This is a genomic window from Streptomyces aurantiaciflavus (genome assembly GCF_049808595.1).
Classification (GTDB): Bacteria; Actinomycetota; Actinomycetes; order Streptomycetales; family Streptomycetaceae; genus Streptomyces.
In genome coordinates, this window is the sequence record NZ_JBNCAQ010000015.1 from 114,710 (window position 1) to 198,800 (window position 84,091).

76 protein-coding genes and 1 riboswitch (1 of these 77 only partly in view) are annotated in these 84,091 nt (G+C 71.4%); of the genes, 40 read left to right on the plus strand and 36 right to left on the minus strand.

The window, feature by feature from the left end; all coding sequences use genetic code 11:
• On the minus strand, window positions 1-1,333 hold the 5' portion of the coding sequence (locus ACPT94_RS19970) for an ISNCY family transposase (protein ID WP_425246445.1). It extends 32 nt beyond the left edge of the window; only the first 1,333 of its 1,365 coding nucleotides appear in the window; it begins with the start codon at window positions 1,331-1,333; its stop codon lies off the left edge, out of view.
• A gap of 152 nt (window positions 1,334-1,485) precedes the next feature.
• Complete coding sequence (locus ACPT94_RS19975; protein WP_425246446.1) at window positions 1,486-1,800, minus strand: DMT family transporter; 315 nt, start codon at window positions 1,798-1,800, stop codon at window positions 1,486-1,488.
• 9 nt (window positions 1,801-1,809) lie between these two features.
• A riboswitch (guanidine-III (ykkC-III) riboswitch) is annotated at window positions 1,810-1,871 on the minus strand.
• 290 nt (window positions 1,872-2,161) lie between these two features.
• On the opposite strand from ACPT94_RS19975, the gene ctaD reads away from it, so the two are divergent.
• Together ctaD and ctaF are read left to right on the plus strand one after the other, a co-directional pair.
• A complete protein-coding gene (ctaD, locus tag ACPT94_RS19980) occupies window positions 2,162-3,850 on the plus strand; it encodes an aa3-type cytochrome oxidase subunit I (protein ID WP_425246447.1) in 1,689 nt (562 codons plus the stop codon).
• Window positions 3,851-3,869: 19 nt separating this feature from the next.
• A complete protein-coding gene (gene ctaF / locus ACPT94_RS19985; protein WP_425246448.1) occupies window positions 3,870-4,271 on the plus strand; it encodes an aa3-type cytochrome oxidase subunit IV in 402 nt (133 codons plus the stop codon).
• Here the strand turns inward: ctaF and qcrB are convergent.
• Window positions 4,256-5,884, minus strand: coding sequence for a cytochrome bc1 complex cytochrome b subunit (gene qcrB, locus ACPT94_RS19990; RefSeq protein ID WP_425246449.1), 1,629 nt, complete (start codon window positions 5,882-5,884; stop codon window positions 4,256-4,258). The two genes, ctaF and qcrB, sit on opposite strands and share 16 nt — an antisense overlap.
• Before the next feature lie 223 nt (window positions 5,885-6,107).
• Between qcrB and ACPT94_RS19995 the strand changes: the two genes are divergently transcribed.
• Both ACPT94_RS19995 and ACPT94_RS20000 read left to right on the plus strand, forming a co-directional pair.
• Complete coding sequence (locus tag ACPT94_RS19995) at window positions 6,108-7,055, plus strand: MIP/aquaporin family protein (protein ID WP_360337433.1); 948 nt, start codon at window positions 6,108-6,110, stop codon at window positions 7,053-7,055.
• Between the two features lie 104 nt (window positions 7,056-7,159).
• Window positions 7,160-7,777 carry a GNAT family N-acetyltransferase gene (locus ACPT94_RS20000; RefSeq protein WP_360337431.1) on the plus strand — a complete coding sequence of 206 codons (618 nt, stop codon included), beginning with the start codon at window positions 7,160-7,162 and terminating at the stop codon, window positions 7,775-7,777.
• 85 nt (window positions 7,778-7,862) lie between these two features.
• Here the strand turns inward: ACPT94_RS20000 and ACPT94_RS20005 are convergent, their stop codons facing one another.
• The 3 genes from ACPT94_RS20005 to ACPT94_RS20015 form a co-directional block, all read right to left on the minus strand.
• Entirely contained in the window at window positions 7,863-8,156 is a 294-nt protein-coding gene (locus ACPT94_RS20005) for a putative quinol monooxygenase (RefSeq protein WP_360337429.1), read from the minus strand.
• A 47-nt stretch (window positions 8,157-8,203) separates the two neighbouring features.
• Window positions 8,204-10,765 (minus strand): GH32 C-terminal domain-containing protein, encoded by a 2,562-nt coding sequence (locus ACPT94_RS20010; protein ID WP_425246450.1) that lies wholly within the window; start codon window positions 10,763-10,765, stop codon window positions 8,204-8,206.
• Window positions 10,766-11,038: 273 nt separating this feature from the next.
• Complete coding sequence (locus ACPT94_RS20015; RefSeq protein WP_425246451.1) at window positions 11,039-12,001, minus strand: carbohydrate kinase family protein; 963 nt, start codon at window positions 11,999-12,001, stop codon at window positions 11,039-11,041.
• A 226-nt stretch (window positions 12,002-12,227) separates the two neighbouring features.
• Between ACPT94_RS20015 and ACPT94_RS20020 the strand changes: the two genes are divergently transcribed.
• The 4 genes from ACPT94_RS20020 to ACPT94_RS20035 all read left to right on the plus strand — a co-directional run bounded on the left by ACPT94_RS20020 (window position 12,228) and on the right by ACPT94_RS20035 (window position 16,340).
• Window positions 12,228-13,244, plus strand: coding sequence for a sugar ABC transporter substrate-binding protein (locus tag ACPT94_RS20020; protein ID WP_425246452.1), 1,017 nt, complete (start codon window positions 12,228-12,230; stop codon window positions 13,242-13,244).
• 144 nt (window positions 13,245-13,388) lie between these two features.
• Window positions 13,389-14,402, plus strand: coding sequence for an ABC transporter permease (locus ACPT94_RS20025; protein WP_360337421.1), 1,014 nt, complete (start codon window positions 13,389-13,391; stop codon window positions 14,400-14,402).
• Window positions 14,399-15,232 carry an ATP-binding cassette domain-containing protein gene (locus ACPT94_RS20030; protein ID WP_360337419.1) on the plus strand — a complete coding sequence of 278 codons (834 nt, stop codon included), beginning with the start codon at window positions 14,399-14,401 and terminating at the stop codon, window positions 15,230-15,232. Before ACPT94_RS20025 ends, ACPT94_RS20030 begins: the two co-directional genes overlap by 4 nt.
• 76 nt (window positions 15,233-15,308) lie before the next feature.
• On the plus strand, window positions 15,309-16,340 hold the full coding sequence (locus tag ACPT94_RS20035; RefSeq protein WP_360337417.1) for a LacI family DNA-binding transcriptional regulator: 1,032 nt from the start codon (window positions 15,309-15,311) through the stop codon (window positions 16,338-16,340).
• Between the two features lie 38 nt (window positions 16,341-16,378).
• On the opposite strand, the gene ACPT94_RS20040 is transcribed toward ACPT94_RS20035, so the two are convergent.
• Window positions 16,379-16,975, minus strand: coding sequence for a TetR/AcrR family transcriptional regulator (locus ACPT94_RS20040; RefSeq protein ID WP_425246453.1), 597 nt, complete (start codon window positions 16,973-16,975; stop codon window positions 16,379-16,381).
• A gap of 164 nt (window positions 16,976-17,139) precedes the next feature.
• On the opposite strand from ACPT94_RS20040, the gene ACPT94_RS20045 reads away from it, so the two are divergent.
• The 3 genes from ACPT94_RS20045 to ACPT94_RS20055 all read left to right on the plus strand — a co-directional run bounded on the left by ACPT94_RS20045 (window position 17,140) and on the right by ACPT94_RS20055 (window position 20,922).
• Window positions 17,140-18,060 (plus strand): NAD(P)-dependent oxidoreductase, encoded by a 921-nt coding sequence (locus ACPT94_RS20045; protein ID WP_425246454.1) that lies wholly within the window; start codon window positions 17,140-17,142, stop codon window positions 18,058-18,060.
• A 280-nt stretch (window positions 18,061-18,340) separates the two neighbouring features.
• A complete protein-coding gene (locus ACPT94_RS20050) occupies window positions 18,341-20,053 on the plus strand; it encodes a multicopper oxidase family protein (RefSeq protein WP_425246455.1) in 1,713 nt (570 codons plus the stop codon).
• A gap of 107 nt (window positions 20,054-20,160) precedes the next feature.
• Complete coding sequence (locus tag ACPT94_RS20055; protein ID WP_360337409.1) at window positions 20,161-20,922, plus strand: sulfite exporter TauE/SafE family protein; 762 nt, start codon at window positions 20,161-20,163, stop codon at window positions 20,920-20,922.
• Window positions 20,923-20,945: 23 nt separating this feature from the next.
• Here ACPT94_RS20055 and ACPT94_RS20060 read toward each other — a convergent pair whose 3' ends face one another.
• The 4 genes from ACPT94_RS20060 to ACPT94_RS20075 form a co-directional block, all read right to left on the minus strand.
• The gene (locus ACPT94_RS20060; RefSeq protein WP_360337407.1) at window positions 20,946-22,016 is read right to left on the minus strand and encodes a LacI family DNA-binding transcriptional regulator; all 1,071 of its coding nucleotides are present in this window, start codon (window positions 22,014-22,016) and stop codon (window positions 20,946-20,948) included.
• A 109-nt stretch (window positions 22,017-22,125) separates the two neighbouring features.
• Window positions 22,126-24,558, minus strand: coding sequence for a beta-galactosidase (locus ACPT94_RS20065; RefSeq protein WP_360337405.1), 2,433 nt, complete (start codon window positions 24,556-24,558; stop codon window positions 22,126-22,128).
• On the minus strand, window positions 24,555-26,321 hold the full coding sequence (locus ACPT94_RS20070; RefSeq protein WP_360337403.1) for a beta-galactosidase: 1,767 nt from the start codon (window positions 26,319-26,321) through the stop codon (window positions 24,555-24,557). The genes ACPT94_RS20065 and ACPT94_RS20070 overlap by 4 nt, the downstream gene beginning before the upstream one ends.
• Window positions 26,322-26,776: 455 nt before the next feature.
• Window positions 26,777-27,979 (minus strand): MFS transporter, encoded by a 1,203-nt coding sequence (locus ACPT94_RS20075; RefSeq protein WP_425246456.1) that lies wholly within the window; start codon window positions 27,977-27,979, stop codon window positions 26,777-26,779.
• A gap of 205 nt (window positions 27,980-28,184) precedes the next feature.
• Here ACPT94_RS20075 and ACPT94_RS20080 point away from each other — a divergent pair, with 205 nt between their 5' ends.
• On the plus strand, window positions 28,185-29,006 hold the full coding sequence (locus ACPT94_RS20080; RefSeq protein ID WP_360337401.1) for a tetratricopeptide repeat protein: 822 nt from the start codon (window positions 28,185-28,187) through the stop codon (window positions 29,004-29,006).
• A gap of 101 nt (window positions 29,007-29,107) precedes the next feature.
• On the opposite strand, the gene ACPT94_RS20085 is transcribed toward ACPT94_RS20080, so the two are convergent.
• Window positions 29,108-29,305 carry a DUF397 domain-containing protein gene (locus ACPT94_RS20085; RefSeq protein WP_360337399.1) on the minus strand — a complete coding sequence of 66 codons (198 nt, stop codon included), beginning with the start codon at window positions 29,303-29,305 and terminating at the stop codon, window positions 29,108-29,110.
• Window positions 29,302-30,174: a helix-turn-helix domain-containing protein gene (locus ACPT94_RS20090; protein ID WP_360337397.1), complete on the minus strand. Its 873-nt coding sequence runs from the start codon at window positions 30,172-30,174 to the stop codon at window positions 29,302-29,304. The genes ACPT94_RS20085 and ACPT94_RS20090 overlap by 4 nt, the downstream gene beginning before the upstream one ends.
• Window positions 30,175-30,381: 207 nt before the next feature.
• Here ACPT94_RS20090 and ACPT94_RS20095 point away from each other — a divergent pair, with 207 nt between their 5' ends.
• On the plus strand, window positions 30,382-31,719 hold the full coding sequence (locus ACPT94_RS20095; RefSeq protein WP_425246457.1) for an acyltransferase family protein: 1,338 nt from the start codon (window positions 30,382-30,384) through the stop codon (window positions 31,717-31,719).
• Between the two features lie 52 nt (window positions 31,720-31,771).
• Here ACPT94_RS20095 and ku read toward each other — a convergent pair whose 3' ends face one another.
• On the minus strand, window positions 31,772-32,815 hold the full coding sequence (gene ku / locus ACPT94_RS20100) for a non-homologous end joining protein Ku (RefSeq protein WP_425246458.1): 1,044 nt from the start codon (window positions 32,813-32,815) through the stop codon (window positions 31,772-31,774).
• An 81-nt stretch (window positions 32,816-32,896) separates the two neighbouring features.
• Here ku and ligD point away from each other — a divergent pair, with 81 nt between their 5' ends.
• On the plus strand, window positions 32,897-33,778 hold the full coding sequence (gene ligD / locus ACPT94_RS20105; protein ID WP_425246459.1) for a non-homologous end-joining DNA ligase: 882 nt from the start codon (window positions 32,897-32,899) through the stop codon (window positions 33,776-33,778).
• Between the two features lie 121 nt (window positions 33,779-33,899).
• Here the strand turns inward: ligD and ACPT94_RS20110 are convergent, their stop codons facing one another.
• Window positions 33,900-34,712 (minus strand): nuclease-related domain-containing protein, encoded by an 813-nt coding sequence (locus tag ACPT94_RS20110; RefSeq protein ID WP_360337389.1) that lies wholly within the window; start codon window positions 34,710-34,712, stop codon window positions 33,900-33,902.
• A 114-nt stretch (window positions 34,713-34,826) separates the two neighbouring features.
• Between ACPT94_RS20110 and ACPT94_RS20115 the strand changes: the two genes are divergently transcribed.
• The 6 genes from ACPT94_RS20115 (at window position 34,827) to ACPT94_RS20140 (ending at window position 41,336) form a co-directional block, all read left to right on the plus strand.
• Window positions 34,827-35,333, plus strand: coding sequence for a protein-tyrosine phosphatase family protein (locus tag ACPT94_RS20115; protein WP_360337387.1), 507 nt, complete (start codon window positions 34,827-34,829; stop codon window positions 35,331-35,333).
• 112 nt (window positions 35,334-35,445) lie between these two features.
• Complete coding sequence (locus ACPT94_RS20120; RefSeq protein ID WP_360337385.1) at window positions 35,446-36,312, plus strand: hypothetical protein; 867 nt, start codon at window positions 35,446-35,448, stop codon at window positions 36,310-36,312.
• A complete protein-coding gene (locus ACPT94_RS20125; protein WP_360337383.1) occupies window positions 36,309-37,604 on the plus strand; it encodes an ATP-binding protein in 1,296 nt (431 codons plus the stop codon). The genes ACPT94_RS20120 and ACPT94_RS20125 overlap by 4 nt, the downstream gene beginning before the upstream one ends.
• Before the next feature lie 281 nt (window positions 37,605-37,885).
• Window positions 37,886-39,253: an FtsW/RodA/SpoVE family cell cycle protein gene (locus tag ACPT94_RS20130; protein ID WP_360337381.1), complete on the plus strand. Its 1,368-nt coding sequence runs from the start codon at window positions 37,886-37,888 to the stop codon at window positions 39,251-39,253.
• 52 nt (window positions 39,254-39,305) lie between these two features.
• Window positions 39,306-40,763 carry a penicillin-binding transpeptidase domain-containing protein gene (locus ACPT94_RS20135; RefSeq protein WP_425246460.1) on the plus strand — a complete coding sequence of 486 codons (1,458 nt, stop codon included), beginning with the start codon at window positions 39,306-39,308 and terminating at the stop codon, window positions 40,761-40,763.
• 45 nt (window positions 40,764-40,808) lie between these two features.
• Complete coding sequence (locus tag ACPT94_RS20140; RefSeq protein ID WP_360337377.1) at window positions 40,809-41,336, plus strand: DUF3291 domain-containing protein; 528 nt, start codon at window positions 40,809-40,811, stop codon at window positions 41,334-41,336.
• Between the two features lie 145 nt (window positions 41,337-41,481).
• On the opposite strand, the gene ACPT94_RS20145 is transcribed toward ACPT94_RS20140, so the two are convergent.
• A complete protein-coding gene (locus ACPT94_RS20145; RefSeq protein WP_360337375.1) occupies window positions 41,482-42,336 on the minus strand; it encodes a DUF3824 domain-containing protein in 855 nt (284 codons plus the stop codon).
• A 118-nt stretch (window positions 42,337-42,454) separates the two neighbouring features.
• On the opposite strand from ACPT94_RS20145, the gene ACPT94_RS20150 reads away from it, so the two are divergent.
• From ACPT94_RS20150 to ACPT94_RS20165, 4 genes are all read left to right on the plus strand, one after another.
• Window positions 42,455-43,393 carry an AurF N-oxygenase family protein gene (locus ACPT94_RS20150; RefSeq protein ID WP_360337373.1) on the plus strand — a complete coding sequence of 313 codons (939 nt, stop codon included), beginning with the start codon at window positions 42,455-42,457 and terminating at the stop codon, window positions 43,391-43,393.
• 215 nt (window positions 43,394-43,608) lie between these two features.
• On the plus strand, window positions 43,609-44,259 hold the full coding sequence (locus tag ACPT94_RS20155) for a TetR/AcrR family transcriptional regulator (RefSeq protein WP_360337371.1): 651 nt from the start codon (window positions 43,609-43,611) through the stop codon (window positions 44,257-44,259).
• A gap of 14 nt (window positions 44,260-44,273) precedes the next feature.
• Window positions 44,274-44,576 (plus strand): hypothetical protein, encoded by a 303-nt coding sequence (locus tag ACPT94_RS20160; protein ID WP_360337369.1) that lies wholly within the window; start codon window positions 44,274-44,276, stop codon window positions 44,574-44,576.
• Window positions 44,577-44,679: 103 nt separating this feature from the next.
• Window positions 44,680-45,855 carry a C40 family peptidase gene (locus ACPT94_RS20165; protein WP_425246461.1) on the plus strand — a complete coding sequence of 392 codons (1,176 nt, stop codon included), beginning with the start codon at window positions 44,680-44,682 and terminating at the stop codon, window positions 45,853-45,855.
• Here ACPT94_RS20165 and ACPT94_RS20170 read toward each other — a convergent pair.
• The 5 genes from ACPT94_RS20170 to ACPT94_RS20190 are packed head-to-tail and all read right to left on the minus strand — an operon-like array spanning window position 45,839 to window position 52,018.
• Window positions 45,839-47,095, minus strand: coding sequence for a styrene monooxygenase/indole monooxygenase family protein (locus ACPT94_RS20170; protein ID WP_360337365.1), 1,257 nt, complete (start codon window positions 47,093-47,095; stop codon window positions 45,839-45,841). The two genes, ACPT94_RS20165 and ACPT94_RS20170, sit on opposite strands and share 17 nt — an antisense overlap.
• 31 nt (window positions 47,096-47,126) lie before the next feature.
• Window positions 47,127-47,774, minus strand: a complete 648-nt coding sequence (locus ACPT94_RS20175) for a GTP-binding protein (RefSeq protein WP_360337363.1) — start codon at window positions 47,772-47,774, stop codon at window positions 47,127-47,129.
• Complete coding sequence (locus tag ACPT94_RS20180; RefSeq protein ID WP_360337361.1) at window positions 47,755-48,183, minus strand: DUF742 domain-containing protein; 429 nt, start codon at window positions 48,181-48,183, stop codon at window positions 47,755-47,757. Before ACPT94_RS20180 ends, ACPT94_RS20175 begins: the two co-directional genes overlap by 20 nt.
• Complete coding sequence (locus ACPT94_RS20185) at window positions 48,183-48,683, minus strand: roadblock/LC7 domain-containing protein (protein WP_360337360.1); 501 nt, start codon at window positions 48,681-48,683, stop codon at window positions 48,183-48,185. The genes ACPT94_RS20180 and ACPT94_RS20185 overlap by 1 nt, the downstream gene beginning before the upstream one ends.
• Window positions 48,680-52,018 carry a sensor histidine kinase gene (locus ACPT94_RS20190; RefSeq protein ID WP_425246468.1) on the minus strand — a complete coding sequence of 1,113 codons (3,339 nt, stop codon included), beginning with the start codon at window positions 52,016-52,018 and terminating at the stop codon, window positions 48,680-48,682. The genes ACPT94_RS20185 and ACPT94_RS20190 overlap by 4 nt, the downstream gene beginning before the upstream one ends.
• A 356-nt stretch (window positions 52,019-52,374) precedes the next feature.
• Here ACPT94_RS20190 and ACPT94_RS20195 point away from each other — a divergent pair, with 356 nt between their 5' ends.
• Window positions 52,375-53,160 carry a protein phosphatase 2C domain-containing protein gene (locus tag ACPT94_RS20195; protein WP_360337358.1) on the plus strand — a complete coding sequence of 262 codons (786 nt, stop codon included), beginning with the start codon at window positions 52,375-52,377 and terminating at the stop codon, window positions 53,158-53,160.
• 24 nt (window positions 53,161-53,184) lie between these two features.
• Here ACPT94_RS20195 and ACPT94_RS20200 read toward each other — a convergent pair whose 3' ends face one another.
• Together ACPT94_RS20200 and lon are read right to left on the minus strand one after the other, a co-directional pair.
• Window positions 53,185-53,676 (minus strand): MarR family winged helix-turn-helix transcriptional regulator, encoded by a 492-nt coding sequence (locus tag ACPT94_RS20200; protein WP_360337356.1) that lies wholly within the window; start codon window positions 53,674-53,676, stop codon window positions 53,185-53,187.
• A 161-nt stretch (window positions 53,677-53,837) separates the two neighbouring features.
• The gene (lon, locus tag ACPT94_RS20205) at window positions 53,838-56,261 is read right to left on the minus strand and encodes an endopeptidase La (RefSeq protein WP_425246462.1); all 2,424 of its coding nucleotides are present in this window, start codon (window positions 56,259-56,261) and stop codon (window positions 53,838-53,840) included.
• Window positions 56,262-56,436: 175 nt separating this feature from the next.
• Between lon and ACPT94_RS20210 the strand changes: the two genes are divergently transcribed.
• Both ACPT94_RS20210 and ACPT94_RS20215 read left to right on the plus strand, forming a co-directional pair.
• Window positions 56,437-57,090 carry a GNAT family N-acetyltransferase gene (locus ACPT94_RS20210; protein WP_360337352.1) on the plus strand — a complete coding sequence of 218 codons (654 nt, stop codon included), beginning with the start codon at window positions 56,437-56,439 and terminating at the stop codon, window positions 57,088-57,090.
• Window positions 57,091-57,329: 239 nt separating this feature from the next.
• The gene (locus ACPT94_RS20215; protein WP_360337350.1) at window positions 57,330-58,349 is read left to right on the plus strand and encodes a DUF5954 family protein; all 1,020 of its coding nucleotides are present in this window, start codon (window positions 57,330-57,332) and stop codon (window positions 58,347-58,349) included.
• Between the two features lie 168 nt (window positions 58,350-58,517).
• Here the strand turns inward: ACPT94_RS20215 and ACPT94_RS20220 are convergent, their stop codons facing one another.
• Entirely contained in the window at window positions 58,518-59,306 is a 789-nt protein-coding gene (locus tag ACPT94_RS20220) for a rhomboid-like protein (protein ID WP_360337348.1), read from the minus strand.
• Between the two features lie 237 nt (window positions 59,307-59,543).
• On the opposite strand from ACPT94_RS20220, the gene ACPT94_RS20225 reads away from it, so the two are divergent.
• The 7 genes from ACPT94_RS20225 (at window position 59,544) to ACPT94_RS20255 (ending at window position 68,957) form a co-directional block, all read left to right on the plus strand.
• On the plus strand, window positions 59,544-60,233 hold the full coding sequence (locus ACPT94_RS20225; RefSeq protein WP_360337347.1) for a spermidine synthase family protein: 690 nt from the start codon (window positions 59,544-59,546) through the stop codon (window positions 60,231-60,233).
• A gap of 121 nt (window positions 60,234-60,354) precedes the next feature.
• Complete coding sequence (locus ACPT94_RS20230; RefSeq protein ID WP_360337345.1) at window positions 60,355-61,095, plus strand: response regulator transcription factor; 741 nt, start codon at window positions 60,355-60,357, stop codon at window positions 61,093-61,095.
• Complete coding sequence (locus tag ACPT94_RS20235) at window positions 61,092-62,195, plus strand: sensor histidine kinase (RefSeq protein ID WP_360337343.1); 1,104 nt, start codon at window positions 61,092-61,094, stop codon at window positions 62,193-62,195. Before ACPT94_RS20230 ends, ACPT94_RS20235 begins: the two co-directional genes overlap by 4 nt.
• A 302-nt stretch (window positions 62,196-62,497) precedes the next feature.
• Window positions 62,498-66,295 carry a multifunctional oxoglutarate decarboxylase/oxoglutarate dehydrogenase thiamine pyrophosphate-binding subunit/dihydrolipoyllysine-residue succinyltransferase subunit gene (locus ACPT94_RS20240; protein WP_360337341.1) on the plus strand — a complete coding sequence of 1,266 codons (3,798 nt, stop codon included), beginning with the start codon at window positions 62,498-62,500 and terminating at the stop codon, window positions 66,293-66,295.
• 160 nt (window positions 66,296-66,455) lie between these two features.
• Window positions 66,456-66,635, plus strand: coding sequence for a DUF6104 family protein (locus tag ACPT94_RS20245; RefSeq protein WP_023586593.1), 180 nt, complete (start codon window positions 66,456-66,458; stop codon window positions 66,633-66,635).
• Window positions 66,636-66,943: 308 nt separating this feature from the next.
• Entirely contained in the window at window positions 66,944-67,894 is a 951-nt protein-coding gene (locus tag ACPT94_RS20250; protein WP_360335936.1) for a DUF4097 family beta strand repeat-containing protein, read from the plus strand.
• A 1-nt stretch (window position 67,895) separates the two neighbouring features.
• The gene (locus tag ACPT94_RS20255) at window positions 67,896-68,957 is read left to right on the plus strand and encodes a PadR family transcriptional regulator (RefSeq protein ID WP_425246463.1); all 1,062 of its coding nucleotides are present in this window, start codon (window positions 67,896-67,898) and stop codon (window positions 68,955-68,957) included.
• Between the two features lie 143 nt (window positions 68,958-69,100).
• Here the strand turns inward: ACPT94_RS20255 and ACPT94_RS20260 are convergent, their stop codons facing one another.
• The 4 genes from ACPT94_RS20260 to ACPT94_RS20275 all read right to left on the minus strand — a co-directional run bounded on the left by ACPT94_RS20260 (window position 69,101) and on the right by ACPT94_RS20275 (window position 72,587).
• Window positions 69,101-69,667, minus strand: a complete 567-nt coding sequence (locus tag ACPT94_RS20260) for a Clp protease N-terminal domain-containing protein (RefSeq protein WP_360335940.1) — start codon at window positions 69,665-69,667, stop codon at window positions 69,101-69,103.
• Window positions 69,667-69,876, minus strand: coding sequence for a helix-turn-helix domain-containing protein (locus ACPT94_RS20265; RefSeq protein ID WP_018571396.1), 210 nt, complete (start codon window positions 69,874-69,876; stop codon window positions 69,667-69,669). Before ACPT94_RS20265 ends, ACPT94_RS20260 begins: the two co-directional genes overlap by 1 nt.
• Window positions 69,877-69,976: 100 nt before the next feature.
• On the minus strand, window positions 69,977-70,942 hold the full coding sequence (locus ACPT94_RS20270) for a zinc-binding dehydrogenase (RefSeq protein ID WP_360335942.1): 966 nt from the start codon (window positions 70,940-70,942) through the stop codon (window positions 69,977-69,979).
• Between the two features lie 412 nt (window positions 70,943-71,354).
• Complete coding sequence (locus tag ACPT94_RS20275) at window positions 71,355-72,587, minus strand: NAD(P)-dependent malic enzyme (protein ID WP_360335944.1); 1,233 nt, start codon at window positions 72,585-72,587, stop codon at window positions 71,355-71,357.
• Window positions 72,588-73,212: 625 nt separating this feature from the next.
• Here ACPT94_RS20275 and ACPT94_RS20280 point away from each other — a divergent pair.
• The 3 genes from ACPT94_RS20280 to ACPT94_RS20290 are packed head-to-tail and all read left to right on the plus strand — an operon-like array spanning window position 73,213 to window position 75,937.
• The gene (locus tag ACPT94_RS20280; RefSeq protein ID WP_360335945.1) at window positions 73,213-74,181 is read left to right on the plus strand and encodes an ABC transporter substrate-binding protein; all 969 of its coding nucleotides are present in this window, start codon (window positions 73,213-73,215) and stop codon (window positions 74,179-74,181) included.
• A 29-nt stretch (window positions 74,182-74,210) separates the two neighbouring features.
• On the plus strand, window positions 74,211-75,179 hold the full coding sequence (locus ACPT94_RS20285; RefSeq protein ID WP_425246464.1) for an amino acid ABC transporter permease: 969 nt from the start codon (window positions 74,211-74,213) through the stop codon (window positions 75,177-75,179).
• Window positions 75,176-75,937 (plus strand): amino acid ABC transporter ATP-binding protein, encoded by a 762-nt coding sequence (locus ACPT94_RS20290; RefSeq protein WP_360335949.1) that lies wholly within the window; start codon window positions 75,176-75,178, stop codon window positions 75,935-75,937. The genes ACPT94_RS20285 and ACPT94_RS20290 overlap by 4 nt, the downstream gene beginning before the upstream one ends.
• Window positions 75,938-76,006: 69 nt before the next feature.
• Here the strand turns inward: ACPT94_RS20290 and ACPT94_RS20295 are convergent, their stop codons facing one another.
• Complete coding sequence (locus ACPT94_RS20295) at window positions 76,007-76,777, minus strand: methyltransferase (RefSeq protein ID WP_360335951.1); 771 nt, start codon at window positions 76,775-76,777, stop codon at window positions 76,007-76,009.
• A gap of 100 nt (window positions 76,778-76,877) precedes the next feature.
• Between ACPT94_RS20295 and ACPT94_RS20300 the strand changes: the two genes are divergently transcribed.
• Window positions 76,878-77,507 (plus strand): CGNR zinc finger domain-containing protein, encoded by a 630-nt coding sequence (locus tag ACPT94_RS20300; protein ID WP_360335953.1) that lies wholly within the window; start codon window positions 76,878-76,880, stop codon window positions 77,505-77,507.
• On the opposite strand, the gene sodX is transcribed toward ACPT94_RS20300, so the two are convergent.
• The gene (sodX, locus tag ACPT94_RS20305; RefSeq protein ID WP_360335955.1) at window positions 77,411-77,845 is read right to left on the minus strand and encodes a nickel-type superoxide dismutase maturation protease; all 435 of its coding nucleotides are present in this window, start codon (window positions 77,843-77,845) and stop codon (window positions 77,411-77,413) included. The two genes, ACPT94_RS20300 and sodX, sit on opposite strands and share 97 nt — an antisense overlap.
• A gap of 146 nt (window positions 77,846-77,991) precedes the next feature.
• On the opposite strand from sodX, the gene sodN reads away from it, so the two are divergent.
• A complete protein-coding gene (gene sodN, locus ACPT94_RS20310; protein WP_360335957.1) occupies window positions 77,992-78,387 on the plus strand; it encodes a superoxide dismutase, Ni in 396 nt (131 codons plus the stop codon).
• Between the two features lie 433 nt (window positions 78,388-78,820).
• Here sodN and ACPT94_RS20315 read toward each other — a convergent pair whose 3' ends face one another.
• The 3 genes from ACPT94_RS20315 to ACPT94_RS20325 form a co-directional block, all read right to left on the minus strand.
• Entirely contained in the window at window positions 78,821-79,549 is a 729-nt protein-coding gene (locus ACPT94_RS20315) for an SCO4225 family membrane protein (RefSeq protein WP_360335959.1), read from the minus strand.
• Window positions 79,550-80,120: 571 nt separating this feature from the next.
• Entirely contained in the window at window positions 80,121-80,354 is a 234-nt protein-coding gene (locus ACPT94_RS20320; protein ID WP_360335961.1) for a hypothetical protein, read from the minus strand.
• A 19-nt stretch (window positions 80,355-80,373) separates the two neighbouring features.
• Window positions 80,374-81,528 (minus strand): inorganic phosphate transporter, encoded by a 1,155-nt coding sequence (locus ACPT94_RS20325; RefSeq protein ID WP_360335963.1) that lies wholly within the window; start codon window positions 81,526-81,528, stop codon window positions 80,374-80,376.
• 173 nt (window positions 81,529-81,701) lie between these two features.
• Here ACPT94_RS20325 and ACPT94_RS20330 point away from each other — a divergent pair, with 173 nt between their 5' ends.
• Window positions 81,702-82,451: a VOC family protein gene (locus ACPT94_RS20330; protein ID WP_360336274.1), complete on the plus strand. Its 750-nt coding sequence runs from the start codon at window positions 81,702-81,704 to the stop codon at window positions 82,449-82,451.
• On the opposite strand, the gene ACPT94_RS20335 is transcribed toward ACPT94_RS20330, so the two are convergent.
• The 3 genes from ACPT94_RS20335 to ACPT94_RS20345 form a co-directional block, all read right to left on the minus strand.
• Window positions 82,448-82,660: a hypothetical protein gene (locus ACPT94_RS20335; protein ID WP_425246465.1), complete on the minus strand. Its 213-nt coding sequence runs from the start codon at window positions 82,658-82,660 to the stop codon at window positions 82,448-82,450. The two genes, ACPT94_RS20330 and ACPT94_RS20335, sit on opposite strands and share 4 nt — an antisense overlap.
• Window positions 82,661-82,772: 112 nt before the next feature.
• The gene (locus ACPT94_RS20340; protein ID WP_360335967.1) at window positions 82,773-83,030 is read right to left on the minus strand and encodes a hypothetical protein; all 258 of its coding nucleotides are present in this window, start codon (window positions 83,028-83,030) and stop codon (window positions 82,773-82,775) included.
• 282 nt (window positions 83,031-83,312) lie between these two features.
• Window positions 83,313-84,091, minus strand: a 779-nt coding sequence (locus tag ACPT94_RS20345; RefSeq protein ID WP_425246466.1) for a polyprenyl synthetase family protein, incomplete at its 5' end; no start/stop codon positions are given.

Consider the following 84,091-nt stretch of genomic DNA (forward strand, 5'->3'; position numbering starts at 1 on the left):
TGTAGGCGAAAATGCCCATTCCGGCCCAGGTCTGGGCGCCAGCCAGGCGGCGCAAGCGCGTGCGACGGAAGCCGAAGCTGCGCTTGAGGTGACTTATACGGGCCTCGACACCGACCCTCCAGTTGCGCATCCGCCGGAACGGGCGACTTTGCTCGTGCTCACGCCGTGCCTTTCCCGGCTTCCCGGCTCGTTGCAGGCCGATCCGCTGGACACCGAGTTCGGCCAGAGCCAGATCGTTGGCTGCGGTGCCGAAGCCACGGTCGGCGACGACCGTGCCGGGCGGGCGGCCAGTCAGTGACACGACGCGTTGCACCGAGGGGACCAGTTGCGGCGCATCGGCCGGATTTCCGCGCTGGACCTGGTGGTCGACGATGAAGCCGCGTTCGTCCTCGGCCACGAGCGCGGTGTAGCCGAACTGGGTGGGGTGCTGGGGCTTGCCCTTGCGGATCGGTCGGGCGTCGGGGTCGGCCAACGAGACCAGCCGGTCGGGGATGGTGCGGATGCCCGCCAGGCGTAAGGCGGTCTGCTCCAGCAGTCGGCGGGTGCCGGCTGCGGTCTCGGCCAGCTCGCCCACGAGGTGCGCAAGTCGTCCCGAAGGCCGCTTGCGCAGGGTGCGTCGGGCGTTGCGCTCCACCGCTGCCACGTCCCGTAAGGTCGCCCGGGCCACGAAGGCGATTTCACCGGTGAGCCGGTCGATCTCGCCCAGCGCCTGGCCGGTGCGTCGCCGCAGCGTGCGAGAGATCTCCTTCAAACGGCGTCCCGCTGACCGGCTGCGATCACGGAAACGGGTGCGCCTGGCTGCTCCGGACGCCTTGATCCGGCCCACCAGCCGGCCCAGCTTGCGTACACCGTGTTCGAGCAGGTCAGCGTCGGTGGGGTGGTCGATGTCTGCTTCCATCACGGTCGTGTCGATGCGCAGCTTGCGGCACCGCAGCAGCTTGTCCTCGACCAGCTTGCCCAGCAGGGCGGCGTTCAGCTCTTCCACCGTCTGCGCTCCGCTGCGGCGCACCAGCTTGATCAGCGTGGTCGGGTGCGGCACAGGGGAGGCCAGCGGGATGCGGCAGAACCGGCGCCAGCTGAGCGAGTCCGCGACCTCACGGCACAGGGTCTCGTAACCCAGCTGGTAGCGGTGCTTGAGATACAGCAGGCGCAGCAGCGTCTCCACCGGTACGGACGGTCGCCCCAGCCGCTCGGCGAACACCGCCCGCCAGGGAGCGATGAATCGCTCGTCGTCCAAGAACGCATCGACCAGGCGCAGTTCGGCAGGTAACTGCCGCGCTTGCTCCGGCAACATCTCCCACCAGGCGTCCTGCACTCCCGAGACACGCAACATCGCCCCACCCCCGGCCGCATCGACCCGCCTCCACTGTCGCGGGCACGGTCCGGCCCTTACCAGCTCTCCCCAGAGGGCAACCCAGAAGCAGCTCCGGACTTCTTCAGGGGTAAGTAGCTAGCCGTCGGCGGCCCCGGCCACACCGCGAAACCTCAGTGCGTCAGCTTCAGGCCGGCCACGCATCCCACGATGCCGGCCAGCAGCACCAGTTTCAGCAGGCCGGCGGATTCACCCTCGAAGAGCATGGCGTACGTCGCGGTGAGCACCGCCCCGATGCCGACCCAGACCGCGTAGCCGGTGGCCACCGGCACCGTTCGGAGCGCGAAGGCCAGACCCGCCATGCTCAGCACCAGCCCAAGGCCGAAAACGACGCTCGGCACGGGGCGGGTGAAGCCCTCCGATTTGCCCAGTGCGGTAGCCCATACCGCTTCCAGCACTCCGGACAGCACCAGAATGATCCATGCCATGACAGACCCCTCGCGCCGTCTTGTCATGACTGGGTACGGCGCACCTCGTCCAGGAGCCTGTCGGGCTCTGCCCTCCACGATCGCACATCCCCCCGGCACACCGGCGCACACCGGCGCACCCAGCGCACTAGGCCCAAGGCCCACTCGGCGCACCCGGCCCACTCGGCGCACTCGGCCCACTCGGCAGATCAACGTGGGTCGCTCTCGTCACCGGGAAGCCGACAGACCGCCTCACGCTCACGGCAGGCCCCGCCTCGCTCCGTGGCGTCGTACCGGTGGCCCGGTGGCTTTCGAGGTCGGAGTGGGTGACCCTGGGCCGCAGGGTGCGTGATGCGGTCGTGCTCTGGGTACTCAGCGGCCCATGGTGGTGGAGCACAGGAGAACCGCGCCGAGGTTGCGTGCGGCCACGCCGCGGCAGCGGGCGAAGACGGACCGCGCGGTGGGGCGGGCCCTGATGCGCTGGGCCACGACCACGGACCACAAGGTCATCGGCAACCTCTACATCGCAACCGCGTTCTGCTTCTTTCTCTTCGGCGGCGTCCTGGCGCTGCTGATGCGGGCCGAGCTCGCACGTCCCGGCCTGCAGCTGTTCAGCAACGACCAGTACAACCAGCTGTTCACCATCCACGGCACCGTGATGATGCTGCTGTTCGCGACCCCGATGTTCGCGGGGTTCGCGAACGCGGTGATGCCGTTGCAGATCGGCGCCCCGGATGTGGCGTTCCCGCGCCTGAACGCCCTGTCGTACTGGCTGTACCTGTTCGGCGGGCTGATGGTCGTCTCCGGGTTCCTGGCGCCCGGTGGTGCGGCGGCCTTCGGCTGGTTCGCGTACGCGCCGCTGAACAGCGCCGTCCGCAGTCCGGGGGTGGGCGGCGACCTGTGGACGATGGGGCTGGTGGTGACCGGTGTGTCCACCACGCTCGGCGCGGTCAACTTCATCACCACCATCCTGTGCCTGCGCGCCCCCGGAATGACCATGTTCCGGATGCCGATCTTCACGTGGAACGTGCTGTTCACCTCGATCCTGGTGCTGCCCGCGTTCCCGGTGCTGGCCGCGGCGCTCCTCGCCCTGGAGGCCGACCGCAAGTTCGGGGCCCACATCTTCGACGCGGCGAACGGCGGGGCACTGCTGTGGCAGCACCTGTTCTGGTTCTTCGGGCATCCCGAGGTGTACATCGTCGCGCTGCCGTTCTTCGGGATCGTCTCCGAGATCATCCCGGTCTTCAGCCGCAAACCGATCTTCGGCTACCTCACCCTCATCGGCGCCACGATCGCGATCACCATGCTGTCGGCCGTGGTGTGGGCCCACCACATGTTCGCCACCGGCGCGGTGCTGCTGCCGTTCTTCTCCCTGATGTCGTTCCTGATCGCGGTGCCCACGGGCGTGAAGTTCTTCAACTGGATCGGCACCATGATCAAGGGCTCGCTGTCGTTCGAGACGCCGATGCTGTGGTCGTGCGGCTTCCTGGTGACGTTCCTGCTCGGCGGCATGAGCGGGGTCCTCATCGCCTCACCGCCGCTCGACTTCCACCTCACCGACACCTACTTCATCGTCGCGCACCTGCACTACGTCCTCTTCGGCACCGTGGTGTTCGCCATGTTCGCCGGCTTCTACTTCTGGTGGCCCAAGCTCACCGGCAAGATGCTCGACGAACGCCTCGGGAAGATCCACTTCTGGACCCTCTTCGTCGGCTTCCAGACCACCTTCCTCGTCCAGCACTGGCTCGGCGAGCAGGGCATGCCCCGCCGCTACGCCGACTACCTGGCCGCGGACGGCTTCACCCTGCTGAACACCATCAGCTCGATCGGCGCGTTCCTGCTCGGCCTGTCCACGCTGCCGTTCCTGTACAACGTGTGGAGGACCGCCAAGTACGCCCCGAAGGTCGAGGGCGAGGACCCCTGGGGCTATGGCCGTTCCCTGGAGTGGGCCACCTCCTGCCCGCCCCCGCGCCACAACTTCCACGCCCTGCCCCGCATCCGCTCCGAGTCGCCGGCGTTCGACCTCCACCACCCCGATGTCAGCCGACGCGACCAGAGGCACGTCCAGTGACCAGGCGAAGGGACGCTCAGTGAAAATCGAGGCCCGGCTGTTCACCGGCGTGGCGGTCTTCTTCGCCGTCACCGCCGTCGGCTACGGCTGGCGCTCCCGCGAACCGGCCGGGACCGCCGTACTGGTCGTCGCGTGCCTGATGGCCGCGCTCGTGGCGTTCTTCCTGTACGTGCAGTACCGCAAGCGCGGCCGTCGCCCTCAGGACCGCCTGGACGCCGAGGTCGCCGAGACGGCGGGCCCGCTGGAGTTCTTCCCGCCGCGCAGCCCCTGGCCGATCACCATCGCCCTGGGGGCGATCGTCCTGGCCCTGGGCGTCGTCTTCGGCCTGTGGCTGGCCCTGCTCGGGCTGGGCATCCTCGGGCACGGCGTCTTCGGCATGGTGTTCCAGTACGCCGGACGCGGCGGTCAGCGCTCCAGCTGATCCCGCGCGGCCGGTTGCCCGGCGTCCTCGTCACGGGGTTCGACCCCACGGGGTTCGACCCTGTCACGGCCGTACCAGGAGCCGAGGACCGCCCGCAGCCGCCCCGCCCGCGACCCGTCCCCCTCGTCGCCCGCCGGCACCGGCAGCATCGCCGGCTTCCGGGCGCCGAGCACGTACCGCGTCTCCTCGTCGATCGGCGCGTGGGCCTCCTCGTAGCCGCCCGCGATCGTCTGCCGCACCTGGCCCGTCTCCTCGCCCTCGGCGAGCCGCTCGGCGTCCGACTCCTGCAGCGCCAGGCAGATCCGCCGGGTCACCATGAAGGCCAGCAGGGGCAGCACCAGCAGCGAGACGCGGAACACCCACGTCAGCGCGTTCAAGGACACCCGGAAGGTGTGGGCGATGACGTCATTGCCGCCGGCCAGCAGCAGCACGCCGTAGAAGCAGACCGCCGCGACGCCGAGCCCCGTGCGCACCGGATTGTCACGAGGCCGGTCGCACAGATGGTGCTCCCGGTCGTCCCCGGTGACCCACCGCTCGATGAACGGATACGCGTACAGCACCGCGAACAGGGCCCCCGGCAGGACCACCGCGGGCAGGAAGACGTTCCACATCACCGTGTGCCCGGCGATCACGGTCTCCCACGGTGGTACGAGCCGCAGCGCGCCCTCCAGAAAGCCCACGTACCAGTCCGGCTGCGAGGCCGTCGACACCTGGGCCGGACGGTAGGGGCCGTACGTCCAGACCGGGTTGATCTGCGCCAGTCCCGCCAGCAGGGTCAGCACCCCGGAGACCATGAAGAAGAGCCCGGTGGAGCCCGCCGCGAACTGCGGGAACAGCGGCTTGCCCACCACGTTGCGGTTGGTGCGGCCGCGGCCCGCCCACTGGGTGTGCTTGAGGTGGAAGACCAGGATGAGGTGGGCGGTGATCAGCGCGAGCAGCAGGCCCGGGACGAGCAGGATGTGCAGCGAGTACAGCAGCGGGATCAGGTCCTGTCCGGGGAACTCCCCGCCGAAGACGAACATGCTGATGTATGTCCCCACCACCGGGATCGACAGCATGATGCCCTGGGCGATCCTCAGGCCCGTGCCGGACAGCAGGTCGTCGGGGAGCGAGTAGCCGGCGAAGCCCTCGGCGAGCGACAGCAGGAACAGCGTCACGCCGATCATCCAGTTGACTTCACGCGGCCGGCGGAAGGCACCGGTGAAGAAGACGCGCAGCAGGTGCACGCCGATGGCGGACAGGAACACCAGCGCGGCCCAGTGGTGCAACTGCCGGATCAGCAGGCCGCCCCGCACGTCGAAGCTGATGTGCAGGGTCGAGCGGTACGCCTCCGACATGCGCACCCCGTCCAGCGGACGGTAGGAGCCGTCGTAGACGACCTCGGTCATCGACGGATGGAAGAACAGCGTCAGCCACACACCGGTGAGCAGCAGAACGACGAAGCTGTACAGCGCGATCTCGCCCAGCAGGAACGACCAGTGGTCCGGAAACGCCTTGCGCAGCAGTCCGCGCCCCTCGGAGAGGGGCAGCCGCCCGTCCATGTAGGCGGCGGTGCGTTCCCCGGCATGCCGCGCCCGGGCACCGGCCCGCACTCGCTTCTTCCTCAGCAGCACCCACCCGGAGTTCCCTGACACGCGTGGGGGAAAACGCGGGGTCCCCTGTTCGTCCGAGCCAACGAGCGGCAGTCGCGGCCCGGGCCTACGGTGGCTATAGAGGGTTCCGCCCGGACGGTGGCAGGGAAGCGGAGCACCTTGATGGTTCCTCCCCCTCCCCTGCCGCACCACGAGCGGGCTGTGGCGCTTGAGCGCGACCCGACGAGTGCATCGGGAGGATCACATGGCCGTAGAGATCCCGCCCCTGGTGAAGCCCTCTCGGCTGAGGCGTCGCGGAGGCTTGCTGGGCGAGTGCATGGCGGAGTTCCTGGGGACTTTCGTCCTCATCTCCTTCGGGTGCGGTGTGGTGGCAGTGGCGGTCGCGGCGCTGCCCGGCTCGGGCCGTACGTCGGGTCCGACCACGTTCTTCCTCAGCGCGGGTGACTGGCTGCTCATCACCTGGGGCTGGGGCCTGGCCGTGGTCCTCGGCATCTACGTGGCCGGCGGGGTCAGTGGCGCGCACATCAACCCGGCGGTGACGCTGGCCTTCGCCGTTCGCCGCAAGTTCCCCTGGGTCAAGGTCGTCCCGTACTGGGTGTCGCAGGTGGCCGGCGCCCTCGCCGGGGCGGCACTGGTCTACGCCGTCTACCACGACGCGATCAACACGTTCGACGACGCGATGAAAGGGCCGAAGACGAACGGGCACACGCTCGCCTCGTTCTCGATCTTCGCCACCTTCCCGGCGCCGTACTTCCACGGCGGCGTCTGGGGCCCGCTGATCGACCAGATCGTCGGCACCGCCTTCCTGGTCATGCTGGTCGTGGCGATCATCGACCTGCGGAACATGGCCGTGCAGGCGAATCTCGGACCGTTGGTGATCGGCTTCGTGGTGGCCGCCATCGGCATGTCCTTCGGGGCGAACGCGGGGTACGCCATCAACCCGGCCCGTGACTTCGGCCCACGCTTGTTCACCTGGGCGGCCGGCTGGAACGAGTTGGCCTTCCCCGGCAGCTTGTCGGGCGCGTTCAGCGCCTACTGGTGGATTCCGATCGTCGGGCCGTTCGTCGGCGGTGTGATCGGTGTGCTGGTGTACGACCTGTTCATCGGCGACGTGCTCCACATCCGCACCCAGCAGGCCGAGCTGCCCGAACCCGGCCGGACGCGGCCCGTCGTGGGCACGGACGAGGAGTAGTCCGGGGCCGTGGGCGACTTTGCACCGCTGACCGACCACTGACCACTGCAGTCGCTGAGCCGGTAAGTTGCGTCGTTCGCAAGGAGACCGGAGGGGAAGGCCCTGTGACGACGCGACACCCGGCGACGCATCCGGAACGCCGCACCGAACGTCTGTGGCTGCGTCAGTGGAGAGAGGCGGACCTGGATCCGCTGGCGGAGATGGACGCGGATCCGGACGTCATGCGATACATCGGCGACGGTTCGGTCAGCACGCGGGAGCGGACCGCCGAGGGGCTGGCCCGTGCGCGCGCCGCCTGGGACGAGCGCGGGTACGGTCTGTTCGCCGCCGAGGAGATCGCGACCGGCGAGCTGGTCGGCTGGGTGGGACTGGCCGTTCCGGCTTTCCTCCCCGAGATCATGCCGGCGGTGGAGATCGGATGGCGGCTGCGACGCCGCTCGTGGGGGCGTGGCTATGCCACCGAAGCGGCCCGAGCGGTCCTGGCGTTCGCGTTCGACGAGGTGCGGCTGGATCGTGTCGTCAGCATCTGCCATGTCGACAACCGCGCCTCGATGCGGGTCATGGTCAAGCTCGGGATGGCGTTCGACCGCACCACTCGGGTCCCTGCCCATGGACAGCCGGTCCAGGTCATGTCGCTGTCTCGGGAGGAACACCGCTCCTCGGCGCGAGGGTCTTCTCCCGCACCCGCACCCGCACCCGTTCCCGGGCCGGCCCGGTCGTGAGATGAACGACGACCCTCCGATGCGGTGGCGGGCGGGGCCGGGGGGGGGGCCCGCGGGGGGGGGGGCCCCGCCCGGCTGGTGACCGTCAGCTCACCGGATCCAGGAACGTCAGCACCGAGGCGTCCTCCTCGATCAGCGGGACCAGGGCGGCGTTGAACGGGGCGCCGTAGGGGGCCTTCAGGTGGGCCTGGAAGGCGTCCTCGTCCCGGTAGACCTCGAAGATCCAGTAGGCGCGCGGGTGGGACGCCTTGGTGTAGACGTCGAAGGTGAGGTTGCCGTCCTCCTCGCGGACCTTCTTGGCATAGTCCAGGATCAGGCGGGCGACCTCGTCCTCCGTTCCCTCGCGGGCGGTGAACTCGGCGAGCAGGGTCTTGTGCACGGTGATGGGTCCTTCGTGGTCGGGCGTCGGTCGGGCGTGGTCGCGGGTCAGTCGCGGTAGGAGCCGAGGTGCCGGACGCGGGCCTGGTCCAGCCTCACCGAGCCGTTCTCGGCGAAGAGCTGCACTCCCTGGCTGGCGGGGTCGGGGAAGATCTGGTCGGTGATGACGGCCTCGCCGCTGCCGCCGAAGACCTCGACGGACGACCAGTCGACGAGGATCCGCAGCTCGACCTTGCCGTTCCGGGCCTGGAGGGGGGCTCGCTGGACGCCGGGGAAGGTGCCGTCGAAGTCCACGGCGCCGGAGCGGGTGCGGTCGACGTACAGCTCCTGTGTCGTGGTGTCGTAGCCGATGACGGTCTCCTCGCCGTCGGCGCCGGTGCGTACCTTCAGGCCGAAGCGTTCGGCGTCCTCGAGGGAGAAGGTCGCCTCGATGTCGAGTGCCCTGCCCGTGGCCGCGGGGCCGATCAGGGGCTTGGAGGTGCTGGTGACGGTGACGCCGGACGCTGTCGCCTGGCGCTTCTCGCGGAGGGAGTCCAGGCTGCCCACCGGCTTGCTGGTCAGCCGGATCCGGCCGTCGATCGTGCGCAGGGCCATCTCCCGGGGGGTGCTCTGCGCGCCGCGCCAGGGGGACGTGGGGATGGCGCCGCCGTAGTCCCAGTTGTTCATCCAGCCGATCATGTAGCGCTTGCCGCCCGGTGCGTTCTCCCAGGACACCGCCGCGTAGTAGTCCTTGCCGTAGTCGGCCCAGTCGGCGCGTTCCACGACGGACTTGGCCGGCTTGTCGGCGGTGGTGAACCGGTCGGCCAGGATGTGGCCCCAGCCGGCGGTGTTCATGTCGACGATCTGGACGCGTGCCTTCTTGCCGGCGTAGGGGCGCAGGTCGAAGGAGGCCCAGTCCAGGGTCTCGCTGTTGGAGCCGGTGGCGCTGCGGACGATCCGGCCGTCGACGATCAGGTTGACGGACGTCTCCTGGGAGACGGGCTGGGCCAAGGCGTCGGACAGCACGATGTGGTCGACGTTGATGTGGCCCCAGCCGCCGGTGTTGTCGTCGACGATCCTGATCTGCGCCTGCTGGCCGGCGAGGTCGCCGACGTCCCAGGAGGTCCAGTCGAGTGCCTCGGCGTTCTTGCCGGTGGCGCTGCGGACCACCTTGCCGTCGACGAGGAGCTCGATCGCGGTCGGGTCGGCGGAGGCGGCGCCGTGGTTGCCGCCTCCGATGAGGAAGTCGACGTACTTCTTGTCGATGGTGAATGCGGGTGAGGTGAGGGTGCCGGTGGTGGAGTCGCCGTTCAGGAAGGTGTTGACCAGGCCGCTGCCCAGGAAGCCGGAGACCTCCTGCTGGCCCGGGAGGGTGCCGGGGGCCGGCGCCGAGCCGAAGGCGTCTCCGGTCCTCGTCCAGTCGCCGTAGCCGCCGCCTTCGAAGTCGGCGAGGAGCGTGCCCTCGGGTGGGGGTGCCTGCTCCATGACGGTGCCGGGCTCGTGCGGGTGGCGGCCGCCGCCGACCTTGAAGTTCAGGTAGGGGCTGTCGACGGTGAACTCGGGGGAGGTGAGGGTGCCGGTGGTGCCGTCGCCCGCGTGGAAGCTGTTGGCGAGGCCCCTGCCGTCGAAGCCGTCGACGGTCCCCTGGCCGGCCAGCGCCCCGGCCGCCGGGCCCTCGCCGAACGCGGTGCCCGTGGTCGTCCACGTACCGAAGCCGGTGCCCTCGAAGTCCTGTACGACCGTGCCGGTGGGCGGGGTGTAGGTGCCCTTGTCCTCGGCGGTGAACCTCGTGCCGTCGAAGTCGCCGACGAAGTACTGGGCGGCCGAACCGCCCGCGATACCGCCGGGGTTGATGTTGACGACCAGGACCCACTTGATGTCGTCCGGGTCCCCGTCGACGGCGAGGGGGAACAGGTCGGGGCACTCCCACACGCCGCCCGTCGCGCCGGCCGGGCCGAACTCGCTGAGCAGGTCCCAGTCCTTGAGGTTCTTCGACGAGTAGAACCGCACCTTGTGCTCGGTGGACAGCGACACCGTCATCAACCAGCTCTTGGTCGGCTCGTACCACTGGACCTTGGGGTCACGGAACTCTCTGGAGCCGATGTCGAGGACGGGATTGCCCTGGTACTTGGTCCAGGTGCGGCCGCGGTCGGTGCTGTAGGCGAGCGACTGGGCCTGAACGCCGGTGTCTTTGGCGTAGCTGGTGTAGATCGCCACCAGGGGCGGGTTCTTCTTCGTGCCGAAACCGGTCGTGTTGTTCCAGTCGACCACCGCGCTGCCGGAGAACACCATCTCCTTGTCGTCGTGCGGCAGGGCGAGCGGCAGTTCCTTCCAGTGCACGAGGTCCGTGCTCACCGCGTGGCCCCAGGACATGTCGCCCCAGGAGTTGCCGTTCGGGTTGTACTGGTAGAAGAGGTGATATTCGCCCTTGTAGTACACGAGGCCGTTGGGGTCGTTCATCCAGTTCTTCTCCGGGGTGAAGTGGAACTGGGGCCGGTAGGTCTCGGTGTACGGCGGGGTGTCGGCGGCGAGGGCCTGAGGGGTGAGCGGGGCTGTGGTCAGGGCGCAGACGGCGGCCACCGCCGCGACCATCCGTCCGCGGGCATGCCGGGTTACACGTCCAGAGCTCATGCTGTCTCCTGCGCTGCGGCCGTCCGCGCGGCGAAGCCTGCTGTCCGGCGCGGACCGAAGAGTGACGCCTTCCGTGACGTCTTGCGTGACGCCTTCCGTGACGCCTTCCTTGACACTTCCGTGGCTCCTTCCCGGCGCCTCGTCCATGGCGCCGAGAAGGACTGTCATCGTTGACTTGTGTCAGCGATGACATCGAGTGCCCGATGATGGACGCAGTCCGGGCGACGCGTCAACGGTTCCGACGTGATGTCCGCCGCGCGGCTCACCTGCCCGTCATACGCGGTCGGTTACTGCCAGTTGCGGCAGCTGGTCGCGCCACGGGGGGTTGGGGCCGGCGACCGAGCAGGTCAGGGCCGCGACCTGGACGGCGAACCGGCAGGCCTCCGCGACCTCGTCGAGGCGGAGCCGGGTCAGCCGGCCGCCGAGGAGTCCGCGGGCGCCGAGGTGGTGCAGCAGGCCGGCGGTGAAGGAGTCCCCCGCTCCGACCGTGTCGACGACGTTCACCGGCACGGCCGGGACCTCCACCCGTTCGCCGTCGAGCGAGGCCAGGACCCCGTCGGCACCGCGGGTGATCACGACGAGCCGCGCCCCGGCCGCGTGCCAGATGTCGCACGCCTGCTCGGGCGGCGTGTCCGGCAGCAGGAGCTCCAGGTCGTCCTCGCTGAGCCGCAGCACATCGGCGAGACGGCACCAGTGCGCCAGCCGGGCGCGGTAGACGTCGGGGTGCACCAGCAGCGGCCGGACGTTGGGGTCGATGCTGATGGTCGCCCCGGGGGCGGCCGCCGCCAGGAAGTCCTCCACCACGGCCGCGCCGGGCTCCCGGACCAGGGCCAGGGATCCGGTGTGCACACAGGCGGACTCGGACAGGTCCACCCGTGCCAGTTCCTCGGCCGTCCACTGCCAGTCGGCCGTCTTCTGCGCGTGGAAGGAGAACGCGGCCTGCCCCCGGGCGTCCAGTTCCGCCACGGCCAGGGTGCTGGGCTCGGCGGCCGCGACGGCGTTCGACAGATCCACCCCGGATGCCTCCAGGTGACCGCGGAACAGGCGGCCGAACACGTCGCCGGACAGCCGTGCGAGGAAGCGGGCCGCGGTGCCCAGCCGGGCCAGGGCCACCGCCGTGTTCGCAGGTCCGCCGCCGGGCAGTACGCGCAGGGCGAGTTCGTTCGAGGTGCTCCCGGGTTCGGCGAACGCGTCCGCGACGCACTCCCCGAGGACGGTGATCTGACGCGGGCTCATGGGCTGCTCTTCTCTGGCGGGCGTACGGGCGAAAGCGGGCACGGACCGGGCGGCCGTCGGGGGCGTTACGGACTTGTGTCCGGCGTAGGGCATTGACGTTGCCGGGAGCCGGAGTCCATCATCCTCGCCATGCAGTGTCAACGATGACATAAGTCAACGATGACAACTCCGGGACGGCATCCCCCGATGCCGGCCGCGCCGCTCGCAATCCCGCAGGAGTCGTTTCATGTCTCGCACCACTCGTCTGCCCCTCTCTCTCCTCAGAGCCGCCGCGTGCACGGGCATCGCGGCCCTCACCCTGACGGCCTGCGGCTCGGGCTCCGGATCAAACTCCGTCGGCTCCGGTTCGGGCGAGGTCAAGGTCGGCCTGATCACCAAGACCGACACCAACCCGTTCTTCGTGAAGATGAAGGAGGGCGCGGAGAAGGCCGCCAAGGAGAGCGGCGCCAAGCTGGTCACCGCCGCGGGCAAGTTCGACGGCGACAACGCCGGTCAGGTCACGGCCATGGAGAACATGGTCGCCTCCGGCGTGAAGGGCATCCTGATCACCCCGAGCGACTCCAAGGCCATCGTGCCCGCGATCGAGAAGGCCAAGGCCAAGGGCGTCCTGGTCATCGCCCTGGACACCCCGACCGAGCCGGAGAGCGCCGTCGACGCCCTCTTCGCCACGGACAACCTCAAGGCCGGCGAGCTGATCGGCCAGTACGCCAAGGCCGCCATGAAGGGCAAGGCCGCCAAGATAGCCACCCTCGACCTGGCGCCGGGTGTGTCGGTGGGCGTCCAGCGCCACGACGGCTTCCTCAAGGGCTTCGGCGCCACCGACAAGGACGTCGCCTGCGCCCAGGACACCGGCGGCGACCAGGCCAAGGGCCAGACGGCGATGGAGAACTGCCTCCAGAAGGAGCCCGGCATCAACGTCGTCTACACCATCAACGAACCGGCCGCCCTGGGCGCGTACACCGCCCTCAAGGCCAAGGGCCGGGAGAAGGACGTCCTGGTCGTCTCCGTCGACGGTGGCTGCACCGGCACCCAGGCCGTCAAGGACGGCAAGATCGCGGCGACCTCGCAGCAGTACCCGCTGAAGATGGCCGCCGAGGGCGTCAAGGCCGTCGTGACGTACGCGAAGGACGGCAAGAAGGCGTCCGGTTACACCGACACGGGCGTCACCCTGATCACCGACAAGCCGCAGGCCGGGGTCACCTCCAAGGACACCGCCTACGGCCTGGAGAACTGCTGGGGCTGAGCCGCTCCCGGAGCTGTTCGACGCCGTCCTTCCCCTCAGCGGGCGGCCGGCCCCTCCTCCCCGACCCGGGGACGGCCGCCCCCTCGTCTTCCTGTCTCCCGGTAGGGCCCGACAAGGACTTCTGTCTTCCGACAAGGACTTCGCATGACTGCCACGTCCACGCCACCGTCGACGACCACGCCGTACGCCGAGCTCAAAGCACCGACCACGGCCCGCAGACTGCTCACGGCACCGACCACCGGCCCGCTGGTCGCCCTCCTCCTGGCCTGCGCCTTCTTCTCCTTCTCGACCGACCAGTTCCTCACGGGCGGCAACTTCTCGCTGATCGTGCAGCAGGTCATGGTCGTCGGCACGCTCGCCATCGGACAGACCCTGATCATCCTCACGGCGGGCATCGACCTGTCGTGCGGTGCCGTGATGGCGTTCGGCAGCATCATGATCGCCAAGATGGCCGCCGAGGGCTCCCTGCCCCCGCTCGTCGCCATCGCTCTCGGCATAGCGGTCTGCGGCGGCTTCGGGCTGCTGAACGGGCTGCTGGTGCAGAAGATCCCGCTGCCGCCGTTCATCGTCACGCTCGGCATGCTCAACGTGGCGTTCGCGCTGACCCACATCTACTCCGAGGAGCAGACGGTCACCAACCTGCCCGGCCCGCTGACGGCCCTCGGGCAGACCTTCCCGCTCGGCCACACCGACATCACCTACGGCTCCCTGGTCACCATCGCCCTGTTCCTCCTCCTCGCGTACGCGCTGAGCAGCACCGGCTGGGGCCGGCACGTCTACGCGCTGGGCAACAGCCAGGAGGCGGCGCGGCTGAACGGCATCCGCACCTCCCGCCTGACCATCGGCGTCTACACCACGGCGGGTGTGCTGTACGGCATCGCCGCCCTGCTGCTCATCTCCCGCACCGGAGTCGGCGACCCGCAGGCCGGGCAGACCGACAACCTCGACAGCATCACCGCCGTGGTCCTCGGCGGCACCAGCCTCTTCGGCGGGCGCGGTTCGGTCCTGGGCACCTTCATCGGCGTCCTCATCGTCGGCGTCTTCCGCAACGGCCTGCAGTTGATGGGTGTCGCCTCCATCTACCAGACCCTGATCACCGGAATCCTGGTGATCCTCGCGGTGACCGTCGACCAGATCTCCCGGAAGAAGGCCCGATGACCGCCACCTCCCCCACCCCTGTCCTGCAGGCCCGCGGTCTGGTCAAGCGGTACGGGCACGTCACCGCCATCGACGGCGCCGACTTCGACCTGATGCCCGGTGAGGTCCTGGCGGTCATCGGCGACAACGGCGCCGGCAAGACCAGCCTGATCAAGGCTCTCACCGGGGCGCTGGTTCCGGACGCGGGCGAGATACGGCTCAACGGCGAGCCCATCACCTTCTCCGGACCGCAGAGCGCCCGCGCGCACGGCATCGAGACGGTCTATCAGGACCTCGCGGTGGCCGCCTCCATGGACATCGCCTCGAACGTGTTCCTGGGGCGCGAACTGCGCCGCCCCGGCGTCCTCGGCAGTGTCTTCCGCATGCTGGACAAGAAGCGCATGCGCCAGGAGGCCGCCGAGCACATGGCCGACCTGAAGATCGGCCTGCGCTCGCTCACCCAGGCGGTCGAGACGCTCTCCGGCGGTCAGCGGCAGGCCGTCGCGGTCGCCCGTTCCGTCGCCTGGGCCCGCAGCGTCGTCGTCATGGACGAGCCCACCGCCGCTCTCGGCGTCAAGGAGTCCGGCCAGGTGCTGGACCTCATCCGCCGCGTCCGGGACAAGGGCATGCCGGTCGTTCTGATCAGCCACAACATGCCGCACGTCTTCGAGATCGCGGACCGGATCCATGTGCACCGGCTGGGCAGGCGCGCGGCCGTGATCAAGCCTTCCGACTACTCCATGGCGGAGGTCGTCGCCATCATGACCGGCGCGCTCACCGTCGACGAGGCCGGAGGTACTGTCGTAGCGGATTCCGAGGCGGCCAAGGCCGCTGGTGTCCAGGCCAACTGACGACACGAACTCACCACTCACAGGTTCCGGCCGAGGCCGCGGCCGGAACCGACGAGCACAGGAGACCGTTCCCTCCATGGCAGCGAAGCGCCGCCCCACCCTGGCAGACGTCGCCCGAGAAGTGGGCGTCAGCGCCAAGACCGTCTCCCGCGTCCTCAACGAGGACGGACCCGCCTCCGCCCAGACCAGGGAACAGGTCCTCGCCGCCGTCGCCAAGCTCGGCTTCCAGCCGAACCTGATGGCCCGCAACATCCGGGTCGGCGGACCCGACACCACCATCGGACTGGTCATCCCCGACCTCGGCAACCCCTTCTTCGGGGCCGTGGCCCGGAGCATCGAGGACACCGTCCGCGACCGTGGCCTGACCCTGCTCATGGGCTCCTCGGCGGACGATCCCGACCGCGAGCGCGCGTTGACCGACAAGTTCCTCGCCCGCCGGGTCAGCATCCTGATGGTCGTGCCGTCGGTCGGCGCCGACCACTCCCACCTCAAGGCGCACCGCACCGCGGGCCTGCCGGTCGTCTTCATCGACCGTCCGGGAGCGGCCCTGGCCACGGACAGCGTCGTCAGTTCCAACCGGACGGGTGCCCACGAGGGCGTCGCCCATCTGATCGCCCACGGCCACCGGCGCATCGGTTTCGTCGGCGACCTGCCCACCAAGCTCTACACCCGCCGCGAACGCCTGGCCGGCTACCGTACGGCCCTGCAGGAAGCCGACATCCCCTACGACCGCTGCCTGGTCACCAACGCCCACGACCAGCACGGCGCCTCCGCCGCCACCTCCCAGCTGCTGGGTCTGGCGGATCCCCCCACCGCCCTGTTCGCCGGCAACAACATCGTCGCGCTGGGCATCGTCACCGAACTCGCCCGCAGCGGACGGAAGGACGTCGCCGTGGTCGCCTTCGACGACGTGGCGCTCGCCGAGGCACTCGAACCGGCCCTGACCGTCGTCGCCCAGGACCCGGAGGAGATCGGCAGAACGGCGGCGACCACCGCCCTGGCCCGTCTGGACGGCGACCGCTCCCGCGCCCGCACCATCACCGTCCCCACCCGCCTGATCGTCCGGGGCTCGGGGGAACGGCCCGCTCCGGTGCTGCAGAGGGCCTGACCCTCTCGGTGGGGGCCGCTGTTCCGTAGGACGGCCGGTCAGTCGTCCCTGGTCACCGCGGCGTCGAGGAGCGGGCCGAGTTCCCGGGCCACGGTGTTCAGGGCCCGGACGTCACGCTCGGCACGGGCGATGAGGACGGCCCCCTCCAGGGCGCTGATCATGAGCGTGGCGAGCGCACCGGCCCGTTCCTCGGGCACGCCCATGTCCGTCAGGGCGCGGGTCACCGGCCCCGTCCAGGTCGCGAACGCGGCGGCCGCGGCCTCCCGTGTGGAGACGGCCGACTCCGCGCAGTCCACCGTGGCCGCCGCCACGGGGCAACCGCCCGCGAAGCCGGCCGTCTCGTACTCGTCGGTCCACTGGCGCACCATCTCGGTGAACAGCCCGCTGGGCGTCGGCTCGGGCAGCGCGCCGAGGAAGCGCGCGACGCGGTTGCCCGCGTACCGGCCCGCCCAGCCCACCGCCTCGTTCACCAGCTGTTCCTTGCCTCCGGGGAAGTAGTGCTGGAGCGAACCGCGCGGCGCCTCGGCGTGGGCCGCGACCTCCCGCATCCCCGTGGCGGCGACCCCCTCGCGCCGGATGAGCTGGGCCGCGCTGAAGACCATCCGCTCGCGCGGACCCCGTGCGGACACCGCCATCCCCGGCCCCCTTCTTCCTCGAACTTCTCGGCATCACCCTATGACCGTCGTCATGGCGCCGACTACTATGACCGCTGTCATAGTCAGGGGCCGAGGCAGTGGTGGCATCCGCGGTGAGGGTGGCGGCGGCCCGGCCCGCGTGAGCCAGGACAGGGCGGTGCGTCGTGTACGTCGGTTTCGTCGGCCTCGGGGTCATGGGGCAGCCCATGGCCCTCAACCTCGCCCGCGCGGGGACGCCTCTCGTCGTGTGGAACCGCACCCCCGGCCGGTGCGAACCCCTGCGCACCGCCGGAGCCGAGGTCGCGGCGGGCCCGGCCGAGGTCTTCGAGCGGGCCGGGACCGTGATCCTCATGCTGGCCGACGAGGCCGCCGTCGACGCGGTGCTGGGGCGCGGCACACCGGACTTCGCCGAGCGCGTCGCCGGGCACACCGTCGTCCACATGGGCACGACCTCGGCCGAGTACTCGGGCGGCCTGCGGGACGACATCCGGGCGGCGGGCGGGAGTTACGTCGAGGCCCCGGTCTCCGGCTCCCGCGTCCCGGCCGAGCAGGGCGAGCTGGTGGGGATGCTGGCGGGTGACGACGACGCGGTGGCGGCCGTACGGCCCCTGCTCACGCCGATGTGCCGGGAGACGTTCGACTGCGGCGCGGTCCCGGGGGCGCTGCTGATGAAGTTCTCGGTGAACCTGTTCCTGATCACGCTGGTCACCGGTCTGACCGAGGCGTTCCACTTCGCCGACCGGCACGGGCTCGACCAGCGGCTGCTCCGGGACGTCCTGGACGCGGGCCCGATGGCCAGCGCCGTCTCCCGTATGAAGGGACCCAAGCTGCTGGCCCGTGACTTCACCGTCCAGGCGGCCGCCGCGGACGTCCTGAAGAACAACCGGCTGATCGCGGAGGCCGCCCGCGAGGCCGGCCTGGCCTCCCCGCTCCTGGACGTCTGTCACGCCCTCTACGGCGAGACCGTCGAGCAGGGCCACGGCGGCGAGGACATGGTGGCCGTGCTGCACGCGCTGGAGACCCGGACCGCCCACGGCACGACGCCTCGCCCCCACGATGTGGGGACCGCTCCCGCACGGTGGTGAGGCGACCGGAGTGCCGCGTCGTCAACTCCACGCCGACGCAGGCGAGTTGGGCTCAAAATCCGCGCCTTGCTGGAGGTTCCGGTCGCCGCTGCCCGCGCGGACCGCGCGGAGCTCTCCGGCCTCCGTCCCGGCGCATCACGTCCCCCATTCCACCCCACGCTCGGCGTGGGAGCCACCTGGGACCACCCTCCTGAGTGACACTTCTCGTCCCGTGCGCGAATCGCGAGACGCGCCGCCACAGTTCTCGTAAATATGACCATGCGACATGTCTTATTTAGACATGCACACACATACGCGGCGCACCGTGCTCGGTGCCTCCATCGTGGCCGTCGGCTCGGGAGCACTGGTCTCCTGTTCCGGTTCCGGCTCGCATTCCGGCGGTGGCCTCCACTCGGTGACCGGTTCGCGTGCCGGGGCCGGCGCACCCACGGCGCCCGGTTCGCGTACCGGGGCCGGCGCCCCGTCGGTGGCCGGTCCGGCTTCCGGGGCCGGGCCCCACTCGGTGGACAGGGGCGACGGCCACCGCGGCGGTGGCTTCGTGCCCAAGGGGCCCAAGGGCTACGTGAATCCGTCCGATCCCGAGGTCGTCGCCGCCGAGAAGGCACGCGGGGACGGGCCTCTGCGCGCGTTCACGCTGATCGCCACCGAGACGAAGCTCGATCTGGGCGGGCGGACCGTCAGGTCGTGGGCGTACGGGGACACGCTGCCCGGCAAGGAGGTGCGGGTCACGACAGGGGACGTGCTCGGGCTCAGGCTCGTCAACCACCTGCCCGAGGCGACGACCCTGCACTCGCACGGCATCCGGCTGCGCTGCGACATGGACGGCGTCCCGGGGCTGACCCAGTACTCCATCAGGCCCGGGGCGGACTTCACCTACCGCTTCGCGGTGACGCACCCGGGCACGTACTGGCTGCACTCACACTCGGGGATGCAACTCGACCGGGGTCTGTACGCTCCCCTGATCGTCGAGGATCCCAAGGAGCCGTTGTCCTACGACAAGGAGTGGGTCGTCGTCCTGGACGACTGGGTGGACGGCGTGGGCGGCTCCACCCCGGACGGCGTGCTCGCGCAACTGCGCAAGGGCAAGGCCGCGCCGATGGACATGGGTGAGGACCCGGGGCACACGCACGCGTCGGGCCACAGGAGGCCCGCCGGCCCCTCCCGCGTCCTGCACGGCTCGCGGAGCCGCATGCTGCGCAGTGAGGGCGGCCATGTCGACTACCCGTACTACCTGGTCAACGGGCGGCTGCCGCAGGCTCCCACCGTGTTCCGGGCCCGGCCCGGGGACCGGATCCGGTTGCGGATCATCAACGCCGGCGGTGACACCGCCTTCCGGGTGGCCCTGGGCGGCCATGTGATGACGGTGACGCACACGGACGGATACCCCGTCCAGCACAAGAAGACGGACGCGCTGCTGCTGGGCATGGCCGAGCGCTACGACGTCCTGGTCACCGCCAGGAGCGGGGTGTTCCCGCTGGTCGCGCTCGCCGAGGGCAAGAAGGGCAGGGCGCTGGCACTGCTGCGTACCGGCGGCGGAAGCCCGCCCGGGCCCTCCGTGCACCCGGAGGAGCTCGACGGCCGGGTCGTACCGGCGAGACGGCTCGTGCCGGACGAGTCCGTGGCCCTGTGCGACCGTGCCCCGGACCGCGAGCTGCGCTTCAGGCTCCACGGCGACATGCGGAACTTCAACTGGAGCTTCGACCGCCGGCCCTACGACGTCGAACAACGCCACCCGATCCGGGAGGGGGAACGCGTCCGTCTGACCCTCGTCAACGCCACCGACATGTGGCACCCCATGCACCTGCACGGCCACACCTTCGCCCTCACCGGCATCGACGCGGTCGGCGCCCGGAAGGACACCGCGCTGCTCCTGCCGCACCGCAAACTCGTCGTCGACTTCAACGCCGACAACCCCGGGCTGTGGATGCTCCACTGCCACAACCAGTACCACTCCGAATCCGGCATGATGACCGTCCTCGGCTACCGGAGATGACGGCGGCCGCGCGAAGGGGCGCGGGCGGGGATCGTTCGGCGGAGGCCGAAGCGACCGGGGCATAGGGTCGGCGGCATGATGGTGCTGCGGAGGTCCGGGGTGGCGCGGTGACGGGCTGGGAGATGGTCGCCGTGGCGGTGGCCGGGCTGGCGGCCGGTGGCATCAACGCCGTTGTCGGATCAGGGACGTTGATCAGTTTCCCGGTGTTGCTCGCCGTCGGGTTGCCGCCTGTCTCCGCCACCGTCTCCAACGCGCTCGGGCTGGTGCCCGGGTCGGTCGGCGCGGCGCTCGGCTACCGGCGGGAGCTGGCCGGGCAGGGGCGGCGGGTGCTGGTGCTGAGCGGTGGGGCGCTGGTCGGGGGGATCGCAGGGGCCGCTCTGCTGCTGGTGCTGCCCGCGGGGGCGTTCGAGGTGATCGTGCCGGGGCTGGTGGGACTGGCTCTCGTACTGGTGGCGTCGCAGCCGTTGATCGGGCGGTGGGTGGCACGTCGCCGGGCCGGCACCGCGGGGCGGGGGCGGGTACGGCCCGTGCTGTTCGGGGGGCTCATGCTCGCCAGCGTCTACGGCGGCTACTTCTCCGCGGCGCAGGGGATCCTCTACGTGGCGCTGATGGGGCTCTTCCTCGACGAGCCGTTGCAGCGGCTGAACGCCGTCAAGAACGTCCTCGTCGCGGTCGTCAACGGCGTCGCCGCCGTCTTCTTCCTCTTCGTCGCCGACTTCGACTGGACGGCCGTCGCGCTCGTCGCGGCGGGGTCGGCGGTCGGGGGGCGGTTCGGGGCCGGCGTGGGGCGGCGGTTCCGGCCGGCGGTGCTGCGGGGGCTGATCGTGGCCGTCGGGGGGTTCTCCCTCGGGCATCTGCTGCTGCGGTGACGGTACGGACGGCCGGTCGCCGGTCAGTGCCGGTCGCGCGGTCGGGTCGTGCTGTCGCGGACGCGTAGTTCGGCGGGGACGAGCGTCAGGGGCGGCGGGGGCACGGTGGGGGTGTCGATGCGGGTCAGCAGGACATGGAGGGAGCGGGTGCCGATGTCCGAGAAGTCCATGCTGACCGTGGTCAGCGGCGGGAGGAAGTGGGCGGCCTCCGGGATGTCGTCGTAGCCGACCACGCTGACGTCGTCGGGGACGCGGCGGCCCGCCTCGTGCAGGGCGCGCAGGACGCCCAGCGCCATCTGGTCGTTCGACACGAAGACGGCGGTGACCTCGGGGTTCCTCGCCAGTTCGCGGCCCCGCTCGTAGCCGGAGTCGGCGCTCCAGTCACCGGTGAGGGGGGCGGGGATCTCGGCGCCGGCCGCCTTCAGGGTGTCCCGCCAGCTCTCCGCACGGCGGTCGGCCGACGTCCAGCCCGCCGGGCCCGCCACGTGCCAGACCGTGGCGTGGCCGAGGGCGAGGAGGTGTTCGGTGGCCATGCGGGCGCCGGTGCGGGCGTCCGAGGTGACCACGGGGGTGCCGTCGCCGAGGTCGTTGTCGAGGACCACCAGGGGGGTGTCCAGACGGGCCTCGGCCAGCGCCTTCGCCACCCACAGCTGCGGGGCGATCGCGATCACTCCGTCCGCGCCCTCCGCCGCCAGACGGTCCGCCGCCCGCACGACCGTGTCGCGCTCCGCCGTGTCCAGGGCGATCGAGCTGATCAGGTAACCGGCCTCCTGCGCCGCCGTGTTGATCGCCGTCAAGGTGGACGCCGGGCCGTAGCGGGCCGCGTCGAACGAGATCACGCCGAGCATCCGGGTACGGCCGCTGGCCAGCGAACGCGCGCTGCGGCTGGGGCGGTAGCCGAGCGTGCGGATGGCGGCGAGGACCGCCTCGCGGGTCTCCGGGCGGACCGCCGGATGATCGTTCAGGACCCGCGAGACCGTCTGCTTCGAGACACCGGCCAGCTTCGCCACGTCGTCCATCACGGGACGCGCGCCCGCGAAGTTGCGACGACTGCGTCCCTTGGTCGCCGGGCCGTCGGGGGCGCTGGGCGTCATGATGGGTGCTCGCTCTTCTCGTTCGGCCTGGTCCGGATCTCCCGGGCCCGCTGCAGGCCCCGGTCCCGGCGCACCACAGGATAGGCCGGGCGGGACGGGCAGTCGGAGGTCAGGCCTGCGTCAGGACCCACCTCCGCCTCGTGATCCACTCGGCGTGCCGGATCTCCGCCACACCCGGCGCCGCCTCCCGCGGCACGTACACCGCCGCCCCCTCCGCCATCGGCAGCACCTTCACCACGAGCCTCTCCCCCGCCGGCAACCGGTCCAGGCCGATCTCCCAGGGCCGGCCCGAGAAGAACTGGTCGGCCACCAGCGTGTCTCCGACGTGGGCGCGTGCCACGTCACCCGTCCAGTGCAGCCGCAGCAGGGTGCCCGGCGGGGCGGCGGGCGGGAGGTCGATCTCGTACACGGCCGCCGTCGTGTCGTAGTACGCGTCGGCGGGCGCGCTCGCCCGGTTCAGTACGCCCGTCGTGGGGGGCGGGGGTGGGCCGGGCGGGCGGAGGAGGGTGGGGGACGGTTCGGCCGAGGTTTGCGCCGTGTTGTCTCTGTTCTCCGCATTGCTCGCGTTGTCAGTGATCTCGGTGCTGTCGGGAAGCAGTGTGTAGCGGGTCAGGACGCCGTCCCTCGTCTCCTTCACCGTGGCCCCGGGCGCCGTCGGCGGACGCCGTGGTGCGGGGAGGACGGAGAGGGAGGGCGACGGAGCGGCCGTGCGGGTGTGGAGGCGTACCTCGTTCGCCCTCGCGTCGAAGACCACGCCCTCGGCGCACAGGACCAGGCGTTGCGCGCCCCATGCCTGGCCCCGGTACGCCGTGCGGGCCGTCGCCGCGTCCAGGACCAGCAGGGCGACCCGGCCGCCGTCGGCGGTGTCCACTTCGACCAGGGCGTCCGTGCCGGGCCGCAGGCCCGTGATCAGGACGCGGTCGTCGTCGGTGGCGGTCGTCTCCGCGTGCCCGGCCCGCACCGAGCTCACCGTCCTCGCGTCGAGGGCGAGTTCGGGGGCGATGCCCTCGGTGGCCGCCAGGACCAGGACCGTACGGCCGTCGTCCTCGGCGACCGTGCACACCGGCTGGGCGGTGGCCCAGTCGAGGCGCAGGCCGGCCACGTCCAGACGCAGGGGCCAGCAGAAGGAGGCGCCCGCGGGGACGGTGACCGGGGCGCTGGGCAGGGTCAGGGACGGCGCCTCGGGGAAGTCGACCGTGAAGGTCGTGTCCGGGTGGTCCGGCAGGGGTTCGTGCGGCTGGTGGTTGGTGACGAAGAGGAAGCCGGAGCCGCGGCCGTCGGTGCGGACCGCCCAGCGCAGGGTGGCACGGTCGTGCTGTCCCCGCGGACCGTCGTCCGGCAGGACCGACTCCATCGGGGCGATCCGCTCGCCGAAGTCCGCCAGCAGCAGGTGCTGGAGGCGGAGTTCGTCGTACGACGGGCGGTACTGGCCGTACTCGCCGAGCGGGGCCTGGAAGTCGTACGTCAGGACCGGGAGGTCGTTGGGGTAGCCGGTGGCGTGGGATTCCTGGAGGGTCGTCGACGCGCCGACCGGGTTCGTGCCCCCGTGGAACATGTAGTAGCCCTGCCAGACCGAGCCGCAGCCGATCTTGGTGAGGCCGAGGGCGCCGATGTCGGCGGCGTCGACGCGTGGGCGGCGGTGGTAGGCGACCGCCATGCCGCCGCCCAGCTCACAGGTGGCCCAGGGGAAGCGGTCGGCCTGGTCCTGGGGGGCCGTGCCGCGGACGGTCGTGGGTCTGAGGTCCGCGCCGATGCCCTCGTCGTCGCGCTGGTGGGTGAAGAAGTAGTGCTTGCGGCAGGTGTCGGGCCAGCCGCCGTCGGCCTCGGTCCAGAACGCCTCCGGGTAGCCGCCGTACAGCGGGAGGAGTTCGTCACCGGGGAGTTGGACTCCGCCCCAGGCCGTCGACGTCCACAGGGGAGCGCTCAGACCGGCTTCCTGGGCCATGCGCTTGAGGGTGCGGAGGTGGCCGGGCTGGTCGTACAGCTCGTTCTCGACCTGGATCGCGACGATCGGGCCGTGGTGTGCGCGGTCCAGGCCGTGGAGCTGGGACGCGATCGCCTCGAACCACGGGCGTACGACGGCCAGGTACGCCGGGTCGTCGGTGCGCGGGGCGTCGGTGCGGGCCAGTACCCAGTCGGGCAGGCCGCCGCCCCGGACCTCCGCGTGGGACCAGGGGCCGATGCGGGGGACGAAGTCCAGGCCGTGGCGGGCGCACAGCTCGGCGAAGCGGCGCAGGTCGCGGTCGCCGTCGAAGCGGATGCGGGCCTCGGTCTCCTGGTGGTGGATCCAGATGATGTAGGAGGCCACGGCCGTGACCCCGCCCGCCTTCATCTTCAGCAGTTCCTCCTCCCACTCGCCGGCCGGGTGGCGTGAGTAGTGGAACTCGCCCGAGACCGGGAACCAGGGGCGGCCGCCTCGGGTGAGCCAGCGGCTGGTCACCTCGATCGGGTCGGGCACGTCCGGTGCGTCGGTGAAGGGGAGGTGGCCGGTCAGCGCAGGAGCGGCGGGTGCGGGGACGCGCAGGCGGTGTGGGCGGGTCACCAGGTGTTCTCCGGTCCCAGGTCGGCGGTGTCGGTGAGCTGGGCGCGGGTGGCGGTGGTGGCCTGCAGTTCCAGGACGACGAGGTGGTTGGTGCCCGGGCGCAGGACCGGGGCGGGGACGTACAGAGTGTGCTGCGGGCCGCGGTTCCAGTAGCGGCCGAGGTGGAAGCCGTTGATCCAGGCCTGTCCCTTGGTCCAGCCGGGCAGGGCGAGGAAGGTGTCGGCCGGGGTGTCCACCTCGAACGTGCCGTGATGGAAGGCGGGTTCGTGGGCCGTGGGCGTGTCGGACGGGGTGAACGGCACGGCGTCCAGGTCGTCCAGCGGCAGGGGGTGGCAGTCCCAGTCGTCCAGGGAAGTGCCGTTGAAGGTGACGGGGCCGAGGAGGCCCTTGGGGGCGCCGATGCGGGGGCCGTAGTTGACACCGCCCATGTTCTCGACGAGGACGTCCAGCGTGGCGCCGGGGTGCGGGACGCGCACGGGGAGGGTCTCGTCGTGGCGTTCGCGTTCCAGCACGCCGACGGGGGCGCCGTCGACGAAGACCTGGGCGCGGTCGCCCACGCCGCCCGTGAAGTGCAGGAGCCCGTCGCCCGCCGCGTCGAAGGTCGTGCGGTAGAGCGCGTAGCCGGTGTGCAGACCCAGGTCGTTCATCGTCGCCGGGCGCTCGGTGCGGATCGGCTTCGCGAGCCTCTCGACATGAGAGAGGAGCGAGGCCCGACGGCCCAACTCCACTGTGACGGGCGGGAGTTTGGGAGCCGGTCCGGGGACGGGCTCGTCGGGGACCGGTGCGTGCCGGGCGATGACCTCGCGGAAGGCGTGGTACTTGGGGCCGGGGTCGCCGCACTCGGTGAGGGCCGCGTCGTAGTCGTACGACGTGATCGTGGGCTCGTAGGCGTACTTGTGGTTGGCGCCGTTGGTGAAGCCGAAGTTGGTGCCGCCGTGGAACATGTAGATGTTGACCGAGGCGCCCGCGGACAGCAGGCGGTCCAGGTCGGCGGCGGCGTCGGCGGCGTCCCGCACGTGGTGGGGGCCGCCCCAGTGGTCGAACCAGCCGATCCAGAACTCCGCGCACATCAAGGGGCCGTCGGGCTGGTGCCTGCGCAGCTCCGCCAGGTTCTGGTCGACCCGGCTGCCGAAGGTGGCGGTCGCGAGGACGCCGGGGAGGCTTCCGGTGGCCAGGTGCTCGGGGTTGGCCTGGTCGCAGGTGAAGAGCAGCTCCTCGACGCCCCTGGTCCGGAAGGCCTGTTCGAGGTGGATCAGGTACGCCGTGTCGTCGCCGTAGGCACCGTACTCGTTCTCCACCTGCACGGCGATGACCGGGCCGCCCGCCGCGGCCATGTACGGCAGCAGCTCGGGCAGCAGAGCGTCGAAGTAGCGGTCGATCGCCTGCGTGAAGCGCGGATCGCTGGAGCGCAGCCGGATGCCGGGGTCCGCGAGGAGCCAGGACGGCAGGCCGCCGTCGTCCCATTCGGCGCAGATGAACGGCCCCGGGCGCAGCAGCACGTGCAGGCCCTCGTCGCGGGCGAGGCTCAGATAGCGGGGCAGGTCGAGGAAGCCGTCGAGGACGAGGGGCCCGTCGGGATCGGGCTGGTGGGCGTTCCACGGCACGTACGTCTCCACCGTGTTGAGGCCCATCAGCCGTGCCTTGCGCAGCCGGTCTGCCCACTGGTCGGGGTGGATCCGGAAGTAGTGCATGGCGCCGGAGATGATCCGGAACGGCTCGCCACGCAGGAGGAAGCCGTTGCTTGTGGTGGTGAGGGCGGGCATGGGGGTCCCTTCTTCGGGGTGGGTGGGGGTCGAGGTTTCGCGGGCGGGGTGTTGCTGCCGGGGGCGCCTGGTGGCGGTGGGTGGGTCGGGGTCGTGGCGGTGCGGGGTGTTGCTCCCCGGGGCGCCTGGTGACGGTGGGTGGATCGGGGTCGTGGCGGCGGGGGGGGGGGGGGGGGGGGGGGGGGCGGGGGGGGGGGCCCCCCCCCCCCGCCCCGCCCGCCCGCCGCCCCCCCCCCCCCCCCCCCCCCCCCCCCCCCCCCCCCCCCCCCCCCCCCCCCCCCCCCCCCCCCCCCCCCCCCCCCCCCCCCCCCCCACTCCCATGCCATGGCGACTGCGGGAGCGATGCGGCTGCGCCGGGCCGCCACGAACCGGGCCCGCCGTCTCGCGGCTGCGGGAGCGGTGCGGCTGCGCCGTGGCGCCACGACCCGGGTCCGCCGGAGGGCGGGTGCGGGGGTCTACGGGCGTGTCGTGCGGATCAGCCACAGGGTGGCTGCCAGGCAGGCTGCTGAGGTGGTGGCCAGGAGGAGGGGTACGGCTCTGATGCCGGACCATTCGATGACCTTGCCCAGTGCCGGGCCCGCGGCCACGCCGCCCACCATTGATGCGGCTATGACCACCGCGCCGGCGCGTCTGGCGTGGGGGGCCGCGCGGTGGAGCCAGGGCAGGCCCGTGGGGAAGATCGGGGCGATGAAGAGGCCTACGCCGGCGTAGGCGTACGGGGCCAGGCCGGGTACGGCGGCCAGGAGGAGGCAGGTGGTCATGCCGGTGCAGGAGACGGTGATGATGGCCGGGGCCGAGAAGCGCAGGGCCAGGGGGGCCACGAGGAAGCGGCCCACGGTCATCATCAGCCAGTAGACGGAGGTGGCGGTGGCCGCTGTGGCTGCGCCGTAGCCGACGGTTTCCAGGTGGGTGGGTTCCCAGCCGCCGACGCCCGCCTCGATGCCCACGTGCAGGACGTAGAGGGTGACGAAGACCGTGAGGACCGAGGTGAGGCTGCGGGCCAGCGGCGTTTGTCCGGCGGTGGTTTCGGGGTCGTTGGGGTGGGGGGTGCGGTCTCTTACGCCCTTCAGGCAGAGGAGGAGGGGGAGGTTGGCCAGGGCGAAGGCCAGGAAGAGGGCGGGGTAGTGGGCGGCGCCCACCGCGCCGATGAGGGCGGGGCCGAGGATCGCGCCTATGCCGAAGTGGGCGTTGAGGATGTTCAGCAGCGCGGCGGAGCGGTGGCCGAAGCCCACGGCGAAGAGCTGGTTGAGGCCGTAGTCGATGCCGCCGAAGCCGAGGCCGGCGAGGAGGGCCGCGGCCAGGGCCGTCGGCCAGGTGGGCGCGATGGCGAATCCCGCGGCGCCGAGTGCCATCAGGAGGTACGAGGCGCCGAGGATCCGGCGGTTGCCGGTACGGCCGTACCGGCGGTCGAAGAGGAGGACGCCGGCCACGCCGCCGATGAAGTGGGCGCTCAGGGCCAGTCCGGCGGCCGAGGGTGAGAGGTCGAACTCCTTGCGCAGGGCCGGGATCGCCGGCCCGTACAGGGCCTGGAGCGCGCCGATGAGGACGAAGCCGACGCAGGAGGCCGCCACGGCGGTGGGGGTGAAGGCGGGGGTGGTCGGGGCGGTGGGGGTGGCCGGGGCGGTGGGGGCGCGACGCGCTGTCGAGTGGTCGGTCACGCGGACTCCAGGGAACGGCCCACGACGGCGTGGGCGGGTCTGACTTACTCCGACGGGCGTCGATGTTACCGGTAACATCAGCGGCGTCAAGATCTCCCGCACGGGAGGGTGGCGCGAGCCGGGACTCGGCTCGCCGGGTTCCCCGGCACCGTCACCGTCGGCGCCACCCGCTATGACCCGCCGGACCATGACTTAGAGTCCCTGCATGCATCTGGACGAGGGACGAAGGGCCGCCGAGGTCGGGGACTGGGTGGCCGCGGGGCACGCCTTCGTCCTGGCCGCCATGGAGGGCAGCGCGGAGGGCGCCGAGCTGGCGGCCCTGGTGACCGGCGAGCTCGTCCCGCTGGCGGACGGCGGATCCGCGGAGGCCGCCGCGCTGCTCGCCGGGATCTACTTGGAGTACTTCGACGAGTCGGCCCTGCCCCTGGCCGTGTCGTACGCCCGCTCGGCGGCCGAGGCCGGGCTCCCGGCCGGACAGCGCACCTACGGGCACATGCTGGTGACGGGGCTCGGCGTCGAGGAAGACCGGGAGCGGGCCGTCGAGCTCTTCCGGGCGGCCGCCGAGGGCGGAGACGCCTACGGCAGCTTCAACCTCGCCCAGTTGGTGGACGACCCCGACGAGTCCCTGCGGCTGTTCGAGGCCGCCGCGCGGGAAGGGATCGTCGTCGCGGGTGCCGTACTCGCCGACCGGCTCTCGGCACTCGACCGGGACGAGGAGGCGCTGCACTGGTACGTCTGGGCGGCCGAGCGCGGACACACGGGGGCCATGAATGCCGCAGCCTGCTGGTACCGCGACGGCTTCGGGACCGCCCCCGACCCGGTGCAGGCGGTTCGCTGGTTCTTCGCCCTGCTCGCGCACGGCGACGGAAACGGCGTCCACGAGGCGATCCAGCTGGCGAAGGCCGGGGGCCTGAACGAGGAGCAGATCCGCGAGGCCGGGCGGCTCGCCGGTGATCCCGGCGCGGCAGAGGCTCTGATCGACACCGTCCTGGGCGGCGGCCGGACCCAGGATTCCGGCCGGCCCTGATTCCACGGGCAGGCCCTGCTTCTACGACGACGGTCTCGACGCCCGCCTCGTGGATGCCGGTTGCCTGGGTCCACACCTGAGCAACACGGAGGCCTGAGCGGTCAGCCCCGGGCCGTGTACTTCACGAACGCGGCCCACTCGGGCGCCGAGAAGGCGAGTTGAGCGCGGGCGGGGGCCTTGGAGTCACGGATGTGGATGGTGCCGGGCGTCTCGGCAACTTCCAGGCAAGCTCCGCCTTCGTTGCCGCTGTGGCTGCTTTTGAACCAAGCGAGACGCGCGGGTTTCGGAGTGCTCATCATTCTCCCAGCATGCTCTTGATCAGGTCGAGGGATTCCTGCATGGTGAGCGCCTGCGCCCTGATGCTTCCGTAGCGTGCGGCCAGGATACGTACCTCCTCAGGGTCCGTTGTCAGGTGTGCGGAGTCCTGCGCCTCCGCGTAGCCAACCTGCCTTTTTCCTTTGGGAGTCAGCAGGATGAAGGCGCCACCCATCCCGGCATGCTCGGTACGGTCCGTCGGCATCACCTGCAACTCCACGTTGCGCAGCGTGGCGAGTTGGATCAGTTGCTCCAACTGCTCCTTGTGGATCTCCAGCCCTCCAAGGGGACGCCGCAGCACGGACTCGTCGATGACCGCACTGATCATGGTCGGGGGCCAACGGTTCAAGATCTCCTGCCTCGCCAACCGCGATGCCACGCGCTGCTCAATGGTCTCCTCGTCCAGCAGAGGCCGCCGCATCTCGTACAGCGCTCGGATCCGCCGCTTCGTCTGGAACAATCCCGGGATGTCATGGCAGCTGTAGTCGTTGATCTCGACCGCACTCTTCTCCAACCGCGCATAGTCCTTGAACCACGCCGGATGCCGCACCCTCGCCTTCGCCTTGGCTCTCTCCACATCCTCGATCAGCGCCTTCAACAACCCGCCCGCGCCGAGGAGTTCGTCCGCCGCCTCCAGAAACTCCCGTTGGGGCGTCCGTACGCCCCTCTCCAGCGCGGAGACCAGGTCCGGGCCGTACCCGAGCCGGTCCCCCACGTCCCGTTGCATGAGTCCCGCCCGTTCCCTGAGCAGTCTCAGCTGCTTTCCGACCGCCCGGTTCAGGTCGTTCAGCTGCTCGACCTCGTCGTAGGCCTGCTCGGCCTCCGCACCTTCCGCCTCCTCCGATACGGTCACCCGCGACCCCTCACTCTCCGTCCGAAACATCCCCACGCCGGATGCAGAGTAGAACCGCCCGAACACGATCCGTGACGCGAAGTCGGAAATCTCCACCCGGGGGTGGAGCAGCAGTCTCGGGCCGGGGCGATGTCGGCTCGGCCACGGCTTGGTTGCGACAAGGGCTTTCTGGCGTACGGGGGTGGGGGGTGCGGAAGCATGCCGGGCATGGGACGGGATCGGTATGTCGACTTCCTGCGGGCCTGGGCGATTCTGCTCGTCGTGCTGGGGCACTGGCTGATCACGGGGCTGGTGCGGAGTCCGGACGGGGAGATCAGTGCGCCGGAGCTGCTGGCGACCGTGCCCTGGACGCAGTGGCTGACCCTGGGGTTCCAGATCATGCCGCTGTTCTTCCTCGCCGGGGGGTATGCCGCGGGCGGGTCCTGGGCGCGGGCGCGGGAGGCGGGCGGGACGGCTGCCGGGTGGGTGGGGCAGCGGGCGGTACGGCTGCTGCTGCCGGCGGGTGTCTACAGCGGGCTCGTGCTCACGGGCGTGGGGGTGTCCGCCGCGCTCGGTGTGGATCCGTTCACGCTGGCGCTGGTGGGGTGGGCCATGGCCATGCAGTTCTGGTTCCTGCCCGTCTATCTGCTGCTCAGCGCCCTGACCCCTGGGCTGCACGCGCTGCACCGGCGGTGGGGGCCGCGTGCTCCCGCGGGGCTGGGTGCGGTGGCCCTCCTCGTCGGTGTCCTGGACGCGGCGATGGATGTGCCGTACGTCGGGGCGTTGAACTACGTGCTCGTGTGGGGCGTGGTGTATCAGCTGGGGTTCTGCTGGCGGGACGGGCTGGTGGGCGGGGGTCGGCCGGTGCCGGTCGTCCTGGCCCTGGGGGGTGGGGCGGGGTTCGCCGCGCTGGTAGGGGTCGGGCCCTTTCCGGTCAGTCTGATCCTGGTGACCGGGCAGGAGCTCAGCAACACCGACCCGCCGTCGGCGGCCATGCTGGCGTGGGCCGTGGCCCAGGTCGGGCTCTGTCTGCTCGTCGCGCCCGCCGTGCGGCGGGTGCTGGAGCGGGAGCGGGTGTGGCGGGCGGTGCGGGTGACGGGGGCCGCCAGCATGACCCTGTACCTGTGGCACATGGTGCCGGTGCTGGTGATCGCCGCCGCCTTCTATCTGACCGGCCTCGCTCCCCAGCCCGCGTTCGGGTCGGTGGCCTGGTGGGGGTGGCGAGTGCCGTGGCTGGCGGTGCTCGGGGTCGTCCTGGTGGGGGTCGTACGGGTGCTGTGGCCCTTGGAGCGGGGGCTGGCCGCACTGCGCGTCGGGGTTCGGCCGGACGCCTCGGGTCCGCGGCGGACCTGGCCGCTGTGGGGCGGACTCGGCCTGAGTGTCTGCGCGCTGACGTACTTCGCCGGGCACGGGTTCGCGCCTGAGGGGCGGTTCCCGGTGTGGCCGGCGGTGGCGTTGGGGGTGGGGACGGTGCTCGTGGCCTGGGGGCGGGGGACGGCTGGTCGAGTGGTGGGGACGGGCCGGGCGGGCGTTCGGGAGGAGGGGGCCCTGGAGGAGGCCGCCTGAGGCGTCCCGGCCGAGCCCCGCCCCTGGGGGCCATCCGCTCCCGCCCCCCCGGTCAAGCTGTGCGCTTCCTGGACGCCGTCTTCTTCGCCGGCGTCTTCTTCGCCGCCGTCTTCTTGGCCGTGCTCTTCGTCGCACTCGCCGAGGTGCTCTTCGACGCCGTCGTCTTCTTCGCGCCCTGTCCCGACTTCGCCGTCGACTTCCTCGCCGAGGCGGGCGCCGCCGTCTTCTTCGCGGCTGTCGACTTCTTCCCGCCGGTCTCCTTGGGGGCCGTACGGGCCGACTCCCGTTGCGCAAGCGATCTGACCTCGGCCGGCTCCTCGCCGCGGGCCTCCTTCGCCGCTCGCACGCTCTTCTCCAGGGCCGCCATCAGGTCCAGGACCTTGCCGCTCGCCGCGGGGGCGGGAGCTTCGGGGGGTGTCTCGCCGGCCGCCTTGGCGGCGACGACCTCCTCCACGGCTTCCCGGTACTCGTCGTGGAGGTCGTCGAGGTCGACCTCGCCGAGGGTGTCCATCAGGGCGTCCGCGAGATCCAGCTCCTTGTCGCGGACGGTGACGGAGGTGTCCGGAGCCACGCCCTCCGGGGCGCGGACCTCGTCCGGCCAGAGCAGGCCGTGCATGGCGATGGCGTCGCCGACGACCCGGAGCATGCCGAGACGCTCACGGCCGCGCAGGGCGTACTTCGCGATCGCGACCTTGTTGCTGCGTTTGAGGGCCTCCCGCAGGAGGGTGTACGGCTTGGCCGCCGGGGCGCCGCCCGCCTGGAGGTAGTACGCGGCGTCCATCTGGAGCGGGTCGATGCGGTCCGCCGGCACGAAGGCCACGATCTCGATCGTCTTCGCGGTCGGGATCGGCAGGTGGGACAGGTCGTCGTCGGTGATCGGGATGATCGTGCCGTCCGCGTCCTCGTACCCCTTGCCGATCTCCGCCTGGCTCACCTCGCGGTCGTCCAGCTCGCAGACCTTGCGGTAGCGGATGCGTCCGCCGTCCTCGGTGTGGATCTGGCGGAACGAGATCGAGTGGCTCTCGGTGGCGTTCACCAGCTTGATCGGGATGCTCACGAGGCCGAAGGAGATGGCACCGTTCCATATGGATCGCACGTGCAGCACCTTTCCGGGCAGTAGAGAACGCTATGAGGCGGTATCGAGAGTTTTGCGGCGGTTTCGTGTGATTCTCATCGTATGACGCCGATCACAGAGGTGGAGGGGCGACGGCTCACGCTGAGCAATCTGGAGAAGGTGCTGTATCCGGCGACCGGCTTCACCAAGGCCGAGGTGCTGCACTACTACGCGACGGTGGCCGACGCCCTGCTGCCGCATCTGCGTGACCGGCCGCTGTCCTTCCTGCGCTACCCGGACGGGCCCGGCGGGCAGCTCTTCTTCGCCAAGAACGTGCCGCCGGGCACCCCCGAGTGGGTCACCACCGCCGAGGTGCCACGGGCGGAGGGCCCGGCCCGGATGGTGCTCGTGCAGGACCTGCCGAGCCTGATGTGGGCGGCGAACCTGGTCACCGAGTTCCATACGCCCCAGTGGGTGATCCAGGACCCCCAGGAGGCCGACCGGCTCGTCTTCGACCTCGACCCCGGCGCGCCCGCGACCGTCGTCGAGTGCTGCGAGGTCGCGCTGTGGCTGCGGGAGCGGCTGGCGGCGGACGGCATCGCGGCGTACGCCAAGACCTCCGGGTCGAAGGGGCTGCATCTGCTGGCGGCGGTGCGCGGGGCGTCCTCCGAACGGGTCACGGACTACGCCAAGCGGCTGGCCGTGGAGGCGGAGCGGGTCATGCCCGGGCTGGTCGTCCACCGGATGACCCGGAGTCTCAGGCCGGGCAAGGTCTTCGTCGACTGGAGTCAGAACGCGGCCCGCAAGACCACCGCCACGCCCTACACCCTGCGGGCCCGGGCGGAGCCCACGGTGTCGGCGCCGGTGACGTGGGACGAGGTCGGGTGGTGCGAGGCGGAGGACGGGCTGGTGTTCGGTGCGGAGGACGTCATGTCCCGGGTACGGGAGCACGGCGACCTGCTCGCGTCGCTGTTCGAGGCCGGGGGCGCGGGGCCGGTGCCCTGATCACGCGGGCCAGGCGACAACAGGCCGTCCGGCGTGTGAGGACGAGCCCCGTTCAGGGCCGAAGCGGGGGTCTGGGGGCGGCAGCCCCCAGGGACGGCCACCACGGCCGGCCCCCACAACGTCACACGCTCCCGCCGGACCCCCACGTCCCGCGGTCCCGCGCCATCGCGTGCAGCCCCTCCACGTCCGCCGGCTTGAGCACCCCGCCGGTGCGGGCCAGCCCGGCGATCTCCGTGTCCCGCAGGACGCGGACCTCACGCGGCGGCGCGGCGAGCCGCACGTCGGCCGGGTCCACCAGTGCCAGGACCGGGCGGACCTCGGCGGTCAGCGCGTAGGACGCCCGGTCGGCGTCGGCGCGGAGCCGGCGCAGCAGCGGATACGGGTCGCGCCGGCCCAGGGTGACCATCGGGTCGGCGACGAGGACCCGCTGCTTGCGGGCGTACAGCGCGTGGACGGCGAAGAGGCCGCCGGGGCCGATGGCGAGGTGGTGGATGCGGTCGCCGCCGGGCAGCGGGACGGAGTGCAGGGTGCGCCAGCCGGCGCCGTCCAGCCGGTCGAGGGCCTCACCGACCGTCTGCTCGGCCGCGAGGGCGCGGCGGCGCGGGTCGGGGCGCAGCCGGTGGACGGGGCCGGGGTCGCGCTCCAGGGCGACCAGGAGGGCCTCGCCGGGGCGGTTGGGGGCCAGGTCGTCGTCCGGGTGGAGGGCGAGGCGGGCCAGTTCGGCGGGGGTGGGCACCGGGGGCGGGCCCACGGTGACGGGGCCGGTCAGGAAGGGGCCGAGCGCCTCCAGGACGTCGTCCGTGCGCTCGTCCCGGATCACGTTGACCCGGCCGGCCTCACGGTCGTACCAGGCGATGTTCCTGCCGTCGGTCAGGCAGACGTAGAGCCGTTCCTGGCCGTGGCGCCAGGTCGGTATGACGCGCAGTCCGCTCATGCACCATCACCCCAGACCATGGGAACAGGTGGGGTGCTCCAGGGGCAAGAAGGCGGTTAACGTGGGAGGGAGTTGGGCAGGCCCCAGGGACGGAGCGCGGTTGGGGAGGCGCCGTTGCGGACCCGCAGGAAGCAACCCGACGTACCGGCTCCGGACGCCCCGTGGAACGAGATCGTGCCCGGTCTGTGGATGGGCGGGCACGAGTTCCGGGGGCGCTCCGGTGAGCGGGAGTTCGCGATCGTGCGGGGCGAGTTCGATCTCGTCCAGACCCTCTTGCGGCTGCCCGGACACGGGCCGGACCGGGGCGTGCGGCACCATGTGTGGCCGATCCCCGACGGACCGCTGGACGGCACCCAGCTCGCGGGCGTGATGCGGCTGGCGCAGGCGGCGGGCGAGGCGCTGGACGAGGGGCGTACGGTCCTCGTCCGCTGCTGGCACGGTTACAACCGCTCGGGTCTGGTGGTCGCCCACACCCTGGTGCGCCGGGGCCACTCGACGGAGGAGGCGATCCGGCTGATACGGTCACGGCGCTCGCCCTGGGCCCTGCACAACGAGCTGTTCGTGGAGTACCTCCGGGCGGGCCTGTCGACGGCCCGGCTGCTGGAGGAACTGGCCGAGTAATCGTTTCTCCAGGTCAACGCCCCACCCGCCCCGACAGGCAAATAGGACTTCCCTACGAATAAGGTGTACGGGGCCGCGCACGCCACGCAGCACAGCAGTTCACAGGAGTCCCGTGCCACCCAGCCGCCCCAGTCGTCGCCCCCTCCGCACCGCCCTCGCCGTCGTCGCCGTCGCCCTGCTGGCCTCGGCGGTCTCGGCCTGCGGTGACGCCGGCGAGCTCAAGGGCGCGGGCCCGACGCAGACGGCGATCAGCCCCGACAAGCTGTGGCCGGATCTGACCCCCGCCTCCAGTCCGGGCTTCGACATCGGCGAGGTGGAGACCAAGGTGGTGAAGGGTGTCACCGTGCCCGGCGGTGACATCCACAAGGTGAACCCGGTGACGGTGGTGCGCGCGGAGATCGCCGCGAGCCCGGGCGACTACGGCGAGGGGGCGTACGACGAGACGGCCCGCCGGATGGCCGACTGCGGCAGGAGCGGGCAGGAAGGACGCCGGTGCCCCGTCCTCAGGGCGTACTACCGCGACCTGACCGGTGACGGCCAGGACGAGATGACGCTGGGCTTCCGGCAGCTGCCCGGCAATCTGACCGCCGTGCGCGTGTACACCGTGCGCAAGGACAGGCTCGTGCAGGTCATGGCCTACGAGGACGCCGTGAGCGGGGTCGAGCTGGCCGGCCGGTCCGTGATCATCCGCTCCCCTTCGGAGGTGGCCGGATACGAGTACCGCCTGCAGTGGACGTGGGACCAGCAGCAGCACGCGATGCTGCTGACGCACGACGAGATGCTGCGCACCGGCGGGCGGAAGCACTCGCCCCACCTGTCGGCATCCTCCTCCGCGTCCGCCTCCGGGCTCTCCTCCGCGTCCGCCTCCGGGCTCTCCTCCGCGTCCGCCTCCGGGCTCTCCTCCGCCTCCTCTTCCGTCACCCCGTCCGTCTCTCCGCCCGCCTCTCCGTCCGCCTCTCCGTCCGCGAGCGGCCGATGAGGCTCGCGCTCCCCCGGTGGACCGGCACGCTCGCCGTGAAGGCCGCCGTCTTCATCACGGTGATGTGCTGTGCGCTCGCCGCGCTGCTCGGCGTCCTCGTGCATGTCTCGGTGACGAACCAGACCGTCGGGCAGGCCCGCGAGCTCGCGCTGTCCCGGCTGGAGGACGCGACGACGGCGTTCGAGGCCGGGGACACGCTCGGGTGGGGGGCGAGCGTCGATCCGCCGGGGCTGCCCGCGTCGCTGCGGGCGCTGGCGGTGGCCGGGGAGCGCGGCACGATGGTCGCCGAGCACCGTGGGCGGCCGACGATGTGGGCGGCCGGCCCCGCCCAGGGCGAGCGAGCCCTGGCGGTGGAGGTCGACTACTCGCAGAGCGCCCGCACCATCGAGGCCCTGGACAGCTCGATCCTGTGGTCGTCGGTGCTGGCGATCGGGGCGACGCTGATGGTCGGCGCGTTCGCGGTGACCCGGGTGACCCGGCGGCTGCACACGACCGCCCGGGTGGCGCGGCGGATCAGCGCGGGCGACCTGGACGCGCGTGTGGACGACCCGCGCACGAAGGATCCGACGCGACCGCAGGACGAGGTGGCGGCGGTCGCCGTCGCGCTGGACTCGATGGCGTCCTCGCTGCAGGGCAAGTTGCTGAGCGAGCAGCGCTTCACCGCCGACGTGGCGCACGAGCTGCGCACCCCGCTGACCGGGCTGCACGCGGCGGCCGAGCTGCTGCCGCCGGGCCGGCCGACGGAGCTGGTGCGCGACCGGGTGGCGGCGCTGCGCACGCTCACCGAGGACCTGCTGGAGATCTCCCGCCTGGACACGGGCCGGGAGCGGCTGGAGCTGGACACCGAGGAGCTGGGCGCGCTGGCCGGGCGGGTGGCGCGGGCGGCGTCGGCCTCGGGTACCGCCGGGGCGGACACGGAGGTCCTGATCGTGCGGGACGCACGGGTGGAGACCGACCGGCGGCGCCTGGAGCGGGTGCTCGGCAACCTCGTCGCCAACGCGCACCGGCACGGGCGGGCGCCGGTGGTGCTGACGGTGAACGGGCCGGAGGTGACCGTACGGGACCACGGGGACGGCTATCCGGAGTACCTGCTGGCGCACGGTCCGCAGCGGTTCCGCACCGAGGGCGGCGCCAAGGGGCACGGGCTGGGGCTGACGATCGCGGTCGGCCAGGCGGAGGTGCTGGGCGCCCGGCTGACGTTCGCGAACGCGCCGGACAGCGGGGCGGTGGCCACACTGACGCTCCCTCACACGCCGCCGTCCGGGGACCGTCTCCCCGAGAGCGCGGGGTGACGGGCGGCCCGCGCGAGCCACTCCCGATCTGACGGCCGGTCAGTTCGCCCCTGGCCGGCGTACTCGCCCACCGCGGTCGTCGTTCCGAACGCCGCCGCGGTCGCCGTTCCGCCCTCCACCGCGATCGCCGTCCTGCCCGCCGCACGCACGACGGCCGGACTTCGCCTTGCGCCTGAGGTTCGGCGCACCGCATCCCCACGGTCTGGGCCGTCACCCCGCCGGAGCCGACCCGAAAATCCTTCCAAGGCTCACAAGGATCAACATTTGGGTAAGTTCCGGACATGACGCAAGCCGGAGCCGAAGCCCCCACGCGGGCGCTCGACGGGTCGGATCCCGCGGCGCGCCTCCCCCGGCGCCGCGGCATCGAGCTCGCCCTCATCGTCCTGGCCGTCCTGCTGTCCGTGTACGGCTACTGCGCCGTCGGCCTCGCCAGGAACGGTGGCCTCCCGCCCGGGGCCGCCGGTTACGGCGCCGGGCTCGGCGTGCTCGCGGTGCTGGCGTATCTGACGGTCCGCTGGCGCGCCCCCCACGCCGACCCCCTGCTGCTGCCCATCGCCGTACTGCTCAACGGGATCGGCCTGGTGCTGATCTACCGCCTCGACCTGGAGACCCCCGGCGACCGGGCGGCGCCCACGCAGCTGGTGTGGTCGACGCTCGGCGTGGCCCTGTTCCTCTTCGTGGTGGCCGCCCTGCGCGACCACCGGGTGCTCCAGCGGTACGCGTATGTGAGCGTGGTCGCCGCGCTGGCCCTGCTCACGCTGCCGATCTTCTTCCCGGCGGTCAACGGCGCCCGCATCTGGATCCGGATCGCCGGGTTCTCCATCCAGCCGGGTGAGTTCGCGAAGGTGCTGCTCGCGGTGTTCTTCGCCGCGTACCTGGCGGCCAACCGCACGGCGCTGGCGTACGCGGGCCGGAAGATCTGGTGGATGCAGCTGCCCACCGGCCGGGTCCTCGGACCGATCGTCGCGATCTGGCTGCTCAGCGTCGGCGTCCTCGTCCTCGAACGCGATCTCGGCACCTCGTTGCTCTTCTTCGGCCTGTTCGTCGTCATGCTCTACGTCGCCACCGGCCGCACCGGCTGGATCGCGGTCGGTCTGCTGCTGGCCGTGCTCGGCGCGGTCGCCGTCGGCCGGCTGGAGCCGCACGTGCACAGCCGGGTCGAGGACTGGCTGCACCCGTTCGCCTCGATCGAAGCGGGCCAGGGGCCCAACCAGCTCGCGCAGTCCCTGTTCTCGTTCGCCGCCGGCGGCGTCCTCGGCACCGGCCTCGGCCTCGGCCACTCCACCCTCATCGGCTTCGCCACCAAGTCCGACTTCATCCTGGCGACGGCCGGCGAGGAACTCGGCCTGGCGGGCCTGTCCGCGCTGTTCCTGCTGTACGGCCTGCTGGTGGAGCGCGGCTACCGGGCGGGCCTGGCCCTGCGCGACCCCTTCGGCCGGCTGCTCGCGGTCGGCCTCGCCTCGATCGTGGCGCTCCAGGTCTTCGTCATCGCGGGCGGGGTGACCGGCCTGATCCCGCTGACCGGCATGGCGATGCCGTTCCTGGCCCAGGGCGGTTCGTCGGTCGTCACCAACTGGGCGATCGTGGCGCTGCTGATCCGGGTGAGCGACTCGGCGCGGCGGCAGTACGACGGAGAGGTGGCGCCATGAGCCGACGCCCGCGTCACCGGGCGACCCGGCCCAGAGGCGGGGCGCGCCGGTGATGACCCGTCACATTCGGCACGCCGCCGCCTTCTGCGCCCTGCTCCTGGCGGCCCTCCTGGTCAACGCCGCCCGCGTCCAGGTCGTCCGCTCCGCCTCCTACGACGACAACCCGGCCAACCGGCGGGCCGCCATCGCCCGCTACGGCCAGCCCCGCGGCGACATCCTGGTCGGCGGCGCCCCGGTCACCGGCTCCCGGGACACCAGGGAGCAACTGCGCTACGAACGCACCTATCGCGAGGGGCCGTTGTACGCGCCGGTGACCGGCTTCTCCTCGCAGGTGTACGGCACGACGTTCCTGGAGCACACCGAGGACGGCGTCCTGTCCGGCACGGATCCGCTGCTGTCGCCGTTCCCGCTGTGGAACGACTTCACCCGGTCCCGGCCGCCCGGCGGGAACGTCGTGACAACGCTCAACGCGCGGGCCCAGCGGGCGGCGTACCAGGGGCTGGCCGGGCGCAAGGGCGCGGTGGCGGCGGTGGAGCCGACGACGGGACGGATCCTGGCGCTGGTGACGGCGCCGTCGTACGACCCCTCGGTGCTGTCCGGGAACGGGCCGGGCGTGACGGAGGCCTGGGCGCGGCTGAACGCCGATCCGGACCGGCCGATGCTCAACCGGGCGGTGCGGCAGACGTATCCGCCGGGGTCGACCTTCAAGGTGGTGACCGCGGCGGCGGCGCTGGACGCGGGCGTGGTCAGAGACCTCGACGCGGCGACCGACTCCCCCGCGCCCTACCGGCTGCCCGGGACGACGACGACCCTGACGAACGGGTGGGAGAAGTGTGCGGACGCCTCACTGCGGGACGCGTTCATGTGGTCGTGCAACACGGTGTTCGCCAAGCTCGGGGTGGACGTGGGGCTGACGGGCATGGTGGCGACGGCGGAGGCGTTCGGTTTCAACGCGGCGGATCTCCGTATCCCCTTCTCCGTGTCGCAGAGCACCTTCGACACCTCGCTGGACCGGGCCCAGTTGGCGCTGTCCTCGATCGGGCAGTACAACACCCGCGCGACGCCTCTGCAGATGGCGATGGTCGCGGCGGCCGTCGCCAACGGCGGGCAGGTGCGCCCGCCGTATCTGGTGGAGCGCACGACCCGGTCGGGCGGGTCGACCGTCGCCACGGCCGGGGCGCGGCCTGCCCGGCAGGCGATGTACCCGTCGACCGCGCGACGGCTGCGGGCGCTGATGACGGACGTGGTGCGCAGGGGCACCGGCACGAACGCCGCTATCCGCGGGGCGACCGTCGGCGGCAAGACGGGCACGGCCCAGCACGGCATCGGCAACGCCGGGAAGCCGTACGCCTGGTTCGTGTCCTGGGCGCAGGCCGATCGGGAGCTGGAGCCGAAGGTGGCGGTCGCGGTGGTGGTGGAGGACTCGGCGGCCAACCGGCGGGACATCACCGGGGGCGGACTGGCGGCGCCGATCGCGCGGGCGGTGATGGAGGCGGTGCTCACGTCGTGAGACGGGGGGTTCCGGCCGGGTCAGGTCCGTCATACCTTCTCGCTCATGACTGAAGCCGCCGCTCCCGCTGACGCCGCCGCCGCTTTCGAACTCGCCCAGGTCAACCTCGCCCGCCTCAAGTTCCCGCTGGACTCACCCGAGTTGAAGGACTTCGTCGACGCCCTCGACCCCGTGAACGCCGACGCGGACACGGCGAACGGCTTCGTGTGGCGGCTGCAGTCCGAGGGCGGCGACGCCACGGACATCCCTGTCTTCGGCGACAGCTGGCTCATCATCAACATGTCGGTGTGGCGGGACGCCGACGCCCTCACCGCGTACATGTACCAGGGCCGCCACCGCGAGATGCTCTCCCGCAGGCGGGAGTGGTTCGAGCGCGTCCAGGAGGCGATGGCGACCCTGTGGTGGGTCCCGGCCGGCCACCGCCCGACGGTCGCCGAGGCCGAGTCCCGGCTGCTGCACCTGCGCACCCACGGCCCGACGCCGTACGCCTTCACCCTGCGGACGTCGTTCCCCGCGCAGGGGGCGGAGCCGGTCGCCTTCGAGGTGCCGGAGGATCTGGGGTGCTCGGTCTAGGGCGTGTTTCGAAAGTAGCGTCGTCTGCCCGAAGGGCAGGCCCGGCGGCGTCCGGAGCGTGCGTGCCAGGCGTCGCCGGGCAGACGGGACTTTCGAAACACGTCCCGTGTGAACAACCCTGCGGGTCAATACACCTAGCGGGTCCCTAGAGGGCCTTGCGGGTCTCGGAACGGACCTTGAGGGTGGTCTCGGCGGCCGCTTCGAGGTCGACGTCGGAGGGCTTCTGGGTGACGGTCTCCGCGGTGATCTCGGCGACCACGGCAGCCGTGTTGCCGTCCGCCCAGGCGCAGACCGGGTACGTCAGCGTCGTGCCGAGTTCCTCCTGGGTGACGACCTCGCAGGTGACCGTGGTGTCCGAACCGCTCGGGCGGAAGTCCTTCGGCTGCACGGCCATCTTGAGGCCGTCGACCTCGGTGACCCCCTTCAGCATGCTGTCGCGGTTCTCGTCCGTGTTCTGGAACCGGCCGTACATGCCCGAGACCACCAGCGCGCCCTCGGCCTCGTCACCGCCGAGGGCGTACTGACCGACCTTGGAGTCGGTCACCTTGGCGTCCCAGGCACCGTCCATCTCCTCCTCGATCTTCTGGCCCTCGGTGTCGGAGTGGTCGTCGGTGAGTTCGTAGCGACCGTCGAGCAGGGTCTTGGGCAGGGTGAGCTGGTACTCGGCCTCGGGGAAGTTGCTTTCGACGCTCGCCCCGATCACCGCGAGCGCCACGACGCCCGCAACGACCACGCCGAGGACTCCGCCGACGATGCCGAGGACGAGCCCGATCCGCCGCTTCCTCGGGGGCGGCGCCATCGGCGGGACTCCCCATCCGTAGGGCTGCGGGGGGTACGGGGCGCCGTACGGCTGCTGGCCGTGGGGTTGCGGCCCGTACGGGCCGGGGGCGTAGGGACCCTGCGCATGCTGCGGGGGCGGGCCCTGCGGGGGCTGGGGGCCCTGCTGGCCGTAGGGATTCTGCGGCCCGTAGGGGCCCGGAGGTGGCGGAGGCGTGGACACGTCAGCACGTTACTCCATGCGTATGACACCTCACCCTGGCGGCCCGGTCTCCGCACTCCTGGGCGAAGTCACGCGCGAAGGATTGACGGCCTTGCTGACAAGCAGTCTCATAAGAGCCATGACGACCCTCACGGATGCCGAGGCGCTCGACGGACTGCGCGACGCGCTCGGCCTGCTCAAGGACCGGGAGCAGGTGGCCGAGCGGCTGCTCGCCTCCTCCGCGAAGCACTCCTTCGACCCGGACAAGGAGCTGGACTGGGACGCTCCCTTCGAGGAGGGCAAGTGGTTCTGGCCGCCGGAGCTGGTGTCGCTGTACGACACGCCGCTGTGGAAGCGGATGGGCGAGGAGCAGCGGATTCTGCTGTCCCAGCACGAGGCGGCGGCGCTGGCCTCGCTGGGCATCTGGTTCGAGATCATCCTCATGCAGCTCCTCGTCCGGCACATCTACGACAAGGCGGCGACGAGCGCGCATGTGCGGTACGCGCTCACCGAGATCGAGGACGAGTGCAGGCACTCGAAGATGTTCGCCCGGCTGATCGCGCGGGGCGGGACGCCGTGGTATCCGGTGAGCCGGGTGCACCAGAACCTGGGACGGCTGTTCAAGACCGTCTCGACCACGCCCGGATCCTTCACGGCCACTCTCCTCGGTGAGGAGGTCCTCGACTGGATGCAGCGGCTGACCTTCCCCGACGAGCGGGTGCAGCCCCTGATCCGGGGCGTCACCCGCATCCACGTGGTGGAGGAGGCCCGGCACGTGCGGTACGCCCGCGAGGAGCTGCGCCGCCAGATGGTGACCGCGCCGAGGTGGTCGCAGGAGTTCACGCGGGTGACGTCGGGAGAGTTCGCCCGCGTGTTCTCGATCGCCTTCGTGAACCCCGAGGTCTACACGAACGTGGGGCTGGACCGGCGAGAGGCCATGGCACAGGTGAAGGCCAGCGGCCACCGCCGCGAGGTCATGCAGACAGGCGCGAAGCGCCTGACCGACTTCCTGGACGACATCGGGGTGCTGCGCGGGGTCGGGCGACGGCTGTGGAAGTCGTCGGGACTGCTGGCCTGACCCTCACCCGGCACACCCGGACCACCACCAAGCGACTGACCGCCACGCGGCGGAGCCGCACATCGACACAGCCTGGACGACATCGGGGTGCTGCGGGGGGTCGGGCGACGGCTGTGGAAGTCGTCGGGGCTGCTGGCCTGAACACCGCACCGGTCCCCCTCCCCGGGACTGCTCGCGGAGGCGCACAGCGGGAGCGGGCGATTACCCTGCACGTCATGACCCCCGCCGCCCCCGCCTACCGTCGTCTCAGTGTCGAGGAGCGGCGCAGTCAGCTCCTGGACGCCGCGCTCTCCCTCTTCGCGCACCGCGTCCCCGAGGACGTCTCGCTGGACGACGTGGCGGAGGCGGCCGGGGTGTCCCGACCGCTGGTCTACCGGTACTTCCCCGGCGGCAAGCAGCAGCTGTACGAGGCCGCCCTCAGGTCCGCCGCCGAAGAGCTCCAGCACTGCTTCGACGAACCCCACACGGGCCCCCTCCTCCCCCGCCTCGCCCGCGCCCTGGACCGCTACCTCACCTTCGTCGCCCGGCACGACGCCGGCTTCAGCGCCCTCCTCCAAGGCGGCAGCGTCGTCGAGACCTCCCGGACGACCGCCATCGTGGACGGCGTACGGCGGGTCGCGGCCGAGCACATCTACAGCCACCTCGGGGTGACCGCGCCCGGCTCCCGGCTGCGGATGACCGTCCGGATGTGGATCACCGCCGTCGAGGCGGCCTCGCTGATCTGGCTCGACGAGGACAAGCAGCCGCCGGCCGAGGAGCTGCGGGACTGGCTGGTGGAACAGTTCGTCGCCCTCCTCACGGTGACCGCGGCCCGGGACCCCGAGACCGCCGACGTGGTGCGGGCCGCGCTCTCGGCGCGGACCTGATCGACACTGGTGCCGTGAAGAGCGAAGACACCCCCTTCGAGGGCGGCCCCATGGACGGCCGTGTCCTCCCCGTGCTGCTGGGCATCACCGGCCACCCGCCGAAGACGTACCGCATCCCCGTCCCCGACGCGGCCGGCGGCCCGCCGACCGTCCTGGTGTACCGCCGTGTGCCCCGCGGCCACAGCGGGAAGCTCGGCCTGAGCCGGGGGTGGAAGTACGAGTACGCCCCCGAAGGGGAGGTGCGCCGCGCTCCGAAGTGGCCGTGGTCGAAGCCCGACGCCACGCCGGGCGGCAAGCGGGATGACGCCGACGGGTGACTTCCTTGCGCCGAACCGCGCAGACCTGACCCACGGATCGCACCCGCGCACCTGATGCTCGCCCTGCGGGGCGGAGGGGCCGCCCCGCAGCGGAGGTGATGACGTGTCAGGAAGGCTGCTGCGTCGGGTCTGCACGGCCTGGACGACGACGGCGCTGGCCGCGCAGGCCGTACTGCTCCCGGCGGTCGCCGTGGCCGCACCGGCGCCCCCCGAGCCCGGCGAGCGCTCGGTGGCGGAGCTGCTGACGGACCTTCAGAAGCTGTACCGGCGGGCGGAACAGGCCACCGAGGCCTACAACACCACCGAGGAGAAGCTGAAGGCACGCAAGGCCGAGGCCGACCGCCTCAACGCCCAACTGGCGAAGACCCGTCTGTCGCTGCAGGAGAGCCGGGTCGCCGCCGGACGCCTGGCCCGGCAGCAGTACCAGAACAGCACCGACATCTCCCCCTACGTACGGCTGCTGCTCGCCCGCGATCCGCAGCACGCGCTGGAGCAGGGGCATGTGATCGGTCAGTTGGCGCGGGAGCGGGCCGAGACGGTGCGGCTGCTGGAGGGCAGCGAACGCAAGGCCGACCAACTGGCCCGCCGGGCCCGCGCGGCCCTCGACGAACAGCTCACCCTCACCGCGCGCAGGAAGAAGGAACGCGACGACGTACGCCGCCGTCTCGACGCCGTGGAGAAACTGCTCGCCTCTCTCACCGCCCGCCAGCTCACCGCCGTCGCCGCACTCGAACGCGACGGCGTCGCCAAGGCCCAGAAGACGTTCATGGCCTCGGGCGCCCTCGGCGGCACCCGCCCCCCGTCCGCCGAGGGCGACCGGGCCCTGCGCTACGCCGTACGCCAGCTGGGCAAACCGTACGAGTGGGGCGCGGAGGGCCCGTCCTCCTACGACTGCTCGGGCCTGACGTCCCAGGCCTGGAACCAGGCCGGAACGCCGATCCCCCGCACCAGCCAGGAGCAGTGGGCCAGACTCAAGCGCATCCCCCTGACCGAGCTGCGCCCCGGCGACCTGGTCATCTACTTCCCCGAGGCCACGCACGTGGCGATGTACCTCGGGGACGGGATGGTGGTACAGGCGCCCCGCACCGGCGAGAAGATCAAGGTCTCACCGATCGCGTCCCATCCGGTGCTGGGTGCGGTACGCCCGGATCCGGGTGGAAAGCCCCTCAGCGACTACACCCCGCCGAGGGTGCCCGGCGTAGCGGCGCCGGGCCCCGCCACGCACGATCCGCGGCCGCCGGCCCGCCACGCCCCCACGGCGATCAGGCCCCGGCCGTGACCTCGGAGAGATACGCCGCCGTCTTCTCCGGCTCGTAGAAGAAGTTCTCGAAGTCGGCGGGGTCGTTGAACCCGTTGGCGAAACGATCAGCCACCGGCTGAAGCTGCCCGGCGGCGCCGATGAGGTTGAGGATGTGCTCCGGCGGCGGAGCCAGCATCGCGTTGGTCCACTTGGTGACGTGCCGCGCGGTGTCCCAGTACCGGTCGAACGTGGCGCGCATCCACTCCTCGTCGAACTCCTTCTCCCCCCGCTCGAGGATCGAGGCGAGATAGGAAGCCGCGCACTTGGACGCCGAGTTGGAGCCCTGCCCGGTGATCGGGTCGTTGGCGACGACGACGTCGGCGACGCCGAGGACCAGGCCGCCGCCGGGCAGCCGGCCGATCGGGTTGCGGACGGTGGGCGCGTAGCGCCCGGCCAGCGTGCCGCCGGCGTCGGTCAGCTCGACCTTGGTGGCCCGCGCGTACTCCCAGGGCGTGAACTTCTCCATGAGTTCCAGGGTCAGGGAAAGGTGCTCCGCCGGGTCCTTGACGCCGTTGAAGACGTCGAGCGGGCCGCCGGGTATGCCCTCCCAGAAGAGGATGTCGGCGCGGCCCGAGGTGGTCAGCGTGGGCATGATGAACAGCTCGCCGACGCCGGGGACGAGGTTGCAGCGGACCGCTTCCAGGTCCGGGTGCTCCGGGCGCGGGCCCAGGCCGTGGACGTACGACACGGCCAGGGCGCGCTGCGGTTCGCTGTAGGGGGACCGCTCCGGGTCCCGGGCGAACATCTGCACGAGCTCGCCCTTGCCGGCCGAGACGAGGACGAGGTCGTAGGTGCGGGAGAAGTAGTCCAGGTCGGAGACGGCCGCGCCGTGGATCACCAGCTGGCCGCCGCGCTGGGCGAAGGTCTCCATCCAGCCGGCCATCTTCACCCGCTGGTCGACGGACTGCGCGTATCCGTCGAGCCTGCCCAGCCAGTCGATCGCGCGCTGGGTCGGACCCGGGTCGTGCGAGCCGGGGGCCGCCACCGAGACCCCGAGTCCCTCGATCTTCGGGGCCTGCTGCTCCCAGAAGTTCAGCTGGAGGTCGCGCTCGTGCTGGAGTGCCGTGTGGAACATGCACTGCGTCGACATCACCCGGCCGGAGCGGATCTCGTCCGCGGTCCGGTTGGACATCAGGGTGACCTCGTACCCGTGCGACTGGAGGCCGAGGGCGAGCTGGAGGCCGGACTGGCCGGCTCCGACGACGAGTATCTTCCGCATGCGGGGGTGTCTCCTAGGTGGCCGGGGAGGCCTACTCGGGGGTTTCGTCGAGCGCGTGGCCCACCAGGGCCAGGAGGGTCTCGATCACGGAGATCCGGCGACGCGCGTCCATGATCATGACAGGTATGTGCGGAGGAATCGTGAGGGCCTCGCGGACATCCTCCGGTTCGAAGAGCTCGCTGCCGTCGAAGTGGTTGACGGCGACGACGTACGGCAGTCCGCAGCTCTCGAAGTAGTCCAGCGCGGGGAAGCAGTCCTTCAGGCGGCGGGTGTCGGCCATGACGACGGCACCGATCGCGCCGCGCACCAGGTCGTCCCACATGAACCAGAACCGCTGCTGGCCCGGCGTGCCGAACAGGTAGAGCACCAGGTCGTCGTCGAGCGTGATGCGGCCGTAGTCCATGGCCACGGTGGTGGTGAGCTTGTCCGGGGTGCCGGTGAGGTCGTCGGTCTCCTCGCTGGCCTCGGTCATCAGCGCCTCCGTCTGGAGGGGCGTGATCTCCGAGACGGTGCCGACCAGGGTGGTCTTGCCGACGCCGAAGCCGCCCGCCACCACGATCTTGGTGGCGATGGGCGCCCGGGTGCGGTCCGTCTGCCAGGCCTTCAGGTTCTCGTCGGGCTCGTCGACGAGGGGGGATACGCCGAAGGAGGTGTCGGCGTCAGAGACGACGGAGTCCACTCAGCACCCTTTCCAGCAGAGCGCGGTCGGGACGGCCCGTACCGTGACCGGTCCCGGTGCCGTACACACGGATCTTTCCCTGGTCCGCGAGGTCGCTGAGGAGCACGCGGACCACGCCGAGCGGCATCTTCAGCAGCGCGGCGATCTCGGCCACCGTACGCATGCGGCGGCACAGTTCGACGATGGCCCGCAGCTCCGGCATGACCCGGGTGCTGAGCGAACCGGCCGTCAGTTCCTTGCGTTCCTCGGGGGCTTCGAGTTCGGCGGTGGTGGCGACGAAGGTCTCGACGAGGAGGACGTGACCGAAGCGGGTACGGCCGCCGGTCAGCGAGTAGGGACGGACGCGGGCGGGCTTGCGGTCGCCGCCGCGGACCGGGAGCTGCTTGCGGTTCCTCGGTGAGGTGCTCATCAGCTGCTCCCCGTCGTCGCGGACTCCAGGGACTGCCTGAGTTCGCTGCGGAGCTCGGGGGTCAGGACGTGGCCGGCGCGGCCGACGAAGAGGGCCATGTGGTACGCCACCACGCTCATGTCGCAGTCGGCGGAGCCGTGGACGCCGAGGAGTGAGCCGTCGCTGATCGACATGACGAAGAGGCTGCCCTCGTCCATGGCGACCATCGTGTGCTTCACGCCGCCGAACTCCATGAGCTTGGCGGCGCCGATGGTGAGGCTGCCGATGCCGGAGACGATGGTGGCGAGGTCGGCGGAGGAGCCGCGCGGGCCGGTGGGTTTCACTCCGCCGGCCCGGCGGGCCGCGTGGATGCGGCCCGGGTCCGAGGAGAGCAGGAGCAGGCCGTCGGAGGAGACGACCGCGACGGACTGGATGCCTGGTACTTCCTCCACGAGGTTCGTCAACAGCCAGTGCAGGTTGCGGGCCTCACTGCTCAGTCCGAAGGTACTGGGCGCGGTCAACTGCTTGCCTCCTCGACTGTGCCCCCCGTGTCTTCTTCGGCGTGTGCGTGTGCGTGTGCTGCTTGAGGTGCTTCAGGTGCGTGAGGTGCTTGAGGTGCCTTGTTCTGGGCCGTCTGTTCGGCGATTTCCGCTTCTACGTCGCGGTAGCCGGCCTCCGCCCCCCGGCGGAAGCCGCCCAGGCGGCGGCGGAGGGCTTCCGCGTCCACGGAACCGGACCGCTGGCGCGGGGCCGGGGTGGGTGCGGTGAGTTTGGGTGTGCGCTTGGGGAGGCCCTTGTCGGTGAGGAGCTCGTCCGGAGCGTCGGGGGTGCGGGTGTGCTCCGCCTCGGCCTCACCTCCGGCGGGCGCGCGTCCACCCGCCCCACCCGTGCCGCTTTCGTCGCCGGGTGCGAGTGGCCCCTGCGGGGCGACCACGCCGTCGGCGGCCGCGGGTCCGGGGGTGGTGCGGGGCGCGGTACCGGCCACGGATGCGGTGCGGGGCGCGGTCGCCGGGCCCGGGATCGGGCGATCCGCGGGTGACGGGCCGGGGATCGCGTGGTCCGTGGCCGACGGGCCGGGGACCGCGTGATCCTCGCCTGACGGGCCCGGGACCGTGCGGTCCGTGGCTGCCGGGTCGTCTGTCGTACGGTCCGCAGCCACCCGGTCGGCAGCCCAGCCGTCACCGGCCGGCAGGCCGTCGGCAGCCCGGCCGTCGTCGGACGGCAGGCCGTCGGCTGCCCGGCCGTCGTCGGACGGCAGGCCGTCGGCTGCCCGGCTCTCGATTGTCCGGTCGGCGGCATCGTCCTCCGCCGCCGACCGACCACCGCCCACAGCACCCGTGGCCGCCAGGTCCTCGGACGCCCGGTCGCCGGCCGCCTGGTCGGCAGCCCTGCCGTCCCCGTTCGGCAGACCGTTGTCCACGGGGCCCCTGGCCGGCCGGTCGGCGGCCCTCGGGGCATCGGCCGTGTGGGCCGTGGCCGACGGGTCGGCGTCGGTTCCGGGCTGCCCCGTCCGGTCCGTCTCCCCAGGCGTCTCCGTCTCCCCTTGCGGGCTGGGGAGCAGGAGTTCCATCGTCGTCTCGGCCGGGGTTTCCGACGCGGCCTTGCGTACGGCCTTCTCGGCCAGGGTGACCAGGGGGTCGGGGTTGGGCTTGGGGCGGGCCGGGAGGACGTTGGAGTTGGCCTCGGCGTCGGCGCCCGGGAGAGAGAAGGCGCCGGTGGAGGGGGAGGTCGGGGCGGTCGCCGGGATCGCGGCGGTGACCGGGGCCGGGGCGAGCAGGGGCGTCGGGAGCACGACCACCGCCGCCACACCGCCCTGCTTCTGCTCGCGCAGTTGCACACGCACCCCGTGCCGGTGGGCGAGGCGGGCGACGACGTACAGGCCGAGTCCGAGGCCGTCCTCGCCCTCCTGGTCGTAGGGGGTGTCCGGGTCGAACTCGGTGAGGCGGGCGTTGAGGCGGGTCAGGCGCTCCCCGGTCATGCCTATGCCCTCGTCCTGGACGGAGAGCATGACCTCGCCGTTCTCCAGGAGCCAGCCGGAGACCTCGACGGGCAGGTCCGGCGGGGAGAACGAGGTGGCGTTCTCCATGAGTTCGGCGAGGAGGTGGCTCAGGTCGTCGGCGGCGAAGCCGGCCACGTGCGCGTGCGGAGGGAGCGCGGAGATGCGGACGCGTTCGTAGCGTTCGATCTCGCTGACCGCCGCCCGGACCACGTCCACCAGTGGGATCGGGCCCGCGTGCTGCTGGACGTGCTCCGTGCCCGCCAGCACCAGGAGGTTCTCGCTGTGCCGGCGCATGACCGTGGCGAAGTGGTCGAGCTTGAAGAGGGTGGCGAGGCGGTCGGGGTCCTGCTCGCGCTCCTCCAGGCCCTCGATGACGGTGAGTTGGCGCTCGACGAGGCCGAGGGTGCGCAGGGAGAGGTTGACGAAGGTGCCGCTGATGCTGGTGCGCAGCCGCTCCAGCCGGTCGGCGGCCTCGGCGAGTTCGGCGCGCAGTTCCTCGCGGGCGTCGGCCATCTTCTGGCGCTGCCCGACGAGGTGCTTGCGGTCGGACTCGAGGGTGGTGACGCGCTCGTGGAGGGCGACGGCGTGCTCGTGCAGAGCGTTGACGGAGCGGACGACCTGGGCGAACTCGTCGTTGCGGCCGGTGAACCTCACCGGTTCCTCGGCGGCCGGGTTCTCGGCGCCGGCCAGCCGGGCGGAGCCCAGGCGCAGGACGGCGAGCGGGCGGGTGAGGCTGCGGGCCATCGCGGTGGCGATGCCGACGGCGATCAGCGTCAGCGCGCCGAGGAGGGCGATGCGGATCTCCAGCGCGGTGACGTCGTCGTCGCGCAGCTGGGCGAGGTCCTTGGTGCGGCGGTCGTAGAAGGAGGACTCGACGCCGCGCATCAGGTCGACGCGGGCGGAGAGCGCGGCGTCCAGCTTCTTGGCGCTGGTGTCGAGCTCCTTGTCGCTCAGCTTCGGCTGGTCGGTGAGGGTCGTCAGGTATTTCTCGGCGGTCTCGACCTCGCCGCCGGTGACCGTGGAGTCGTAGGACTCGACGGCCGACTCCGGGGCGCTCTCGCGGAAGGCGGTCAGGGCGGCGTCGGAGCGCAGGCGGGCCTGCTGGGCGGCGGCGGTGAGGGCGTCGCGCTGCTTGGTGTCGGCCTCGGAGGAGACGGTCTCGGTGGAGGTCTGGCCGGTGTTGGGGTCGTAGACGCTCTCGGTGGACGTCGGCACGTTCAGCGCCGCGAGCAGCAGCCCGCGGGCCGCGGCGGCCTGCTGGACGGCGGTGTCGAGCTCGGCGAGGGCGTGGGCGCCGGAGCCCGCGCGGGGCGGCATCTGCTCCGCGAGTCGCTCGGCGAGCCCGTGCAGCGCGGCGATGGCCTGCGAGTACGCCTCGTGCGCCTGGACGGCCGTGCTCCTGCCGGTGAGGGCGGCCTGGCGCACGGACGCGACGCCGCCCAGGTCCCTGCGCAGTGCGGCGGGCAGGTCGGTGTCGGCGGTCAGCTCCCGCACCTGCCGGTCCACCCGGGCGCTGCTCTGTCCGGAGGGCGCCTTGGCCTTGGTGCGGCCGGCCGCGATGTAGGTGGTGACCTCGTCCCGCTCGTCGGCGATCGCCTGGGCGAGCGCGAGCGCGTCCTGGGTCTCCTCGGCCAGGGTCACCAGGTCCTGGGAGTCCTTCAACTGCCCCGAGGCGGTGAGGATCGAGGGGGCGCCGGCGCCGGCGATGGCGGCGGCCACGACGGCCGCCGCGACGATCAGCCGATTGCGTACGTGGGTCGGGCGGCCCTTGCCAACAGGGGTGCGCTCCGCGCCCCCTTCGGAGGCCGTCTTGCTGCCTGTGCGCCGAGGCCGCGTCTTCTGCACCGGTGCTCGCATTCCTGACTCGTGTGCCATGGGCCGGACGTGACGCTCCGTCAACTGGTGCGTACGTCCGGTACGGTTCCCGACCCTCCCAGTGCCGGTGGGCAGGGATCGCGCATCGCCTGCCCCGCCACCCGAAGGAGTGAACATCCAAGGAGAGTGGGCGGGCAAGTTCCTCTGGCGTGTGCGACGGCCTTGCGCGGAGGGCCGGTTGGACGTGGGCGGCGGGCTTTGGCAGTATTCGCCGCCACACCTTCCCGGAGTGCTTCATTCCCTCCCAAAACAGGCGTCTGACCTGCGAGGGTGTCCCCGCGCGGGGAGTATTGCCAGCCTTTCGCGAAGGGTGTGAAGGGGTCGTGCAGACTGGCTGAATGCGCACGGAACTTGTGTCGGAACCCGGTGACCGGGCCCACCCCAACGAGGACTTCGCGAGCGTCGGACTTCCCGCCTCCGGGCAGGGCGGTTCGCTCGTCCTGCTGGACGGAGTGACGCCGCCGCGGGGCGGCACGGGATGTCTGCATTCGGTCCCCTGGTATACCGCGCGTCTGGGCGGCGCTCTGACCGAACTGACCGTTTCGCTCCCGGATGTTCCCCTGGCCGAGGCACTCGCCGCCGCCATCGCGCGTACCTCCGGCGCCCATGCCGAAACCTGTGACCTTTCTCACCCACGCACCCCACAGGCCACCGTGGTCTGCGCGCGCTGGTCCCCGGAGACCGTCGAGTACCTGGTCCTGTCCGACTCGGCTCTCCTGCTGGCCTCCCCCGACGGCGCGGTCACCCCCGTTCTCGACGACCGCCTCGACCGCCTCCCGCGCGCCCTGCTGGCGAGCGAGGAGATCTGCGACGCGCGGGCCCGCAACAAGGAGGGCGGCTTCTTCACCGCCGCCGCGGACCCGGCGGTGGCCGGCCGCGCGGTCACGGGCGCCCTCCCGCGCGCCGACGTCAGCGCCCTCGCCGCCCTCACGGACGGGGCGACCCGCTGGGTGGAGAAGTTCCGGGAGGGCGACTGGACGGACCTGTTCACCTACGTCCGCAAGGAGGGCCCGAGGGCACTGGTGCGGCGGGTACGGGAGTTGGAGACGGCGGACACCGAGCGGGCGTTCCTGGGCCGCAGCAAGAGGCACGACGACGCCACGGCGGTGTATGCGGAGCTGTGAGGCCCCCGCCGCCCGCCGCCCGGCCTACTTGGCCATGCCTCGGTTCAACTGGTGGAGCAGCCGGGCCAGTTCGGCCACCTCGCCGCGGTCCCAGTGCGCGAGCTGGCTGACGTACCGCGCGCGGCGGGCCTCGCGGACCCGGCTCACGCGGGTGCGGCCCTCCTCCGTCAGGTCGACCAGCCAGGCGCGCCCGTCCGCGGGGTCCGGCTCGCGGGCGATCAGGCCGAGGTGCTCCAGGGCGCGCAGCTGACGGGACATGGTGGCCTTGCCGACGCCGATGTAGGCGGCGAGCTCGGTGGCGCGCTGACGGCCGCACTCCTCCAGCCGGACGAGGAGGCCGTACGCGGCGGACTCCAGGTCCGGATGGACCTCGCGGGCCATCTCCCCCTGGTTGGCCCGGGCGCGGCGCAGCAGCACCGTCAGCTCCCGCTCCAGGGACAGGAACTCCTGGTCCACACCTCTCGGCGACGCCTCGGACACACCTCCGCGTCCGTCGCCGTTTCCGTCCTCGTGCACGTCAGCGCTCCTGATCCGGTTCCGACCCCGATTCTACGTGCGTAGCCCTTCACCAGGCGTGCGGCATTGTCATGCTCACGCCATACTTACGCCTGTCCGTGCGGGGAAGGCCCGGGCCTCCCTCACGAGAGCCCGGGCCTTCGCCTGTCCGATCGCGTCCGTCACGCCGCGACCGGAACCTCGGGCGCCGCCCCGTTCGTCGCCGGGGACAGCGCCAGTTCCAGAACCTGGCGGACGTCGGTGACGGCGTGGACGTCGAGCTTGTCCAGCACCTCCGCCGGGACGTCGTCCAGGTCGGGTTCGTTGCGCTTGGGGATGATCACGGTGGTGACGCCGGCCCGGTGGGCGGCGAGCAGCTTCTGCTTCACACCGCCGATCGGGAGGACCCGGCCGGTCAGGGACACCTCACCCGTCATGGCCACGTCCGTACGGACCAGCCGCCCGGACAGCAGGGACGCGAGCGCCGTCGTCATCGTGATGCCCGCGCTCGGGCCGTCCTTCGGCACCGCGCCCGCCGGGAAGTGGATGTGCACGCCCCGGTCCTTCAGGTCGCCGACCGGCAGTTCGAGCTCGGCTCCGTGGCTGCGCAGGAAGCTCAGCGCGATCTGCGCCGACTCCTTCATCACGTCGCCGAGCTGACCGGTCAGGGTCAGCCCCGCCGCGCCGGTCTCCGGGTCGGCGAGGGACGCCTCGACGTAGAGGACGTCACCACCGGCACCGGTGACCGCGAGCCCCGTCGCGACACCCGGCACCGCCGTCCGCCGCTCGGCCGGGTCCTGGGCGGACTCGGGCACGTGGTGCGGCCGGCCGATCAGGCCGCGCAGGTCATCGTCGGTGACGGTGAACGGCAGCTCGCGCTCACCCAGTTCGTGCTGGGCCGCGACCTTGCGCAGCAGCCGGGCGATGGACCGCTCCAGGTTGCGGACCCCGGCCTCGCGCGTGTACTCGCCGGCCAGCTTGCGCAGCGCGCCCTCGTCGATCGAGACCTCGTCCTTGTCGAGCCCCGCCCGCTCCAGCTGGCGCGGGAGCAGGTGGTCACGGGCGATGACGATCTTCTCGTCCTCGGTGTAGCCGTCGAGCCGGACCAGCTCCATACGGTCGAGCAGGGCCTCGGGGATGGCTTCGAGCACGTTGGCGGTGGCGAGGAAGACCACGTCCGACAGGTCGAGTTCGACCTCCAGGTAGTGGTCCCGGAAGGTGTGGTTCTGCGCCGGGTCCAGCACCTCCAGCAGGGCGGCCGCCGGGTCGCCCCGGAAGTCCGACCCCACCTTGTCGATCTCGTCGAGGAGCACGACCGGGTTCATCGACCCGGCCTCCTTGATGGCCCGCACGATCCGGCCGGGCAGCGCGCCGACGTACGTACGCCGGTGGCCGCGGATCTCCGCCTCGTCGCGGACACCGCCGAGGGCGACGCGGACGAACTTGCGGCCCATGGCGTGGGCGACGGACTCGCCGAGCGAGGTCTTGCCGACACCGGGCGGTCCCACGAGGGCCAGTACGGCACCACCGCGCCGCCCGCCGACGACGCCCAGCCCGCGCTCGCCACGGCGCTTGCGCACCGCGAGGTACTCGGTGATCCGTTCCTTCACGTCCTCCAGACCCGCGTGCTCGGCGTCGAGGATCGCCTTGGCGCCCTGGATGTCGTAGGCGTCCTCGGTCCGCTCGTTCCACGGCAGTTCGAGGACGGTGTCCAGCCAGGTGCGGATCCAGGAGCCCTCGGGTGACTGGTCGCTCGACCGCTCCAGCTTGTCGACCTCCTTGAGGGCGGCCTCGCGGACCTTCTCGGGCAGGTCGGCGGCCTCGACGCGGGCGCGGTAGTCGTCGGACTCCTCGCCCTCCTTCTCGCCGTTGAGCTCGCGCAGTTCCTTGCGGACGGCCTCCAGCTGACGGCGCAGCAGGAACTCGCGCTGCTGCTTGTCGACGCCCTCCTGGACGTCCTTGGCGATGGTCTCGGCGACGTCCTGCTCGGCGAGGTGGTCACGCAGCTGCTGCGTGGCGAGCTTCAGGCGGGCGACCGGGTCGGCCGTCTCCAGGAGTTCCACCTTCTGCTCGGTGGTCAGGAAGGGCGAGTAGCCGGAGTTGTCGGCGAGGGCGGAGACGTCGTCGATGGCCTGGACCCGGTCGACGACCTGCCAGGCGCCGCGCTTGCGCAGCCAGGCGGTGGCGAGCGCCTTGTACTCCTTGACCAGTTCGGTGACGTGGCCGGGCACGGGCTCGGGCACCTTCTCGTCGAGCCGTGTGCCCTCGACCCACAGCGCCGCCCCGGGGCCGGTGGTGCCCGCGCCGATGCGCACGCGGCCACGACCGCGGATCAGGGCACCCGGGTCACCGTCGGCCAGCCGGCCGACCTGCTCGACCGTGCCGAGCACGCCGGTGCTCGCGTACGTCCCGTCGATGCGCGGCACGAGGAGCACCCTCGGCTTCCCGGGCTCCGAGCGGGCGGCGGCCTGGGCGGCCTCCACCGCGGCACGCACATCGGCGTCGTTGAGGTCCAGCGGAACCACCATCCCGGGCAGCACGACCTCGTCGTCGAGCGGCAGCACGGGCAGGGTGAGCGGTGTGAACGCTGCGGACTCAGCAGCCATGATCTCCCCTTAGGCAGTCAAGTTGAGTTATGCCGACTCAATGCATGGCGGCTCCGGATTGTTCCCGGGCCGCAGTTCGCTGTGAGCGATCACGTCTGCCACACGGGACACAGGACGGCATATCGTCGTGACAGTAATAGATGCTATCGACTTGCACCCATTACAGGAGAGTGTTGTGAACGGAACCGTACGGGCATGGGTGGACGGGTGGGTCGTGTCCCGCGGGGCGGCTCCGCCCGTGCGCGAGCCGTGGGGGTTCACCATCGACGTGGGCCAGGCGACGCACGTGTCACGGCACGTCTTCGCGCAGGTCGGCGAGGGTGTCGAGGAGACGGTGGTGCGCAAGGTGGCGGACGGGGTGACCGGGGCCGGGGTGTGGCTCAAGGTGTTCCAGGACCCGGCGGTGGTCGGGGCGTGGCTGGGTGAGCGCTGGTGGGTGGACCCGGAGCCGGGGTGGCTGATGACGGTGCCGCTGCGGCCGGACGCGGGACCCGCCCGAGCCCCCGAGGGCTACCGGCTGCGCACCTGGACGCGCGGCGGCGTCACCCGCGTACTGCTCGCCGCCCCCGACGGCTCCTTCGCCGCCCGGGGCCAGGTCGCCCCCACCGGCGCCACCGCCGTCATCGACCAGATGGAGACCGCCCCCGAGCACCGGCGCCGGGGCCTGGGCAGCATCGTCATGCGGACCCTGCAGGCCGCGGCGGCGGCCGAGGGCGCGGAGACGGGAGTCCTGGCGGGGACACCCGCGGGGCGAGCGCTGTACGAGTCGCTGGGGTGGAGCGTGACGGCGGCGCTGACGAGCGCGAGGTTCGTGGGGGTGGACGGATAGGGCGGGGCGGCGAGGAGCGGCGGGCCGGTGGCTGGGCGCACGGGACGGCGGGAGGTGGCGGGCCCGCGGCGCGGCGCGCGTCACAGCGCCCCGGGCGCGCCGCACCCCGCCCCCGCCGGTACGTCGCTCCCGCCGGTACGTCGCTCCACGCGCCGAACGGCCCCTCCCACCCCTCCACCACTCCTCCCACTTCCGGCATTCACGCCGAATCGACCGCCCACCCCCACCACAATGCGCACATGACCGATGACTGGAAGCAACATCTCGACGCCCTCCACGTGGAGTTGGTCCGCCGCGACGATCCCGTCGCCTGGGTGACCGAGGCGGACGCCGTCGAGGCGTCAAGGCGCTACCCGTACATCGCACCGCGCGGGCCGGTCTTCGGTGTCGCCGCGCTGGACGCGTCCGCGGGCGAGTCCCGCTGGCGGCTGCTGAAGCCGGTGGTGAACGGCATGCCCCAGCAGGCCCGGGACGGCCTGAACTCGCACCTGTGGTTCACGGCGAAGGACGGCACCGACGACCCGGCCGTCCGCCGCGCGCTGCTCGCGGCCGTGGCCGTCCTGGAGCGTGAACCGGCCGACGAGGTCGAAGCGCTGGGCGTGCGCTACCGGGTCGTCCGCGGTGACGAGTTCGCCCGCGTCGGCGACGACGAACCCGAGCCGCCCCGCCCCACCGACCCGGAACCGGCGGACCGCTCCTGGGACGGCCGCGACGACGCCCCCTCCCCCGACGTGGGCTTCGTCCTCGACCCCGACCGCGACGAGGGTCCGATGGCCGGCGCCCTACGGCTCGGCCTGCGGGACTTCGCCTACACGGAAGCCCACTTTCCCGCCGACGTCCGCGAGGACTCCGCGCGGGCGGTGGTGACGCATCCGGAGGTCGTCTGCCTTCCCGTCGGTTTCTCGGTGGCCGAGCGCGACGAGACGGGCTGGACACCGCGCGGTGCCCTCATGCCGACCCCGCACGCGGCCCGCCGCCTGCTGTACGAGGGGCTGGCGCGCTTCTGGGCCCTGGTGTTCCGGTTCGACGAGCGCAAGAAGGCGGTCTACGCCCGGGCAGCGGAGGAGTACCGAGCCGCCGGCCGCGCCGACGAGGCCAGAGTGGAGGACCGCCTCTTCCGCGTCTGCCGCGTGGAACGCCTGGTCCGCCTGGGCCCGGACGGCCCCGAACCACCCCGCCCGTCCGACCTCGACGACTACGGCCCGATGAAACTCCACCCGACGTTGCTGGAGGACGGCACGGTGCTGCACGACGATTGACACCCGCTGCCCCTAGGAGAAACCCACTCACCCACTCGCCGCCGCCCCGCACCGGCAGCCGCCGACGACGAACACACCCCACGAGGGCCACCCGCACCCGACAACGAAACCCGCACGGGCGGTGCGGCTGGGAAACACATCCGCCGATGGCGAAGCCGAGGCGGAAGGCTACGCGGCCGCAGCCGCCGCCGCCCGCCGTACCCAAGGCCAAGCCCCCATCCCCACCCCCAGCGCGATCAGGTGCCCCCAGTTCGTCACCGGATCCGTGAGGGCGATCAGGTCCTGCACCAGCATCCCCCCGAACAACGCGAGCAACGGCCACCGCAGCCACGGCGTCAACAACCCCGCCAGCGCCCCCACACTCGCGGCGACGCCGAAGCTGATGCCGTAGTCCAGCCGGTGCAGCGAGCTGTCGGGGAGGTGGCCCACCCACACGGCCAGGCCGACCGGCACCTCGGTCGCCAGGGTGGCCAGGACGTGTCCGAGCAGGAAGACACCGGCCGTGCGGGCGCCCCCGACGCGCCGCTCCAGCGCGGTGAGGACGAGGAGGAAGCCGAGGACGAACGGCGAGGTGATCCCGCCCGCGACCCACATCGCGCTGGCCATCAGCACCGGCACCGGCTCCCGCAGCAGATGGGCGACGTCGGTGCTGGACGCCTGGAGCAGGGTCCGTACGAGTGCGGAGTCGGCGTGGGCGGCGATGTAGGAGGTGACGGCGAGAACGGCCGCGTACCCGAAGGTGAACGGCGTGCCGGTCGGGGTGGGCAGCAGCAGCCAGGGACGCGGAAGTGCCTTCGTCCGCGTCTGTGCCTCTGTCTGCGTCTGTGTCTGCGTCCGCGGGGCCGGAGCTCCGGGCGTCCGCTGCCGCGGCACGCCGTCCAGCAGCCCGGAGACATCGGGCAGGGGCGCCGACGGAGCGCTCGAGTCAGCCGTGGCGGGGGGTGCCGTACGTTCCACCGAGGCGCTCCTTCCGTTTCCCTCCACCCTTCGTGCCCCACGCGCCTCTGTCTGTGATCCACGCCACGCGACAGCACATTCACAGCAACCCCGAAGGTTCCCCGCCTCGTCCCGGACGCGCTTCCCGCTCCCCTCCGCCCCGGCGCGCGTCAAGCACACGCATCCGTTCACCCCCGTACGAGCGACCCTCCCGAAAATCGCTCAACGATCCGTCAGCCCCGGTGGAAGGATGGACGGATGCCCCTCTCCTACGACATCCCCGAAGTCCTGGACCGTCGTGAGGGCCCTTACGGCGAGGTCGTGCTGCGCCGGCACGGCGAGTTGCTCCAGATCATCGCCAACGGCTGCTTCCTGATGGACACCTCCGACGGCCGCTCGGAGCGACTGCTGGTCGACGCCGCTCTGGCCGCGCTGGACGACCGCCCGGCGCCGGAGGTGCTGATCGGCGGCCTGGGCGTCGGCTTCTCGCTCGCGCACGCCGCCGCCGACCCCCGCTGGGGCCGCATCACGGTCGTCGAACGCGAACCCGCCGTGATCGACTGGCATCTCGACGGTCCCCTCGCCGCCCTCTCCGGCCCGGCTCTCGCCGATCCGCGCACAAAGATCGAAGAAGCGGATCTGCTCGACTACGTCAATGAGACATCCGCCACGTTCGACGCGCTGTGCCTCGACATCGACAACGGGCCCGACTGGACCGTCACGGAAGGCAACGGCGGCCTCTACTCTCCGGCCGGACTCGCAGGCTGCGCAAGGGTGTTGAGACCCGGCGGGGTGCTGGCCGTATGGTCCGCGCAGCCTTCTCCGGAATTCGAGGGAACCTTGGGGAATGCCGGGTTCCAACAGGTGCGTACCGAAGAGATCCCTGTTGCCCGAGGCGTGCCGGACGTCGTACACCTCGCCGTTCGACCCGTTGTTCGACCTGGATAGCAAACCCGCGGTGACTCCGGGTACGTTGCTGCCCTGACGCCGATCATTTACGCGTCAACCGCAGTCATGCGCAAACAAGGGATCACCCCACTGATTCCGGAAAGCACCTCAGGGGCGGGCGATGGAGCAGACACAAACCTCGCACAACGGCACGACGACGGCGACCCCGGGCGCTCAGCGCCGCGTTCTGGTCGTGGAGGACGACCCGACGATCGTCGACGCCATCGCGGCCCGCCTGCGCGCCGAGGGATTCCTCGTGCAAACGGCGGGCGACGGACCGGCGGCCGTCGACACCGCGGAGGCCTGGCAGCCCGATCTGCTGATCCTCGACATCATGCTGCCCGGCTTCGACGGTCTGGAGGTCTGCCGTCGTGTGCAGGCCGCCCGCCCGGTGCCGGTGCTGATGCTCACCGCGCGCGACGACGAGACCGACATGCTGGTCGGGCTCGGCGTGGGCGCCGACGACTACATGACCAAGCCGTTCTCGATGCGCGAGCTCGCCGCACGCGTGCACGTGCTGCTGCGCCGCGTCGAGCGGGCCGCGCTGGCCGCGGCGACGCCGCGCTCCGGCATCCTGCGGCTCGGCGAGCTGGAGATCGACCACGCGCAGCGGCGCGTACGGGTGCGGAGTGAGGATGTTCATCTCACGCCCACCGAGTTCGACCTCCTGGTGTGCCTGGCGAACACCCCGCGCGCGGTGCTCTCCCGTGAGCAGCTCCTCGCGGAGGTGTGGGACTGGGCGGACGCCTCCGGCACCCGCACGGTCGACAGCCACATCAAGGCGCTGCGCCGGAAGATCGGGGCCGAGCGGATCCGCACGGTGCACGGTGTGGGATACGCGCTGGAGACCCCGACGCCATGAGCGCCGGGCCGGACGCACCGAGAAGCCCCGGGGAGCCCTGGGGCGGCGTACGCCCGTTCTCGATCAAGACCAAGCTGGGGGCGCTGGTCGTCATCGCGGTGCTGATCACCACCGGGTTGATGATGATCGCCATGCGCACCGAGACCGAGCTGCGCTTCATCACGGTCTTCTCAATGATCGCCACACTGCTGATTACGCAGTTCGTGGCGCATTCGCTCACCGCTCCGCTGGACGAGATGAACACGGTGGCCCGGTCCATCTCGCACGGCGACTACACCCGCCGGGTCAGCGAGAACCGCCGTGACGAGCTGGGCGACCTCGCCCAGACGATCAACGTCATGGCCGACGAGCTGGAGGCCCAGGACCGTCAGCGCAAGGAGCTGGTGGCCAACGTCTCGCACGAGCTGCGCACGCCCATCGCGGGCCTGCGCGCGGTCCTGGAGAACGTGGTCGACGGCATCGCGGAGGCCGACCCCGAGACCATGCGGACGGCGCTGAAGCAGACGGAGCGACTGGGGCGTCTCGTGGAGACGCTCCTCGACCTGTCCCGGCTGGACAACGGCGTCGTACCGCTGCGCAAGCGGCGGTTCGAGGTGTGGCCGTATCTGTCCGGGGTGCTGAAGGAGGCCAACATGGTGGCCTCGGCGCGCGCGACCATGGGCTCGGGCGGCAGCCACACCCGGACGGACGTCCATCTGCACCTGGACGTCTCGCCGCCGGAGCTGACCGCGCACGCGGACCCGGAGCGCATCCACCAGGTCGTCGCCAACCTCATCGACAACGCGGTCAAGCACAGCCCGCCGCACGGACGGGTGACGGTGAAGGCGCGGCGCGGGTCGCTGCCGGAGTCGCTGGAGCTGGAGGTCCTGGACGAGGGCCCCGGCATTCCGCGCTCCGAGTGGCACCGGGTCTTCGAGCGGTTCAACCGCGGAGCCGTCCGCCGGCCGCACGGTCCGGGCAGCGACGGCGGCACGGGACTGGGGCTCGCGATCGCCCGCTGGGCGGTGGATCTCCACGGCGGCCGGATCGGGGTGGCCGAATCCGCGCGGGGTTGCCGGATTCTTATCACCCTTCCGGGAGAGTCATCCGCGCCAAGTTGACGTAAAGTGCGCAGCGGAGCCACAAGATCCACCGGGTGTCCGCGCAGCCGGACACGTGTGATCAGGCAGAGCACCGGCGCAGGCCGGAGGGGGTCCGCACGCTCAGGTGCGCGCCCTGGCTCAACCCATCCTTTGTGCAGGGCAACCGCGCTTGTTTCCCGCCATTTCCACCCCCGAAACACGCTCTTTGATGTGACTTACACGACGAAGCAGCGGCCTGACCTGACCTTCACCCTCTGGGAGGCGTAGCCTTTATTCCCGCTGTCCATCACCTTGTGAAGCGGAAGAGGGCGGTTGCCGCCGTGTCGCCACAGTCCCCCAGTAACGCATCGAGCATCTCGACCGACGACCAAGCGGGGAAGAATCCCGCTGCCGCGTTCGGTCCGAACGAGTGGCTCGTCGACGAGATCTATCAGCAGTACCTCCAGGACCCGAATTCGGTAGACCGTGCCTGGTGGGACTTCTTCGCCGACTACAAGCCGGGGGCAGCCAGCACTCCGGCTCCGGCGGGTACTGCGGCCGCGGGGGCCGCAGGGACCACCACCACGCCCCCGGCGGCGCCCGCCGCCCCGGCCGCTCCGGCCCAGGCCGCGCCCGCTGCTCCGGCCACCGTGCCGGCCCCGGCCGCCCCGAAGCCCGCGAACGCCGCCCCGGCTCCCGCGAAGCCCGCCCCGGCGGCCGCCAAGCCGGCCGCCGCGCCCGCGAAGGCGGAGCCCGCCACCGCGGCCCCCGACGGCCCGGAGTACGTGACGCTGCGCGGCCCGTCCGCCGCGGTCGCCAAGAACATGAACGCCTCCCTGGAACTGCCCACGGCCACGTCCGTGCGCGCGGTCCCGGTGAAGCTGCTGTTCGACAACCGCATCGTCATCAACAACCACCTGAAGCGCGCCCGGGGCGGGAAGATCTCCTTCACGCACCTGATCGGCTTCGCGATGGTGCAGGCCATCAAGGCCATGCCGTCGATGAACTGGTCGTTCGGCGAGAAGGACGGCAAGCCGACCCTCGTCAAGCCGCCGCACGTCAACCTGGGCCTCGCCATCGACCTGGTGAAGCCCAACGGCGACCGCCAGCTGGTCGTGGCCGCCATCAAGAAGGCCGAGACGCTGAACTTCTTCGAGTTCTGGCAGGCCTACGAGGACATCGTCCGTCGCGCCCGCGACAACAAGCTGACGATGGACGACTTCACCGGCGTCACGGTCTCCCTGACCAACCCCGGTGGCCTCGGCACCGTCCACTCCGTGCCGCGTCTGATGCCCGGCCAGTCGGTCATCATGGGCGTCGGCTCGATGGACTACCCGGCGGAGTTCCAGGGCACCAGCCAGGACACCCTCAACAAGCTCGGCATCTCGAAGGTCATGACGCTCACGTCGACCTACGACCACCGGGTCATCCAGGGCGCCGCCTCCGGCGAGTTCCTGCGCGCCGTCGCCAACCTGCTCCTCGGCGAGAACGGCTTCTACGACGACATCTTCGAGGCCCTGCGCATCCCCTACGAGCCGGTCCGCTGGCTCAAGGACATCGACGCCAGCCACGACGACGACGTCACCAAGGCCGCCCGTGTCTTCGAGCTGATCCACTCCTACCGGGTCCGCGGCCACGTCATGGCCGACACCGACCCGCTGGAGTACCGCCAGCGCAAGCACCCCGACCTCGACATCGTCGAGCACGGCCTCACCCTGTGGGACCTGGAGCGCGAGTTCGCCGTCGGCGGCTTCGCCGGCAAGTCGATGATGAAGCTGCGCGACATCCTCGGCGTGCTGCGCGACTCGTACTGCCGCACCACCGGCATCGAGTTCATGCACATCCAGGACCCCAAGCAGCGCAAGTGGATCCAGGACCGGGTCGAGCGGGCGCACTCCAAGCCGGAGCGCGAGGAGCAGCTGCGCATCCTGCGCCGCCTGAACGCGGCGGAGGCCTTCGAGACCTTCCTGCAGACCAAGTACGTCGGCCAGAAGCGCTTCTCCCTGGAGGGCGGCGAGTCCGTCATCCCGCTGCTGGACGCGGTCCTGGACAGCGCCGCGGAGTCGCGTCTCGACGAGGTCGTCATCGGCATGGCCCACCGCGGCCGGCTGAACGTCCTGGCGAACATCGTCGGCAAGTCGTACGCCCAGATCTTCCGCGAGTTCGAGGGCAACCTCGACCCGAAGTCGATGCACGGCTCCGGTGACGTGAAGTACCACCTGGGCGCCGAGGGCACCTTCACCGGCCTGGACGGCGAGCAGATCAAGGTCAGCCTGGTCGCGAACCCGTCGCACCTGGAGGCGGTGGACCCGGTCCTGGAGGGTGTCTCCCGCGCCAAGCAGGACATCATCAACAAGGGCGGTACGGACTTCACGGTCCTGCCGGTGGCGATCCACGGCGACGCGGCCTTCGCGGGCCAGGGCGTGGTGGCCGAGACCCTGAACATGTCGCAGCTGCGCGGCTACCGCACCGGCGGCACGGTCCACATCGTCATCAACAACCAGGTCGGCTTCACCGCGGCCCCCGAGTCCTCGCGTTCCTCCATGTACGCGACGGACGTGGCCCGCATGATCGAGGCCCCGATCTTCCACGTGAACGGCGACGACCCCGAGGCCGTGGTCCGGGTCGCGCGGCTGGCCTTCGAGTTCCGCCAGGCGTTCAACAAGGACGTGGTGATCGACCTCATCTGCTACCGCCGCCGCGGTCACAACGAGTCCGACAACCCGGCCTTCACCCAGCCGCTGATGTACGACCTGATCGACAAGAAGCGCTCGGTGCGCAAGCTGTACACCGAGTCCCTGATCGGTCGCGGCGACATCACCCTGGAAGAGGCCGAGCAGGCGCTGCAGGACTACCAGGGCCAGCTGGAGAAGGTCTTCACGGAGGTCCGCGAGGCCACCGCGCAGCCGGCTCCGGGCAGCTCCCAGGACCCGCAGGACGGCTTCCCGGTCGCGGTCCCGACCGCGGTCTCCACGGAGGTCGTCAAGCGCATCGCCGAGTCCCAGGTCAACATCCCCGACCACATCACCGTCCACCCGCGTCTGCTGCCGCAGCTGCAGCGCCGGGCGGCCATGGTCGAGGACGGCACCATCGACTGGGGCATGGGCGAGACCCTCGCGATCGGCTCGCTGCTGCTCGAGGGCGTCCCGGTCCGCCTGGCGGGCCAGGACTCCCAGCGCGGCACGTTCGGCCAGCGGCACGCGGTGATCATCGACCGTGAGACGGGCGAGGACTTCACCCCGCTGCTGTACCTCTCCGAGGACCAGGCCCGCCTGAACGTCTACAACTCCCTGCTCTCCGAGTACGCGGCGATGGGCTTCGAGTACGGCTACTCGCTGGCCCGCCCGGACGCGCTGGTGATGTGGGAGGCGCAGTTCGGCGACTTCGTCAACGGCGCGCAGACGGTCGTGGACGAGTTCATCTCGTCGGCGGAGCAGAAGTGGGGCCAGACGTCCGGCGTCACCCTGCTCCTCCCGCACGGCTACGAGGGCCAGGGCCCGGACCACTCCTCGGCCCGCCCGGAGCGGTTCCTGCAGCTCTGCGCCCAGAACAACATGACGGTCGCCATGCCGACCCTGCCGTCGAACTACTTCCACCTCCTGCGGTGGCAGGTGCACAACCCGCACCACAAGCCGCTGGTCGTCTTCACCCCGAAGTCGATGCTGCGCCTGAAGGCCGCCGCGTCGAAGGCGGAGGAGTTCACCACCGGCCAGTTCCGCCCGGTCATCGGCGACGCGTCGGCGGATCCGGCCGCGGTCCGCAAGGTCGTCTTCTGCGCCGGCAAGGTCTACTACGACCTTGAGGCCGAGCGTCAGAAGCGCGGCGCGACGGACGTCGCGATCATCCGCATCGAGCGCCTGTACCCGCTGCCGGGTGCCGAGCTCCAGGCGGAGATCGCCAAGTACCCGAACGCCGAGAAGTACCTGTGGGCCCAGGAGGAGCCGGCCAACCAGGGCGCCTGGCCGTTCATCGCCCTGAACCTGATCGACCACCTGGACCTGGCCGTCGGCGCCGACGTCCCCCACGGCGAGCGTCTGCGCCGCATCTCGCGGCCGCACGGCTCGTCCCCGGCGGTCGGCTCGGCGAAGCGCCACCAGGCCGAGCAGGAGCAGCTGGTGCGTGAGGTGTTCGAGGCGTAACCGCTCTCGACAGCCGTACACGGCCGGGCCGCACCCCTCTCGCGGGGGTGCGGCCCGGTGGTGTGGGGGGGTACCCCGCGCCCCCCCCCCGCCCCGGGGGGGCCCCCCCCCCGCGGGGGGGGGGGCCCCCCGGCCGTTTGCGCGCACTTATCCTTGACCCATGTACTTCACCGACCGTGGCATCGAAGAGCTGGAGAAGCGGCGCGGCGAGGAGGAGGTCACCTTCGAGTGGCTCGCCGAGCAGCTGCGGACGTTCGTCGACCTGAACCCGGACTTCGAGGTGCCGGTGGAGCGGCTGGCGACGTGGCTGGCCCGGCTGGACGACGAGGACGAGGAGTAGGCCGGCAGGAGACCCCGGCCGGAGGCCTGTCTCAGGCATTTCTCAGGCCTGTCGTCGGGTCTGTCGTCAGGTCGTTTCGTGTGAGGGCGCCCCTTGGGGGCGCCCTTCGTCGTTGGTACGGCAGTGTCCCGGCGCCGGTCCGGTTCGCCGTCCGCGGATGCGCTGTCCAAGGGGTGGTCACCCTCGGGCGTGAGTGATCACCACAACGGGTGTCTTGACTTTCGATGGCCGCGATATATCGTGAATTGCGAGAGACGCGATATGGCGCGTCCGGTGTTGGGGTGTCGCGTCGTCGAGGAGGTCACACCATGTCCGAGTGGTCCGTCGCCGAGCCGAGGAGGCTCACTTTCGACGAGCCGGTGAGCGAGCTGCACGTGCGTGTCGTCGCGGGCACGGTGAACGTGGTGGGGACCGACGAGGGTTCCACCGCCCGCCTGGAGGTGTCCCGGATCGAGGGGCCGCCCCTGGTGGTGACCCATCGCGACGGGACCTTGACGGTGGCGTACGAGGATCTGCCCTGGAAGGGCTTCCTCAAGTGGCTGGACCGCAAGGGGTGGCGGCGCAGCGCCGTGGTCTCGCTGACCGTTCCGGCGGGGACGCGCGTCGAGGTGGGCGCGGTGAGCGCCGGGGCGGTCGTCTCCGGCATCGACGGGCGCGCCGAGGTGAAGGGCGTCTCCGGGGACACGACGCTGGTGCGGCTCACGGGCCCGGTGCGCGCCGACACCGTCTCGGGGAGCGTGGAGGCGCAGGCCCTCACCGGCGACCTGCGCTTCAACTCCGTCTCCGGGGATCTGACCGTGGTCGAGGCGGGCTCCTCCGTGAAGGCCGACTCGGTGAGCGGGTCGATGATCGTCGACCTCGACCCGGCGAGCCGCCCCACCGACATCAACCTGACCAGTGTCTCCGGTGAGATCGCCATCCGGCTGCCCCACCCTGCGGACGCGCAGGTGGAGGCCAACACCGCGAGCGGCTCGGTCTCCAACGCCTTCGAGGACCTCCGGGTCAGCGGCCAGTGGGGCGCCAAGCGCATCACCGGCCGGCTCGGCGCGGGCAACGGCAGCCTGAAGGCCACGACCGTCTCCGGCTCGATCGCCCTGTTGCGCCGCCCGCAGGAGGACGACGAGCCGTGGGAGCCGGAAGCGACGGCTCCGGCCGACGGCTCCGCCGCCGCCTCGGGGGACAATTCCTCTCCCGGCCCGGACGACGCGACCTCCTCCGACGGCCCGGCCGACAGCACGACCGACAAGAAGGTGCTCTGACATGCCCCCCGTCTTCGCCCACGGCCGCCTCCGCCTCTATCTGCTGAAGCTCCTGGACGAGGCCCCGCGCCACGGCTACGAGGTGATCCGCCTCCTGGAGGAACGCTTCCAGGGGCTGTACGCGCCGTCGGCGGGCACGGTGTATCCGCGTCTGGCCAAGCTGGAGGCCGAGGGCCTGGTCACCCACACCACCGAGGGCGGCCGCAAGGTCTACGCCATCACCGACGCCGGCCGGGCCGAGCTGGCCGACCGCAGCGGTGAACTGGCCGACCTGGAGCTGGAGATCCGCGAGTCGGTCGCGGAGCTGGCCGCGGAGATCCGGGCCGATGTGCGCGGCGCCGCGGGCGACCTGCGCCGCGAGATGCGGGCGGCGGCCTCGGAGGCCCGCCGTGCCCCCAGGACGGGCGCCGACGAGTACGGCGGCCACGGCGACCAGGGCGACAAGGAGGCGTGGCGCGCCGCCAAGGAGGAGATGCGCCGCGTCAAGCAGGAGTGGAAGGAACAGGCCCGCCGGGCCAAGGACGAGAGCCGCCGGGCCCGCGAGGAGGCCCAGCGGGCCCGCCGCCAGGCCAAGGAGGCCCAGGACCAGGCCCGCGCCCAGGCCCAGGAGGAGGTCCAGCGCATAGCGCGCCGTGTGCAGGAGCAGGTCCAGGACCACTTCGCCCGGGGCGACTGGCCGACGGGCCTCCGCGAGGGCCTGACCGAGCTGGCCAGGGAGTTCGGCGAGTTCGGCAAGGACTACGGGAAGGAGTTCGGCAAGGACTTCGGCTTCGGACGCGGCAACGGCGGCTTCAGCGGCGCGGAGAGCCCGGCGGGCAGGGGCCCGGTGTACTCCGAGACCCCGGTGGACTTCCCCGCCGACTACGAGCCGGCCTGGGCCCACGAGGACCCCAGCGGCGACCCGGCTCGCGACCTGGACCGCATGCTGGACCGCTTCCGCGACGACATCCGCGACGCGGCTCGCGACCACGGCGTCACGCCCGACCAACTCCGCGATGCCCGCCGCCATCTGTCGACGGCGGCGGCACACATCGGGGCGATATTGCGGGCGCCCAAGGGCTGAGGGGGGCCGGGCCGAGGCCGCTCGGCCCACCCGTTGAGCACGTCGGCTCGGTAGCCCCCCAGCCCACCCGTTGAGCACGTCGACTCAGCACACTCCTCAGCCCGCCCGTTGAGCCCGTCGGCTCAGCCCCTCAGCCCGTCCCATCACCCCGCCTGCGCCTCTCCCCCGCCGTACAGCACACGGGTCAGGGAGGTATGGGTGACGCCGTGGTCGGCGAGGATTTCGGCGGGTGGGCCGGGGCGGGCGGTCAGGGCGAGGAGGAGGTGTTCATCGCCGATGTGCCGGTCGCGGTGGGCCAGGGCGATACGCAGGGACTTCTCCAGGACGTCCTTGGCGTCCCGCCCGAAGCCGGGACGCCCCGTCCACGAGCCCCGGTCCCGCCGGTCGCCGGACATCGCCCCCACGCCGTGCACCTCCTCGACCCGGGAGACGATCTCCGTGACGTCGATGCCAAGGCCCGCGAGGGCGTCGGCGTCGGCCTGGGACAGGCCCGCGCGCCGACGCGCCTCGTCCAGCGCCCGCCGTACCGCCTCCCTGTGCTCCGCGGCGAGTCCGAGGGCGGTCAGCGCGAAGGATCCGCGGCTCGCCTCGCGGTCCAGCAGAGCGAGCAGCAGGTGCTCGGGACCCACGCTCCTCGCACCCGACCTCTCGCACTGCTCGACGGCACCTCGCACCACGGCGCGGGCGTCCTTCGTGAACCGCTCGAACATCACTGCCTCCCGTACTTCTTGTGCACGGCCTGCCTGCTCACTCCGAGTTCCGCGGCGATCTCCTGCCACGACCAGCCCTGGTTGCGGGCGCTGCGCACCTGCACCGCCTCCAGTTGCTCCAGCAGCCGGCGCAGGGCGGCGACGGCGCGCAGGCCGACCCGTGGATCGCGGTCGCCGGCACGCTCGGCGAGATCCGTTGCTTCGGTCATGACGTCAACTTACGTTGACAGGAGGGAGGGTGTCAACCGTGGTTGACATGAAGGGTGTGAGAAAGGCGGGCCCGGGGACCGGACCCGCCGAGTGGACGCGTCAGGAATGCGTGAGGACGATCTTGCCGAACTGGTCACCGGAAGCGAGCCGTTCGAAGCCCTCGCGGGCGCGGTCGAGCGGGAGGACCTCGTCGATGACGGGGCGGACGCCGGTGGCGGCGCAGAAGGAGAGCAGATCCTCCAGCTCGTCCTTGGTGCCCATCGTGGAGCCGACGACCTTGAGTTCGAGGAAGAAGATGCGGGTGAGCTCGGCGTGCGACGGCCGGTCGCCGCTCGTCGCACCGGAGATGACGAGCGTGCCGCCGGGCCGCAGGGACTTCACCGAGTGGGACCAGGTGGCGGCGCCGACGGTCTCGATGACGGCGTCGACCCGCTGCGGCAGCCGGGCACCCGGCTCGACGGCCTCGACGGCACCGAGCTCCAGGGCCCGCTTCCGCTTGGCCTCGTCCCGGCTGGTCGCGAAGACCCGCAGCCCGGCGGCCTTGCCGAGCACGATCGCGGCCGTGGCCACACCGCCCCCCGCGCCCTGGACGAGGACGGAGTCGCCGGGGCGGACGCCGGCGTTGGTGAAGAGCATGCGGTACGCCGTCAGCCAGGCGGTGGGCAGACAGGCGGCCTCCTCGAAGGAGAGCTCCTTGGGCTTCGGCAGGATGTTCCAGGTCGGTACGGCGACCTGCTCGGCGAAGGTGCCCTGGTAGCGCTCGGTGAGGATGGAGCGGGGTTCGTCGGGCCCGACCCCGTGCCCGGTCTGTCCGATCACGGAGTGCAGGACGACCTCGTTGCCGTCCTCGTCGACACCGGCGGCGTCGCACCCGAGGATCATCGGCAGCTTGTCCTCGGCGAGGCCCACGCCGCGCAGGGACCAGAGGTCGTGGTGGTTGAGGGAGGCGGCGCGAACGGTGACGGTGCTCCAGCCGGGACGGACCTCGGGGGCCGGACGCTCCCCCAACTCCAGTCCGGAGAGCGGCTGGTCGCGGTCGATTCGGGCGGCGTAGACGGCGAACATGCACCCGACGATAGGGGCCGGGAGGGGACGGGGAAACCGGGGGTGACTGTGAGACATGCCCTCTTGCGGGCCGACACCGTTCCCTACCGGCCGACACCGTTCCCTACCGGTCGACGCCGTTCAACACCGGCCGACGCCGTTCAACACCGCCCGACGCCTTCCGACACCGGCCGACGCCTGCCGACACCGGCCGACGCCTGCCGACACCGGCCGACGCCTGCCGACACCGGCTGACGCCTGCCACAAGCTCTCTCCGCCCGTCCGACGCTTGAGGACGAGGCCCGTTCAGGGCCGATACGGCGGGCCGGGGGCGAAGCCGCCGAGGTCGGTGACCTCGGCATCGAGCGAACAGGCGGGTGGGTGGGCAAGGAAATGGCCCCGCCCGAACGGACGGGGCCATTCGAGGCGCACGTCAGCGACGAGCAACCCCCTCCGCCCGAGCCGCCGCGGCGACAGCCGCGGTCACCGCGGGAGCGACCCGCTCGTCGAAGGGCGACGGAATCACGTAGTCGGCGGCGAGGTCGTCGCCGACGACCCCGGCCAGCGCCTCCGCCGCCGCGATCTTCATGCCCTCGGTGATCCGGGACGCCCGCACCTGCAGCGCGCCCGCGAAGATGCCCGGGAACGCCAGCACGTTGTTGATCTGGTTCGGGAAGTCCGACCGCCCGGTCGCGACGACCGCCGCGTACTTGTGGGCGACGTCCGGGTGCACCTCGGGGTTCGGGTTGGCCATGGCGAAGACGAACGCGCCCTCGGCCATCGAGGCGACCGCGGCCTCCGGGACCGTACCGCCGGAGACGCCGATGAAGACGTCCGCGCCGGCCAGCGCGTCCTCGAGCGAGCCGGTGAGGCCGGCCTTGTTGGTGAACCCGGCCAGCTCGCGCTTGACGTCGGTCAGGTCCTCCCGGTCCGCCGAGACGATGCCCTTGCGGTCGGCGACCGCGACGTCCCCGATGCCGGCCTCGACCAGCATCTTGGCGATGGCGACACCGGCCGCGCCGGCGCCCGAGATGACGGCCCGCAGGTCCCCGACGGCCCGCCCGCTCAGCCGCGCGGCGTTCCGCAGCGCCGCCAGCGTCACGACCGCCGTGCCGTGCTGGTCGTCGTGGAAGACCGGGATGTCGAGCCGCTCCTGGAGGCGGCGCTCGATCTCGAAGCACCGCGGCGCCGAGATGTCCTCCAGGTTCACTCCGCCGAACGAGGGTGCGAGGCGCACCACCGTCTCGATGATCTCGTCCACGTCCGTGCAGGCGAGCGCGATCGGGACCGCGTCCACACCGCCGAACTGCTTGAAGAGGATGGCCTTGCCTTCCATGACCGGAAGGGAGGCCTCCGGCCCGATGTCCCCGAGGCCGAGCACGGCCGTGCCGTCGGTGACGACGGCGACGACGGACGACTTCCAGGTGTAGTCGTTCACCAGCTCCGGCTGTTCCGCGATCGCGGTGCACACGCGCGCGACGCCGGGCGTGTAGGCGAGGGACAGGTCGTCCTTGTCGCGGACCGGGACGGTGGCCTGCACGGCCATCTTTCCGCCCCGGTGCAGCGCGAACGCCGGGTCGAACGAGTCGAGGGGCTCCGCACCGCCCTCCTGGCCCGTATGGTCCGCTTCGCTCTCGCTGCGAGGATTGACGATCTCCGCTGCCACTGTGTCTTACCCCTTAGGTGTTCATGGTTTGAGGGTGGCCACTCCTGGTGAGAAGTGGGCGGGCACCGCGCAGGCCCCAGCGGTGATACGTACGGGCGCCTGCGCGTCGGGCGCGCCGCACACGCGCCCTGAGCCCCGGATGAGGGGTGTAAAGAACCTTCTTACCGGACGGGCACCACCGACGACGAGTCCAATCCGTGCAACGTCACATGCCGGATCTTGCAGAACTCCCACAGAGCCCGGCGCCGTGTCGGCACCTCACCTCTGCAGTCATATCCCAGTGACATGACTCATGCGCGAAGAGCGGACCAGTACCGGCCAAACACTTGACACGGACTCAAGTCAGCGCACGGGCCGTACAACAAGCGACCACATGATGAGATGAACCGAAGATCTTCCGGCCGGAAGGGCCGATTTCCGCAGATGGTGCGGCCTGGTCCGGCCGTGTTGTACCGGACTGGTGCGGTTCGGGGGTCGCCCGTTATCCGATTTTGACATGGGTGGCCCCCTGATTGCCGTAGTCCGAATGGCAAGATGCCGGTAATCACACGAGGTCGCGACACCCGAAGGTGTGTGTTCTCGTCGACCCATCGGCATCTCCATCCATCCGCCGGAGGCACTCACCATGACCGCACGCTCCACCCGCCGTACCACCGCCGCGCGCACCCGGCTAGCCGCGGTCGGTTCCCTCGCGGTCGCGGGCGCCCTGCTGCTCACCGCCTGCGGTGACCAGACCGACAGTGGCAGCGGCAGCAGCACCTCCGAAGGCACGGACAAGGCCAGCACCGCGCCCCTCTTCTCCAAGCTCCCGAAGGAGATCCAGGACAAGGGCGTCATCCAGGTCGGCACCAACGCCGAGTACGCCCCGATGGAGTCCGTCGAGGGCGGCAAGATCGTCGGCGTCGACCCCGACATCGCCGCCGCCCTCGGCAAGCAGCTCGGCGTCGAGTTCAAGTTCACCTCGGGCGGCTTCGACACCCTGATCACGGCGGTCAACACCGGCCGCTACGACATCGCGATGTCGTCGATCACGGACAACAAGCAGCGCCAGGAGGGCCTGGACGACAGCGGCAAGAAGCTCGGCGAGGGCGTCGACTTCGTCGACTACTTCACCGCGGGCACGGCCATCTACGTGAAGAAGGGCAACCCCAAGGGCATCAAGTCCATGGACGACCTCTGCGGCCAGACGGTCGCGGTGCAGCGGGGCACCACGTACGAGGAGGCCCTGAAGGCCCAGTCCAAGAAGTGCACGGACGGCGGCAAGAAGGCCCTCAAGATCGAGTCCTTCGAGAACGACACCGAGGCCCAGACCCGCGTGAAGTCCGGCGGCGCCGTGGCCGGCGTCAACGACTACCCGGTCGCCGTGGACATGGCCCGCAAGGCCGGCAACGGCAACACCTTCGAGGTCCTCGACGAGCAGTACGAGGCCGCCCCGTTCGGCATCGTCGTCAACAAGAAGAACACCCAGCTGCGCGACGCCCTGAAGGAGGCCGTCGACGCGATCATCAAGGACGGTTCGTACCAGAAGGTGCTGGAGAAGTGGGGCGCCCAGAGCGGCGCGATCAAGGCCGCGGCGATCAACAGCGGCAAGTGATCTCCCCGCACCACTGAAGGGCAGTCCCCATGACTGACAAGCTCGACAAGTCCTCTGCGGGCGCGCCACCGGCGGACCGGCCGCCGGTGGCGAAGGAATCGGCGTTCTCCGGCCCGCCGGAGGCCATCAAGGCGATCCCGGTGCGCCACTACGGCCGCTGGGTCAGCGCCGTCGTGGTCGTCGCGCTTCTCGCGCTCCTGGTCAACGCGTTCGCGACCGGCGACATCCAGTGGTCGACGGTCGGCGGCAAGCTGTTCGACTCGACCGTCATCAAGGGCGCCGGGCGCACCCTGCTGATCAGCGTCCTGGCCATGGTGCTCGGCGTGCTCCTGGGTGTCGTCCTGGCCGTGATGCGGCTGTCGAAGAACCCGGTCACCAGCAGCGTCGCCTGGCTGTACATCTGGTTCTTCCGGGGTACGCCGGTCTACGTCCAGCTGCTGATGTGGTTCAACCTGTCGCTGATCTTCGAGTACCTGAACCTCGGTCCGATCTACAAGGACGAGATGGTCCAGGTCATGACGCCGTTCATGTGCGCGCTGCTCGGCCTCGGCCTGAACGAGGCCGCGTACATGGCGGAGATCTGCCGTGCCGGCCTGCTGGCCGTCGACGAGGGGCAGACGGAGGCGGCCCACGCCCTGGGCATGAGCCACAGCAAGACGCTGCGCCGGATCGTCATCCCGCAGGCGATGCGGGTGATCGTGCCGCCGACGGGCAACGAGTTCATCAACATGCTGAAGACCTCGTCGCTGGTCTACGTGGTCACGTACAACGAGCTGCTGCGCTCGACCTCGGTGATCGGCTCCTCGTCGTTCGCCGTGATGGAGATGCTCTTCGTCGCCTCCATCTGGTACCTGGTCATGACCAGCGTGTTCAGCGTGTTCCAGTACTACCTGGAGCGGTACTACGCGCGTGGCTCCAGCCGGAGCCTGCCGCCGACCGTCTTCCAGAAGATCAAGGCGAACCTGCTTTCGCTGCGGAGTGAAGGGGTCAGGCCGTGACCGCGATGGTGAAGGCCGAGGGCGTCCACAAGTCCTTCGGCGCGGTCGAGGTCCTCAAGGGCATCGATCTCGAGGTCCAGTCCGGCGAGGTCTTCTGCCTCATCGGCCCGTCCGGCTCCGGCAAGTCGACCTTCCTCAGGTGCATCAACCACCTGGAGAAGATCAACGCCGGCCGCCTGTACGTCGACGGGGAGCTGGTCGGCTACCGCCAGAAGGGCGACAAGCTGTACGAGCTCAAGGACAGCGAGGTGGCCCTGAAGCGCCGGGACATCGGCATGGTGTTCCAGCGGTTCAACCTCTTCCCGCACATGACGGCGGTGGAGAACGTCATCGAGGCCCCGGTGCAGGTCAAGGGCGCGAACAAGGCCGAGGCCAAGGAGCGCGCCATGCAGCTGCTGGACCGGGTGGGCCTGGCCGACAAGGCCGGGAACTACCCCTCGCAGCTCTCCGGCGGCCAGCAGCAGCGCGTGGCCATCGCCCGGGCCCTGGCCATGGACCCGAAGCTGATGCTGTTCGACGAGCCGACCTCGGCCCTCGACCCGGAGCTGGTCGGCGACGTCCTCGACGTCATGCGCGACCTGGCCGAGTCCGGCATGACGATGGTCGTCGTCACCCACGAGATGGGCTTCGCCCGCGAGGTCGGCGACAGCCTGGTCTTCATGGACGGCGGCGTGGTCGTCGAGTCCGGCAACCCGCGCGAGGTCCTGACGGACCCGCAGCACGAGCGGACGAAGGCGTTCCTGTCCAAGGTGCTGTAACGGACGGCGAGTACGTCGAAGGGGCGGTACGGGGATCCCGTACCGCCCCTTTTCCGCCCCCTGGTGGGGTCACTTCAGCGCGAGCAACAGCGTGTCGGAGGGCGAGCACCACACGGGCCGCGCCTCGCCGAAGCCCCGCGCGAGCAGCTCGCGCGCGTGCCAGGCCGCGGAGGGCATCTCGCCGTCGGCGTGCTCGCCGTAGATCTCGAAGCGGCGGGCGGTGGGCTCGGCGAGGACGGGGTCGGCGGCGGCCAGCTGCCACCACTCGGCCCAGTCGAGGGCGCCCCCGGCCTTGGCCTGATCCATGCGGGCGTGGCGCTGCGCGCGCTCGGCCGCGTTGATCCGGGGCGTCGAGTCGTCGATCATATGGTCCGCGTTCATGAAGACACCGCCGTCGCGGACGAGTTCCGCGACCTGACCGTAGAGGGCCGCGAGGGGTTCGCTGTGCAGCCAGTGCAGGGCCGTGGCGGTCAGGACGGCGTCGTACGAGTCGTACGGCAGCTTCGCCGGCCAGTCGGGGTCCTTGAGGTCGGCCGTGACGAGGGTGACCCGGTCGTCGCCCGCGAAGGTGCCCTCGGCGATGGCGAGGAGCGCGGGGTCGAGGTCGACGCCGGTGCTGGTGGCGCCGGGGAAGCGGGCGAGGAGCCGGGCAGTGATGGTGCCGGTGCCGCAGGCGAGGTCGAGGACGCGCGGCGCGGTGCCGACGAGCGCCTCGAGCATGTCCAGCATGATCCGGAAGCGTTCCTCGCGGTCGGGCATGTACCACTCCTGCTGACGGTCCCAGCTCTCCTGCCACGCCGCCCAGTCGGCACCGATCGTGGTCGTCCGAGCGTCCGTCATGGTGACCCTCCATCGCATTCGTCCCGTAATACCCTGGAAGCACGACCGGCCGTTACTCCGCCCGCACCCCGACCCTAGAGCGCCACCGTAAGGACTACAAGTGGAACTGGCCTATTACTCGGACTATGCCGTGCGCCTCGTCAACAGCGAGGACCCGGCGCGGGGCAAGGACTCGCTGACCTCGGTCGAGGCCGTCCGCGACCTGTTCGGCGTCAACCAGTCCGCGGCCCGCCGCGCCACCGACGCGGACGTGACCCGCTTCCGCTCGGTACGGGCCCGGCTGCGCGCGGTCTTCGAGGCGGCCGACACGGGCGACGAGACCCTCGCGGTGGACCTGCTGAACTCGCTCCTCCTGGAGTTCCCGGTCAGCCCGCAGATCTCCGGCCACGACGTCCGCGACGACGACGGCCGCCCGCTGTGGCACATGCACCTGGCCGACCACCCGTCGAACGCGACCGCGGGCTACGCGGCCATCGCCGCGATGGGCCTGGCCTTCCACCTCACGGAATACGGCGTGGACCGCCTCGGCCTGTGCGAGGCGGCCCCGTGCCGCAACGCCTACCTGGACACGTCCACGAACCGCTCCCGGCGCTACTGCTCCGACCGCTGCGCCACCCGTGCCAACGTGGCCGCCTACCGCGCCCGCAAGCGCCTGGAGGCCGACCGGTCGGCCAGCACCGGCCTGGCCGCCGACAGCGCCCACCGCAGCACCGCCAGCGGCGAGCGCTGATCCGGCTTCAGCGGCCGGTACCGGAACCGCACCGTGCCGAGGATCAGCTCGTCGGGCACGGTCCCGTAGTCGGTGCTGTCGCCGCCGGCGTAGGCGTTGTCCCCGAGGACCCACCAGCCGCCCTCACGGCGCTCCGCGGCCCGTTTCACGACCAGCAGGTCCTGCTGGAAGGGATGCCGCAGCACGACCACGTCTCCCGGCCTGACCCTGGCGCCGTACCTCACCACCAGCTGGTCCCCGTGGTGCAGCGTGGGCACCATGGACGGACCGGTCACCTCCGCCAGCCCGAAGGGCGCGGCCCCCCTCCCGCGTTCGGTCTCCCGCGACAGCTCCGGCATCGCCGGCACCTCCCCTGGTCCGTTCCTCCACCAGTCTCAGTCTGACCCCCAACTTTTGTCCTAAGCCCAAGGGGGCACTCGCGAAAACCCGTCTCGCAGGGAGTAATGTCCAACCTGAGAAGACGATCACGAGGAAGGAACGCTCCATGCTTTCCCGCCTGTTTGCCCCCAAGGTCAAGGTCAGCGCGCACTGCGACCTGCCCTGCGGTGTCTACGACCCGGCCCAGGCCCGCATCGAGGCGGAGTCGGTGAAGGCCGTGCAGGAGAAGATGGCCGCCAACGACGACCCGCACTTCCAGGCGCGCGCCACCGTCATCAAGGAGCAGCGCGCCGAGCTCGCGAAGCACCACGTTTCCGTGCTGTGGAGCGACTACTTCAAGCCCCCGCACTTCGAGAAGTACCCGCAGCTGCACCAGCTGGTCAACGACACCCTGAAGGCCCTGTCGGCCGCCAAGGGCTCGACGGACCCGCAGACCGGTGAGAAGGCCCTGCAGCTGATCGCCGAGATCGACAAGATCTTCTGGGAGACCAAGAAGGCCTGACCTTCTTCATTACCTTCTGACCTGCGCTTTTCTTTGGTTGCAGCGTCTCCCTGTCCGCACCCGGCCCGCAGGCCGCCGAACCCGGCGTCCGTGACGGTCCGGGTGCGGTCTTTTCGGCCGCCAAGCCTCGGGGACCTCGGCGGCCGGGCCGTCCGGATGGCGACGAACGGACACTCGGATCGCCCGCCCCCTCCTCGGCGGCCCGCCGTGCCGCCGTCGTCGCCGCCGTCCCACCCCTCTTCCCCGCCGCCGCGGGGAACACCTGCGCCGGTACCTCCTGACGTCTCTCGGCAGAGAACGGCGTAGCCCTCGCGCCGGGTGGTGGTCGGCCCGGCCCGGGCCGGAGAAGCCCGTCGTGACGACCTCCCGATCGGGGCCGTGCCAGGGGACGTTCCCTTGCCCGAGGACTCCGCCGGTTCGGTGTGCGCCTGCCTCAGGCCGCCGGACGCGGCTCCCGCGTCCGCAGCCTGCGTGCGAGGAGGCCGAGCAGCACGGCGTTGAACAGGCCGGACAGGGCCGCGCCGGCGGAGAAGACGAGCGGGCTCAGCCAGGTGAGCGAGGTGGCCCACTCGGCGGGTGACGTAGCCAGAAGGGCGACGATGCTGAGCGGCGCCGTGGCCATGAGCGGCCAGATGCCGGCGAACCCCGGGTCCGGCAACAGGTAGACGGCGCACAGGAAGAACCCCAGCGACGCCGCGACCACGGCGAGATAGCCACGCGCGAGCCAGTTGTCCACCGCGGGCGCCAGCAGGGCCCGAGTCCTCCGCAGGCGGGGGCGGGCCGAAGGCGCCATGTCCGTTCCCCGCCGCTCGCCCGCGCCGGGCGATGCGGCCGTCGCGGACCCCGCGGCCAGGGCGCCGAGCACGGCGGCGTTCACGAGGGCGCAGAGAAGGAGCCACACGGCCCAGAAGCCGACGGCCAGCACCTCGACCGCCCCGCCGCCCTCGGTGCCGGGACCGAAGGGGAGGACCACGCTCAGGAAGGAGAGGGGTGCCGTGAGCATCAGGGGGTCCGGGACGAAGCCGCTCTCCGGGAAGAGGAACATGACCACGACGGAGGCGGCGACGACAGCCAGGTAGCCCCGGGCGAGCCAGTTGTCCGTGGCGAGCGCGAGGAGCCGGCGCAGGCGCGGCAGGCGGCGCGGGCGGGAGGCATTCGGCATCAGGTTCCTCCTTCGGGTCGGGCCGGGTTGGTGAACTCCACGGTGGACCGGGGGGAGCGCTCAGGCGTGAGTACGCGTACTCATCCCGGCATGGGAGTTCGAGACGGGCCGCCCACGGCCCGAACTCCAGCACCGCGATCACCCCGACCACGACGGCGATGGCCGCGGCGCCCGGGCGGCCCCACCAGAACGCCCGGGTGACCAGGGGGACTCCGACGGCCCAGGCGCACCAGCGGACCATCAGCTCCCGGCGCCGGGACACCGCCACCGCGACGCCGCCCAGCGCCGGCGCCCCACCGAGCCAGGGCACCAGGGACGCAACGGTGATCACCGAACGGATCCGGCGGCGAAGACGCCCACAGTGCCCGCGGGCCTCACGACGAGCGGGGCCCGTCCCGGCCGCAGCACGTCCAGCGGGGCCCGTCCTGGCCGCAGCACGTCCAGCGCGGCCCGGCAGGCGGACCGGCCGCGGCAGCGCAGAGCGACGCGGCCGGTCCGAGCACGCGTACAGGACACCCGATCGAGACGGCGTGACCGGCGTCCCCGCACCGGGGCCGCCCGTCGAGGGTCCTCAGTGGAACTGCGGCACGATCAGGTGGATCCCGTACGCCACCACCGCCGCGCACGCGAGGAAGCACAGCCCCGCCTGGGTGAGGCCCACGGCGGAGGCGGCGCCGGACTTCTCCCGTGTCTCCTCGACGCGGGCGAGGCCCAGGACGCCGAGGGAGAAGACGACGACCACCGCGACGGTGACGCCGAGGCTCACCGCGGCGACCTGGCCGAGAGCGCTCCAGTCCAGTTGCATGACGTGAACTCCCGGTTTCTCAGGCGGCCTTGCCGACCGGCGTCGGCGTCGCGGTGCGGAGGGTGACTTCGTGGGCGTCGTTGACGTTGTGCGCGCTCACGGGGTTGCGGCGGGAGACGAGGACGATGCCGCCGGCGAGCGCGGCGCCGACCAGGGCGACGACCGCCGTACCGACGTCCCCGCCGTGCGTGACCGCGCTCGCGGCGAGACCGCCGGCCAGGGCCGCGGCCGGCAGCGTGATCAGCCAGGCGATCACCATGCGGCCGGCGACGCCCCAGCGCACCTGCGCGAGCCGCCGGCCCAGACCGGCGCCCAGGATGCTGCCGGAGGCGACCTGGGTGGTGGAGAGGGCGAAGCCGAGGTGGGCGGAGGTGAGGATGACGGTCGTGGAGGCCGTCTCGGCGGCGAAGCCCTGCGGGGACTGGATCTCCGTGAGGCCCTTGCCCATCGTGCGGATGATCCGCCAGCCGCCCAGGTAGGTGCCGAGGCCGATGGCGAGCCCCGCGGACGCGATGACCCACAGCGGCGGTCCGGCGTCATGGCCGAGTGCGCCCGCCGAGATGAGGGTGAGCGTGATGACGCCCATGGTCTTCTGCGCGTCGTTGGTGCCGTGGGCGAGGGAGACCAGCGAGGCGGAGGCGATCTGCCCGAGCCGGAAGCCCCTGGTCACCGACGTCGCGCGGGCACGGGCGGTCAGTTTGTAGGCGAAGTAGGTCGCGATCAGCGCCGCCGCGCCCGCCACCAACGGCGAGGCCACGGCCGGGATCAGCACCTTCTCGACCACCTTGTCGAAGTGCACGCCGTGGGACCCGGCGCCCACCCACACGGCCCCGATCAGTCCGCCGAACAGCGCGTGCGACGAACTCGACGGCAGTCCCACCAGCCAGGTGAGCAAATTCCAGAGAATCGCCCCCACCAGCCCCGCGAAGATCATCCCGGGTGTGACGAGGGCGTCGTCCACGATGCCGCCCGAGATGGTCTTGGCCACCTCGGTGGACAGGAAGGCGCCGGCGACATTCAGAACACCGCTGATCAGCACGGCTGTTCTGGGACTGAGCGCGCCGGTGGCGATGGACGTGGCCATCGCGTTCGCCGTGTCGTGGAATCCGTTGGTGAAGTCGAAGGCCAGCGCTGTGACGATGACCACCGCCACCAGGAACGTGATGTGATCCATTCCCCCATGCAAACAAGCGCAGGCCAATCCCCGGCCAACCCCAGGCAAAGCCCGGCCCAGGAACACGCGCACGAGTGAGGGAGACCCGCCCGGACGCCTCGTGGAAGCGGGCCGGGGGGCGTGCGAACGGAGGAGATGCGCCCGGCCGACCGGCCTACGATCGCCCCATGAGCATCCGCATCCGCTGGACGTACGCGTTCGTCGACCGGCCCGCCGAGCACTTCGAGCGGGCCTGCGCGTTCTGGACCGCCGTCACGGACACACGCCTGTCCGAACTCCGCGGCGAGAAGGGCGAGTTCGTCACCCTGCTCCCGGAAGGCGCCGACGCGTGTGTGAAGGCGCAGGGAGTCACCGAGGGCAACGGCGGTGCGCATCTGGACTTCTGCGTCGACGACGTGCCCGGTTTCGTACGGGCCGCGCTGGAACTCGGCGCGGAGACGGTCGCCCCGCACGACGGCTGGACCGTCCTGCGCTCCCCCGCCGGTCAGTTGTTCTGCGCGGTCCCCTGGCACGGCGAGTCTCTCCGCCCACCCGTGGTCTCCGGCAGCCGCCTGGACCAGGTCTGCGTGGACATCCCTCCGACCGCGTACGACACCGAAGTCGCCTTCTGGAGCGGTCTGTTGCCCGAGTGGACGTCCCGGCCGGGCTCCCTGCCCGAGTTCCACGTCGTCGCCCCGCCGCCCGGGCTGCCGATCCGCGTCCTCCTCCAGCGGCGGGACGAGGACCGCCCGCTCTCCGCCCACCTGGACCTGGCCTGCGGCCCGGACATCGACGCCGTACGCACCCGGCACGAGCGGCTCGGCGCGACCCTCGTCGCCGCCCACTCCCACTGGACCGTGCTGCGCGACCCGGCGGGCGGCCTGTACTGCCTGACCGGACGGGACCCGGAGACGGGAGGGCTGCCGACGGCGGTCGCCGGCTAGCGGTTCGTTGTGTAGGCGGTCGCGTACACGCACTGGACGTCCCGGCCCGGCTCCTGCGACGGGCAGGTGTACTCGTCCTCCACGTCCCCCACCTCCACGCCCAGCAAGGGCGCCGGGGACTCGTCCGTCTGGTACCGGCCGCGCGTTTCCGGGGGCTCGGCGGAGTCCTGCAGCCACAGGGTCAGACCACCCCCGACGGCAGCCGTCACCGCCCACACGACCACGGCCCACCGCCATAACCGGCGGCGCCCCCGTGCTTGCGTCATGTCCGTCCCACCCCGTTCGGCCATGGGGGTCACGCTAGCCCACACGGGCCGGGCGTCACGAGGTCGGGGCGGCGGGGGTGCCGGCCCCTTCGGGCCGCTCGGGCTGCTCGGGACGGCCGTGGTGCTCGGCGTGGCCGTGGTGCTCGGAATGACCGTGCTGCTCGACGCCGGCCTCGACGTACGCCTCGCACTCGGGGTTGTGGCACGGGCCCGCGACCCAGCGCGGAACCCAGGCGCCCAGCGTCTTGTGACGCCGGACGACGGTATCTACGGACTGCCCGCAGTCGGGACAGACGTGCTGTTCCCTGTCCATGTCACCAGGGTAGGCCGGTCACCACTCGCGTGCGTAGACATGTGCGGGCACTGCGTGGGGAGAAAGCGCGCGGACGCCGGCCTGCCGGAGCAGAGGCGGGTCCCGCACATCGTGGGGTTGTGCGGGACCCGCCGGGCCCCCCGGCGCGGGGGGGGGGGGGGGCCCCCCGCCGGGGGGGGGGGGGGCCCCCCCCCCCCGGGCCGGAGCCCCCGGAGACCGTACGGAGTCAGGAGCCGTACGGTCCCAGGGGCCCCGGGGTCTTACCAGCGCCGTTCGGGGCGCTCATGTGCTGCGCCGTGTCACGAACTCCGCCAGCGACAGCAGGCCGCCCGCGGACTCGGGGTCCGGGACCGCCCGGGTCAGTTCCGACATCGCGCGGGCCATCCGGTCGGCCGCCTGCTCCTGCGCCCAGGCCCGCCCGCCGGCCCGCTCGACGGCCCGCGTGGTCCGCTCCAGGTCCGCCTGGTCGTACGGCAGCGCGTACAGCTCGGCCAGTTCCGCGGCGGCCGGAGTGCCGGAGGTGAGCGCGGCGACCACCGGCAGGGACTTCTTGCGCGCCGCCAGGTCGGCGCCGGCCGGTTTGCCGGTGTGCCGCGGGTCGCCCCATATGCCGATCACGTCGTCGATGAGCTGGAAGGCGAGCCCGGCCTCACGGCCGAACGCGTCCAGCGCCTCGACGTCCTCCCCGGGCGCCCCGGCGTACAGCCCGCCGAGGGCGCAGGCGCAGCCGAGCAGCGCGCCGGTCTTGGCCTCGGCCATGGCGAGCACCTCGTCGAGGGTGACCTCGGCGGGACCCCGTTTCTCCATGGCCGTGTCCGCCTGCTGGCCGGCGCACAGCTCGACCACGCAGGCCGCGAGCCGGGCGGCGGCCCTTGCGGACGCCGGATGCGGATCCTCGGCGAGCAGGCCGAGGGCCAGCGCCTGGAGGGCGTCGCCGGCGAGGATCGCGTCGGCGTCGCCGAACACGGTCCAGGCGGTGGGGCGGTGCCGGCGGGTGGTGTCCCGGTCCATCACGTCGTCGTGCAGCAGCGTGAAGTTGTGGACCAGTTCCACCGCCGCGG

What these genes read in the sequence shown, in the direction of transcription:
- ACPT94_RS19975 (WP_425246446.1), bottom strand. Translation starts at nt 1,800, where the DNA reads ATGGCATGGATCATTCTGGTGCTGTCCGGAGTGCTGGAAGCGGTATGG.
- ctaD (WP_425246447.1), top strand. Translation starts at nt 2,162, where the DNA reads ATGGTGGTGGAGCACAGGAGAACCGCGCCGAGGTTGCGTGCGGCCACG.
- ACPT94_RS19995 (WP_360337433.1), top strand. Translation starts at nt 6,108, where the DNA reads ATGGCCGTAGAGATCCCGCCCCTGGTGAAGCCCTCTCGGCTGAGGCGT.
- ACPT94_RS20010 (WP_425246450.1), bottom strand. Translation starts at nt 10,765, where the DNA reads ATGAGCTCTGGACGTGTAACCCGGCATGCCCGCGGACGGATGGTCGCG.
- ACPT94_RS20015 (WP_425246451.1), bottom strand. Translation starts at nt 12,001, where the DNA reads ATGAGCCCGCGTCAGATCACCGTCCTCGGGGAGTGCGTCGCGGACGCG.
- ACPT94_RS20020 (WP_425246452.1), top strand. Translation starts at nt 12,228, where the DNA reads ATGTCTCGCACCACTCGTCTGCCCCTCTCTCTCCTCAGAGCCGCCGCG.
- ACPT94_RS20025 (WP_360337421.1), top strand. Translation starts at nt 13,389, where the DNA reads ATGACTGCCACGTCCACGCCACCGTCGACGACCACGCCGTACGCCGAG.
- ACPT94_RS20030 (WP_360337419.1), top strand. Translation starts at nt 14,399, where the DNA reads ATGACCGCCACCTCCCCCACCCCTGTCCTGCAGGCCCGCGGTCTGGTC.
- ACPT94_RS20035 (WP_360337417.1), top strand. Translation starts at nt 15,309, where the DNA reads ATGGCAGCGAAGCGCCGCCCCACCCTGGCAGACGTCGCCCGAGAAGTG.
- ACPT94_RS20040 (WP_425246453.1), bottom strand. Translation starts at nt 16,975, where the DNA reads ATGGCGGTGTCCGCACGGGGTCCGCGCGAGCGGATGGTCTTCAGCGCG.
- ACPT94_RS20050 (WP_425246455.1), top strand. Translation starts at nt 18,341, where the DNA reads ATGCACACACATACGCGGCGCACCGTGCTCGGTGCCTCCATCGTGGCC.
- ACPT94_RS20060 (WP_360337407.1), bottom strand. Translation starts at nt 22,016, where the DNA reads ATGACGCCCAGCGCCCCCGACGGCCCGGCGACCAAGGGACGCAGTCGT.
- ACPT94_RS20070 (WP_360337403.1), bottom strand. Translation starts at nt 26,321, where the DNA reads ATGCCCGCCCTCACCACCACAAGCAACGGCTTCCTCCTGCGTGGCGAG.
- ACPT94_RS20080 (WP_360337401.1), top strand. Translation starts at nt 28,185, where the DNA reads ATGCATCTGGACGAGGGACGAAGGGCCGCCGAGGTCGGGGACTGGGTG.
- ACPT94_RS20085 (WP_360337399.1), bottom strand. Translation starts at nt 29,305, where the DNA reads ATGATGAGCACTCCGAAACCCGCGCGTCTCGCTTGGTTCAAAAGCAGC.
- ACPT94_RS20095 (WP_425246457.1), top strand. Translation starts at nt 30,382, where the DNA reads ATGGGACGGGATCGGTATGTCGACTTCCTGCGGGCCTGGGCGATTCTG.
- ligD (WP_425246459.1), top strand. Translation starts at nt 32,897, where the DNA reads ATGACGCCGATCACAGAGGTGGAGGGGCGACGGCTCACGCTGAGCAAT.
- ACPT94_RS20110 (WP_360337389.1), bottom strand. Translation starts at nt 34,712, where the DNA reads ATGAGCGGACTGCGCGTCATACCGACCTGGCGCCACGGCCAGGAACGG.
- ACPT94_RS20125 (WP_360337383.1), top strand. Translation starts at nt 36,309, where the DNA reads ATGAGGCTCGCGCTCCCCCGGTGGACCGGCACGCTCGCCGTGAAGGCC.
- ACPT94_RS20130 (WP_360337381.1), top strand. Translation starts at nt 37,886, where the DNA reads ATGACGCAAGCCGGAGCCGAAGCCCCCACGCGGGCGCTCGACGGGTCG.
- ACPT94_RS20135 (WP_425246460.1), top strand. Translation starts at nt 39,306, where the DNA reads ATGACCCGTCACATTCGGCACGCCGCCGCCTTCTGCGCCCTGCTCCTG.
- ACPT94_RS20140 (WP_360337377.1), top strand. Translation starts at nt 40,809, where the DNA reads ATGACTGAAGCCGCCGCTCCCGCTGACGCCGCCGCCGCTTTCGAACTC.
- ACPT94_RS20150 (WP_360337373.1), top strand. Translation starts at nt 42,455, where the DNA reads ATGACGACCCTCACGGATGCCGAGGCGCTCGACGGACTGCGCGACGCG.
- ACPT94_RS20155 (WP_360337371.1), top strand. Translation starts at nt 43,609, where the DNA reads ATGACCCCCGCCGCCCCCGCCTACCGTCGTCTCAGTGTCGAGGAGCGG.
- ACPT94_RS20170 (WP_360337365.1), bottom strand. Translation starts at nt 47,095, where the DNA reads ATGCGGAAGATACTCGTCGTCGGAGCCGGCCAGTCCGGCCTCCAGCTC.
- ACPT94_RS20180 (WP_360337361.1), bottom strand. Translation starts at nt 48,183, where the DNA reads ATGAGCACCTCACCGAGGAACCGCAAGCAGCTCCCGGTCCGCGGCGGC.
- ACPT94_RS20190 (WP_425246468.1), bottom strand. Translation starts at nt 52,018, where the DNA reads ATGCGAGCACCGGTGCAGAAGACGCGGCCTCGGCGCACAGGCAGCAAG.
- ACPT94_RS20195 (WP_360337358.1), top strand. Translation starts at nt 52,375, where the DNA reads ATGCGCACGGAACTTGTGTCGGAACCCGGTGACCGGGCCCACCCCAAC.
- lon (WP_425246462.1), bottom strand. Translation starts at nt 56,261, where the DNA reads ATGGCTGCTGAGTCCGCAGCGTTCACACCGCTCACCCTGCCCGTGCTG.
- ACPT94_RS20215 (WP_360337350.1), top strand. Translation starts at nt 57,330, where the DNA reads ATGACCGATGACTGGAAGCAACATCTCGACGCCCTCCACGTGGAGTTG.
- ACPT94_RS20225 (WP_360337347.1), top strand. Translation starts at nt 59,544, where the DNA reads ATGCCCCTCTCCTACGACATCCCCGAAGTCCTGGACCGTCGTGAGGGC.
- ACPT94_RS20230 (WP_360337345.1), top strand. Translation starts at nt 60,355, where the DNA reads ATGGAGCAGACACAAACCTCGCACAACGGCACGACGACGGCGACCCCG.
- ACPT94_RS20235 (WP_360337343.1), top strand. Translation starts at nt 61,092, where the DNA reads ATGAGCGCCGGGCCGGACGCACCGAGAAGCCCCGGGGAGCCCTGGGGC.
- ACPT94_RS20245 (WP_023586593.1), top strand. Translation starts at nt 66,456, where the DNA reads ATGTACTTCACCGACCGTGGCATCGAAGAGCTGGAGAAGCGGCGCGGC.
- ACPT94_RS20250 (WP_360335936.1), top strand. Translation starts at nt 66,944, where the DNA reads ATGTCCGAGTGGTCCGTCGCCGAGCCGAGGAGGCTCACTTTCGACGAG.
- ACPT94_RS20255 (WP_425246463.1), top strand. Translation starts at nt 67,896, where the DNA reads ATGCCCCCCGTCTTCGCCCACGGCCGCCTCCGCCTCTATCTGCTGAAG.
- ACPT94_RS20260 (WP_360335940.1), bottom strand. Translation starts at nt 69,667, where the DNA reads ATGTTCGAGCGGTTCACGAAGGACGCCCGCGCCGTGGTGCGAGGTGCC.
- ACPT94_RS20265 (WP_018571396.1), bottom strand. Translation starts at nt 69,876, where the DNA reads ATGACCGAAGCAACGGATCTCGCCGAGCGTGCCGGCGACCGCGATCCA.
- ACPT94_RS20270 (WP_360335942.1), bottom strand. Translation starts at nt 70,942, where the DNA reads ATGTTCGCCGTCTACGCCGCCCGAATCGACCGCGACCAGCCGCTCTCC.
- ACPT94_RS20280 (WP_360335945.1), top strand. Translation starts at nt 73,213, where the DNA reads ATGACCGCACGCTCCACCCGCCGTACCACCGCCGCGCGCACCCGGCTA.
- ACPT94_RS20285 (WP_425246464.1), top strand. Translation starts at nt 74,211, where the DNA reads ATGACTGACAAGCTCGACAAGTCCTCTGCGGGCGCGCCACCGGCGGAC.
- ACPT94_RS20295 (WP_360335951.1), bottom strand. Translation starts at nt 76,777, where the DNA reads ATGACGGACGCTCGGACGACCACGATCGGTGCCGACTGGGCGGCGTGG.
- sodX (WP_360335955.1), bottom strand. Translation starts at nt 77,845, where the DNA reads ATGCCGGAGCTGTCGCGGGAGACCGAACGCGGGAGGGGGGCCGCGCCC.
- sodN (WP_360335957.1), top strand. Translation starts at nt 77,992, where the DNA reads ATGCTTTCCCGCCTGTTTGCCCCCAAGGTCAAGGTCAGCGCGCACTGC.
- ACPT94_RS20315 (WP_360335959.1), bottom strand. Translation starts at nt 79,549, where the DNA reads ATGCCGAATGCCTCCCGCCCGCGCCGCCTGCCGCGCCTGCGCCGGCTC.
- ACPT94_RS20320 (WP_360335961.1), bottom strand. Translation starts at nt 80,354, where the DNA reads ATGCAACTGGACTGGAGCGCTCTCGGCCAGGTCGCCGCGGTGAGCCTC.
- ACPT94_RS20325 (WP_360335963.1), bottom strand. Translation starts at nt 81,528, where the DNA reads ATGGATCACATCACGTTCCTGGTGGCGGTGGTCATCGTCACAGCGCTG.
- ACPT94_RS20340 (WP_360335967.1), bottom strand. Translation starts at nt 83,030, where the DNA reads ATGGACAGGGAACAGCACGTCTGTCCCGACTGCGGGCAGTCCGTAGAT.